100 protein-coding genes, 4 tRNA genes and 3 pseudogenes (1 of these 107 running past the window's edge) are annotated in these 115,343 nt (G+C 53.9%); 44 read left to right on the forward strand and 63 right to left on the reverse strand.

Annotation, left to right across the window (positions count from 1 at the left end):
• Positions 1-469: 469 nt before the first annotated feature.
• From rlmB to nnr, 16 genes and pseudogenes are all read right to left on the reverse strand, one after another.
• Entirely contained in the window at positions 470-1,204 is a 735-nt protein-coding gene (gene rlmB, locus KXR87_RS09765; protein WP_437432073.1) for a 23S rRNA (guanosine(2251)-2'-O)-methyltransferase RlmB, read from the reverse strand.
• Positions 1,205-1,304: 100 nt separating this feature from the next.
• Entirely contained in the window at positions 1,305-1,553 is a 249-nt protein-coding gene (locus KXR87_RS09770) for a hypothetical protein (RefSeq protein WP_437432074.1), read from the reverse strand.
• A pseudogene (locus KXR87_RS09775) lies at positions 1,546-2,214 on the reverse strand (D-cysteine desulfhydrase family protein); the annotation flags it as partial. The gene KXR87_RS09770 and the pseudogene KXR87_RS09775, both read right to left, overlap by 8 nt.
• A 219-nt stretch (positions 2,215-2,433) precedes the next feature.
• The gene (gene rnr, locus KXR87_RS09780; protein ID WP_437432075.1) at positions 2,434-4,869 is read right to left on the reverse strand and encodes a ribonuclease R; all 2,436 of its coding nucleotides are present in this window, start codon (positions 4,867-4,869) and stop codon (positions 2,434-2,436) included.
• A gap of 151 nt (positions 4,870-5,020) precedes the next feature.
• On the reverse strand, positions 5,021-5,449 hold the full coding sequence (gene nsrR, locus KXR87_RS09785; RefSeq protein ID WP_437432076.1) for a nitric oxide-sensing transcriptional repressor NsrR: 429 nt from the start codon (positions 5,447-5,449) through the stop codon (positions 5,021-5,023).
• 149 nt (positions 5,450-5,598) lie between these two features.
• Positions 5,599-6,897, reverse strand: a complete 1,299-nt coding sequence (locus tag KXR87_RS09790; protein ID WP_437432077.1) for an adenylosuccinate synthase — start codon at positions 6,895-6,897, stop codon at positions 5,599-5,601.
• 103 nt (positions 6,898-7,000) lie between these two features.
• Positions 7,001-7,198 (reverse strand): DUF2065 domain-containing protein, encoded by a 198-nt coding sequence (locus KXR87_RS09795; RefSeq protein WP_437432078.1) that lies wholly within the window; start codon positions 7,196-7,198, stop codon positions 7,001-7,003.
• Between the two features lie 72 nt (positions 7,199-7,270).
• On the reverse strand, positions 7,271-8,278 hold the full coding sequence (gene hflC, locus KXR87_RS09800) for a protease modulator HflC (protein WP_437432079.1): 1,008 nt from the start codon (positions 8,276-8,278) through the stop codon (positions 7,271-7,273).
• Between the two features lie 2 nt (positions 8,279-8,280).
• Complete coding sequence (gene hflK, locus KXR87_RS09805; protein ID WP_437432080.1) at positions 8,281-9,546, reverse strand: FtsH protease activity modulator HflK; 1,266 nt, start codon at positions 9,544-9,546, stop codon at positions 8,281-8,283.
• 189 nt (positions 9,547-9,735) lie between these two features.
• On the reverse strand, positions 9,736-11,016 hold the full coding sequence (gene hflX, locus KXR87_RS09810; protein ID WP_437432081.1) for a ribosome rescue GTPase HflX: 1,281 nt from the start codon (positions 11,014-11,016) through the stop codon (positions 9,736-9,738).
• 74 nt (positions 11,017-11,090) lie between these two features.
• Positions 11,091-11,396 (reverse strand): RNA chaperone Hfq, encoded by a 306-nt coding sequence (gene hfq / locus KXR87_RS09815; RefSeq protein WP_437432082.1) that lies wholly within the window; start codon positions 11,394-11,396, stop codon positions 11,091-11,093.
• Between the two features lie 96 nt (positions 11,397-11,492).
• On the reverse strand, positions 11,493-12,443 hold the full coding sequence (miaA, locus tag KXR87_RS09820) for a tRNA (adenosine(37)-N6)-dimethylallyltransferase MiaA (protein WP_437432083.1): 951 nt from the start codon (positions 12,441-12,443) through the stop codon (positions 11,493-11,495).
• The gene (gene mutL, locus KXR87_RS09825) at positions 12,436-14,295 is read right to left on the reverse strand and encodes a DNA mismatch repair endonuclease MutL (protein WP_437432084.1); all 1,860 of its coding nucleotides are present in this window, start codon (positions 14,293-14,295) and stop codon (positions 12,436-12,438) included. The genes miaA and mutL overlap by 8 nt, the downstream gene beginning before the upstream one ends.
• 9 nt (positions 14,296-14,304) lie before the next feature.
• Positions 14,305-15,642 (reverse strand): N-acetylmuramoyl-L-alanine amidase AmiB, encoded by a 1,338-nt coding sequence (gene amiB, locus KXR87_RS09830; RefSeq protein ID WP_437432085.1) that lies wholly within the window; start codon positions 15,640-15,642, stop codon positions 14,305-14,307.
• 16 nt (positions 15,643-15,658) lie between these two features.
• Positions 15,659-16,120 carry a tRNA (adenosine(37)-N6)-threonylcarbamoyltransferase complex ATPase subunit type 1 TsaE gene (gene tsaE, locus KXR87_RS09835; protein WP_437432086.1) on the reverse strand — a complete coding sequence of 154 codons (462 nt, stop codon included), beginning with the start codon at positions 16,118-16,120 and terminating at the stop codon, positions 15,659-15,661.
• A pseudogene (gene nnr, locus KXR87_RS09840) lies at positions 16,092-17,637 on the reverse strand (bifunctional ADP-dependent NAD(P)H-hydrate dehydratase/NAD(P)H-hydrate epimerase). The gene tsaE and the pseudogene nnr overlap by 29 nt, the downstream one beginning before the upstream one ends.
• Between nnr and queG the strand changes: the two are divergent.
• Positions 17,636-18,775 carry a tRNA epoxyqueuosine(34) reductase QueG gene (gene queG, locus KXR87_RS09845; protein ID WP_437432087.1) on the forward strand — a complete coding sequence of 380 codons (1,140 nt, stop codon included), beginning with the start codon at positions 17,636-17,638 and terminating at the stop codon, positions 18,773-18,775. The pseudogene nnr and the gene queG overlap by 2 nt on opposite strands.
• Before the next feature lie 269 nt (positions 18,776-19,044).
• Here queG and KXR87_RS09850 read toward each other — a convergent pair.
• The 4 genes from KXR87_RS09850 to orn form a co-directional block, all read right to left on the reverse strand.
• Positions 19,045-19,120, reverse strand: a tRNA-Gly gene (locus tag KXR87_RS09850).
• Between the two features lie 36 nt (positions 19,121-19,156).
• Positions 19,157-19,232: transfer RNA gene (locus KXR87_RS09855), tRNA-Gly, on the reverse strand.
• A gap of 72 nt (positions 19,233-19,304) precedes the next feature.
• A tRNA-Gly gene (locus KXR87_RS09860) sits at positions 19,305-19,380 on the reverse strand.
• Positions 19,381-19,601: 221 nt separating this feature from the next.
• Positions 19,602-20,147, reverse strand: a complete 546-nt coding sequence (gene orn, locus KXR87_RS09865) for an oligoribonuclease (protein WP_437432088.1) — start codon at positions 20,145-20,147, stop codon at positions 19,602-19,604.
• A gap of 105 nt (positions 20,148-20,252) precedes the next feature.
• Between orn and rsgA the strand changes: the two genes are divergently transcribed.
• The 3 genes from rsgA (at position 20,253) to mscM (ending at position 25,721) form a co-directional block, all read left to right on the forward strand.
• Entirely contained in the window at positions 20,253-21,305 is a 1,053-nt protein-coding gene (gene rsgA, locus KXR87_RS09870; protein ID WP_437432089.1) for a small ribosomal subunit biogenesis GTPase RsgA, read from the forward strand.
• Between the two features lie 98 nt (positions 21,306-21,403).
• Positions 21,404-22,372 (forward strand): archaetidylserine decarboxylase, encoded by a 969-nt coding sequence (gene asd, locus KXR87_RS09875; protein WP_437432090.1) that lies wholly within the window; start codon positions 21,404-21,406, stop codon positions 22,370-22,372.
• A gap of 16 nt (positions 22,373-22,388) precedes the next feature.
• Complete coding sequence (gene mscM / locus KXR87_RS09880) at positions 22,389-25,721, forward strand: miniconductance mechanosensitive channel MscM (RefSeq protein WP_437432091.1); 3,333 nt, start codon at positions 22,389-22,391, stop codon at positions 25,719-25,721.
• Positions 25,722-25,768: 47 nt separating this feature from the next.
• Here mscM and KXR87_RS09885 read toward each other — a convergent pair whose 3' ends face one another.
• Together KXR87_RS09885 and epmA are read right to left on the reverse strand one after the other, a co-directional pair.
• Positions 25,769-26,038 (reverse strand): YjeO family protein, encoded by a 270-nt coding sequence (locus tag KXR87_RS09885; protein ID WP_437432175.1) that lies wholly within the window; start codon positions 26,036-26,038, stop codon positions 25,769-25,771.
• A 318-nt stretch (positions 26,039-26,356) separates the two neighbouring features.
• Entirely contained in the window at positions 26,357-27,334 is a 978-nt protein-coding gene (gene epmA / locus KXR87_RS09890; RefSeq protein ID WP_437432092.1) for an elongation factor P--(R)-beta-lysine ligase, read from the reverse strand.
• Positions 27,335-27,624: 290 nt separating this feature from the next.
• On the opposite strand from epmA, the gene frdA reads away from it, so the two are divergent.
• The 4 genes from frdA to frdD are packed head-to-tail and all read left to right on the forward strand — an operon-like array spanning position 27,625 to position 30,915.
• Positions 27,625-29,415: a fumarate reductase (quinol) flavoprotein subunit gene (frdA, locus tag KXR87_RS09895; RefSeq protein WP_437432093.1), complete on the forward strand. Its 1,791-nt coding sequence runs from the start codon at positions 27,625-27,627 to the stop codon at positions 29,413-29,415.
• Complete coding sequence (locus tag KXR87_RS09900; protein WP_437432094.1) at positions 29,408-30,142, forward strand: succinate dehydrogenase/fumarate reductase iron-sulfur subunit; 735 nt, start codon at positions 29,408-29,410, stop codon at positions 30,140-30,142. Before frdA ends, KXR87_RS09900 begins: the two co-directional genes overlap by 8 nt.
• Positions 30,143-30,152: 10 nt before the next feature.
• The gene (gene frdC, locus KXR87_RS09905) at positions 30,153-30,545 is read left to right on the forward strand and encodes a fumarate reductase subunit FrdC (RefSeq protein WP_437432095.1); all 393 of its coding nucleotides are present in this window, start codon (positions 30,153-30,155) and stop codon (positions 30,543-30,545) included.
• Positions 30,546-30,555: 10 nt separating this feature from the next.
• The gene (frdD, locus tag KXR87_RS09910; protein ID WP_437432096.1) at positions 30,556-30,915 is read left to right on the forward strand and encodes a fumarate reductase subunit FrdD; all 360 of its coding nucleotides are present in this window, start codon (positions 30,556-30,558) and stop codon (positions 30,913-30,915) included.
• Between the two features lie 32 nt (positions 30,916-30,947).
• On the opposite strand, the gene KXR87_RS09915 is transcribed toward frdD, so the two are convergent.
• From KXR87_RS09915 to KXR87_RS09940, 6 genes are all read right to left on the reverse strand, one after another.
• The gene (locus tag KXR87_RS09915; RefSeq protein WP_437432097.1) at positions 30,948-31,202 is read right to left on the reverse strand and encodes a DUF202 domain-containing protein; all 255 of its coding nucleotides are present in this window, start codon (positions 31,200-31,202) and stop codon (positions 30,948-30,950) included.
• Positions 31,199-31,585: a YidH family protein gene (locus KXR87_RS09920; protein WP_437432098.1), complete on the reverse strand. Its 387-nt coding sequence runs from the start codon at positions 31,583-31,585 to the stop codon at positions 31,199-31,201. The genes KXR87_RS09915 and KXR87_RS09920 overlap by 4 nt, the downstream gene beginning before the upstream one ends.
• Positions 31,569-32,450 carry a MurR/RpiR family transcriptional regulator gene (locus KXR87_RS09925; protein ID WP_437432099.1) on the reverse strand — a complete coding sequence of 294 codons (882 nt, stop codon included), beginning with the start codon at positions 32,448-32,450 and terminating at the stop codon, positions 31,569-31,571. Before KXR87_RS09925 ends, KXR87_RS09920 begins: the two co-directional genes overlap by 17 nt.
• A 79-nt stretch (positions 32,451-32,529) precedes the next feature.
• The gene (locus tag KXR87_RS09930) at positions 32,530-33,396 is read right to left on the reverse strand and encodes an aldose 1-epimerase family protein (RefSeq protein ID WP_437432100.1); all 867 of its coding nucleotides are present in this window, start codon (positions 33,394-33,396) and stop codon (positions 32,530-32,532) included.
• A gap of 2 nt (positions 33,397-33,398) precedes the next feature.
• Entirely contained in the window at positions 33,399-35,159 is a 1,761-nt protein-coding gene (locus KXR87_RS09935) for a sulfatase (RefSeq protein ID WP_437432101.1), read from the reverse strand.
• 14 nt (positions 35,160-35,173) lie between these two features.
• Positions 35,174-36,706 (reverse strand): PTS transporter subunit EIIC, encoded by a 1,533-nt coding sequence (locus KXR87_RS09940; protein WP_437432102.1) that lies wholly within the window; start codon positions 36,704-36,706, stop codon positions 35,174-35,176.
• 156 nt (positions 36,707-36,862) lie between these two features.
• Between KXR87_RS09940 and KXR87_RS09945 the strand changes: the two genes are divergently transcribed.
• Positions 36,863-38,086 (forward strand): anaerobic sulfatase maturase, encoded by a 1,224-nt coding sequence (locus KXR87_RS09945; RefSeq protein WP_437432103.1) that lies wholly within the window; start codon positions 36,863-36,865, stop codon positions 38,084-38,086.
• Between the two features lie 39 nt (positions 38,087-38,125).
• Positions 38,126-38,656 carry a lipocalin family protein gene (locus KXR87_RS09950; RefSeq protein ID WP_437432104.1) on the forward strand — a complete coding sequence of 177 codons (531 nt, stop codon included), beginning with the start codon at positions 38,126-38,128 and terminating at the stop codon, positions 38,654-38,656.
• On the opposite strand, the gene sugE is transcribed toward KXR87_RS09950, so the two are convergent.
• Entirely contained in the window at positions 38,653-38,970 is a 318-nt protein-coding gene (gene sugE / locus KXR87_RS09955) for a quaternary ammonium compound efflux SMR transporter SugE (RefSeq protein ID WP_437432105.1), read from the reverse strand. The two genes, KXR87_RS09950 and sugE, sit on opposite strands and share 4 nt — an antisense overlap.
• 263 nt (positions 38,971-39,233) lie before the next feature.
• On the opposite strand from sugE, the gene KXR87_RS09960 reads away from it, so the two are divergent.
• Positions 39,234-39,854 carry a helix-turn-helix transcriptional regulator gene (locus KXR87_RS09960; protein ID WP_437432106.1) on the forward strand — a complete coding sequence of 207 codons (621 nt, stop codon included), beginning with the start codon at positions 39,234-39,236 and terminating at the stop codon, positions 39,852-39,854.
• A gap of 41 nt (positions 39,855-39,895) precedes the next feature.
• Here KXR87_RS09960 and ecnB read toward each other — a convergent pair whose 3' ends face one another.
• Positions 39,896-40,042, reverse strand: coding sequence for a lipoprotein toxin entericidin B (gene ecnB, locus KXR87_RS09965; protein WP_437432107.1), 147 nt, complete (start codon positions 40,040-40,042; stop codon positions 39,896-39,898).
• Between the two features lie 192 nt (positions 40,043-40,234).
• Positions 40,235-40,801: an elongation factor P gene (gene efp, locus KXR87_RS09970; RefSeq protein WP_437432108.1), complete on the reverse strand. Its 567-nt coding sequence runs from the start codon at positions 40,799-40,801 to the stop codon at positions 40,235-40,237.
• Positions 40,802-40,842: 41 nt separating this feature from the next.
• Between efp and epmB the strand changes: the two genes are divergently transcribed.
• Together epmB and yjeJ are read left to right on the forward strand one after the other, a co-directional pair.
• Positions 40,843-41,871, forward strand: a complete 1,029-nt coding sequence (gene epmB, locus KXR87_RS09975) for an EF-P beta-lysylation protein EpmB (RefSeq protein WP_437432109.1) — start codon at positions 40,843-40,845, stop codon at positions 41,869-41,871.
• Between the two features lie 136 nt (positions 41,872-42,007).
• Positions 42,008-42,871 carry a YjeJ family protein gene (gene yjeJ / locus KXR87_RS09980; RefSeq protein ID WP_437432110.1) on the forward strand — a complete coding sequence of 288 codons (864 nt, stop codon included), beginning with the start codon at positions 42,008-42,010 and terminating at the stop codon, positions 42,869-42,871.
• A 50-nt stretch (positions 42,872-42,921) separates the two neighbouring features.
• On the opposite strand, the gene KXR87_RS09985 is transcribed toward yjeJ, so the two are convergent.
• The 3 genes from KXR87_RS09985 to KXR87_RS09995 all read right to left on the reverse strand — a co-directional run bounded on the left by KXR87_RS09985 (position 42,922) and on the right by KXR87_RS09995 (position 45,512).
• Complete coding sequence (locus KXR87_RS09985) at positions 42,922-43,275, reverse strand: DUF4156 domain-containing protein (protein ID WP_437432111.1); 354 nt, start codon at positions 43,273-43,275, stop codon at positions 42,922-42,924.
• Between the two features lie 253 nt (positions 43,276-43,528).
• A complete protein-coding gene (gene groL / locus KXR87_RS09990) occupies positions 43,529-45,175 on the reverse strand; it encodes a chaperonin GroEL (protein ID WP_437432112.1) in 1,647 nt (548 codons plus the stop codon).
• Positions 45,176-45,218: 43 nt separating this feature from the next.
• Positions 45,219-45,512: a co-chaperone GroES gene (locus KXR87_RS09995; protein ID WP_013367964.1), complete on the reverse strand. Its 294-nt coding sequence runs from the start codon at positions 45,510-45,512 to the stop codon at positions 45,219-45,221.
• Between the two features lie 266 nt (positions 45,513-45,778).
• Here KXR87_RS09995 and yjeH point away from each other — a divergent pair, with 266 nt between their 5' ends.
• Complete coding sequence (gene yjeH / locus KXR87_RS10000) at positions 45,779-47,020, forward strand: L-methionine/branched-chain amino acid transporter (protein WP_437432113.1); 1,242 nt, start codon at positions 45,779-45,781, stop codon at positions 47,018-47,020.
• Between the two features lie 38 nt (positions 47,021-47,058).
• Here yjeH and KXR87_RS10005 read toward each other — a convergent pair whose 3' ends face one another.
• Positions 47,059-47,529 (reverse strand): FxsA family protein, encoded by a 471-nt coding sequence (locus KXR87_RS10005; protein ID WP_437432114.1) that lies wholly within the window; start codon positions 47,527-47,529, stop codon positions 47,059-47,061.
• A 337-nt stretch (positions 47,530-47,866) separates the two neighbouring features.
• Here KXR87_RS10005 and aspA point away from each other — a divergent pair, with 337 nt between their 5' ends.
• The 5 genes from aspA to KXR87_RS10030 all read left to right on the forward strand — a co-directional run bounded on the left by aspA (position 47,867) and on the right by KXR87_RS10030 (position 53,464).
• On the forward strand, positions 47,867-49,303 hold the full coding sequence (aspA, locus tag KXR87_RS10010; RefSeq protein WP_437432115.1) for an aspartate ammonia-lyase: 1,437 nt from the start codon (positions 47,867-47,869) through the stop codon (positions 49,301-49,303).
• Positions 49,304-49,403: 100 nt separating this feature from the next.
• Positions 49,404-50,705, forward strand: coding sequence for an anaerobic C4-dicarboxylate transporter (locus tag KXR87_RS10015; RefSeq protein ID WP_437432116.1), 1,302 nt, complete (start codon positions 49,404-49,406; stop codon positions 50,703-50,705).
• Between the two features lie 81 nt (positions 50,706-50,786).
• Positions 50,787-51,110, forward strand: coding sequence for a divalent cation tolerance protein CutA (gene cutA / locus KXR87_RS10020; protein ID WP_437432117.1), 324 nt, complete (start codon positions 50,787-50,789; stop codon positions 51,108-51,110).
• A complete protein-coding gene (locus KXR87_RS10025) occupies positions 51,086-52,840 on the forward strand; it encodes a protein-disulfide reductase DsbD (protein WP_437432118.1) in 1,755 nt (584 codons plus the stop codon). The genes cutA and KXR87_RS10025 overlap by 25 nt, the downstream gene beginning before the upstream one ends.
• 48 nt (positions 52,841-52,888) lie before the next feature.
• The gene (locus KXR87_RS10030) at positions 52,889-53,464 is read left to right on the forward strand and encodes a transcriptional regulator (RefSeq protein ID WP_437432119.1); all 576 of its coding nucleotides are present in this window, start codon (positions 52,889-52,891) and stop codon (positions 53,462-53,464) included.
• On the opposite strand, the gene KXR87_RS10035 is transcribed toward KXR87_RS10030, so the two are convergent.
• Together KXR87_RS10035 and KXR87_RS10040 are read right to left on the reverse strand one after the other, a co-directional pair.
• Positions 53,465-54,037: a LysE family translocator gene (locus KXR87_RS10035; protein WP_437432176.1), complete on the reverse strand. Its 573-nt coding sequence runs from the start codon at positions 54,035-54,037 to the stop codon at positions 53,465-53,467.
• Positions 54,038-54,105: 68 nt separating this feature from the next.
• Positions 54,106-54,951 (reverse strand): AraC family ligand binding domain-containing protein, encoded by an 846-nt coding sequence (locus tag KXR87_RS10040; RefSeq protein ID WP_437432120.1) that lies wholly within the window; start codon positions 54,949-54,951, stop codon positions 54,106-54,108.
• A gap of 182 nt (positions 54,952-55,133) precedes the next feature.
• Between KXR87_RS10040 and KXR87_RS10045 the strand changes: the two genes are divergently transcribed.
• Together KXR87_RS10045 and KXR87_RS10050 are read left to right on the forward strand one after the other, a co-directional pair.
• Positions 55,134-55,209: transfer RNA gene (locus KXR87_RS10045), tRNA-Phe, on the forward strand.
• 452 nt (positions 55,210-55,661) lie between these two features.
• Positions 55,662-56,027, forward strand: coding sequence for a 5-carboxymethyl-2-hydroxymuconate Delta-isomerase (locus KXR87_RS10050; RefSeq protein ID WP_437432121.1), 366 nt, complete (start codon positions 55,662-55,664; stop codon positions 56,025-56,027).
• On the opposite strand, the gene KXR87_RS10055 is transcribed toward KXR87_RS10050, so the two are convergent.
• On the reverse strand, positions 56,028-56,867 hold the full coding sequence (locus KXR87_RS10055; protein WP_437432122.1) for an alpha/beta hydrolase: 840 nt from the start codon (positions 56,865-56,867) through the stop codon (positions 56,028-56,030).
• Positions 56,868-57,066: 199 nt separating this feature from the next.
• Between KXR87_RS10055 and KXR87_RS10060 the strand changes: the two genes are divergently transcribed.
• Positions 57,067-59,991, forward strand: coding sequence for an autotransporter domain-containing protein (locus KXR87_RS10060; protein ID WP_437432123.1), 2,925 nt, complete (start codon positions 57,067-57,069; stop codon positions 59,989-59,991).
• Between the two features lie 129 nt (positions 59,992-60,120).
• Positions 60,121-61,083 carry a nickel/cobalt transporter gene (locus tag KXR87_RS10065; protein WP_437432124.1) on the forward strand — a complete coding sequence of 321 codons (963 nt, stop codon included), beginning with the start codon at positions 60,121-60,123 and terminating at the stop codon, positions 61,081-61,083.
• Positions 61,084-61,123: 40 nt separating this feature from the next.
• On the opposite strand, the gene proP is transcribed toward KXR87_RS10065, so the two are convergent.
• Positions 61,124-62,626 carry a glycine betaine/L-proline transporter ProP gene (gene proP / locus KXR87_RS10070; RefSeq protein WP_437432125.1) on the reverse strand — a complete coding sequence of 501 codons (1,503 nt, stop codon included), beginning with the start codon at positions 62,624-62,626 and terminating at the stop codon, positions 61,124-61,126.
• A gap of 703 nt (positions 62,627-63,329) precedes the next feature.
• Here proP and kdgT point away from each other — a divergent pair.
• A complete protein-coding gene (gene kdgT, locus KXR87_RS10075; RefSeq protein WP_437432126.1) occupies positions 63,330-64,328 on the forward strand; it encodes a 2-keto-3-deoxygluconate transporter in 999 nt (332 codons plus the stop codon).
• Between the two features lie 178 nt (positions 64,329-64,506).
• Here kdgT and KXR87_RS10080 read toward each other — a convergent pair whose 3' ends face one another.
• Positions 64,507-65,385, reverse strand: coding sequence for a diguanylate cyclase regulator RdcB family protein (locus tag KXR87_RS10080; protein ID WP_437432127.1), 879 nt, complete (start codon positions 65,383-65,385; stop codon positions 64,507-64,509).
• Positions 65,382-67,736, reverse strand: a complete 2,355-nt coding sequence (crfC, locus tag KXR87_RS10085) for a clamp-binding protein CrfC (RefSeq protein WP_437432128.1) — start codon at positions 67,734-67,736, stop codon at positions 65,382-65,384. The genes KXR87_RS10080 and crfC overlap by 4 nt, the downstream gene beginning before the upstream one ends.
• Positions 67,737-68,341: 605 nt before the next feature.
• On the opposite strand from crfC, the gene KXR87_RS10090 reads away from it, so the two are divergent.
• Positions 68,342-68,677, forward strand: coding sequence for a zinc ribbon domain-containing protein YjdM (locus tag KXR87_RS10090; RefSeq protein WP_437432129.1), 336 nt, complete (start codon positions 68,342-68,344; stop codon positions 68,675-68,677).
• A 7-nt stretch (positions 68,678-68,684) separates the two neighbouring features.
• Here the strand turns inward: KXR87_RS10090 and yjdP are convergent, their stop codons facing one another.
• Together yjdP and KXR87_RS10100 are read right to left on the reverse strand one after the other, a co-directional pair.
• Positions 68,685-69,008, reverse strand: a complete 324-nt coding sequence (gene yjdP, locus KXR87_RS10095) for a DDRRRQL repeat protein YjdP (protein WP_437432130.1) — start codon at positions 69,006-69,008, stop codon at positions 68,685-68,687.
• Between the two features lie 85 nt (positions 69,009-69,093).
• Positions 69,094-71,658 (reverse strand): ATP-binding protein, encoded by a 2,565-nt coding sequence (locus KXR87_RS10100; RefSeq protein WP_437432131.1) that lies wholly within the window; start codon positions 71,656-71,658, stop codon positions 69,094-69,096.
• Positions 71,659-71,994: 336 nt separating this feature from the next.
• On the opposite strand from KXR87_RS10100, the gene KXR87_RS10105 reads away from it, so the two are divergent.
• From KXR87_RS10105 to KXR87_RS10130, 6 genes are all read left to right on the forward strand, one after another.
• Complete coding sequence (locus KXR87_RS10105) at positions 71,995-73,515, forward strand: sugar ABC transporter ATP-binding protein (RefSeq protein ID WP_437432132.1); 1,521 nt, start codon at positions 71,995-71,997, stop codon at positions 73,513-73,515.
• Positions 73,508-74,506 carry an ABC transporter permease subunit gene (locus tag KXR87_RS10110; RefSeq protein ID WP_437432133.1) on the forward strand — a complete coding sequence of 333 codons (999 nt, stop codon included), beginning with the start codon at positions 73,508-73,510 and terminating at the stop codon, positions 74,504-74,506. The genes KXR87_RS10105 and KXR87_RS10110 overlap by 8 nt, the downstream gene beginning before the upstream one ends.
• 39 nt (positions 74,507-74,545) lie before the next feature.
• The gene (locus KXR87_RS10115; RefSeq protein ID WP_437432134.1) at positions 74,546-75,487 is read left to right on the forward strand and encodes an ABC transporter substrate-binding protein; all 942 of its coding nucleotides are present in this window, start codon (positions 74,546-74,548) and stop codon (positions 75,485-75,487) included.
• A gap of 194 nt (positions 75,488-75,681) precedes the next feature.
• On the forward strand, positions 75,682-76,368 hold the full coding sequence (locus tag KXR87_RS10120; RefSeq protein WP_437432135.1) for a D-lyxose/D-mannose isomerase: 687 nt from the start codon (positions 75,682-75,684) through the stop codon (positions 76,366-76,368).
• 11 nt (positions 76,369-76,379) lie between these two features.
• Positions 76,380-77,240, forward strand: a complete 861-nt coding sequence (locus KXR87_RS10125; RefSeq protein ID WP_437432136.1) for a ketose 1,6-bisphosphate aldolase — start codon at positions 76,380-76,382, stop codon at positions 77,238-77,240.
• On the forward strand, positions 77,237-78,244 hold the full coding sequence (locus KXR87_RS10130) for a carbohydrate kinase family protein (RefSeq protein WP_437432177.1): 1,008 nt from the start codon (positions 77,237-77,239) through the stop codon (positions 78,242-78,244). Before KXR87_RS10125 ends, KXR87_RS10130 begins: the two co-directional genes overlap by 4 nt.
• A 4-nt stretch (positions 78,245-78,248) precedes the next feature.
• Here the strand turns inward: KXR87_RS10130 and KXR87_RS10135 are convergent, their stop codons facing one another.
• Positions 78,249-78,980, reverse strand: coding sequence for a response regulator (locus tag KXR87_RS10135; RefSeq protein ID WP_437432137.1), 732 nt, complete (start codon positions 78,978-78,980; stop codon positions 78,249-78,251).
• A gap of 271 nt (positions 78,981-79,251) precedes the next feature.
• On the opposite strand from KXR87_RS10135, the gene fdhF reads away from it, so the two are divergent.
• Both fdhF and KXR87_RS10145 read left to right on the forward strand, forming a co-directional pair.
• On the forward strand, positions 79,252-81,399 hold the full coding sequence (gene fdhF / locus KXR87_RS10140; protein ID WP_437432138.1) for a formate dehydrogenase subunit alpha: 2,148 nt from the start codon (positions 79,252-79,254) through the stop codon (positions 81,397-81,399).
• Between the two features lie 489 nt (positions 81,400-81,888).
• Complete coding sequence (locus KXR87_RS10145; protein ID WP_437432139.1) at positions 81,889-82,020, forward strand: Hok/Gef family protein; 132 nt, start codon at positions 81,889-81,891, stop codon at positions 82,018-82,020.
• A 97-nt stretch (positions 82,021-82,117) separates the two neighbouring features.
• Here KXR87_RS10145 and gltP read toward each other — a convergent pair whose 3' ends face one another.
• Positions 82,118-83,431 (reverse strand): glutamate/aspartate:proton symporter GltP, encoded by a 1,314-nt coding sequence (gene gltP / locus KXR87_RS10150; RefSeq protein WP_437432140.1) that lies wholly within the window; start codon positions 83,429-83,431, stop codon positions 82,118-82,120.
• A 413-nt stretch (positions 83,432-83,844) separates the two neighbouring features.
• Between gltP and acs the strand changes: the two genes are divergently transcribed.
• From acs to KXR87_RS10175, 5 genes are all read left to right on the forward strand, one after another.
• Entirely contained in the window at positions 83,845-85,803 is a 1,959-nt protein-coding gene (gene acs, locus KXR87_RS10155) for an acetate--CoA ligase (protein ID WP_437432141.1), read from the forward strand.
• A 275-nt stretch (positions 85,804-86,078) separates the two neighbouring features.
• On the forward strand, positions 86,079-86,393 hold the full coding sequence (locus KXR87_RS10160; protein ID WP_437432142.1) for a DUF485 domain-containing protein: 315 nt from the start codon (positions 86,079-86,081) through the stop codon (positions 86,391-86,393).
• Complete coding sequence (actP, locus tag KXR87_RS10165) at positions 86,390-88,048, forward strand: cation/acetate symporter ActP (RefSeq protein ID WP_437432143.1); 1,659 nt, start codon at positions 86,390-86,392, stop codon at positions 88,046-88,048. Before KXR87_RS10160 ends, actP begins: the two co-directional genes overlap by 4 nt.
• A gap of 146 nt (positions 88,049-88,194) precedes the next feature.
• Positions 88,195-89,493 (forward strand): Gfo/Idh/MocA family protein, encoded by a 1,299-nt coding sequence (locus KXR87_RS10170; RefSeq protein WP_437432144.1) that lies wholly within the window; start codon positions 88,195-88,197, stop codon positions 89,491-89,493.
• 224 nt (positions 89,494-89,717) lie between these two features.
• Positions 89,718-90,632 (forward strand): LysR family transcriptional regulator, encoded by a 915-nt coding sequence (locus KXR87_RS10175; protein ID WP_437432178.1) that lies wholly within the window; start codon positions 89,718-89,720, stop codon positions 90,630-90,632.
• Positions 90,633-90,660: 28 nt separating this feature from the next.
• On the opposite strand, the gene KXR87_RS10180 is transcribed toward KXR87_RS10175, so the two are convergent.
• The 4 genes from KXR87_RS10180 to soxR form a co-directional block, all read right to left on the reverse strand.
• Positions 90,661-92,307 (reverse strand): Na+/H+ antiporter, encoded by a 1,647-nt coding sequence (locus KXR87_RS10180; protein WP_437432145.1) that lies wholly within the window; start codon positions 92,305-92,307, stop codon positions 90,661-90,663.
• Between the two features lie 139 nt (positions 92,308-92,446).
• The gene (ghxP, locus tag KXR87_RS10185; RefSeq protein ID WP_437432146.1) at positions 92,447-93,796 is read right to left on the reverse strand and encodes a guanine/hypoxanthine transporter GhxP; all 1,350 of its coding nucleotides are present in this window, start codon (positions 93,794-93,796) and stop codon (positions 92,447-92,449) included.
• A gap of 295 nt (positions 93,797-94,091) precedes the next feature.
• Positions 94,092-94,766: a glutathione S-transferase family protein gene (locus KXR87_RS10190; RefSeq protein WP_437432147.1), complete on the reverse strand. Its 675-nt coding sequence runs from the start codon at positions 94,764-94,766 to the stop codon at positions 94,092-94,094.
• A 289-nt stretch (positions 94,767-95,055) separates the two neighbouring features.
• The gene (soxR, locus tag KXR87_RS10195) at positions 95,056-95,514 is read right to left on the reverse strand and encodes a redox-sensitive transcriptional activator SoxR (protein WP_437432148.1); all 459 of its coding nucleotides are present in this window, start codon (positions 95,512-95,514) and stop codon (positions 95,056-95,058) included.
• A gap of 80 nt (positions 95,515-95,594) precedes the next feature.
• Here soxR and soxS point away from each other — a divergent pair, with 80 nt between their 5' ends.
• The gene (gene soxS, locus KXR87_RS10200) at positions 95,595-95,918 is read left to right on the forward strand and encodes a superoxide response transcriptional regulator SoxS (protein WP_437432149.1); all 324 of its coding nucleotides are present in this window, start codon (positions 95,595-95,597) and stop codon (positions 95,916-95,918) included.
• 15 nt (positions 95,919-95,933) lie between these two features.
• On the opposite strand, the pseudogene KXR87_RS10205 reads toward soxS, so the two are convergent.
• Positions 95,934-96,824, reverse strand: a pseudogene (locus KXR87_RS10205) (EAL domain-containing protein); the annotation flags it as partial.
• 847 nt (positions 96,825-97,671) lie between these two features.
• Between KXR87_RS10205 and KXR87_RS10210 the strand changes: the two are divergent.
• Entirely contained in the window at positions 97,672-97,953 is a 282-nt protein-coding gene (locus tag KXR87_RS10210) for a YjcB family protein (protein ID WP_437432150.1), read from the forward strand.
• A 110-nt stretch (positions 97,954-98,063) separates the two neighbouring features.
• On the opposite strand, the gene ssb1 is transcribed toward KXR87_RS10210, so the two are convergent.
• Positions 98,064-98,603, reverse strand: a complete 540-nt coding sequence (ssb1, locus tag KXR87_RS10215; RefSeq protein ID WP_437432151.1) for a single-stranded DNA-binding protein SSB1 — start codon at positions 98,601-98,603, stop codon at positions 98,064-98,066.
• Positions 98,604-98,848: 245 nt separating this feature from the next.
• Here ssb1 and uvrA point away from each other — a divergent pair, with 245 nt between their 5' ends.
• Complete coding sequence (gene uvrA / locus KXR87_RS10220; protein ID WP_437432152.1) at positions 98,849-101,674, forward strand: excinuclease ABC subunit UvrA; 2,826 nt, start codon at positions 98,849-98,851, stop codon at positions 101,672-101,674.
• Here uvrA and KXR87_RS10225 read toward each other — a convergent pair whose 3' ends face one another.
• The 6 genes from KXR87_RS10225 to dnaB all read right to left on the reverse strand — a co-directional run bounded on the left by KXR87_RS10225 (position 101,675) and on the right by dnaB (position 107,849).
• A complete protein-coding gene (locus KXR87_RS10225) occupies positions 101,675-102,028 on the reverse strand; it encodes an MmcQ/YjbR family DNA-binding protein (RefSeq protein ID WP_437432153.1) in 354 nt (117 codons plus the stop codon).
• Between the two features lie 2 nt (positions 102,029-102,030).
• A complete protein-coding gene (locus KXR87_RS10230; protein ID WP_437432154.1) occupies positions 102,031-102,447 on the reverse strand; it encodes a secondary thiamine-phosphate synthase enzyme YjbQ in 417 nt (138 codons plus the stop codon).
• Positions 102,448-102,549: 102 nt separating this feature from the next.
• On the reverse strand, positions 102,550-103,257 hold the full coding sequence (gene aphA / locus KXR87_RS10235; RefSeq protein WP_437432155.1) for an acid phosphatase AphA: 708 nt from the start codon (positions 103,255-103,257) through the stop codon (positions 102,550-102,552).
• Positions 103,258-103,406: 149 nt separating this feature from the next.
• Positions 103,407-104,600, reverse strand: coding sequence for an aromatic amino acid transaminase (gene tyrB / locus KXR87_RS10240; protein WP_437432156.1), 1,194 nt, complete (start codon positions 104,598-104,600; stop codon positions 103,407-103,409).
• A 607-nt stretch (positions 104,601-105,207) separates the two neighbouring features.
• Positions 105,208-106,287: an alanine racemase gene (gene alr / locus KXR87_RS10245; protein WP_437432157.1), complete on the reverse strand. Its 1,080-nt coding sequence runs from the start codon at positions 106,285-106,287 to the stop codon at positions 105,208-105,210.
• Positions 106,288-106,442: 155 nt separating this feature from the next.
• On the reverse strand, positions 106,443-107,849 hold the full coding sequence (dnaB, locus tag KXR87_RS10250) for a replicative DNA helicase (RefSeq protein WP_437432158.1): 1,407 nt from the start codon (positions 107,847-107,849) through the stop codon (positions 106,443-106,445).
• Between the two features lie 60 nt (positions 107,850-107,909).
• Here dnaB and KXR87_RS10255 point away from each other — a divergent pair, with 60 nt between their 5' ends.
• Positions 107,910-108,905 (forward strand): quinone oxidoreductase, encoded by a 996-nt coding sequence (locus KXR87_RS10255; RefSeq protein WP_437432159.1) that lies wholly within the window; start codon positions 107,910-107,912, stop codon positions 108,903-108,905.
• 288 nt (positions 108,906-109,193) lie between these two features.
• On the opposite strand, the gene pspG is transcribed toward KXR87_RS10255, so the two are convergent.
• The 3 genes from pspG to traF form a co-directional block, all read right to left on the reverse strand.
• A complete protein-coding gene (gene pspG / locus KXR87_RS10260; protein WP_437432160.1) occupies positions 109,194-109,436 on the reverse strand; it encodes an envelope stress response protein PspG in 243 nt (80 codons plus the stop codon).
• Positions 109,437-109,585: 149 nt separating this feature from the next.
• Entirely contained in the window at positions 109,586-110,581 is a 996-nt protein-coding gene (gene dusA, locus KXR87_RS10265) for a tRNA dihydrouridine(20/20a) synthase DusA (protein WP_437432161.1), read from the reverse strand.
• Between the two features lie 81 nt (positions 110,582-110,662).
• Positions 110,663-111,988, reverse strand: coding sequence for a conjugal transfer protein TraF (traF, locus tag KXR87_RS10270; RefSeq protein ID WP_437432162.1), 1,326 nt, complete (start codon positions 111,986-111,988; stop codon positions 110,663-110,665).
• Between the two features lie 272 nt (positions 111,989-112,260).
• Between traF and zur the strand changes: the two genes are divergently transcribed.
• Positions 112,261-112,776, forward strand: a complete 516-nt coding sequence (zur, locus tag KXR87_RS10275) for a zinc uptake transcriptional repressor Zur (RefSeq protein ID WP_437432163.1) — start codon at positions 112,261-112,263, stop codon at positions 112,774-112,776.
• 96 nt (positions 112,777-112,872) lie between these two features.
• Here the strand turns inward: zur and KXR87_RS10280 are convergent, their stop codons facing one another.
• The 3 genes from KXR87_RS10280 to KXR87_RS10290 all read right to left on the reverse strand — a co-directional run bounded on the left by KXR87_RS10280 (position 112,873) and on the right by KXR87_RS10290 (position 114,439).
• Positions 112,873-113,082, reverse strand: coding sequence for a CsbD family protein (locus tag KXR87_RS10280; RefSeq protein WP_072570189.1), 210 nt, complete (start codon positions 113,080-113,082; stop codon positions 112,873-112,875).
• Between the two features lie 265 nt (positions 113,083-113,347).
• Positions 113,348-113,962, reverse strand: a complete 615-nt coding sequence (gene lexA / locus KXR87_RS10285; protein ID WP_437432164.1) for a transcriptional repressor LexA — start codon at positions 113,960-113,962, stop codon at positions 113,348-113,350.
• 108 nt (positions 113,963-114,070) lie between these two features.
• Entirely contained in the window at positions 114,071-114,439 is a 369-nt protein-coding gene (locus KXR87_RS10290; RefSeq protein WP_437432165.1) for a diacylglycerol kinase, read from the reverse strand.
• A gap of 128 nt (positions 114,440-114,567) precedes the next feature.
• On the opposite strand from KXR87_RS10290, the gene plsB reads away from it, so the two are divergent.
• On the forward strand, positions 114,568-115,343 hold the 5' end (the start) of the coding sequence (gene plsB, locus KXR87_RS10295) for a glycerol-3-phosphate 1-O-acyltransferase PlsB (protein WP_437432166.1). 1,645 nt of this gene lie beyond the right edge of the window; 776 of the gene's 2,421 nt are visible here — the first part of the coding sequence; the start codon lies at positions 114,568-114,570; the stop codon falls past the right edge of the window.

The raw sequence follows: 115,343 nt of genomic DNA on the forward strand, positions 1-115,343 counted from the left end.
CTTGTGGTCATTCCGTTCACCTTATGTTCCTTGCTTTTCTGTCACGCCAGAACCCGTGAACGTGCCAGGGTGGTTCACCGCCACCACCCTGGCGACCCGGGCTCCCGGCAAGGAAAATCGCCGCTTCGCGGTCCATGATGCTTATGTCGCCTGCCTATCGGGTCGGGGACCAGCCTACGTCCTTGTAGGCTATCCCCTCCGCCCGCTTCCCTGCGGGCGGCCCCGGTCAGCCGTCAACGCCTCATCGATTTTCAGCCGGACCCTGTCATCGCGGTGACGGCTTTATTCTCATTGCGCCGTGATATCGCTGCAAAACGTCATATTACAGGGGATTCTTCAGCCCACGGGGAGAGGGATCCTCACAAAATAATATGAGCACGGAAAGTCCCCTCGCCCCTTTGGGGAGAGGGTTAGGGTGAGGGGTGTGGGTACAAACACTAAAAAGGCAACTTACGTTGCCTTTTGCTGTTTATTTCGTGCGCTGACGAACGGCTTCGAACAGGCAGATACCGGTGGCGACAGACACGTTCAGCGATGACACGCTGCCCGCCATCGGGATGCTGATCAGCTCATCGCAATGCTCACGCGTCAGACGACGCATCCCCTCACCTTCAGCTCCCATGACCAGCGCCATCGGGCCGGTCATTTTGCTCTGGAACAGGGTGTGGTCTGCTTCACCTGCGGTGCCAACGATCCAGATGTTCTCTTCCTGCAACAGACGCATGGTGCGCGCCAGGTTGGTCACACGGATCAACGGGACATTTTCCGCCGCGCCACAGGCCACTTTTTTGGCGGTCGCATTCAGCTGTGCCGACTTATCTTTCGGTACGATGATGGCGTGAACGCCAGCGGCATCGGCGCTACGCAGGCAGGCACCGAGGTTATGGGGATCGGTGACGCCATCGAGGATCAGGAAGAAAGGCTGTTCGAGGCTGGCGATCAGATCCGGCAGATCGTTTTCCTGATACTGACGACCCGGCTTCACGCGTGCGATGATACCCTGATGCACCGCGCCTTCGCTTTTCTCGTCCAGATACTGACGGTTAGCGACCTGAATCACGACACCCTGCGCTTCCAGCGCATGGATCAGGGGCAGCAGGCGTTTATCCTCGCGGCCTTTCAGAATAAACACTTCCTGAAAACGCTCGGGAGCGCGTTCCAGCAGGGCCTGCACCGCATGGATGCCGTAAATCATTTCACTCATTAAGGGTACTCATTTGAGGCGATATCGCCGGATTGAAAGGGTTCAGATAGTCACATCGCCCATTATAACCGACAACGCCTGCAAATCGACTCCTGAACGTTCAACCATTCACCCCTGCACGCCAGTCATCGTGCGTGACCGGGTATTCAGGCAGCCTCGCGCTCAGTAAATAACGGGTATAGTCATGCGCTGGCCGGGTGAAGATCCGCTCACTCTCTCCCTGCTCCACCAGGCGACCGTGCTGCATCACCCCAACATGGTCAGCAATGTGGCGCACCACGTTTAAATCATGGGAGATAAACAAATACGCCAGCCCATACTCACGCTGGAGCGGCATCAGCAGGGGCACGAACGCTTACCCCCAACACCGGCACCTGACTGTTGGTGGCGGTAAATCCGGCGACCAGCCCGGCTTGTGTGCCGGTGCTGCCGGTGGCGTGCACCACATGATCAATACACAAACGTAACTGCGAAGACTGGTAGAGAAGCTCCTCGGCACAGGCTACGTAGCCCAGTGCACCAATCGGGTTAGATCCCCCGCCGGGGATAACGTAGGGGTTATGCCCTTGCTCACGTAGCGTGGCGGCATACTCCTCCATCGCCTGCTGCATATCGGTGCCGCCCGGCAGATGCGCGACAATGTCGCCCCCCAGCAAATCATCCAGCAGCACGTTGCCGGAGCGCTGATAATCTTCACCAAAGTCAGTGACCCGTTTTTCCAGCAGCACTTTCGCCGCAAGGCCGAGTTTTGCCGCTCCGGCAATGGTCTGGCGCACGTGGTTCGATTGCGTCGCCCCCTGGGTAATGATCACATCGGCTTATTTCTCCAGCGAATCGGCCAGCAGAAATTCCAGTTTGCGGGTTTTATTTCCGCCGCTGGCAAGCCCCGTTGCATCATCACGCTTAATCCATATTTTCGGACCACCGCGTAAAGTGGAGAGATTATCCAGAAGTTCTAAAGGTGTAGGAAAATGGCCGAGTGACAGTCGGGGAAAACGCGCCAGATGCATGATGACGCCTTGCTAAATAAGCGAATAGCTGATGCAAGTCACTATACACATCTGATTCTGGCGGCTAATCACCAATAATAAATATCGATTTTCACAATTTAGCTAAGCCGGGAAATAACCGTCCGGAGGGCTATATCTATTACGCGTGGAATATATTACGTTAAAAAAGAATAACCCCTCTGCATGGAGAGGGGTTATGGGGTGTTATTTCAGGACTATTTATTCAGCGTCTTTCTTTTTTGAAGCACGCTTTGCTTTGGTCGCCGATGCGATTTTTTGCGTTTTCGCCGACGGCTTTTTCACGCTTTTTTCTTTCTTCGCTTTCGCCGGGTCTTTTGCTTTACGAAACGCGCTGTCCGGTTCGAAATTCACTTTCTTTCCGCTCTGACGACGTTTGCTGCCGGACGGTTTGGCGCCGCTGCCGTTCTTCGCCTTTTCCCGTGCGGTTTTCCCGACATTACGCGGGCCACGTTCACTGGAGATCAGCGAGAAGTCGATTTTACGCTCATCCATATTGACCGCTTCCACACGCACCTGCACTTTATCGCCCAGACGGTAAGTCTGCCCGCCCGATTCGCCAATCAGACGCTGGCCCACCTGGTCGAAGCGATAGTAGTCGTTATCCAGCGTAGAGACGTGTACCAGACCGTCGATAAACAGATCGTCCAGACGGACAAAGAAACCAAAGCCGGTGACGCTGGCAATGACGCCCGGGAAGGTGTTGCCCACCTGATCCTGCATAAAGTCGCATTTGAGCCAGTCAGAGACTTCACGGGTCGCTTCATCAGCACGGCGTTCGGTCAATGAACAGTGCTGACCCAGTTGCAGCATCTCTTCCATGCTGTAGTGCCAGCCACCGGTTTCGGTGCTGTTGCCGGTATGGCCCTCATCTTTCGCCAGCAGATACTTAATGGCGCGGTGCAGCGACAGGTCAGGATAACGGCGAATCGGCGAGGTGAAGTGGGCATAGGATTGCAGTGCCAGGCCAAAGTGACCCCGGTTTTCCGGATCGTAGACCGCCTGCTTCATGGAGCGCAGCAACATGGTTTGCAGCATCTCATGATCCGGACGATCGGCGATGGACTCAAGCAGCGCCGCATAATCCGCAGGCTCAGGCACTTTGCCGCCCGGCAGCTCAAGGCCCAGCTCTGCCAGCACGGTACGGAAGGAGGTAATCGCTTCAGTGGTCGGCTTGTCGTGAATACGGAACAGCGCGGGCTCATTCTCCTTCTCAACGAAACGCGCCGCCGAGATATTCGCGAGGATCATGCACTCTTCAATCAGCTTATGGGCATCATTACGCTGCGTTTGCTCAATGCGCTCGATACGACGCTCAGCATTGAAGATAAACTTCGCCTCTTCGCTCTCAAAGGAGATACCGCCACGTTCGGCACGGGAGGCATCCAGCACTTTATAGAGGTTATGCAGCTCTTCAATGTGCTTCACCAGCGGCGCGTACTGCTGGCGCAGATCCTGATCGCCCTGCAGTATATGCCAGACCTTGTTGTAGGTCAGACGGGCATGAGAGCTCATTACCGCTTCGTAGAACGTATAGCTCGTCAGGCGACCCTTTGCCGAAATGGTCATTTCACAGACCATACACAGTCGGTCAACCTGTGGGTTGAGCGAGCAGAGGCCGTTGGAGAGCACTTCCGGCAGCATTGGCACAACCTGCGACGGGAAGTAGACGGAGGTACCACGACTGCGGGCTTCATCATCCAGCGGCGTGCCCGGACGGACGTAATAACTGACGTCGGCAATGGCAACCCACAGGCGCCAGCCGCCGCCGCGTTTTTTCTCGCAGTGAACGGCGTCATCAAAGTCACGGGCATCTTCACCATCGATGGTGACCAGTGGCAGTGAACGCAGATCGATACGGCCAATTTTGGCCTCTTCCGGCACCTGTTCTTTCAGCCCAGAAATCTGCTGTTCAACCGCTGGCGGCCAGACATACGGAATTTCATGGGTACGCAGCGCCATATCAACGGCCATGCCGGTGCCCATGTTGTCGCCCAGAACTTCGACAATTTTACCGATGGCTTTGGTGCGACGGGTCGGGCACTGGGTCAGCTCAACCACCACCACAAAGCCCATGCGGGCACCCATCGTCTCTTCCGGCGGCACCAGAATATCAAAGCTCAAACGGCTGTCGTCAGGGACCACAAAGCCTACGCCTGCATCGGTAAAGTAACGGCCAACAATCTGACCGGTTTTCGGTACCAGAATGCGCACAACACGTGCTTCGCGGCGGCCTTTACGATCGGCACCCATCGGCTGAGCCAGAATCTGGTCACCGTGCATGCACATTTTCATCTGTTCACTGGAGAGATACAGATCGTCTTTGCGCCCTTCAACGCGCAGGAAACCAAACCCATCGCGGTGGCCAATGACCATGCCTTTTAGCAGGTCGAGACGTTCCGGCAGGGCATAGCACTGACGGCGGGTGAAGACCAGTTGCCCGTCGCGTTCCATAGCGCGCAGGCGGCGGCGCAGCGCTTCCTGCTGTTCTTCGCCTTCGATATTGAGTTCAGTGGCCAGTTCATCACGACTGGCGGGTTTTTCACGTTTGGTGAGGTGTTCGAGGATAAATTCGCGGCTGGGGATGGGATTGGAATATTTTTCAGCTTCGCGTTCCTGGAAAGGATCGTGTGACATAGCGGTTCCTCCGTTGTCATCTCTGGTGAAAGTCCCTTCATTTTTCACGCCGCCTCTTTGTTGGCTGCCTTCACGTCTCCCGGTCACTCACTTGTGTAAGTCCGGCATTCGTTCAGTTGCCACCTTGATGCAACGCGAAATTTACTGGGCTTTACTCTTCCACCAATAGTAATTTGTAAAGCGGTTGATTCTCTTCAACCAATTCGGCCAGGGTGTAGTTATCCAGTTCCTTAAGGAAACTACTGACGGCCTTAGAAAGCGCCTGCTTGAGGCGGCAGGCGGAAGTAATATGGCAAAATTCACTGCTGCAATTTACCAGCGAAAGCGGCTCCAGATCGCGCACGACATCACCGATACGAATCTCCTGCGCAGGTCTGCCCAGGCGGATACCGCCATTTTTTCCCCTGACGGCCATCACATAGCCTTCACGACTAAGTTGGTTGATTATTTTGACCATATGATTACGGGACACACCATAAATCTCAGTGACTTCGGTGATATTCGTCATTTTCCCTTCTGGCAATGACGCCATATAAATCAACGCACGTAATCCGTAATCAGTGAAACTCGTTAACTGCACATCAACCTCAGAAACAGGGGGAAAATGAGATACCCGCAGGTATTGACTCTATTGATGATAAACCAGCCAGCAGGAATGCCGCTAATTTATTTGAACAGGAGGGGGAAAAAGCAGGAAGAAGGGGCCCGTCTGGCAGGCCCCTGCAATGATTATGCGTCGAACGGGTCGCGCAGGATCATGGTTTCAGAGCGGTCCGGACCGGTAGAGATGATATCGATCGGCACGCCAGTCAGTTCTTCAATGCGTTTGATGTAGTCCAGCGCAGCCTGCGGCAGGCCATCACGGGTTTTAACACCAAAGGTCGTTTCAGACCAGCCCGGCATTGACTCATAAATTGGCTCAATACCTTCCCAGTTATCAGCCGCCAGTGGTGTGGTCGTCACTTCGCGACCATCCGGCATACGGTAACCGACGCAGATTTTCACCTCTTTCAGGCCATCCAGCACGTCCAGCTTGGTCAGGCAGAAACCAGACAGGGAGTTGATCTGCACCGCGCGGCGAACGGCAACCGCATCAAGCCAGCCAGTACGACGGCGACGGCCGGTGGTGGCACCGAATTCGTTACCCTGCTTGCACAGGAACTCGCCGATGTCGTCAAACAGTTCAGTCGGGAACGGACCTGCACCCACGCGTGTGGAGTAGGCTTTGATGATCCCAAGAACGTAATCGACATAACGTGGACCCAGGCCGGAGCCGGTCGCAACGCCACCTGCGGTGGTGTTAGAGGAGGTGACGTACGGATAGGTACCGTGGTCGATATCAAGCAGCGTACCCTGTGCGCCTTCGAACATCACGAAGTCGCCACGCTTGCGCGCCTGATCCAGCAGGTCGGAAACGTCAACAACCATCGCCGTGAGGATGTCGGCAATCGCCATGACATCGTCCAGCACCTTCTGGTAGTCAACCGCTTCTGCTTTATAGAAGTTCACCAACTGGAAGTTGTGGTACTCCATCACTTCTTTCAGTTTGTCAGCAAAGGTCGCTTTGTCGAACAGATCGCCTACGCGCAGGCCACGGCGAGCCACTTTATCTTCATAAGCAGGCCCGATACCACGACCGGTGGTGCCGATGGCTTTAGAACCGCGCGCTTTTTCGCGTGCTACGTCCAGCGCCACATGATAATCGAGGATCAGCGGGCAGGCTTCGGACAACAGCAGGCGTTCACGAACCGGGACACCACGGTCTTCCAGGCCTTTCATCTCTTTCATCAGCGCAGCCGGAGACAGCACCACACCGTTGCCGATGATGCTGGTTACATTTTCGCGGAGAATGCCTGATGGAATAAGATGGAGGACGGTTTTTTCACCGTTGATTACGAGAGTATGGCCTGCGTTGTGACCGCCCTGGTAGCGTACAACATATTTAGCCCGTTCAGTCAGAAGATCAACAATCTTCCCTTTACCTTCGTCACCCCATTGGGTGCCCAGTACGACGACGTTGTTACCCATTTTTTCAAAATCACCGTTTGCTTAAAAATGGATTCTACCATCGGATTTTCAGATAGACAGCACTTTTTGTACCCAAATTATGGCAAAACTGCCTGCTTTTTGATCAGCCAATCGTTTTCCTCAACATGTAGTAGACAACAATGCCAGCGACCACAAGACCCCCGCCGAAGCGACGTAAAATATTATCCGGCAGAGTACTCATCGTCGCGATCATACGGCGCCAGGCACGTGGATAGAGCATTGGACCTAACCCTTCCAGCACCAGAACGAGGGCCAGTGCCAGCCAGATGGTTGCGTTCATTTTTACCCCTATAAAAAAACCACCGCTCCTGGGGGAGCCGGTGGTTTATCATGTTAAACCGCTTAAGAGCGCTTAGCGCGTCACGGGCGTTGTGGGTGACTTCATATAACGGAAGAAGTCGCTATCCGGGCTGAGCACCATGACATCCTGGTTGCTCTGGAAGCTGCTTTCATAAGCACGCAGGCTACGGATAAAGGCATAGAAGTCTGGATCCTGACTAAAGGCATCAGCAAACAGCTTCGCCGCTTCGGCATCCCCTTCACCACGCAGGATACGTCCCTGACGCTCAGATTCGGCCAGCGTTTTAGTCACTTCGTAATCCGCTGCTGCACGCAGTTTTTCAGCCTCTTCCTGACCCTGAGAGCGGTGACGACGGGCAACCGCTTCACGCTCAGCGCGCATACGGTTGTAGATCGCCTCAGAGACTTCAGCAGGCAGGTTGATCTGTTTGATACGCACATCAACCACTTCAATGCCCAGTGCCGCCATACTGTTCGGGTTAATCACCGGTACGTTGCCGTTGGTTTCAGCCTGAACGCGCTCAGCAGCTTTGGCAATTGCATCATCCGCCGCCGGAGTCGCCACTTCATCTTCGGTGCCAGCAGAGCCGGAGTTCAGTGCATCGCGGACTTCCAGCGTCAGGCGACCACGTGAGTCGGTGACGATATCTTTCACATCCAGACGACCAATCTCAGAACGCAGACGGTCAGAGAACTTACGTTTCAGCAGGACTTCTGCCTGAGAAACATCGCCACCGCCTGTTGCCAGGAAGTAACGGCTAAAATCACTGATGCGCCATTTGATATAGGAATCAACGATCAGGTCTTTCTTCTCTTTGGTCACGAAACGGTCGGCCTGGTTATCCATCGTCTGAATACGCGCATCGAGCGTCTTCACGGACTGAATAAACGGAACTTTAAAGTGCAGGCCCGGTTCGTAAATTACCGGTTTTTTGTCGTCATCACGCACGACGCTGCTGAACTGGAACTTGATGCCACGCTCACCCTCTTTCACAACAAATACAGAGGTATAAAGCACAACCAGCGCGATAATGATGATCGCAATAAGTGACTTACGCATCGTTATTCCCCCTGACGCTGGTAGTCGTTACGCTGTGCGTTAGCACGGCGTTGGTCCATGATATCGCCCTGATTTGAGGACGAGGACGAGCTTGCTCCACTTGAGCCAGACGAGGAGGCAGGCGGCAGGCGCAGAAGGTTGTTCGCGCCACTGCTGTCACTCTTTGCCGCAGGGGCAGTGCCGCCTTTGAGCATTTGATCCAGCGGCAGAACCATCAGATTGCCACCTTTATCATTCACCACCACCTTGCGGGTATGGCTTAACACTTTTTCCATGGTTTCAATATAGAGACGCTCGCGGGTGATTTGCGGTGCGGCTTTATATTCCGGCAGGATCCGTGCGAAGCGAGCCACTTCACCCTGTGCTTCCAGGATAGTCTGCGTCTTATAGGCACGTGCCTCTTCGAGAATACGCTGCGCCTGACCATTCGCACGCGGCTGCACTTCGTTGGTATAGGCTTCTGCTTCGCGGATGAACTGCTGTTCGTTTTCACGTGCGGCAATCGCATCGTCAAAGGCGGCTTTTACTTCTTCCGGTGGACGCGCTGCCTGGAAGTTGACGTCGAGCAGCGTAATACCCATGTTGTACGGACGCACCGTCTCTTCCAGCTCGCGCTGGGTATCGCTACGAATAACGGTACGCCCCTCGGTGAGGATACGGTCCATGGTGTATTTGCCGATGACACCACGCAGCGCACTGTCGGTTGCCTGACGCAGGCTGTCGTCTGCGCTGGTCACGCTAAACAGGTAGCGCTCAGGATCGGTAACACGGTACTGCACGTTCATCTCAACGCGCACTACGTTTTCGTCGGAGGTCAGCATGACGCCAGACGCCGCCAGTTCACGAACTGATTCGACGTTAACCGCCGTTACGTTATCAATGAAGGTCGGTTTCCAGTTCAGGCCGGGTTCAACCAGATGACTGAATTTACCAAAACGCGTTACCACGCCACGTTCGGCTTCTTTAATGGTGTAGAACCCACTCGCCGCCCAGATGATCACCGCCGCTGCCGCAACAATAGTGACAATACGACCACCAATGTGCGCACGTGGGCCAGAAGGTTGTTGGCTTCCTCCGCCAGAACCGGTGCCTTTGCCACCGCCCAGACCGCCGAGCTTTTTGCTCAACTTACGGAAGATATCATCCAGATCAGGTGGTCCCTGATCGCGACCGCCTTTGTTTCCATTTCCCTCAGAGTTGCCGCCTGGTTTGCTGCTTCCCCACGGGTCGCGGTCTTGTCCGTTATTACCGGGCTGATTCCACGCCATGTATGTGCTCCATATTTGTTATGCGGTGCTATACCTATGTCTTTTGTGCTGCATGTGCGTTGGCCACACCCATCAACCTCAGTTACATAGTTCACTATGCTCCTGAGGATTTATGGGCTTGCCGCCTTCCTGCAGCTCAAAATCCAAAAGGTATAGAGGCGAAAAAATCTTCAAGCCATCTCCAACCGGTCAGACGACATAGTCTTCCAGTGCCGGTTCTTGTTTACAGAGGCGACGCCAGTCCACAATCGGCATGCGCACCTGCATACCCAGACTCCCGTCCTCCTCCATCCACTCTTTTTCGATGGCCTGAAGCTGATAAAAACGACTTCTCAGGCGCCCCTCTTTGGCTGGTAAACGCAAGGTATGTTGCGCCACCTCGCCAGACAGACGCTCTGTTAAAGCCTGAAATAACAGTGATACACCCTCTCCGGTCTGGGCAGATAACCAGACCCGAATGGGTTTATTTTCTTCATCCCGGTCGATACGTGGCTCAAAATCGTCCAGCATATCAATCTTGTTCATCACCAGCAGCGTCGGGATTTCATGCGCATCGATCTCTTCGAGCACAATGTTTACGGCTTCAATATTGTCCTGCAACCGCACATCGGCGGCGTCAATGACGTGTAAAAGCAACGTCGCCTGCCGGGTTTCCTGTAGCGTCGCTTTAAACGCGGCCACCAGATCATGTGGCAGATGGCGGATGAAGCCAACGGTATCCGCCAGCACGGTTTCCCCTACGTCAGCAACATCAATACGACGCAGGGTCGGATCCAGCGTGGCGAAGAGTTGATCCGCCGCGTACACCCGGGCCTCGGTTATCTGATTAAACAGTGAGGATTTGCCGGCGTTGGTATACCCCACCAGCGACACCGTAGGAATATCCGCTTTCATACGCGAGCGGCGTCCCTGTTCACGCTGCTTTTCCACTTTCTCAAGCCGCGAGAGGATTTGCATAATACGATTACGCAGTAAACGACGGTCGGTTTCGAGCTGGGTTTCACCAGGGCCACGCAAACCAATCCCGCCTTTTTGTCTTTCAAGGTGGGTCCAGCCACGCACCAGGCGCGTAGCTAAATGGCGCAACTGCGCCAGCTCAACCTGCAGCTTACCTTCATGGGTACGCGCACGTTGGGCGAAAATATCGAGAATCAGACCTGTGCGGTCAATTACGCGACATTCGCATAAACGTTCCAGGTTGCGTTCCTGGGCCGGACTCAATGCGTGATCAAATAAAACAACAGAAGCCCCTGTCGCTTTTACGGCTTCCGCAATTTCGACAGCCTTACCTTCACCTACAAAATACTTTGGGTGCGGCGCTTTACGGCTACCAGTAATCACCTGCATTGCTTCGACACCGGCAGAAGAGACCAGAGATTCAAACTCCTGGAGATCTTCCATATCTTTGTCTTGCGAAAAATAGATGTGTACCAGCACCGCCTGCTCACCGGCTTCATAACGGTCAAACAAGCGTAAACTCTCCTAAAATACCAGCGGGGAACTCAGAATCCTGGCTCCCCGACATGGAAATACAGCCATCAACCTTATTCGGTTTCTTCGCTGTCCTGCTGCGCAGAAGCCTGTGCATTGCTACCATGATGGTAGTTACTGCCCGTGCCGCCACCCGCGTTGTTGCTATGATGTGAAACCGGGCGAGACGGGACAACAGTAGAAATAGCATGCTTATAGACCATCTGGCTGACCGTGTTTTTCAACAGGATCACGAACTGATCGAAAGACTCAATTTGCCCTTGCAGCTTAATACCATTCACCAAATAAATTGAAACTGGAACACGTTCCCGACGCAGTGCGTTCAGGAACGGATCTTGTAAAGATTGCCCCTTAGCCATTCTATCTTTTCCTTATATGCTTGTTTTGTACTTAGAACCCGGGAGTTCTGAAAACTGCGTAAAATTTTGCGCACGATACTAGTTAATTGTACACACTCAACCCGCTATAGCACCAATAACCTGTAACACATCGTTGTATGAATGTTGCGGCTTTTCACTGTCTAACCAGTGAACGCCCTCCCACCCACGCAACCAGGTAATCTGCCGCTTGGCTAACTGCCTCGTAGCGCAAACACCTCTGTAAACCATTTCGTCGTATGAAATCTCACCGGCGATGTAAGACCACATCTGGCGATATCCCACGCAACGAATGGAAGGCATGTCCGTATGCAAATCACCGCGGGCAAATAAAGCCCGCACTTCTGCTTCAAAACCTGAAGCCAACATCTGATGAAACCGCTGCTCAATTCGCTGATGGAGCAGTTCACGGCTCGCCGGGGCGATGGCGAACTGATGCACCTGATACGGCAGAGCGTCTCCTGACGTTTGCGTCAGATCTGTTAAAGTTTTACCCGAAATGAAAAAAACTTCCAGTGCCCGGGAAAGCCTTTGCGGATCATTCGGATGGATTCGCGCTGCGGCGACAGGATCGATCTCCTGTAACTGCCGATGTAGCGCATCCCACCCACGCTCTGCTGCTTGTTTTTCAATCTCGGCTCTTACTGTCGGGTCTGCGGAAGGCAGTGGTGAAAGCCCTTCCAGCAACGCTTTGAAGTAGAGCATAGTGCCACCTACCAGCAGAGGAATACGCCCTGCTGCAGTGATCTCCTCCATCTCAGCCAGCGCATCACGTCGGAAATCCGCTGCGGAATAAGCCTGAGAAGGATCGCGAATATCCAGTAAACGATGGGGAGCGGCACGCAATTCATCGGCATTCGGCTTCGCCGTCCCGATGTCCATCCCTTGATAGATAAGGGCGGAATCGACGCTTATCAACTCAACTGGCAAAACTTTACGTAACTCAATGGCGAGCGCCGTCTTGCCGGAGGCGGTCGGCCCCATCAAAAAAATCGCCTTTGGCAGGCCAGCTTTACTTACATCACTCATGTTTCAGGGCGTTCATCGCCATAGATAAATCAACAGGTTGTAATAAACCACCCGGTGGATTTTTCACCAGATGCGGACAAAGACGTTCGACGTCGGTCAATAGAGTAATGGCCTGTGCCATATTCCACTGGCCGGGTTCGCTGGCCAGATGGCGGGCAATCCACTGAGCAGTATTCACCGCATCAATCGTTGTCTGCTGCGCCAGGTAGCCTATCAGTTCAGGAATCAAGATTTGTAAATTTTGTTGGCGTAAGGGTAAAGGCACCGCACGCAGCGTCACGTAATGACCATCGGGAACAAATTCAATCCCCATTTCCGCCAGAACATCCTGCGCCTGCGTTAAGGTGGCACGCTCTTGCGATGAGACTTTAAGGCGCACGGGGATCAACAGCGGTTGGCCGCAGACCGGGCCCGTTTGAGGCGAAAGCTGGCGGTATCGCAACCAGCGCTCGGCTACAGGAAGCGCCAGCAACATCAACGCACCTTCGCGTTCAAGCAGAGCATACGCCGGCGGCACAATGGTCAGTACCCGGCCAAAACTCTGATTGTGGGCCTCCGGCGCAGCTCTATTTTCAGCCGGCTTACTGTCTACTACAGGAGTATCTTCTGGCGTTTCCAGCAGTTGGCGGTACAAGGCCCCCTGCTTTTTCTGATAACCCGGCTGTGCATTGGGCCAGGCAGGCTGGCGTGCAGAAGAGGCGCCCGATAATGTGCCTGTCGAGGCAGGCTCGCGCAGCACAGAAGGTTCACGACTCACCGCAGGTTCTGCAAACTGATTGCGACCCGCCGCTACCCGGTTTTCCACAATAGTACGCGGGGCAACGTCATCCTTTAGCGGCAGTGACGTCTCAGCCTGCTGCTGAAGTACGCTCAGAACGCCCTGATAAATAAAGTCATGGACTAATCGTGACTGATGAAAGCGCACCTCATGTTTTGCCGGATGCACGTTCACATCCACCTGATGTGGGTCAATCTCAAGGTAAAGCACAAAGGCGGGCTGCTGCTCGGCCCCCAGCTTGTCTTCGCAGGCCTGGCGGATGGCATGATTGATCAGCCGGTCACGCATCATACGACCATTCACATAGCAGTACTGAATTTCAGCCAGTGCAGAAGAGGTTGCCGTGGGTTCCGCTACCCATCCGCGCAGGGCAAGATCGCCATGTTGCCACTCAATGGCCAGCGCCTTTTCAAGAAACGCCGTCCCGCAGATTGCGCCCAGTCGACGCTCATGCTGCCCACCCTCAGGAACGGCACGATACTGGCGTACCATTTTTCCGTTATGACTGAGATTAATAGTGACATCAAAGCGGGCCAACGCAATTCGCCGCACGACCTCATCGATATGGGTAAATTCCGTTTTTTCGGTACGCATAAATTTACGGCGAGCGGGGGTGTTGTAAAACAGGTCCAGCACTTCAAGCGTGGTGCCGACCGGATGGGCCGCCGGTTTGACGGTGACGTCCATGTCTCGTCCCTCGGCATACGCCTGCCAGGCTTCCGCCTGCTCCGCCGTACGCGAGGTGAGCATCAGACGAGAGACGGAACTGATACTCGCGAGGGCTTCTCCACGAAATCCAAGGCTGATAATGGCTTCGAGATCGTCCAGAGAGGCAATTTTACTGGTGGCGTGACGCGCCAGCGCCAGCGCCAGCTCCTCTTTTTTAATTCCGCATCCATTATCACGAATGCGGATAAGCTTCGCACCACCACGTTCAATGTCGATATCGATGCGGGTTGCTCCCGCATCGATACTATTTTCAACCAGCTCCTTCACCACCGATGCAGGACGCTCCACCACTTCGCCAGCGGCGATCTGGTTCGCAAGCTGTGGCGGCAAAACCTGAATCGGCATGAAGACTCCTTAGTTAAAAAATCCGCGTGAAGAGGTTTCCGCACTGGCGGTTTGCGCGGTACCGCCCTGTGGCGCAGACTGCAACGGATGCGCCTGGAAATAGGTTCGCAAACCATTGTAAATGGCTTCAGCTAACTGCTGCTGGTAGTCATCGCTGTCCAGCAGGCGTTCTTCACTGTTATTACTGATAAATCCGGTCTCGACCAGCACCGACGGGATATCCGGCGAGCGCAGCACACCGAGGCTGGCATGTTCAGGCCGACGCTTATGCAGGGCGCCAATTTGCGAAAGCTGCGTAAGCATCTTGGCGGCAACATCATACCCGACCCGCTGAGAATGACCGAACTGTAAATCCAGCACCGCCTGGCTCAGGTAGGGATCGGATTGACTGTTCGCCAGAACATCACCTGCACCACCCAGCAGTTCAGACTGCTTCTCATGCTCTTCAAGCCAGTTTGCCATTTCGCTGTTGGCCCGGCGATTGGACAAGACCCACACTGAAGCCCCGGTGGCGCTGCGGTTTGGTGCCGCATCGGCGTGAATCGACACCAGGAAATTGGCATTCTGTTTGCGGGCCACGTCAGAACGCCCCATCACCGAAATGAAGTAATCGCCATCGCGGGTCAGGACCGCTTTAAACATTGGATCGGCATTGAGTAAGGTACGCAGTTTGCGCGCGACAGCAATGGTGACATTCTTCTCCTGCGTGCCGCCAGGCCCAATAGCGCCGGGATCCTGACCACCGTGTCCTGCGTCAATAGCGATAATCACCTTATCACCCGTTGCCGCACGCGCCTGGACCGCAGGGCGCACTGACGAATTGCTGCTGGTGACGCTGGTAATACGGTCATTGTCCGATTTAAACGGGTTACGCGCAGGCTCGGCTGGACGCGGAGCAACAGCCGGTGTCTCTACGCGCTGCACCACGGCTTTTGGCGGTGGTGGCGGTGGCGGCGGTGGAACATCCGCATCAATGGTGAACACCACGGAATATCCCGCGCCATTTTGCTGCTTCACCGCGCGGGTTTTACCGTTTTGCGTAAGGTCGACCACCAGACGTAGCGACTGGTTATCTTTCGGCGTGCCTGAACGAATACTTTTCACCAGATTATTGCCGCTGAACTGCAACGGCAGACCCTGGATAATGCCCGTCTGCTTGATGTCCAGTGCCACGCTGCGTTTTCCTTCCTGCGAAAACGCATACTCCGGGTCGCCCATAAAACTAAAGGTAATGCGGGCCTGAGCGTCACCATTCGAGACCTGAATATCAGACAAACTGGCCGCACCGGCCTGGGTGCAGAGCAAAATGAACGCTGCAGCCAGCCAACTTTTTACGCGATAAATCATCCCGTCATCCCTAAAACTAACTGGCTAAACGTGCAAGTAACGAAACGCCAGATGAGGAAACAGCAGTAATGCGCGCCTCACGCCCCTGCGCCTTGTAATCAATATGGATTTCGACATCCGGGTCAGGCAGTACACCCGCGCCTTGTTGCGGCCACTCGACCAGACAAATTGCGTCGTTGGCAAAATAGTCGCGGATCCCCATAAATTCCAGCTCCTCAGGATCCGCAAGACGATACAGGTCAAAGTGATACACGTTTACGCCTGCCAGCGTATAGGGTTCGACCAGCGTATAGGTCGGGCTTTTTACATTTCCGCTATGGCCGAGCGCCTGGAGAAAGCCCCGGCTAAAGGTGGTTTTGCCTGCCCCAAGGTCACCGTAGAGATAAATCACTGTTGCGCCATCGCAAGCCTGTGCCATACGTTGGCCAAAATCCAGGGTCGCCTGCTCGTCAGGTAAAGGAATTACTTGGTTCATCATTCGGTATCACTAACATCCGGGTTAACTACACGCACCAGCGTGGAAAAAAGATCGGTCGCCAGCATGCCTCGCATGCCCTGCCGTGCTGCCAGCACATCAGCCGCCGCCCCATGCGCGAGACAACCCGCGCAGGCCGCGTCATACAATTCAAATTTCTGGCCCAGTAACGCACCAATAATGCCAGAAAGGACATCACCCATCCCACCGCTCGCCATACCGGCATTGCCTGCGTCAATGATACAGGTGTTGCCACCTTCCGCACTGACTACCGTCCCGGCACCTTTTAAAACCACAACGCCTGCGTACCGTTTTAGCAGACGCTGCGCCGAAAGTAAGCGATCACTTTCAATTTCTGCAACGGTACAGTTGAGCAGACGCGCGGCTTCACCGGGGTGTGGCGTCAGAATGCGATTGTGACGTTTATCGGGATTGATTGCCAGAAGGTTCAACGCATCGGCGTCCCAGAGCATGGGTTTGCGAAAATTCTCAATTTTTTGCAGCGCTTTTTTACCCCACTCCTGCTGACCAAGGCCGGGCCCAATAACGACTACATCGGCCCATTCCAGACTCTCCTCCAGCGATTCAGGGGTAAGCTCATGCACCATCAGCTCGGGCCGCGCGGTGATAATCGGCGCGATATTTTCCAGGCGGGTTAAGACCCGAACCAGCCCCGCACCGGCTCGCAGGGCGGCTTCACCTGCCATACGAATTGCCCCCGCCGTGCCGTGATCGCCGCCGATAATAACCAGCCGGCCGTGGGCACCTTTATGCGACGTTGGCCGTCTTGGCGGAAACCAGTGAGGAAGCTGGGACGCATCCATTCGCGAAAGCGCCGTCTCCTGCCCGGCAAGCCAGGCCTCAAGTCCCAGGGCATGATGATGCAGCTCGCCCACCACGTCCCGCGCCTGGCCGGTCAACAGGCCCGGTTTAAGCGCAATAAACGTGACGGTATGCGCCGCCCTGATGACGGCCCCTGGTGTAGCACCGGTCTGGGCTACCAGACCCGAGGGAATATCCAGCGCCACGACCGGTGCCGGATGGCTGTTAGCATGGGTGATCAACCCTGCGATGGGTTCTCTCGGGGCGCTGCTGATGCCGGTTCCCAACAAACCATCAATAATCAGGTCAATATCTTCTGGCCAGGCAATATCCGGGGCATGGAGGGTGCCGCCCGCCTCAAGCCAGGCATCGCGCGCGGCCTGCGCCTCCTCCGGCAGTGGTTTATCACTCTCAATGGCCAGCAAAGTGACATCGATTCCCGCAGCGACCGCAAGCCGGGCGACCACATAACCATCTCCCCCGTTATTACCGTGCCCGCATAAAATCAGCCAGCGTTGCGTGTCGGGGTAGTGGGTGTGAGCCACGTTGAAAGCCGCCAGCCCTGCCCGTTGCATCAGTTCATAAAGCGTAATGCCGAGACTGTCAGCAGCCTCTTTTTCTGCCTGCCGTAGTGCCTCCGCAGGCCAGATGGAGTGTGGTATACTTGCTGCGTTTTTCTTCATTGTATGGTCCGTCATGTCAGAGCCCCTCGATTTCAACCAATTAGCGCAGAACATCAAACAATGGGGCACTGAACTGGGTTTTCAGCAGGTCGGCATTGCCGATACCGATCTTTCTGCCAGCGAGCCAAAACTTCAGGCCTGGCTGGACAAGCAATATCATGGCGAAATGGCGTGGATGGCACGTCACGGTATGATGCGTGCCCGTCCGCATGAGCTGCTGCCCGGCACCCTGCGTGTCATCAGCGTCCGGATGAACTATCTCCCCGCCAATGCCGCTTTTGCCAGCACACTCAAAAACCCGGCGCTGGGCTATGTCAGCCGCTACGCGCTGGGCCGTGATTATCACAAGCTATTACGTAACCGCCTGAAGCAGCTTGGCGAGAAAATTCAGCAGCATTGTGTCTCGCTGAATTTTAGACCGTTTGTAGATTCTGCGCCCATTCTTGAACGTCCCCTGGCTGAAAAAGCCGGGCTTGGATGGACAGGTAAGCACTCGCTTATCCTTAACCGGGACGCCGGCTCCTTCTTTTTCCTGGGGGAGCTGCTGGTGGATATCCCTCTGCCCGTCGACAAGCCCGTGGAAGAAGGCTGTGGTCGCTGCGTCGCCTGCATGACCATTTGCCCGACGGGTGCCATTGTCGAACCCTATACGGTTGATGCCCGGCGCTGTATTTCCTATCTGACGATTGAACTTGAAGGGGCCATTCCCGCAGCCCTGCGTCCGCTCATTGGCAACCGCATTTATGGTTGCGATGACTGCCAGCTGATCTGCCCGTGGAACCGTTACTCACAAATCACCGATGAAGCGGATTTCAGTCCACGCAAAGCCCTGCACGCACCTGAGTTGATTGCGCTATTTGCCTGGAGTGAAAGCTGGTTTTTGAAGGTAACGGAAGGGTCAGCGATTCGTCGCATCGGTCATCTGCGATGGTTGCGAAACATTGCCGTGGCGCTGGGAAACGCGCCCTGGGATGAAGCTAATATTGCCGCGCTGGAAGAACGACGAGGTGAGCACCCACTTCTTGATGAGCACATTGAATGGGCGATTGCGCAGCAAATTGAGAAGCGAAATGCCTGTGTGGTTGAGGTGCAAACACCGCAGAAACAGCGGCTTGTCAGGGTGATTGAAAAGGGCCTAGCACGTGATGCCTGAGTCGTCCACAGCGTGTGAATAAAATTAAAAATGCATTGCGATTCAACGCGACCAGATTCGTCAAGCGATCGCGGTAACAATTTGAAATGTTATTTTTTCTATGAAATTCAAAAAGTTAAAAAGATACTATTAATCAGGCGAAGTAATTTTATTTTTTCTTGCGCTGGCAGAACCTGTGGATAAGTCTGTTCACAATACTTTTTCAACATGAAAAGAATCGTCCCCAGCCTGCTGTTTCGCTGTGGATACTTTTAGAGGTAAGTAAATTTTGGAGCGGGAAACGAGACTCGAACTCGCGACCCCGACCTTGGCAAGGTCGTGCTCTACCAACTGAGCTATTCCCGCTTGGGTGGTGCGTATCTTGCGATACTTTTCAAATTTTGGAGCGGGAAACGAGACTCGAACTCGCGACCCCGACCTTGGCAAGGTCGTGCTCTACCAACTGAGCTATTCCCGCATAATCTCGGTATTCAATTTGCCGCGCCTGGCAGCGATTTGAATCTTTGATCAGGATGGTGCATTCAAATTTTGGAGCGGGAAACGAGACTCGAACTCGCGACCCCGACCTTGGCAAGGTCGTGCTCTACCAACTGAGCTATTCCCGCAAACATCATTTTCTTGCTGTCGTGCTTTCACATTTCTGTGTCTTCACGGGAGGCGCATTATACGAGAATTCCTTTCTCCTGCAAGCCCCCTGAAACCGTTTTTTTTGAATTTTGATTCAAGTGTTCGATTATTCGTCACATTGCCTGTTTTTACGCCGAAAGCGGGAGTTTTTATCCGGAATACCTGAAAATAGCGGTCCTCCACGCCCCCGGCGACAGCGTCAGAGCTGAATAAAGTGCTCACGATAATAGGAGAGTTCGGCTACCGACTCGCGAATATCGTCCAGGGCCTGATGGGTGCCCTGCTTTTTGAACCCATCGAGAATTTCCGGCTTCCAGCGACGCGCCAGCTCTTTAAGCGTACTGACATCGAGATAACGATAATGGAAGTACGCTTCGAGTTCCGGCATGTACTTGAACAGAAAACGCCGGTCCTGACCGATACTGTTTCCGCAAATGGGCGATTTTCCTGCCGGCACCCACTGTCGTAAAAATTCGATAGTGGCCAGTTCAGCAGCCCGGTCGTCCTGATGGCTGGCTTTGACGCGCTCGACAAGGCCACTGCCGGTGTGAGTGCGCACGTTCCAGTCATCCATCAGTGCCAGCTGTTCGTCAGACTGATGAACCGCTATGGTCGGCCCTTCCGCCAGGATATTAAGATTCGCATCGGTCACCAGTGTGGCGATCTCAATAATGCGATCGCGCTCGGGATCAAGCCCGGTCATCTCCAGATCGATCCAAATGAGGTTGTTTTCATTTGCACTCATGCTATTTTCCACCCTTCTCGCGTCATACCAGCGTGACTATATTCATCTAAAATAGCGTGTATCATAGAGGTTTTGCCCTGACAGGGCGACCAGGAGCCAGCTCGATTGAGTAAAAATAAACTCTCCAAAGGCCAACAGCGCCGCGTTAATGCAAACCATGAGCGTAGATTAAAAACGTCGGCGGAGAAAAAAGACTTTGATGACAATCTCTTTGGCGAAACGGCTGAAGGCATTGTCATTAGCCGCTTTGGCATGCATGCCGATGTAGAGTCAGCCGAAGGCGGCGTACACCGCTGCAACATTCGCCGCACGATTCGTTCACTGGTGACCGGCGACCGCGTGGTCTGGCGCCCCGGTAAAGAAGCCGCGGAAGGCGTAACGGTAAAAGGCATTGTAGAAGCTGTGCACGAACGGACTTCCGTTCTGAATCGCCCGGACTTTTATGATGGCGTGAAGCCGATCGCCGCTAACATCAATCAGATTGTGATTGTCTCCGCCATCCTGCCAGAGCTGTCGCTGAATATCATCGACCGCTACCTTGTCGCTTGCGAAACCTTAGAGATTGAACCCCTGATTGTTTTGAACAAAATCGACCTGCTGGATCAGGAAGGCATGGATTTTGTGAATGAACAGATGGATATCTACCGGCATATCGGCTATCGCGTACTGATGGTTTCCAGCCATAAAAAAGATGGCCTGACACCGCTTGAAGAGGCGTTAACAGACCGAATCAGCATTTTTGCTGGCCAGTCCGGCGTCGGTAAATCCAGCCTGCTGAATAATCTGCTTGGCTTGCAAAATGAGATCCTCACCAACGAGGTTTCCGATAACTCCGGTCTGGGTCAGCACACGACTACCGCCTCACGTCTTTATCATTTCCCACATGGCGGTGATGTGATTGACTCTCCAGGGGTGCGCGAGTTTGGCCTCTGGCACCTTGAACCGGAACAAATCTTTAATGGTTTTGTCGAATTCCATGACTATCTCGGCCATTGCAAATATCGCGATTGTAAGCATGACACCGACCCTGGCTGCGCCATCCGTGAAGCGGTCGATAAGGGCGATATTGCTGAGACAAGGTTTGAAAACTATCACCGTATTTTAGAAAGTATGGCGCAGGTAAAAACGCGTAAAAACTTTTCTGAATCCGAAGACTGACAACTACCCTAAGCGTCGCTAGAATCGTCCCCTTTTCTATAGATCCGGTGAATGCTCCCGGTTCAGGAACGACAAAAAACAATGGCCTGGAGGCTACTTTGTTAAACTCATTTAAACTTTCGCTTCAATATATTCTGCCTAAACTGTGGCTCACTCGCCTGGCGGGTTGGGGCGCAAGCAAACGAGCAGGCTGGCTGACTAAACTGGTTATCGATCTGTTTGTGAAATATTACAAGGTCGATATGAACGAGGCGCAAAAGCCGGATACCGCGAGCTACCGCACCTTTAATGACTTCTTTGTCCGCCCGCTGCGTGATGAGGTTCGCCCGTTAAATACCGATCTCAACGTGCTGGTGATGCCTGCAGATGGCGTGATAAGTCAGTTGGGCTCCATCGAGAATGACAAACTTCTGCAAGCCAAAGGACACCATTACAGCCTCGAAGCCTTGCTGGCCGGCAACTACCTGATGGCGGATCTTTTCCGTAACGGTTCTTTTGTTACCACCTATCTCTCTCCGCGGGATTATCACCGTGTGCATATGCCCTGTAACGGTATTCTGCGCGAAATGATCTACGTGCCAGGCGACCTCTTCTCTGTGAATCACCTGACCGCGCAAAACGTCCCGAACCTTTTTGCGCGTAATGAGCGCGTCATTTGCCTGTTCGATACCGAGTTTGGCCCAATGGCGCAAATCCTGGTGGGTGCCACTATCGTTGGTAGCATTGAAACCGTCTGGGCGGGCACCATCACCCCACCGCGTGAAGGCATTATTAAACGCTGGACCTGGCCTGCCGGGGAGAGCGACGGTGCGGTTGCTTTGCTTAAAGGTCAGGAAATGGGCCGTTTTAAACTGGGTTCTACCGTTATTAACCTGTTTGCGCCTGGTAAGGTTGAACTGGTAGCGCATCTGCAAAACCTGTCGGTGACCAAAATCGGTGAACCGCTGGCGGCTTCAACAGAAACGCTGGTCACCCCTGACATTGAACCGACCCCACTGCCCGCAGAAGAGATCGCGGCAGAACATGAAGCCAGCCCACTGGTTGACGATAAAAAAGACGAAGTTTAACGAAAGGTAAGCTGTTGTGCGCCTGATTATCATTTTTCTGATGGCCTGGTGCCTCAGCCTGGGGGCGAGTGCGGCGACCGCCCCTGATGCCAAACAAATCTCCCAGGAGCTGGAGCAAGCCAAAGCGGCGAAAGCCACACCGGAACAGACCGAAACAGTAGAGCTGCTCCAGGGGGCGCTCAACGCCCTTGAGGAACGCAAAGGTTCTCTTGAACGCGCCTCGCAGTATCAAGATGTTATTGATAATTTCCCCAAACTGTCACGCACGCTGCGCGCGCAGCTGGATAACCTGCGCGACGAGCCCAAATCTGTGCCCGCCAATCTCAGCACTGACGCCCTTAATCAGGAGATTTTGCAGGTCAGCAGCCAGTTACTGGATAAAACCCGCCAGGCACAGCAAGAGCAGGAACGTGCCCGTGAAATCAACGACTCTCTGAGCCAGCTACCACAACAGCAAACGGATGCCCGTCGCCAGGTCAATGAGGTCGAACGACGTATCGGCGCTCAAAGCGCGGCCACGCCGCTGGCTCAGGCGCAAAATTTCAGTGCTCAGGCTGAATCCGCCAGGCTCCGCGCGCTTGTCGATGAGCTTGAACTGGCACAGCTGTCGGCAAATAACCGTCAGGAGCTGGCCCGCATGCGCTCCGAACTGGCGCAAAAACAGGCCCAGCAGCTTGATACCTATCTGCAAACCTTAAGAAACCAATTAAACAGTCAACGTCAGCGTGAGGCGGAGCAGGCGCTGGAAAGCACCGAGCTTTTAGCGGAAAACAGTGACAACCTGCCGCCGGGGATTGTGGATCAGTTCAAGGTAAACCGTGAGCTGTCGCAGGCGCTGAATCAACAGGCGCAGCGTATGGATCTGGTCGCCTCCCAGCAGCGCCAGGCCACGAATCAGACGTTACAGGTTCGCCAGGCGCTCAACACACTGCGCGAACAGTCGCAGTGGCTGGGCGCATCAAATATGCTCGGCGAAGCGTTGCGTGCACAGGTTGCCCGGCTGCCAGAGATGCCAAAACCGCAGCAGTTGGATACCGAGATGGCCCAATTGCGCGTCCATCGCATGCGGTATGAAGATCTGGTAAACAAGCAGCCGCAGTTACGGCAAATTCGTCAGGCGGACGGTAAGCCCCTGACCAGCGAGCAGAACCGTATCCTGGAAGCGCAGTTGCGCACCCAGCGCGAGCTGCTCTCTTCGTTGTTGCAGGGCGGCGATACGCTGATCCTTGAGCTGACCAAACTGAAAGTGTCAAACAGCCAGCTTGAAGATGCGCTCCGGGAAATGAACGAAGCCACACACCGCTATCTCTTCTGGACGGCAGACGTCAGCCCTATGACCTTCGCCTGGCCACTCGAAATCGTCCAGGATCTTCAGCGCCTCATCTCCCTTGACACCTTCAGTCAACTGGGTAAAGCCGGGCTGATGATGGTAACCAGTAAAGAGACGTTATTCCCCCTCTTTGGCGCGCTGGTGCTGGTTGGGTTTAGCCTTTATTCGCGTAAACATTTCACCCGCTTCCTTGAGCGTTCCAGCGCGAAAGTCGGCAAGGTCACTCAGGACCATTTCTGGCTCACGTTGCGAACGGTGTTCTGGTCAATTCTCGTCGCACTGCCGCTGCCGGTGCTTTGGGCAACGCTCGGTTATGGGCTGCGCGAAGCCTGGCCTTATCCGCTGGCGGTGGCCATTGGTGATGGCGTGACCGCCACCGTGCCGCTGTTGTGGGTGGTGATGATTTGCGCCACGTTTGCCCGTCCGACGGGCCTGTTTGTGGCGCATTTTGGCTGGCCGCGGAACCGGGTAGCACGCGGTATGCGTTATTACCTGATGAGCATCAGCTTAATTGTGCCGCTGATCATGGCCCTGATCATGTTTGATAATCTTAATGATCGGGAGTTTTCCGGGTCGCTGGGGCGTCTGTGCTTTATTTTAATCTGCGGTGCCTTAACCGTGGTGACCCTGAGCTTCAAGCGCGCAGGCATTCCGCTCTATGTCGACAAGACCGGCAGCGGTAATAACATGGCAAACAGCATGTTGTGGAACCTGTTACTGAGTGCTCCGTTACTCGCCATCCTGGCCGCGGCGGTCGGTTATCTGGCCACGTCGCAGGCGCTGCTGGCGCGACTTGAAACCTCCGTTGCCATCTGGTTCCTGTTGCTGGTGGTCTATCACGTTATACGTCGCTGGATGCTGATACAGCGCCGCCGCCTCGCCTTCGATCGCGCCCGGCACCGTCGCGCTGAAATTCTGGCCCAGCGCGCGAAAGGCGAAGATGACGCCGCACACGCAACCAGTATTGAAGGTGTTGTCGAGATTGATGAAAAAGAGCTCGATCTGGATGCCATCAGCGTGCAGTCGTTGCGCCTGGTGCGTTCGATTCTGATGCTGATTGCGCTGCTTTCGGTCATCGTGCTGTGGTCCGAAATCCACTCTGCCTTTGGTTTCCTTGAAAATATCTCACTCTGGGATGTCACCTCAACCGTACAGGGTGTCGAGAGCCTTGAGCCGATTACCCTTGGTGCTGTGTTGATCGCCATTCTGGTCTTTATCATTACCACGCAACTGGTGCGAAATTTCCCTGCCCTGCTGGAGCTGGCTCTCTTACAGCACCTGGATTTAACGCCCGGCACGGGTTACGCCATTACCACCATTACCAAGTATCTGCTGATGCTGTTTGGTGGGCTGGTGGGTTTCTCCATGATTGGCATCGAATGGTCGAAACTCCAGTGGCTGGTAGCCGCGCTCGGCGTTGGTTTAGGTTTTGGTTTACAGGAGATTTTCGCCAACTTTATTTCAGGCCTGATCATTCTGTTTGAGAAGCCGATTCGTATTGGCGATACCGTGACAATCCGCGATCTGACAGGCAGCATCACCAGAATCAATACCCGTGCGACAACCATCAGCGACTGGGATCGAAAAGAGATCATCGTGCCAAACAAGGCGTTTATTACTGAGCAGTTTATCAACTGGTCACTGTCAGATTCGGTGACACGCGTGGTGCTGACGGTACCGGCCCCGGGAGATGCCAATAGTGAAGAGGTAACGCAGATCCTGCACACGGCAGCAGAGCGCTGCTCGCTGGTGATTGATAACCCGGCGCCAGAAGTTTTCCTCGTGGATCTCCAGCAGGGCATTCAGCTGTTTGAACTGCGTATTTATGCCGCAGAAATGGGACATCGTATGCCGCTGCGCCATGAAATTCATCAGCTGATCCTGGCGGGCTTCCGTGAACATGGGATTGAGCTGCCATTCCCTCCCTTCCAGATGCGTCTGGAAAGTCTGGACGGGCAGAAAACAGCACGTACCTTAACGTCAGCGGGTAACAATAAACGCCCGGCAGGGAGTTTATAAATCACAGATACCGGTCATCATCTGGCCGGTATTTTTTACAATGTTAATTACCACAGACAAAGCGGGTAGCGGATGAAAAATTGCCACAACCAGTATCCACTAATAAGAAAAGTCACCAGGTAAATAAACCAATACCGTTTTCTTTTTATGAGAATGGCATAACTTGCCGGAAAGAATACAGGTAATGAAGAGACGAGCCCAACATCGCGAATATCATCCTTCACAATAGATCTCATAAGATCGCAAATGTTATGGACTTCCCCAATACCTGTCCACCACTCTTTATCTTGAACAGAACAGATTACAATCCAGAGCAGGGAAGCTAAAAGCTATAAAAAGCCTGGTGTGAACACTTTCCATGTCATTACTGATTCCCCAGAATTTTTATTATAGTCGCTTTCTCTTCGATAATCTGGCATCCACATACATGCTATTCGTGAGATAACAAGCCTGCGGGTTTATGAATACAGTTAATTATATTTACTGCACTTCTTTTTAACCCGTGGTGATTTAAAGCGTAACAGCTACGGCAAAAATAAAAAGACAGGAAACCTCATTCTCCATACCATTTAGTAGTTATAGCTAATCTATAAATGGTATGGATATATTTTCCGCTCATATAAGAGCTTACTAAATCAAGCGCGGTCGACGGTAAAGGCCATTACCTCTGCCAGGCTTTCAGCCCCCAGCGCCAGCATCACTAACCGGTCTATACCCAGCGCCACGCCGGAAGAGTCCGGCATTCCCGCTTTGAGGGCCGCCAGCAGATTCATATCCACCGGCTGCTGCGGTAAACCGCGGGCGGCACGTTTACGGTTGTCCTGATCAAAACGCTGCTGTTGCTCACGGGCATCCGTTAGCTCATGGAAACCATTCGCCAGCTCAATGCCTTTGAAGTAGACCTCAAAGCGCTCTGCCACACGGTGATCTTCGGTGCTGATTTGCGCCAGCGCGGCCTGGCTCGCCGGGAAGTGGTAGACAAACGTTGGGCGATCTTTGCCAATATGCGGTTCAACACCCATGGTAAAGAGCAGTTGCAATAATGTATCGCGGTCTTCTTCAGTGTCGGCAATATTACTCAGATCGAGTTTTGCAGCCACTTCACGTAACGCGGTCTTATCGGCTGAAAGCGGATCGATCTCCAGGTGACGCTGGAAGGCCTGCTGGTAAGAGAGTGACTCTGCAGCGGGGCACTCCAGTACCTGCTGCAAAAGGTCATCCACCTCGTTCATCAGACGGTACATGTCGTAATGGGGTCGATACCACTCAAGCATGGTGAATTCCGGGTTGTGATGACGTCCCATCTCTTCGTTACGGAAACTACGGCACAGCTGAAACACCGGGCCACATCCTGCGGCCAGCAGGCGTTTCATATGGTATTCCGGGCTGGTCATCAGGTAGAGATTCATCCCCTGAGAGTGGCCGGGTCCTATAAAGCGAGTCTCGAACGGAAACAGATGAATATCCGTAACCGTGGCCTGGCTCATACATGGCGTTTCCACTTCCAGTACGCCGCGATCGGCGAAGAAGCGTCGAACTTCCGCCATGATAGCCGCGCGTTTCAATAAGTTAGGAATGGATGCGCTCGGCTGCCAGGTTGCCGTCTCGCTCATGGTACTTTCTCCAAATTCTGATAAGGGCACGAAGTCTACCCGCATCGGCTGAGAGAGACAAATTTTGCGCAATACATTTACTGAAGGAGGAAAACAGAGGCCGGATCACGCTTTCAAGCTGACATTTATCAACCTGAGTGATTAATAACAACGGTGAACAGCAAAAAAATCGAACACATCAAATTTCCCTGTTTCCCCTACGGTTATACTGCCAGCACAAAAAGGAGCAGTGAACACGTTCGTCTTCGACCCCTGTCGCAGGACGAAATAACAAAACCTGGAGGAATGTCGTGCATACCTTTCACGCCGATCTCGCTGTAATAGGTGCTGGTGGCGCGGGATTACGCGCTGCTATCGCCGCAGCCCAAGCGAATCCTGATGCCAAAATCGCCCTCATTTCTAAAGTTTATCCTATGCGAAGCCACACCGTGGCCGCGGAGGGTGGCTCCGCCGCCGTCGCCCAGGATCATGATAGCTTTGAGTATCATTTTCACGACACGGTCGCTGGTGGCGACTGGCTGTGCGAACAGGATGTTGTCGACTATTTCGTGCATCAGTGCCCTACGGAGATGACCCAACTGGAGCAGTGGGGATGCCCCTGGAGTCGTCGCGCAGATGGCTCCGTCAACGTGCGCCGCTTTGGGGGCATGAAAATTGAACGTACCTGGTTTGCCGCCGATAAGACCGGCTTCCACATGCTGCACACCCTCTTCCAGACCTCTTTACAGTTCCCGCAAATTCAGCGTTTCGACGAACATTTTGTCCTTGATCTTCTCGTCGATGACGGTCAGGCACGCGGCCTCGTCGCCATGAACATGATGGAGGGCACGCTGGTGCAGATCCGCGCGAATGCCGTCATTCTGGCCACCGGGGGCGCGGGGCGCGTCTACCGTTTTAATACCAACGGCGGCATTGTGACCGGCGACGGCATGGGGATGGCGCTGGCGCACGGCGTTCCGCTACGGGATATGGAGTTTGTGCAATACCACCCAACCGGGCTGCCCGGCTCCGGCATTTTGATGACAGAAGGTTGTCGTGGCGAAGGCGGGATTCTGGTGAATAAAAATGGCTACCGTTATCTGCAGGATTACGGCATGGGTCCAGAGACACCGCTGGGCGAGCCAAAAAACAAATATATGGAGCTTGGCCCGCGCGATAAAGTGTCGCAGGCATTCTGGCATGAGTGGCGTAAAGGCAACACTATCTCTACCCCGCGCGGCGATGTCGTGCATCTTGATCTTCGCCATCTTGGCGAGAAAAAGCTGCTCGAACGCTTACCCTTTATCTGCGAACTGGCAAAAGCTTATGTCGGCGTCGACCCGGTAAAAGAGCCGATTCCGGTTCGCCCGACCGCGCATTACACCATGGGCGGCATCGAAACCAACCCGCAGTGTGAAACCCAGATCCAGGGGCTGTTTGCCGTGGGTGAGTGCTCCTCCGTTGGGCTACACGGCGCAAACCGCCTCGGTTCCAACTCACTGGCCGAGCTCGTCGTATTTGGTCGCCTGGCCGGTGAACAGGCTGTGGCCCGTGCCGCTTCTGCTTCTGCTGCCAGCGATGCCGCACTTAACGCACAAGCTGCCGACGTTGAGCAACGCCTGAAAACGCTGGTGAACCAGGAGGGCACTGAAAACTGGGCGAAAATCCGTGACGAGATGGGTGAGTCGATGGAAGAAGGCTGCGGGATTTATCGCACACCAGCGCTGATGCAGAAAACCGTTGATAAGCTCGCAGAGCTGCAGGAGCGCTTTAAGCGCGTGCGTATCACGGATACCTCAAGTGTTTTCAACACCGACATTCTCTACACCATCGAATTAGGTCACGGGCTGAACGTTGCCGAATGTATGGCGCACTCCGCGCTGGCGCGTAAAGAGTCCCGTGGTGCCCATCAGCGTCTGGATGAAGGCTGCACCGAACGTGATGACGTGAACTTCCTGAAACACACGCTGGCCTACCGCGATGCAGATGGCTCAACGCGCCTTGATTATAGCGACGTGAAGATAACGACGTTGCCTCCTGCAAAACGCGTTTATGGTGCAGAAGCGGAAGCCACCGAGAAGAAGGAATCGACCCATGGCTGAAATGAAGATGCTGAAAATAGAGGTGGTGCGATACAACCCGGAAGTCGATGTTGCGCCGCACAGTGCTTTTTATGATGTTCCCTACGATGAGCAAACGTCGCTGCTGGATGCGCTCGGGTACATCAAAGATAACCTGGCGCCCGACCTCAGCTACCGCTGGTCCTGTCGCATGGCGATTTGCGGCTCCTGCGGCATGATGGTCAACAAGGTGCCTAAGCTTGCCTGTAAGACGTTTTTACGTGAATACACGAAAGGTCTGAAGGTTGAAGCGCTGGCCAATTTCCCTATTGAACGCGATCTGGTGGTCGACATGACCCACTTTATCGAAAGCCTGGAAGCCATCAAGCCATACATCATTGGCAACCCGCGCACGCCCGATCAGGGTCCCAACAAACAGACGCCGGCGCAAATGGCGAAGTACCATCAGTTCTCGGGGTGTATTAACTGCGGCCTGTGCTATGCCGCCTGCCCGCAGTTCGGCCTTAATCCTGAATTCATTGGCCCCGCCGCTATTACGCTTGCGCACCGGTATAACCTGGACAGCCGCGATAAAGGCAAGCAGCAGCGTATGGCACAGTTAAACAGCCCTAATGGCGTCTGGAGCTGCACCTTTGTTGGCTACTGCTCGGAAGTGTGTCCGAAACACGTTGATCCGGCGGCCGCTATTCAGCAGGGCAAAGTAGAAAGCTCGAAAGACTTTCTTATCGCAACCCTGAAACCACGCTAAGGAGCGCACTATGACTCAACGCAAACCCTATGTCCGGCCTGTGCCGTCGACCTGGTGGAAGTCACTGCCGTTTTATCGCTTCTATATGCTGCGTGAAGGTACGGCGGTCCCCACCGTCTGGTTCAGTATTATCCTGATATACGGGCTGTTTTCGCTAAAACATGGGCCGGAATCCTGGATGGGTTTCGTCAGTTTTTTGCAAAACCCCATTGTGGTCATTCTGAATCTGATAACCCTGGCCGCTGCGCTGCTGCATACCAAAACCTGGTTTGAGCTGGCACCCAAGGCCGCAAACGTCATCATTAAAGATGAAAAACTCAGGCCCGAACCGATCATTCTCGGACTTTGGGTCGTGACCGGACTGGCGACGCTGGTCATCCTTTTCGTCGCACTTTTCTGGTAAGGAGGCCCCGATGATTAATCCAAACCCAAAACGCTCTGACGAACCCGTCTTCTGGGGATTATTTGGTGCAGGCGGCATGTGGGGAGCGATCGTGGCCCCGGTGATAGTGTTGCTGGTCGGGGTGCTATTGCCGCTGGGACTCTACCCTGGCGAGGCGCTTGGCTATGAACGTGTTCTCGCTTTTGCCCAGAGTTTTATTGGTCGTGCTTTTCTGTTCCTGATGATCGTCCTGCCGCTCTGGTGCGGGCTTCATCGCCTGCACCACGCCATGCATGACATCAAAGTGCATGTGCCTAACGGGAAATGGGTCTTTTACGGCCTTGCCGCCATTCTGAGCGTGGTAACGCTGATCGGTGTGATTTTTCTTTAAGCAAAGACCCGCTGGCTCAGGCTGGCGGGTGTTCAGATCAGACGGGTAAAATGGATGGCAAGCCCGATGCCAGCTAACACCAGCGAGAGCACAACCGCTCGTTTTCGTTGTAAAACAATCGCGATGATTGCCAGCAGCATCAGGCAGAACGCCGCGCCATAGAGGTAATTTGCCTGCGTCACCCAACCTCTCAGACACAAGCAACCGACCAGCAGAGCCGAAAACGCTGTGCGCCTCCACGCCAGCCGGGTACGCTCAGGCTGCAATCCCGGGTCGCGTACCGTCACGGCTGGCCCTGCCAGAGCAACCACGCCAGTAAGAGAGCAATCAGCACCACGCCACCGGCAATCAGCAATAAGAAACGGGTGTAAGGAAGCTCTCTCTCCAGCCGCATGGCATATTCATTTTCACGCCAGCGATACCAGGCAACGATGGCCAGTACCGTACCGGAGAACACCAGCAGCAGCGCAAGCGCGAGGCGCAGTGTCGGGGAGCTTAACTGTGGAGAAAACTGATCGATGCCCACCGCCCCCGCCAGCAACGCCAGCGCGGTACGGATCCAGGCGAGAAAAGTACGTTCGTTGGCAAGCGTAAAGCGGTAATCTGGCTTTTTACCCGCCAGCCACCATTTTTCTCGCAAACGAGGGGAAGTGTTACCCTGCTGACTCACGTTTGATGCGTTCCTTAATCAGTATCTCTTTGATAGAGAGCCCCGGCGAAGCACTCTCTTTAAAGTTATGCCGGGTTATCTCGGTGCAGAGAAATTCAATCATAAATAGTTGTGATACACGGGTGGCGATAGAGTCACCCTGAAAAGGCCCGGCGGCACCACAGGTCAACAGAAAAATATCGGCCATCTCGGTTAACGGTGAGTGCGGGTTATGCGTAATGGCCAGCCGCCCGGCATCGGCTTTTTGGGCAAGACGAAAAGCATTAACCACCTCGGGCGTTTCACCGGAGTGGGAGAATGCCACCACCAGATCGTTACTTTTCAGGTTTGCCAGTTTTAAGGTCATGGTGAAGCGGTCAGTAAAGGCTTCGGATTCAATACCAATACGGTTCATCTTGTCTCGCGCCTCCATCGCCGCGAGACCAGACGCGCCGAAACCAACGAACATCACCCTTGGTGCCTGAATAAACCGCTCGACAATGGATTTCACTTTTTTCATGTCGAGCAGATCGATGGTCTCTTTCACCGTAGTCTCAAGCGTGAGCGCAATTTTATGTGCAACATCATTGCGGGTGTCGTTCATAAAGATGTCCGGGGATGAGGGCAACGTCAGGTCACTCTCTTCCAGCAGTTCACGTTTAAGCTCCGCCTTCAGACTCAGGAGACCCCCATAGCCAATCTTCTTACAAAACCGGACAATAGTGGCTTCGCTAACGCCTATCTCGAGGGCAATTTTCTTCACCGGTAACTGAACGACCCGCGCCGGGTTACGCAATATGAACTCTGCAATTTTGTGGTCTGTCTCCGCCAGTCCCACCAGGATATTGGCGATGTAAACGCGCACCTTTTCTTTATTAACACTCATGCATGACTCTCCCGGCTCATCCCTTTTCATGGACAACGCGTTATGCAACAGATTATTGCCGGGTATTTTAGCCATCAATTCATGCCACGTCTTGCGCAAGGATAACGCCGACACTCTGCCGGTAACGTTCACCTGGCGCTAACCAGCGCATTCCACGTTTGTGGATAACATTGCCATCGAAGGTCGGGTCGTCCGTTGTGCCCGTCAGCGGTTCGATACACAATAAGTCCGCACCCGGCACCCCCCAAAGTGCCAGCCAGCGCGCTTCGGGTGCGTTCATTCGTAGCGCGACCACCCCATCAGGAGAGACAACGCTGATATCCTTTGCCTCCTGCATTGCAAAATAGACGGCACCCTGTTGAAAGGTGTCAGGGCCGAGCGAAAAGGCGGAAGTACAGGGCGACTCGTCAGGAATAGATAACGTTCTGTCCTGCGTAGGATAAGGGCCGCCGACCGGTGATGAAAACCTGATCTGCCACCCGGCTTGCGTTGCCACCGTAAGCGCAAAACCCGGGTGCCAGCCCAGCGCAAAAGGAAAGGCCCGGGCGTCATGGTTCTCGATGCTCCAGTTGACCGTTATTCCTTGAGGCGTGAGCGTCCAGCCAACCCGGAGCGTCCAGTCAAACGGCCACATTTTCCGCGTCTCATCATTCGCGTCACACTTAAGTTGCAGCGTGTCCGGGCCAATGTGCTCAAGGCTGAACGGCTGATGCCGTAAAAAACCATGCGCAGGCAGCGGCCAGAACGCGTCCTGATGCCACAAACCGTTATGGCGTAACCGTCCAACGACCGGAAAGAGCTGCGTGGCGCTGTTGTTCCACACCCTGGGATCGGGTTGCCAGAGCGGAGAACGCTGATGCGTTTTATCCCACCATTCACACAGTTCCGCGCCCCGGGCCGCCACGCGTATCCGCCAGGCGTCATTTTCCAGCGTCCAGCACGCCATTGTTACTCCACCCTGAGCAGTAATCGAACCTGATAAGAGAGGGCCAGTTGCTGGTCACCAGTAAAATGACGTTCGACCAGCCGCAGGACATCGTCCCCGTGAATGCCCTGCTCTACCGGGCACGCTTCGAGAAGCATCTCAAGGGTTACCCCTTGTTTTTCTGCGGCTTTGCTGACAAACATCAGGGCTTCATAGACACCCCGGTCGGCACAGTGCCACGGCGTGTCTGCCAGCGCATCGTCCTGGCTCCAGCGCTCACTGAACGCCTGTTCGCGCTCGGGTGAAAGCTCGTCCAGTTCAAAACGCACCAGTAATTCTGCCGGCGCATCGTGAGCCTTAAGAAGGGGCAACATGGCCTGCGCCATCTCGAATGACTTTTGCGGATCGTTCAGTGGCTGCGCCTGTAAAGGGTCATTCTTAATATCATAGAGTTTGTCGCCAAAACGCCACGGATTCAGATAGCCGAAGCTGGCAGGGATCTGCATGACCTGGGCCCCCTGCGTGAAGTCAAACCCTGGGTGGATGCGAATATCTTTTAACTCGCTGACGCTAAAGGGGCTATCAATACGCGTGGGCATCAGGGTGTATTCAAAGAGGTTTGCTTTGCCCTTTTCACGCGGACAGCGCATATAGACGGATTCGCCATCGGTAATGTTTATATGGCCGCCGAAATAACCAAACAGGCCATAGTCGCGTACCGGCGTATCATCAATAACGGCAGGAAGCAGAGGCCGCCCGGTCATGGAATCCGGCCGCTCAACATTAAAGTAGTCCAGCAACGTCGCAGGAATATCTATAGTTTGCGCCAGGGCTTCACGTTGCTCTCCCTGCTTTTTACAGCGCGGATCGCGGATGAAGAATGGCGTTCTGGCGATCTCGTTATACACCGGCATGATGTTTTTACCCCACCACTGATGCTCGCCCAGCAAGAATCCGTGGTCGGTACAGACGATGAAAAGGGTATCTTCCCACAGGTCGAGCGCCTTCATCTTATCCATGACCTGACCGAGATAGTCGTCGCACATGGTGATCAGCGCCTGATAAAACTTCCTCGCTTTATCATTATTCTCTCCGCCGGGGCTACCACAGTAATAGGGCACCCAGCCGTCGAAGTCATCGGAAGTGCATCCATACTGGGCCAGGTATTTCTCTGGCACAAAGAAAGGTTCATGTGGGTCGAAACACTCTATCTGTAAGAACCAGTTATCCTGATGCTGGTTGGTCTCCATAAACTCCAGACCAGACGCAATGGTTCGGTGAGTAAAATGGTCTTCCTGCGTCGGCATTGCCGCCCGGTTAATCAGATCCTGGGTCATGCGCCCGGCACGACGGCGGCGGGTTTCTTCATCCTCCATGCCCTGCCAGCGAATCAGCGGTTTCTCGACCTGCCCTTTCCAGCAATCCCCTTCCTGACCACGAATAAAGTCGAACGTGGAGTACCGGGTATGGTAGGTCGCGCCGCCGTCCCGCCAGTAGTGCTTGTGGTCAGTCACCATATGGGTGTGCACACCCTGCTTATGCAAAGCCTGCATGGTAGAAAAATCAAAAGGTTCGAGCGGACCCCAACTGCGATGCAAGAAATTGTAGCGTCCGGTATGCAGTTCCCGGCGGGCAGGCATGCACGGCATGCTGCCCACGAAAAAGTTATTAAATTGCACAGACTCCTGTGCTAACCGGGTAAAGTTCGGCGTAATCGCATCGCCACCATAAGGCGCAAGGTGATTGCGCGTCAGTGTGTCAAACATCAGCATTACAGCTTTCATAATAAGGTCCCTGGTCAGGCGCCAATAAATTCTTCAACTTCATTCTTAATAATGGTGACGTGCGGGCCGTACACCACCTGGACTCCTTGTCCACGTATAAATGCGCCTTTGCTCCCCAGCGCTTTAAAGTTATCCAGTTGCACCTGCGCCGGATCTTTCACCGTGATTCGCAGGCGTGTTGCGCAGCAGTCAACATCGACGATATTTTCTTTTCCGCCCAGCGCATCCACGATTTGCGCCGGTCGTGCACTGCCGCTGACGGTAACTGACTCCTGCGTCTCTTCTTCACGACCAGGGGTTTTCAACTGACGCCACTGGATGAGGAAACGGAAGGAGAAGTAATAGAGGCAGAACATCACGGCCCCCAGCGGCAGCATCAGCATCCAGTTGGTTTTCGCATTGCCTTGCAGTACACCAAACAACAGGAAATCAATCAGGCCACCTGAGAACGTCTGTCCGACGGTGATCTCAAGGATGTGCGTAAACATGAAGGCCACGCCCGTGAGGATGATGTGCACGCCATACAGCAGCGGAGCACAGAACATGAACGCAAACTCCAGTGGCTCGGTAATACCGGTGACGAACGCCGTCAGGGCTGCCGAGAGCATCAGACTCGCCACTTTTTTGCGATTTTCAGGTTTGGAGGTGTGATAAATAGCCAGCGCTGCGCCCGGTAAGCCAAACATAAAGTCTGCGAAACGGCCGGCCATAAAACGCGAAACGCCAATGTAATATTGCTGCACGCTCGGGTCAGCTAACTGGGCAAAAAAGATTTTTTGCGTTCCCTGAACCACGTGACCATTGACGGTCATCTCACCGCCCACGCTGGTTAACCAGAATGGCAGATAGAAAAGATGGTGTAAGCCAAGAGGAATCAGGCACTTAAGGATCATGCCGTAGAAAAGCGTACCAACATAACCGGTTTTCTCAACTAACCCGCCGAGGTGGGTAATCCCGGCCTGAATGGGCGGCCACACCCAAAAGAGCGCGACGCCAAGAAAAATGGCGAAGAAAGAGGTCATGATAGGCACAAAGCGCGAGCCGCTGAAGAAGGCCAGCAGATTTGGCAGCTCCGTTTTGTTATAGCGATTGTGCGCCCAGGCCGTCAGCAGGCCGCTGATGATGCCGCCCATCACCCCGGTTTGCAGCGTAACAATTCCCAGCACGTTCGCTTGTCCGACCGCCGCCAGATTATCCACCGCCAGCTTTCCGGTCAGCATCAGCATGGCGTTAATCGCTTTGTTCATCACCACGAAACAGAGAACGGATGCAAGCCCGGCGGTGCCTTTATCGCTTCGCGCAAGACCGACGGCAATCCCCACGGCAAACAGCAGGGACAAGTTATCAAACACTACGCTTCCGCAGAGTTTCATAAGGGTAAAAATGGCCTGCAGGATATGGTTATCCAGTAGCGGATAGGTGGAAATAGTGACCGGATTTGAGAAAACGCCGCCGATACCCAGTAACAGCCCCGCCGCCGGAAGCACCGCGATGGGCAACATGAACGACTTACCCAGATTCTGTGCGCCTGCAAAGAATTTGCTCATAAGGATTCCCTGATGTTGACGTTTGAATTTTAAATTTCACGCTTGTTGTGTTTTAATGAAATTATTATTTCCTTGCATTCTACATAATGTCAACGGCAAGCGACGAAACAGTGACTCATATCACTTTTAGTCGTGCTAACCGATCGGGAGAATGACATGAATCGCGCTTTTCATTTGATGGCAAAACCGGTCAGTTACCAGTGTAATCTGACGTGCGAATACTGCTTCTACCTTGAAAAAGAACAGGACACGCTAAAGCCTAAAAAGGTACAGCGTCATATGGATGACGTTACCCTTGAACGCTACGTTCAGCAGTACATTGAGGCGAATCCCGCGCCCGAAGTGGAGTTCACCTGGCAAGGGGGCGAGCCTACGATGGCGGGACTGGCGTTTTTTGAGAAAGCGCTCGCCTTCCAGGCCCGTTACGCAGCGGGCAAAACTATCCGTAACAGCATCCAGACAAATGGCGTTTTAATTGACGAGACCTGGGCGCGTTTTCTGGCAAAACACCATTTTCTTGTCGGGCTATCCATCGATGGCCCTGCCTGGTTGCATGACACCTACCGTAAAACCCAGAGTGGTCGCTCCGTTTTTAGTCAGGTGCTGAACGCCATGACGTTGCTTAAACAACACGGCGTTGAGGTCAATGTGCTTACGGTTATTAATGATCAAACAGCACAGCACCCGCTTGAGATATACCGCTTTATTACCCAGGAGCTCGGTGCCGATTTTGTACAATTCATCCCTGCCGTTGAGCAACGGCCGGTGCATGAAAAATATGGTGAGCTGCTCTACCCTCAGTCACTTAGCCAGCGCCAGGTGACGGACTGGTCAGTTTCAGGCGAGCAGTGGGGGCAGTTTATTATCACTGTTTTTGATTACTGGGTTCGCCATGATGTTGGCCGGGTTTATGTCCAGCTGTTTGACAGTGCCCTGGCCGCCTGGCTTGGGGAGACGCCCTCGCTCTGCGTCATGCAGTCACGGTGCGGTTTTGGGCTGGTGGTCGAACAAAACGGCGATGTATACAGCTGCGATCATTACGTGTACGCCACCCATAAACTGGGCAATGTGCGTCGTGATTCACTGGCACAGATGGCTAACGGTAAACAGCAACGTAAATTCGGACTGGAGAAGGGACAGGTTTCGTCATTGTGTCAGCAGTGTGAGTGGCGCTTCGCCTGCCACGGCGGCTGCCCAAAACATCGCATTCACAAAATGGGCGATCGCTGGCACAACCACCTTTGTGCCGGGTACAAAGCCATGTTCAGCCATATGGATCCGTGGATGCGATTCATGGCGCAGCAGATACGTCAGCAACAGCCTCCCGCTGCGGTAATGCAGGTGGCGTCACAGATCGCTGCGCAGGCAATTTCTCCCTAAGGTTCTACACTTAGCATAAAAACCTGAAAGGAAAACATCATGCGTTTGCTGCCTGTCATTGCAACAGCTGCCGCTGCGTTTTTGCTTGTGGCCTGTAGTACGCCCACCCCGCCTTCTGGCGTAACCGTTGTTGAGAATTTTGACGCCCAGCGTTATCTCGGTCGCTGGTACGAAATCGCCCGCTTCGACCACCGCTTCGAACGCGGGCTGGAAAAGGTGACCGCCACTTACAGCACTATGGACGATGGTGGTATTCAGGTCATTAACCGGGGATACAATCGGGAAAGAGGAAAGTGGCAGCAGTCGATTGGTAAAGCCTATTTCACCGGTGACAGCCGCCGTGCGGCGTTAAAAGTGTCGTTCTTTGGGCCATTCTATGGCGGCTATAACATCATTGCGCTGGATAAGGATTACCAGCACGCGTTGGTGTGCGGGCCGGATCGCGACTATCTGTGGATCCTCTCCCGCACCCCGACCCTGCCGGATAAGGTGAAAAAACAGATGGTTGATATCGCCGCCCGCGAAGGTTTTGCCGTTGAAAAACTGATGTGGATAAACCAGACCTATTAGTGGGTGCTGAGTTTAAGCCCGATGATACCTGCAACAATCAGCCCCAGGCTGAGCAATCGGGCGGGGCTGGCTGACTCGCCGAGCAATATCATGCCCGTTATCGCCGCACCCACGGCCCCAATGCCGGTCCAGATGGCGTAAGCCGTACCGACCGGCAGACTCTTCATTGCCCATGACAACAGCACAACGCTTGCTATCATCGCCGAAACGGTAATCAGGCTGGGAATCAGGCGGGTAAATCCGTGCGTGTATTTCAGACCAATGGCCCAAACCACTTCCAGAAGGCCTGCAATCAATAGAATTATCCAGGACATTGTTGGCTCCAGTGTGGGGCCGTCCCCGTTGAGATTGGCGCTGCCGGGTCGTCCCGACAGGCTGGTGGTAGAAAATAAAGTCTGGCGCAGTAACCGCCCTGATGCAATTTTTTTGCAATTGCATCAATTTAAGTGACTTAAAGCAAGAAATAGCCCCAGATAGCTGCGCAGTTCAGGCATTTATTCACCTTCGCTACCCCCTATGATGATGTGCTATCCGGGAAAAGGAAGCCGTGCGCCACCATTCTACTGCGAAGAAAAATATGTTCAAAATCCTTCTGATTGACCGTTGTTATTTCACCCGGACGGGGCTGGAAGCCTGGCTCAATCAAACCGATCTTTTTCCCGCCTCATTTCTTGTGACGGCACTGAATAATCTGATGCTGGCAAAAGAGCACATTGCGCAGTGGCAGCCTGACCTGATCATCGCCGACCTGTTTGGCTTCAGAAACGACCTGCACCATATTCATCAACTCTCCTCCTTGTTCTCCGCGTGCAGCGAAGAGAACCGTCTCATCCTACTGGAGTCGGGAAAAGATACGCAGCTGGATGACTATTGTGCGCAGTATGCTCTCCATGCGAGTCTGCAAAAAAGCGTGCCCCTGGAAACGCTGGCATACGCTATCGATGCGGCAGTTCTTGCTCGCCCGGTGCGAATGGCACCGCATATTGCCACCCCGCTGCTGACGCGCCAGGAAGAGAAAGTGTTGTCGCTCTGGATGGAAGGCACAAGCAATCAGTCGATCGCCACCAAGCTCAGTATCAATGGTAAAACGGTGTACACCTATAAGCGGAATATAAGAATGAAGCTGGGAATGGGAAATCGGTTCACGCCGTTTCTGTCACTGCCAGAAGTTCATGGCGGGGTTGATTCACTACCGTAACGCTGAAATGAGCGGTACGGCGTGAGCCGTACCGGCTGGTATTACTGCTGCGCTTTTGTGGCTGCACCAGAGATAGCACTACCGCCATCGGAGATATCTTCACCGACACCACGGGTGGTGTTACAGGCAGTCAGTACAGTAGAAAGCACCAGCACAGAAAAGATCGCAGCAATTGTTTTCTTAACCATAATATCTTCCTTTTATAGCCAATATTGTTTGTGTATAGCTACTTAAGCATAGACAAGATTGCGCAGGATGCAGAAGGAAGGATGATTTTTAGGACGATGTGAAGCCTTAACTGACCGCACGAGAAAGAGGGTTGCCTGGCGGAAGGATGGCGCAACAGGGCTGCTGCGCCACGGGTAAGAGATAATCGGGGATTATTTCACGCGGGAAACGTATTCGCCAGAACGTGTATCCACTTTGATCACTTCACCAATCTGCACGAACAGCGGCACTTTAACCACAGCGCCAGTGCTCAGGGTTGCAGGTTTGCCGCCAGTACCTGCGGTGTCGCCTTTCAGACCTGGATCGGTCTCAACGATTTCCAGTTCAACAAAGTTCGGCGGCAGAACAGCGATAGGACGACCGTTCCACAGAGTAACGATACATTCCGCCTGATCCAGCAGCCATTTGGCGTTGTCGCCAACTGCTTTTTCGTCCGCAGCCAGCTGCTCGAAGGTTTCGTTATTCATGAAGTGGTAGAACTCACCGTCGTTGTACAGGTAAGTCAGGTTCATATCGATAACGTCAGCGCCTTCAGCGGAGTCCGTTGATTTAAAGGTTTTCTCAACGCGAGTGCCGGTCAGCAGACGACGCAGCTTAACGCGTGCGAAAGCCTGACCTTTACCCGGTTTAACAAATTCACTGGCTTCAACCGCGTAGGGTTCGCCGTCCATCATGATTTTAAGACCGGCACGAAAATCGTTGCTATAGTAAGTCGCCATAAAGGCCCTCTAAAATTGTTAACTGGTAGCTAAGCCACAAAATGGCGCATATTGTAACCCTAAATACCCCATCCAGAGAAGATTGGTTAGTACAACTTGCCGATGTAATAACCGATCCCGATGAACTCCTGCGTGTTTTAAATATAGACGCTGACGAAAATCTCCTTGCCGGACGCGAGGCAAAGCGCCTGTTTGCGCTGCGCGTTCCCCGGGCATTTGTTGCACGTATGCAAAAAGGCGATCCTGACGACCCTCTGTTACGCCAGGTTCTGACCGCCAGGGAGGAGTTTCTCGCCGCCCCCGGATTTAGCACCGATCCGCTGGAGGAACAGCATAATGCGGTGCCCGGTCTGCTGCACAAATACCGCAACCGTGCACTGCTGCTGGTGAAAGGCGGCTGCGCGGTGAACTGCCGCTACTGCTTCCGTCGCCATTTCCCGTATGCGGAAAACCAGGGCAACAAACGTAACTGGCAGGTCGCCCTCGACTATATTGCCGCGCACGATGAACTGGATGAGATCATTTTCTCCGGTGGCGATCCGCTGATGGCGAAGGATCACGAGCTGGACTGGCTGCTTGAGCAGCTTGAAGGTATTCCGCATATCAAGCGCCTGCGCATCCATAGCCGTTTACCCATTGTGATCCCGGCACGTATAACTGACGCTCTGGCCGCACGTTTTGCCCGCTCTTCTTTGCAACTCCTGCTGGTTAACCATATTAATCACGCCAGGGAGATTGGTGAGGACTTCCGGGCCGCGATGACAAAGCTGCGTCAGGCTGGCGTAAGACTGCTTAACCAGAGCGTGTTACTGCGCGACGTGAACGATAATGCGCAGACCCTGGCTGACTTAAGCAATGCGTTGTTCGATGCAGGCGTAATGCCCTACTACCTGCATGTGCTGGATAAAGTAGAGGGCGCGGCGCATTTTATGGTGAGTGACGATGAGGCACGTACCATCATGCGCGAATTACTCACGCTGGTGTCCGGTTATATGGTGCCAAAACTGGCCCGTGAAATTGGCGGTGAGCCAAGTAAAACGCCGCTGGATTTACAGCTGCGCCAGTCGTAACCCCACACTTTATATTTCCACTCTCGCCCTGGGTGAATTCACGCTTCATCCGGGGACCCCTGCGCTCTATTTTTTGTTATTATGACGCTCTGCGATTTCGCATAAATTAAATAGATGAATGGTTAAGGAGAACCAGATGGTATACACAATTATGGGTGTTAATACCGGTGTTATTCGTCACAATGATAAATTCGCGGCTTTAGCCTTAAAAATTAAGCACCCTAAAAATAAACAATCCCTATTATTTTTCCCACTGGTTGCGTTGAAAGATCTGTTACTCGCGCTGGAGCATCGCCTGTCACGCCAGGCAGCATCTGCCGGTAAGGCGAAGGAGCAACAGCGAAAAGCTATTGATTCAGCATCAAAAAAAATGCATTCCCATATCCCGCCTGTTGAAATAGATGAGCTAAAAAATGCGGATATTGGTCAGCGCGTTAATCTTGTGGAACTGGATGAAAACGGAGCCAGTGAACTGATTTTTAATTTTACGCTGCATTGCGGCAAAAAACTGAAGTTAAGTATTAATGAGCATCAGATAGAGGTCGTCGTCGCAGCAATTATTCATGCAATTAATAATGCGGAGATGCGTGAGGTTGCTATCAGCCTCTCATCTGTTCTGGATTTTCTTCCATTATATGACGCAGACTTTTTACCTGACGGTAATATTGCCTACGATACTTATACTCAGGCGGAATGGAAGCAGGCCCTGTTTAGCCACCATCACGCCCTTATTTATCATTACACTGATGCAAATGGAGACATTCAGTACAGCGGAACCGTGATTAAAACCCGTAGCCTGTCGCAAGACGATGAGATGGCCTCTGTTTCCCGTCGCGTACTGGATTACAGCCATCGTTTGAACAGACTGAAGGGGAAACCCTGCCAGGTGAGCGTTAAAACGTTAAGCAGCGATAAACGCCACCGCCTGACGCTTGAGCAATGCATGCGCAGCCTGCACAGCGTGCAGCAGCAGATAAAACAGAAAGCCAGTCAGAGTTAGTGGCAATCCGCCCCTGAGCGTTTTCAGGGGCGTTCTCACCGCAGTTCAAATCAGTTTGGGCACTTGTAAACCTGACCGTTCATTTCACTGGCGGTCGGCACGAAGCTGGAGAGGAAGCCTTGTGTCGGACTGGTGACGCTAAATATTACGTTTCCGCCCATCTGCGCGGCCTGATTACGCAGCGCGTTCGCGGCACCACGCATTGACCCGCCCTCTTCACCATGCTGCCCGGAAAGCCAGTTACTTTGCTTACCGGTGGCGGTACCCAGATACTGGCATTCGGCGGCAGGCTTATCTTCAACAAAGCGCACGTTCTGCCCGCCTGAAGAGAGCTCATTGCCGGAACTGCAACCTGCCAGCAATAAGGCTGCGCCAACGATCCCTGCTAAATATTTCACCTGCATGTTATTCCCCATTTTCAATGAGCTGGACACAGTCGTCCGTGTGTAAACCTTATACTAAAAAGATGACCAAAAGAAAAACCCCCGGCCATTTCTGCCCGGGGGTTTCTCATTTTTAGCGAGATACTTATTTAATCGAATCATTCAGGTTGCAGGCAGGCGGCAAGTCCATTCATTCCCAGGCGCTTACTCAAGTAAGTGACTGGGGTGAATGAGCGCAGCCAACGCATCTGCGGTCTGAAGTATGAAGATTAAATTACATCATACCGCCCATACCGCCCATGCCGCCCATACCACCAGCTGCACCTAAGTCAGGCGCATCACCTTTCGGCAGGTCGGTTACCATGCACTCGGTGGTGATCATCAGGCCAGCCACAGAGGCCGCGTACTGCAGCGCAGAACGGGTCACTTTGGTTGGGTCCAGGATACCCATCTCGATCATGTTGCCGTATTCTTCGGTTGCTGCGTTGTAACCGTAGTTACCGTCGCCCGCTTTCACGGTGTTAGCGACAACAGACGGCTCTTCACCGCAGTTCAGCACGATTTGACGCAGCGGGGATTCCATCGCGCGCAGCGCAACTTTGATACCCACGTTCTGGTCTTCGTTCTGGCCTTTCAGCTCAGCGATTTTGCTTGCAACGCGAATCAGCGCCACGCCGCCGCCTGCAACCACGCCTTCTTCAACCGCAGCACGGGTAGCGTGCAGAGCATCTTCAACGCGTGCCTTTTTCTCTTTCATTTCAACTTCGGTAGCAGCACCAACTTTGATTACTGCAACGCCGCCTGCCAGTTTCGCTACGCGCTCCTGCAGTTTTTCACGGTCGTAATCAGACGTCGCTTCTTCGATCTGCTGACGAATCTGAGTCACACGACCCTGAATCGCTGCTTCGTCACCCACGCCATCGATAATGGTGGTGGTGTCTTTGTTGATAACAACGCGTTTCGCCTGACCCAGGTCTTCCAGGGTTGCTTTTTCCAGCTCCATACCGATCTCTTCAGAGATAACGGTACCGCCAGTCAGCGTTGCGATGTCCTGCAGCATAGCTTTACGACGGTCGCCGAAGCCAGGTGCCTTAACCGCAGCCACTTTCACGATGCCACGCATGGTGTTAACCACCAGCGTTGCCAGCGCTTCGCCTTCAACGTCTTCAGCGATGATCAGCAGAGGTTTACCTGCTTTCGCAACGGCTTCCAGAACCGGCAGCATTTCGCGAATGTTGGAGATTTTTTTGTCAGCCAGCAGAATGAACGGGCTTTCCAGTTCAACAGCACCGGTTTCCGGTTTGTTGATGAAGTACGGGGAGAGGTAGCCACGGTCGAACTGCATACCTTCAACCACGTCCAGCTCGTCCTGCAGACCGGTACCGTCTTCAACGGTGATCACGCCTTCTTTACCGACTTTATCCATCGCTTCAGCGATCAGTTTACCTACGGTTTCGTCGGAGTTAGCGGAGATGGTACCAACCTGAGCGATTGCTTTAGAGTCAGAACACGGTACGGACAGCGCTTTCAGCTCTTCAACCGCAGCAGCGACAGCTTTGTCGATACCACGTTTCAGATCCATCGGGTTCATGCCAGCAGCGACCGCTTTCAGTCCTTCGGTGATGATGGACTGTGCCAGTACGGTTGCGGTGGTGGTGCCGTCGCCTGCAGCGTCGTTCGCTTTAGAGGCAACTTCTTTCACCATCTGCGCGCCCATGTTTTCGAACTTGTCTTCCAGTTCGATTTCACGTGCTACGGAAACACCATCTTTAGTGATAGTCGGCGCACCGAAAGATTTATCCAGAACCACGTTACGGCCTTTCGGGCCCAGGGTCACTTTCACTGCGTCTGCCAGTACGTTTACGCCGCGCAGCATTTTCACACGAGCGTCGTTACCGAATTTTACGTCTTTAGCTGCCATTTTTTCTTTCCCTTAAATTCGTATGTTCAGTGTCGTTCGCGGATTACGCTTCAACAATTGCCAGGATGTCGCTTTCGGACATGATCAACACTTCTTCATTGTCGATCTTCTCAGATTTCACGCCGTAACCGTCGTTAAAAATCACGATGTCACCCACTTTAACGTCCAGCGGTTGAACAGTACCGTTTTCCAGAATGCGGCCCTTACCGACAGCGATGATTTCGCCACGAGTTGATTTGCCTGCTGCTGAACCGGTCAGAACGATGCCGCCAGCGGATTTGGATTCAACTTCTTTACGTTTGACGATCACACGATCATGTAACGGACGAATACTCATTGATAGCTCTCCTTTGAGAAAGTCTTTATCAGTTATGGATGGCGCCGGTCCGCACTGGCTTCTCCGGCTGGTGACCTGAGAGATGGGGCCATGTTTTTTCCCTTCAAGGGGGGGGCTCAAAAAAAATTCGCATAAATGCGCTCTGCGGTAAAAAAACCCGAAGACAAGCTGCTGTTTCCGGCAGGCTACCCGGCGACCATAAGTAAAATCTATTGTGTTAGCATGACTTCAACGACAATACGATGACGACGACAGGAATAAGCAGCATGAGCGGATTAAAACAGGAGCTGGGGTTAGCACAAGGGATTGGACTACTCTCCACCTCTTTGCTGGGCACGGGGGTATTTGCCGTTCCGGCGCTGGCGGCGCTGGCGGCAGGCAATGACAGCCTGTGGGCCTGGCCGGTTTTGATTGCTCTTGTGTTCCCGGTTGCCATCGTTTTTGCGGTACTGGGGCGTCACTTTCCCAGCGCGGGCGGCGTTGCCCATTTTGTTGGCATGGCCTTTGGCCCGCGCCTGGAACGCGTAACCGGCTGGTTGTTCTTATCGGTCATTCCGGTGGGCCTTCCCGCTGCGCTGCACATAGCAGCAGGCTTCTGGCAAGGGATGTTTGGCTGGCAGGGCTGGCAGGTATTGATGGCTGAACTGGCGACGCTGGGATTGATCTGGCTTATGGGCACGCGTGGTGCCGGTTCAAGCGCCAATTTGCAGATGCTGATTGCCGGGCTGATTGTGGCGCTGATCGCCGCTATCTGGTGGAAAGGAGAATTATCGCTCTCCACAATCCCTTTCCCTGCGCCTGCAGAGGTGTCACTTTCGGGCATGACCGGCGCGCTGGCGGTCATGTTCTGGTGTTTCGTCGGGCTTGAAGCCTTTGCTCATCTGGCATCGGAATTTAAACACCCGGAGCGCGACTTCCCGCGGGCGCTGATGATTGGCCTGATACTGGCCGGCTCCGTCTACTGGGCCTGTACCGTGGTGGTGCTGCATTTTGATCTCTGGCGCGACCTGGGCGCAGCGGCTTCGTTGCCGGTTATTGTCGTCAATCTCTTTGGCAAAGAGACGCTATGGATTGCCTGTATCATTGGCTACCTCGCCTGCTTCGCCAGTCTTAATATCTATATCCAGAGCTTTGCCCGCCTGGTCTGGTCGCAGGCACAATATAAGCCGCAAAGCCCGCTTGCCCGCCTCTCTGCGAGACACATCCCGCTTAATGCTCTGAATGCGGTGCTGGCCTGTTGCGTTATCTGCACGATCGGCATCTACGCGTTCTCGGTCGATCTCGATACCTTGATAATCTACGCCAACGGTATTTTCATTCTTATCTATCTGCTATGCATGATGGCAGGATGCCGCTTGCTGAAAGGCAAATACAAGGTGCTGGCGTGGGTGGGTAGCCTGCTCTGCCTGTTACTGCTGGCGATTCCCGGCTGGAAAAGCTTGTACGCGATTGTCATGCTGGCGGGGCTGTGGGTGCTGTTGCCTAAACGCACCCTGGTCATGCAGTAAAAAAGCCCGGCACCCGGGCTTTTTACACGCTAAAACGGTTAGCGATCGTCTTTATTGTCCAGACGGTCGCGCTGCTCGTCTTTGCGCTGATATTCACCTTCAAAAGTATTACCCGCACCCGGCCCCGCGCTAAACCCACCGCCCGGCATGCGTGCAAAACGCAAATGCGGCATCAGCTTAAGCGTCAGCAGCTTCTGCAACGGCGGAAGCAGAAGTAACAGCCCCAGCAAATCGGTGAAAAATCCTGGCAACAGCAGTAGTAAACCGGCGATGATCAAGGACACGCTTTTGATCATCTCTGCCGCCGGGCTTTCGCCTGCCGCCATCTTCTGCTGCATCAGCAGGAAATTTTTAAAGCCCTGGTTACGCACCAGCGACATACCAATCACGGAAGTGAAAATAACCAGCAGCAGGGTCATCAGAACGCCAAACACATGGGCGACCTGAATGAAAATTGAAATCTCAATGTAAACGTATAAAAAAATAGCGAGTAACGGTATCCAGCGCACTGGTTTCTCCTGTCAGGGGACGGACGCCTAAGGCCCCCGTCGAAAAGGGTTTGCGAGTCGCATTAAGGTGAGATGGTGATGATTAGGCCAAAATTCAATTTTTTCACCAAAGTATTTTTCAGGCGCTCCGCAAGCGGTGATTCATTTCACAGATTAATGATTCTGCTAAAACAGCTAAGATAATAAGTGATCCAGATTACGGCATTTCAGCGTAATCAGAATATGATCGCGAATATCTGGCCGATAAAGGAGATAATCGTCGGTCAGAAATCACACATAACCACATATCTACTGTGTGTTTGGTGCATTCATTCGTAGCTTGAAAAAGAAGGTTCACATGTTAAACAACATTCGTATCGAAGAAGATTTGTTGGGTACAAGGGAAGTTCCAGCGGATGCCTATTATGGTGTACATACTCTTAGAGCGATTGAAAACTTCTACATTAGTAATAGCAAAATCAGCGACATCCCGGAATTTGTCCGCGGCATGGTGATGGTAAAAAAAGCGGCGGCTCTGGCAAACAAAGAGCTGCAAACCATCCCGAAGAGCATTGCGAATACCATCGTGGCAGCATGTGATGAAGTCCTTAATAACGGCAAATGTATGGACCAGTTCCCGGTCGACGTCTACCAGGGCGGCGCAGGAACCTCGGTGAATATGAACACCAACGAAGTGCTGGCAAATATTGGCCTTGAGCTGATGGGACACCAGAAGGGTGAGTACCAGTACCTCAACCCGAACGATCACGTGAATAAATGCCAGTCCACTAACGACGCCTATCCAACCGGTTTTCGTATTGCGGTGTATACCTCGGTGCTTAAATTGATCGACGCCATTAGCCAGTTGGGCGATGGTTTTGAACATAAGGCGGATGAGTTCCGCGATGTTCTGAAAATGGGCCGTACCCAGTTGCAGGACGCGGTGCCCATGACCCTCGGTCAGGAGTTCCATGCCTTTAACGTCTTGCTAAAAGAAGAGACCAAAAATCTGCTGCGCACGTCAGAACTCTTGCTGGAAGTGAACCTCGGCGCAACTGCCATCGGCACACGGCTGAATACGCCAGACGGCTACCAGCAGCTGGCGGTGCAGAAGCTGGCAGAAGTGTCAAACTTACCCGTGGTTCCGGCAGAAGATCTGATTGAAGCGACCTCTGACTGCGGCGCGTACGTCATGGTACACAGTGCGCTCAAACGCCTTGCCGTGAAGATGTCCAAAATCTGTAATGACCTGCGCCTGCTCTCCTCCGGCCCACGCGCCGGCCTGAACGAAATCAACCTGCCTGAGCTGCAGGCGGGCTCGTCCATCATGCCGGCCAAAGTGAACCCGGTGGTGCCAGAGGTGGTGAATCAGGTCTGCTTTAAGGTAATTGGTAACGACACCACCGTGACGATGGCGTCTGAAGCGGGCCAGCTGCAGCTGAACGTGATGGAACCCGTGATTGGCCAGGCGATGTTTGAGTCCATCCATATTCTGACGAATGCCTGCTACAACCTGCTGGAAAAATGCGTTAACGGTATTACCGCTAATAAATCCGTCTGTGAGGGCTATGTTTATAATTCCATCGGCATCGTCACCTACCTTAACCCGTTCATTGGTCACCACAATGGTGACATCGTCGGCAAAATTTGCGCCGAAACGGGCAAGAGCGTACGTGAAGTCGTTCTGGAGCGTGGTCTGCTTACCGAAGCGGAACTGGATGATATTTTCTCCGCCCAGAACCTGATGCATCCGGCCTATAAAGCCAAGCGTTATACCGATGAAAGCGAACAGTAACACTGGCGGCTAAAGCCTGAAGGCACGTCAGCAGACGTGCCTTTTTTTTGGCCTTCAGTAGAAAAAATTCAATCTCACTTCATCAACAAGGAAGGCATTTATGTTTGCTGCAGAACTTGTACTCGTCCTGCTTGCCATTTACCTGGGGGCCAGACTCGGCGGCATCGGCATTGGTTTTGCCGGTGGCTTCGGCGTGCTTATACTCACCCTCTTCTTTCAAATCAAACCTGGCGCAATACCCTTTGACGTCATTGAAATCATCATGGCCGTTATCGCCTCCATCGCCGCCATGCAGGTGGCAGGGGGGATGGACTACCTCGTAAGCCTGGCGGAACGTATGCTAAGGCGGCACCCGAAATACATCACCTTTCTCGCCCCGCTGGTTACCTGGTTTATGACGATTCTGGCGGGCACCGGGCATACAGCGTTCTCCACGCTGCCGGTGATTACGGAAGTGGCAAAAGAGCAGGGCATTCGCCCGTCACGCCCGCTTTCCATTGCCGTGGTGGCCTCGCAAATTGCGATCACCGCCTCACCTATCTCCGCCGCCGTGGTCTTCTTTGCCGGGATCCTGGAGCCGCTGGGGGTGAGCTACCTGACGCTGCTGGCTATCTGTATCCCGGTGACGCTGATCGCCGTGATGCTGACGGCTGTCGTGTGTAACTTTCTCGGTACGGAGCTTAAGGATGATCCGGTTTACCAGGAGCGTCTGGCGAAGGGCGAAGTCAAACTGCGTGGCAGTCAGGCATTCGAGCTTAAGCCACACGCCAAACGTTCCGTGCTGCTCTTCCTGATCGGTATTGTGGCAGTGATGTTTTATGCCACTGCCATCAGTGACACCGTGGGTCTGATTAAGAACCCGGTACTGCCGCGTAACGAAGCGATCGTGGTCTTTATGCTGACCATCGCGACGTTGATTAGCATGACCTGTAAAATCGATACCGGCGACATTCTCAACGCCAGTACCTTTAAATCCGGCATGAGCGCCTGCGTCTGCGTTCTGGGTGTCGCCTGGCTGGGTGATACCTTCGTGAAAGCGCACATTACCGACATTCAGACAGTAGCAGGCGATCTGCTGCATAATTACCCGTGGCTACTGGCCGTTGTACTCTTCTTTGCTTCAACGCTGCTCTATTCTCAGGCCGCTACCACCAAGGCGCTTATGCCTGCGGCGCTGTTGCTGGGGGTAAGCCCGTTGACGGCGGTGGCCTCTTTTGCGGCGGTGTCAGCGCTTTTTGTCCTGCCGACTTACCCGACGTTACTGGCTGCCGTCGAGATGGACGACACCGGTTCAACCCGCATTGGCAAGTATGTGTTTAACCATGCTTTTCTTATCCCGGGGGTCATCGCCATTTCGCTCTGCGTGCTGCTCGGCTTTGTGATTGGCGGCATCCTGATGTAAATCTTATTAAAACCGGGCCGTGCTGCGGCCCGATTTTTTTACGCGTGGTATAGTCCTCTTTTCGCGAAGAAGAGGTTAACGATGAACACGCCCGACGCTGTTGTTGTACTCTGCACTGCTCCGGATGAGGCCACCGCCCAGGAGCTGGCGGCAAAAGTTCTGGCCGATAAACACGCCGCCTGCGTGACGATCCTCCCCGGTGCGACCTCCCTCTATTACTGGGAGGGAAAGCTCGAACAGGAGTACGAAGTCCAGCTGCTGCTGAAAAGCGACGCTGCTCATCTCGAAGGCCTCTTCGCCTGCATTAAAGCGCATCATCCTTACCAGACCCCAGAATTGCTCGCTATACCGGTTACTCACGGAGACTTTGACTACCTCTCATGGCTCAACGCATCTTTACGCTGATTCTGCTGCTATGCAGTACCCCTGCCCTCGCCGGGCTGTTTGACGCGCCCGGAGGGTCGAATTTTGTGCCTGCGGATCGGGCATTTGTATTCGATTTCCAACAGCAGGCGCAGGATCTCTCGCTGAACTGGCAGATCAAAGAGGGCTACTACCTCTATCGCCAGCAGATAAAAGTCACGCCTGCGCAGGCGGACGTTGGCCCGCTCTCGCTGCCCGCCGGCGAGTCCCATGAGGATGAGTTTTTCGGTAAGAGTGAGATTTACCGCCAGCGGTTAAACCTGCCGGTCACGATTAACCAGGCGGCAGAGGGCGCGACGCTGACGGTTACTTACCAGGGCTGTGCCGACGCCGGGTTCTGCTACCCACCGGAAACCAAAGTGATTCCGCTAAGTGAGGTTCGCCCTCACCCTGACCCTCTCCCCCAGGAGAGGGAACAAACACGCGCTGAAGCTGACATTCCCCCTCTCCCCTCGGGCGAGAGGGCCGGGGTGAGGGGCGATGACACCCAAAACTCAGACGCACTGCCCTTCTCTGCGCTCTGGGCACTGCTTATCGGCATCGGTGTCGCCTTTACGCCGTGCGTGCTGCCGATGTACCCGCTGATTTCCGGCATCGTGCTTGGCGGTAAACAGCGTCTCTCCACGGCGCGAGCCCTCATGCTGGCATTCATCTACGTTCAGGGGATGGCGCTGACTTACACCGCGCTCGGTCTGGTGGTCGCCGCCGCCGGGCTTCAGTTCCAGGCTGCACTTCAACATCCTTACGTGCTGATTGGCCTGTCCGTGGTCTTTATTCTGCTGGCGCTGTCGATGTTTGGCCTGTTCTCCCTGCAATTGCCCTCGTCCCTGCAAACACGCCTGACACTCTTGAGCAATCGCCAGCAGGGCGGCTCGCCGGGCGGTGTTTTCGCCATGGGTGCCATTGCCGGGCTTATCTGCTCCCCCTGTACCACCGCGCCACTGAGTGCCATCCTGCTCTATATTGCCCAGAGCGGTAATCTGTGGCTCGGTGGCGGCACGCTCTACCTCTATGCGCTGGGCATGGGGTTGCCACTGATTCTGGTGACGGTGTTTGGCAACCGGCTGCTGCCCAAAAGCGGGCCGTGGATGGCGCAGGTCAAAATCGCCTTTGGCTTTGTGATCCTTGCCTTGCCGGTGTTCCTGCTGGAGCGTGTGCTGGGTGACGACTGGGGGCTGCGTCTCTGGTCGCTGCTCGGCGTCGCTTTCTTCGCCTGGGCGTTTATTTCAAGCCTCGGGGCCACCCGCCCGGTAATGCGTATCTTCCAGATTCTCCTGCTCGGCGCCGCCCTGGTCAGCGCGCGTCCGTTACAGGACTGGGCATTTGGGCAACCCGTTACTGAAAGTCAGGCGCATCTGCCCTTTACCACTATCAAAACCGTCGACGACCTCAATCAGGCGCTGGCGCAGGCGAACGGCCGCCCGGTCATGCTGGATCTTTATGCTGACTGGTGCGTGGCCTGTAAAGAGTTCGAGAAGTACACCTTTAGCGATAAACAGGTACAAACAGCCTTGCAGAACACGCTGCTTCTGCAAGCCGATGTGACACGCAATACCGCGCAGGATAAAGCCCTGCTGCAACATTTACAGGTGCTGGGTTTGCCCACCATTGTATTTTTCGATGCAGAGGGCAAGGAGCATCCGGCGCAGCGCGTGACAGGATTTATGGATGCCAGCGCCTTCGCCGCGCATTTGCGCAATCTGGCCCCATAAACAACACTTGGGGGGGGAAGCTGGCTTATGAAGACGGAGGAGTTCACCGTGCAACGTGAAGATGTTTTAAATGAAACGCTTCAACTTTTTGAATTGAAAGGAATTGCTGATACAAAGCCCGAGATGGTGGCCGAGCGCGTTGATTATCCTCTGGAGACGTTTCAGCGGTTCTGGCCGGATAAAGAGGCCCTGTTTTATGATGCATTGCGCCATCTCAGCCAGCAGGTGGACGCCTGGCGCAGGCAGCTTCTGCTCAACGAAGCGCTGACGACGGAGCAAAAGCTACTGGCCCGCTACGGTGCGTTAACCGAGTGTGTGAGCAACAACCGCTATCCGGGCTGTTTGTTCATTGCCGCGTGCACGTTTTATCCGGACCGCGATCATCCTGTCCACCAGCTGGCTGAGCAGCAAAAGCAAGCAGCCTTCGCCTTCACGCATGACCTGCTAAGGCAACTGGATGTGGACGACCCGACGATGGTTGCCAAACAGATGGAGCTGGTGCTGGAAGGCTGCCTGAGCCGGATGTTGGTTAATCGCAGCCAGGCGGATGTGGATACGGCACATCGGCTGGCGGAAGATATTCTGCGCTTTGCCTGCTGCCGGGCAGGCGGTGCCTTGACCTGATCAGCCGACAAACCCCATCCAGGCCGATAGCAACAGACACAGCGCCATTACCCGCTGAAAAATAATCAGTGATGTCGCCGTACGAAACAGTCGGTTAACCGCTTTGCCAAGCAGCGTCCAGGCGCACAGACAAAGCAGGGAAATGACCAGAAAGCTCAGCGACAGCAGCGACACATCCCGCAGTGGGTGTGCGCCCGCTGGCGCGAACAGGCTTACGATCGCCAGCGCCATCATCCAGGTTTTCGGATTAATGAGCTGCAACATGGCCGCAGATCGCCCGCTAAACGGCGCCCCGGCATTGCCGTGCAAACTGGCCGGCGGCGCGGTAAACAACTGCCAGCTCATCCAGCTTAGCCAGAGGGCGCCCGCCCAGCTCATGGCCTCGCGTATCAGCGGGTGGTCACGCAGTATTTCCCCTGCCCCCGCGCCGGAAATAAACACAATCAGGCTCGCCGCCACGCAGGCCCCCATCACCGCAGGCAGGGTCGCCTTAACGCCATAGCGCTGGCTGCTGGTGAGAATCAAAATGTTAGTTGGGCCGGGGGTTATCGACGCCACAAAGGCAAAAAGCATAAACGGCAGGTAAGTGTAGAAAGTATGCACAGTCGGGACTCCTTATTCTCCGTACTGTGACTGTCGCGCTATTTACTGACACCGTCTGGAAGATTTGTGCAGAGTTTTCGGTAATGGGCGGGGGAGAGGCGATAAGCACGCTGGAACCAGCGCCCGAGGTGGCTTTGATCGGCAAACCCCAGCGCGGCCGCCACGCTCGCGGGCTGCTCTCCCCGTGCCAGCCTGCTGCGGGCATTGGCCAGCCGCAGTTGAATAAGCCAGGCATGGGGCGAAAGGTGGAACTCACGTTTAAAGCAACGCGTCAGGGTGAAGCGATCGGTACCCGTCTCCCGCGCCAGATCCGACAGGCCGATATTTTCCCCTATATGCGCGTGCAAATAATCACGTGCACGATGCGCCACTGCGGCGCTTTGCAACTGCGACGGCAGGCGCTTTCGCCATTGGGTATGCCGGGTAAGCTGGCCAAGCAGATTGTCCATCGCACTTTGCTGCACGATCCGCATCTCTTCGCTATGCAGAGAATAAAACGTTTGCGAAATAGCCCTGGCGAGCAGCGGCTCGCGCGCCATCGTGCGAGAAAAATGGAGCGAGTAGCTGGAAGGCACCGAGTCGTATAATCCACGCAATGTTGAGTTCAACCACCCTTCATCAAGGTAGAACGTCAGGTAGGTAAAGCCCCCTTCCACCGGCGCGTCGCCATCATGAATCTCGCCAGGTTCCAGCAAGAATGCGTCACCCGGCACGCTGCGATGGCGTTCACGGCGGCAATGAAACTCCTGCGTGCCGCTCAGGGTAATACCGACAAGATAGCTATCGTGCCAGTGCGGATCGTACGCGTGCCCCTCAAAGTGCGCACGAATGGTTTCAATACCGGTATCAGCATGTTGCCGTAGCTCCAGCCAGTCATTTGCCATATTGCCTCCGCTATCCTCGTGAACAGCATGGCCTGCCCGCGCAGAAAAAATCTGGAAGATTTGTGCAGCACGCCGCTATTTGGCGCAGAATCGCTCAGACTGCCGTAAAGTTGAGCAACTGAACAGCATTTTTTGAAATAGAGTTGACGCCTTACAGCGATTAAGGTTTAATGCGCCCCGTTGCCCGGATAGCTCAGTCGGTAGAGCAGGGGATTGAAAATCCCCGTGTCCTTGGTTCGATTCCGAGTCCGGGCACCACTTATTCAGAGAACCCAGCCTATGGCTGGGTTTTTGCTTTTAGAGATGCGGACTCTCCATCGAACTCCGTTCGATTATTCGCCGCAAGCGACTCACCCCTTCGGGGCCAGCGCGACACACGCGCTGTTCAACGCCTCCGGCGTTAGTCCGAGTCCGGGCACCACTTATTCAGAGAACCCAGCCTATGGCTGGGTTTTTGCTTTTGGTTTTCTCCCTCTCCCTGAGGGCTGAGGGATCCCCACAAAAAAATGCGAGCACGATCGGTCCCCTCTCCCTTGAGGGAGAGGGTTAGGGTGAGGGGGAAAATGCGACAGCTTATCTCCCGATTGCGCCCCTTCGGCATTTGCCCACATCTCATTCCTGCTACCCGATTATCCATTCCCCTACCCTCGCTTGCTTTCACGCCACCACCTGACGTATACATAAAGGCCTGTTTCTTACAGGGAAATCTCATGCCTAATATTCTCATGCACTACACCGCCAATCTGCCTGCACAGGATAAACTCGAAACCTTTGCGCAAAAGATACACACTCTGCTCGCACCCGTTGTGGTCACCGACGTCGGCAATTTCAAAACTTTCTTTATTCCCGTATCCCGTTACGTCTCAGGTGCAGGCATTGCACACAAAGCCTTCCTGCAAATTGATTTTCGCATGCTGCCGGGGCGTAGCGCGGAGGTGAAAAAAGCCGCTGCGGATATCGTGCTGGCGCTGGCGGCTGAACACTTCTCCGTCGAGGATGGCGTAGAGACCAGCATCACCATTGAGATTGGCGAGATCGATAAAGAGAACTACCACAAAGTGATCGTTAACCCGTAATCACTGACACTTCGGCAGCGTCGCCAGCAATACCGGCCAGCGCGCTGCCCAGTCTGAACCATGCTCCATGCCCGTAACCTCCACGATCTGAACACATCGCTTACCGGCCACCTGCTGAAATCGTCTTGCCACTAACGTTGGGACCGTGGTGTCGTCGGTGCCACTGAAATGTACCTGCGGCAGGGTTGAAAGTTGTGCGGCGACGTCTATTGCGCTGCGCGACTCAGGCATTGGCGTGACATGATGTAACGCATTGACGTAAGCAACATCCAGATTTCCGGCAACCGTGCGCAATGAACGGACATCATGGCGACGTGCTGCAAGCAACGCAGCGAGGGTTGCCCCGCCTGAATACCCCACCAGCTCTAATTGCACCCCCGGATAACGATTAGCAAATATTGTGAGCGCTTCATTCATCGCGCTGACCACTTCAGGCGCAAAGCGTTTGTCCGTCCACCACGTTGTGGTACAAACGGCAGCCATAGGAAGATCAGTGAACTGGCAAGGGCGGGCCAGATAAAGGACATTGGGCGACGGATCCGCTGCTGCGAGTTTTAATCCTACCGGGTTACGCGGTGTCGGGTCATCTGAAGGGGTTGAGCGATTAACCCAGGCGAAACCATCACCTTCAATATAAACCCGCAAAATGTTAACAGGGGCTAAAGTTTTACTTAAGGCGCGTAGCACAAATGTCTTAGTTTGTAAATTTTCACTGGTTAGACCAGTAGTTTTTGTGAGCGCACCAAGATTATCCTGACGAGTGGTAGTACCACATCCGCTTAATAAAAAAACCATAGCAATCAACAAATGACTTACTTTCTCTCCACATTTATTACGCATTAAGCCTTCTCTTTGCAGGGTTTTATCGTGCATAAAACGGCATTTATAAAGCGTATAGTGATGCTTAAACATCATTTAGCACGGATTGTGTTTTTTGCAACCAAATGTATATTCTGCACTTGGATAAATATCAGACGAATCTGAGATCCAATTTCACCAACACCAGGAATCTTTTAAAAATATAACGCAACGGTACATCATGAAGAAATTAAGAATCGGCCAGCATGGTTCATTGCTGGTGGCACTCACCTCTGCGCAAGGATTGCTGGCGACTTATGCTCACGCCATTACAACGAATGAAACTATTAGCACAGCAGTTAGTACAAGTCGTGAAATTTCATTTACTTTCGATAATTTAGATATTACCAACCAGGGTTCATTGATTGCTTCTGGATTTTCTGCAATCCAGGTAACTTACGATGGTAACCTCAATTATTTAAATAATGCGGGCACGATTTCCGGCACCAGTGGATATTCGGTCTATAACGCTGGCACTATCGGCACGATTGCGAACAGCGGCACGATTGCGAACGCCAGCACCTATGGGGCTGTCTACCTGGAAAACGGCAGTCAGACTGACCTCATCAGCAACAGCGGACTGATTGGCGACGCCAGCAGCAGCAACTATGGATACGCCATTCATAACTATGGCTATATCAACACGCTGAATAACAAAGCCGATGGCACTATTATTGGTGCTATGGGTTTGTATAACAACGGATATATCTACCAGGTCGAAAACGCCGGTACCATTTCCAATAATAATAATGGTCACTCAGGTGACAGTGCTATTTTTAACGAAGGCAGCATTGATACCATTGTTAACACCGGAACTATCTCTTCCAATTACAGTAATGGCCTGGTCGGCGGCAGCGTCGCCATTCGAAACTATGGCAACATTGGCACACTGATCAACAGCGGAACCATCAGCAGCAATTATTTCGGCATTTTAAGCGACAGCACGCAATATAATGCCATTGGCGAGATCATTAATAGCGGGCTAATTAAAGCGCCGCAGGCCATATATACCTATAATAACAATAGCTTTAGTGACGCTATAAAGATTACCAACAGCGGAACCATCGCCGGTAATATTTATAATTATGGTGCAACGCCGATCGTTATCGCTGGCAGCAGTGACGGGCAAGGTCTACTGACAGGTTATAATCCAGGCGCAACCGGGTATATCTTTACCAATGGCGGGAACGTGACCTTCAGTTCAGGTTCGTTACTGTTGAACAACCATGTTTATGCCTCGGGTGGCACGGTCCTTAACGACGCGGCACGTCTCCAGGTGAATGCGCCGCTTATCATTTATGGCAATTATCACCAGAATGCCACCGGCTCCCTGATTCTGGGCGTCAGTGACGGTGCTAATGCCTCGGAAGATACAACGACGGCCTCTGGCTACGGTCGTCTTACGGTGAACGGTGCTGCAACCATCGACCAGGGTTCCCACATCTCGCTGGCACGTACAGGCAATACTTACTCGTTTGCCACCGGTCAGCGCTATGTGGTTATCAGCGCAAACAGTGCCGATACCCAGTACAACGCCAGCAGCCTGAATTATAAAGCCGTGGGTTACAACGGTGCCGTGAAAGGAACGGAAGTTAACGACGGCACGCGCAGTGCGTTAGTGCTGAGTCTGGAAGAGGCACCGGTTATCGTTACGCCTCCGCAGACATCTCAGCCAACACCGGTGACCCCAGAACCTGTTACGGTTCCTCCTGTTACCACCACCCCGACATCACCGGTGGTTGTCACCACCCCGACATCACCGGTGGTTGTCACCACCCCGACATCACCGGTGGTTGTCACCCCGGTAACGACGGCACCGACCACGACTGTACCAAAAACACCTGCCGTGGTGACGCCGGTTGTTGTCACGCCCGTCGATGCGACGCCAGTGGTTGCGCCCCCTGCTGTTGTGACACCGATTGCCGCAACGCCAGCACAGCCGCAAGCGGAGCCGGTAAAACCAGGCCTGAAAAATTGGGCTACCACGGAGGGTGCGACGTCAACATTGACCGGCCTGACGCAGTATTCCGGTATTTCTCCGCAACTGTTGGAGCTGTATAACGCCTCACTGGCCATCAACGGTACCTCTGAGGCAAACCGTGTTGGTGAGCAACTCTCCTCCAGCCAGAACATCAATGCCAGTACTGCCACCGGCACCGCAGTCACCAAAGCGATGAGTATTGTCGGTAACCACATGAACACGGCGCGTAATCCGCAAACCGCGGGCATGAGCGGCATCTCTACCGGTGATGCCTGGGATGAGTGGGCCTTCTGGGGTCAACCGTTTGGTGGCTTTGCCCGTCAGGACAGCTCTCGTGAAGTCAGCGGTTATAAAGCGAAGTTCGGCGGTCTGCTGCTGGGTGCCGATCGTGCCCTGGGTGACAACTGGCGTGCCGGTGCGGCCGTGAACTATAGCAACACCTCCGTTCACGGTACCGGCAACCTGAACAATGATCGCTCGACTGCCGATAACTACGGTGTGATTGGTTATGCCGGTTACACGGGCAACCCGTGGTACCTGAACCTCTCTGCCGGTGTGAACCGTCAAAACTACGCGTCGACGCGTAATGCCGACTTTACTGGCTTCTCTGGTCGTGCAAATGGCAAGTTCAATGGTCAGTCCGTGACGCTGCAAACTGAGCTGGGCTACCCACTACAGCTTCCTGCCGACGTCGTACTGACGCCGATGGCGACGCTCACTTATGGTTATCAGCATATTGATGGCTACAAAGAGAGCGGCGGTAATGGTATGGCACTGAATGTCGGCAGCAGCCACAATCAGTCGGTAACCAGCGATATCGGTGCCCGCGTAGAGAAGACTTTTGATACGCGTCTCGGCAAACTGACCCCGTTCGTGCAAGCGTCCTGGATTCATCAGTATGACGATCGTCAGATGAGCAGCACGGCGACCTTTGGTGCCGATACCCTTGGCGAAACGCAGTTTACGACCAAAGGTGCCGCGCCGGTGAAAGACATGGCCGGGATCGCTATCGGCAGCACCTTGTATAACGCGAAGGACCTTACCCTTGATGCGCGTTACGATCTGCAGGCAGGCGAGCGTTACCAGGCGCATACCTTTAGTTTACGTCTGCGCAAAACCTTCTGATCCCCTCATGCGGGAGCCATTTGGCTCCCGTTTTTATTGCTCACGCCTGTTCGCCATCGCCGGTTCTCTGGAGCGAACCCAAAGCAGCACCTATACTGCCCTTATGGTCTCCCCATCCCGCCTGACACTATGACGACGCAAACCCTGACCCGCCCCTGGCGCGTACCGGGCGCCATCGCGCTGGTAATGCTTGTTATCTTCGCCGCCGTGGCCTTGCATACCCATTGGGCCGAGTTTTTGCAGTGGTGTCTGAACGCGCAAATCACGCTGCATCGTTACCTGGTGATGTATTTGCTCCAGCTTAATAATCATCAGTACACCGGAGGAATCTGGCTCCTGTCAGGCGCCTTCTTTTATGGCGTACTCCATGCCATTGGGCCGGGGCACGGCAAATTCATTGTGACGACCTGGATGACGACCAATCAAGAGAGTCAGACTGCCGCTCGCGTGATTCCCTTTCTGGGCAGCCTGATGCAGGGCGTCAGCGCGATTCTGTTTGTCTTCATTCTGGCGGTAGGGTTCAACCTTGCCTCTGGCGATCTCAGTCAAAGCCGCTGGTATGTGGAGAAAATCAGTGCCGTGATGATTGGCGGCTTCGGCTGCTGGCTTATCTGGCAGGCGGCGAGGCGTTTAAAACCGAAAAAACGGCAAATCACAGCGTTACGGCCACTTGCCGGGGAACATGCCCATCACATGGACTGCGGCTGTGGGCAACACGGTGTCGGCGTCAGTACGCAGGGCGACTGGAAAACGCGTCTCGGGGTGATTCTGGCCATCGGTGCTCGCCCATGCAGTGGGGCCATCATGATCTTGTTGTTCTCTAATGCGCTGGGGATCGTGAGCTGGGGAATGGCGGCCGTGATGACGATGTCGTTCGGCACGGCGCTGTCTATTATGGGCCTGTCGCTGGCCGTCCGTTACGCCCGTAATAGCACCGCGACATTCTTCAGCCGGGAGTCCGGGCAATTCCCCTGGCTACTTTCGGCAGTGCGTCTTGCCGGTGGCGTGGCATTACTGCTTTTTGCGGTGGTGCTCTTCTTAACCGTGATTCCGGTCAGTGCCAACGGCGACTACATTGCTGCCGGGTGCTAATAGATAAAGAAAAGCCCGGTTCTCACCGGGCTTTATTCACTTACTCGTCAATCTTCGGATGCTGCTGAACAAGCCGGGTGCGCTTCTTCTGCAGTTCTGCGATCTCTTGATCAATATCCTCGATTTTCTGTTCGATATTGTCGTGATGCTCTTGCAGGATCTCTCTGGCTTCCTGAATATCCGATGCCGCAGGCGTTGCCCCTTTCAACGGTTTATTGGCCGTCTCTTTCATCGTGATACCAGTTATCAGGCCCACTACCGCAACCACCATCAGATAATAGGCTGGCATCATTAGATCGGAGGTGGTTTCGACCATCCAGGCCGTCAGCGTTGGGGTGAGACCCGCAATCAGAATGGAGATATTAAAGGCACTGGCCAGCGCACTGTAACGAAGGTGCGTCGGGAACATCGCCGGAAGCGTAGAGGCCATGACACCGGTGAAGCAGTTGAGCACCACCGCCAGCATCAGCAAACCCGCAAAAATCAGGCCGATAACGTTACTGTTAATCAACAGGAACGCCGGAATGGCGAGCACAAAGAGCGCCACGCTGCCGAACAAGACGAAAGGACGTCGGCCAAAGCGGTCGCTCAGAAGCCCCATCATCGGCTGAACAAACAGCATACCCATCATGATAGCGATGATAATCAGCACGCCATGATCTTCAGAGTAATGCAGGTTATGAGACAGATAGCTCGGCATGTAGGTCAGGAGCATGTAGTAGGTGACGTTAGTTGCAATCACCAGACCGATACAGGTCAGCAGGCTACGCCAGTGTTTCGTTGCAATCTCTTTAAAGGAGACTTTCGGCCCTTCCTGTAATCCCTGACGATCGCCCTGTTCCAGTTTATCCACATGCTGCTGGAACGCCGGGGTCTCTTCGAGCGCATGGCGGAGATAAAGACCAATAATGCCGAGCGGCAAGGCCAGGAAGAATGGAATACGCCAGCCCCAGTCCAGGAAGTTCTGTTCGCCGACAATCGTGGAAAGCAGAACCACAACACCTGCCCCTAATACGAAGCCCGCAATAGAACCGAAGTCCAGCCAGCTTCCTAAAAAGCCGCGACGTCTGTCCGGGGAATACTCCGCCACAAAAATAGATGCACCGGTATATTCTCCGCCCACCGAAAAGCCCTGCGCCATCTTACAAAGCAGCAGCAGGATGGGTGCCCATATGCCGATGGATTCATACGAGGGAATCAGGCCAATACAGAATGTACTGACGGACATAATAACAATGGTGATAGCGAGAATTTTCTGACGCCCGTATTTGTCACCGAGCATCCCGAAGAATAACCCGCCGAGCGGACGAATAAGGAACGGTACAGAGAAGGTACCTAACGCTGCAATCATCTGTACGCTGGGATCGGCATCAGGGAAAAACACTTTGCCGAGGGCGTAAGCCACAAAACCATATACCCCGAAGTCAAACCACTCCATCGCATTACCCAGCGATGCAGCGGTAATAGCCTTGCGTAATTTCCCATCATCTATAATGGTTACATCGCGCAAAGTGATGGGTTTAACTTTTTTCCTTTTTAACATAGTTTCCTCTTTTGACTTTCGCCCATTACCGCCCGGCTTTATTCCACATTAACGCCAGGCGTATTACGCCGCATCTTGCAGCGTCCTTATTCAAGCGTAGCAGGTTTACTTACACGGGCTGGTCACAGCCTGTACAACCGAACCTGTTGACGCCTGCTGGGGCAGTTAACGATTTATTTTTACCCTAACAGGATTTAAAAACGTGATCAACTTCACATAAAGTTGCCGTGTGAAGCACGGCACAATTCCAGCAATCTGAACCTTTTTTTATCGAAACTACGTTTTACTTAACGGGAAATTACGTTCAATAAAAATAAGATGTTCCTGACGCATAGCAAAACATGAAACCAAATAACTGTGGTGATTATTACTTTGCTAGCAGTATTTACCCTCTGATTCTTTACAAGCCATTTACAGCCAATCTAATTATTGGAGCCTTTAGAAATCTTTACACGGAATATGTGATGAAGATAACTAAAACATTGTTTTATTTTCATTGAATCAATATTCCATTGATCGCATCATACGCCCAGATATGTTGCCACCAGAGATAAACAGATTTATAGCCTGCTCCTCTCATCAGCCGCATCGGCGGAAATGTGCCAGGGGCGATAAAACTCTGCGGGCTTAACCCTTTGAATTTATGAAAGTTAACTTCTGGTTTTTCTCGGTCATTCCATATGATGAGAAGTGAGGATTTATTATGAAGATCAAAGCCACCATTGAACGAATCCCTGGCGGGATGATGTTGATACCTCTGCTCCTTGGGGCAATCTTAAATACCCTTGCCCCGAATACAGGCGCTTATTTTGGCTCCTTCACCAAAGGGATGATTAGCGGTACGGTTCCAATTCTGGCTGTCTGGTTCTTCTGTATTGGCGCATCCATTGACCTGCGCGCAACCGGTACGGTTTTGCGTAAATCCGGCACGCTGGTGGTGACAAAAATCGCCGTCGCCTGGCTTGTGGCTATGATTGCCGCCTCCTTTATTCCTGAAGGTGGAATTCAGACCGGCTTCTTTGCAGGCATCTCCGTTCTGGCTATCGTCTCCGCTATGGACATGACAAATGGTGGCCTCTATGCCAGCCTGATGAACCAGTACGGTACGAAAGAAGAATCGGGCGCCTTCGTCCTGATGTCGCTGGAGTCCGGCCCGTTGATGACAATGGTGATTCTGGGCTCCGCAGGGCTGGCCTCTTTTGAACCTCACCATTTTATCGGCGCGGTGCTGCCGTTCCTCATCGGCTTTGCACTGGGTAACCTGGACCACGATCTTCGCGCCTTCTTTAGCAAAGCCACACCGGTTCTGATTCCATTCTTTGGCTTTGCACTGGGTAATACCATTAACCTGAGCGTCATTCTCGATACAGGTTTACTCGGTATCTTCCTGGGTGTTGCGGTCATCATCATCACCGGCATCCCGTTGATCATTGCTGACAAAGTCATCGGCGGCGGTAACGGCACAGCGGGTATAGCAGCCTCATCTGCCGCAGGGGCCGCGGTTGCAAACCCGGTTATCATCGCCCAGATTAACCCGGCGTTTGAGCCGGTCGCCGCTTCCGCCACTGCACTGGTGGCCGCCAGTGTGATTGTGACCGCGATTCTGGTGCCGATTATTACCGCACTTTATGCAAGACGCTTCGGCAACGTTCCGGTTGCCGATAAAGCGGCAGAAAAGCCCGTCGAATCTGCGGGGCACTGATCTCGCTCGCCGCTAGTGTCAGGTAGTTGATTTACGCAAAAGAGGACCTTTTCACCCGGTGGAAAGGTTCTTTTTGCTGTCAGGGAGGCATGATGGGGGAACGCTTCTTTTACTTCCTGTCAGGCAGCTGCATCCTGCAATTAACCATCAAGGTTGGTTAATTGCAGGGCACATCTTTTTACTCGCCAAATATCTCATCCACCATTGCCCCCGCCAGGCGGGTGGCTGAGCAGAGTCTTGGCATACCCAGCGCCACGGTCTGCCAGCTTTGGGTCACCGACCAGCAAATGGGATGACGCTCCGCATCACTCCAGTCGCCTAACCAGCCCAGCAAATCCTTGTAATCCATTATTCCCGGTGTGGCAGGGGTGGTCAGCCACTGGTGATAAAAGTGCCGCGTGGAGGGGGAGGCGTTAATACCTTGTGCCAGAAAATCCGCTGCCATTGCGCGCAGGTTATCTTTCAGCATTGAAGCAACTTCACTGCTTGCCAGGCGGCAGGCATCACCAAATGCTCCCCAACGCAGCTCCTCCAGCGCCACATAGCAACGCCCGGCCATTGACCAGCCGTTATAATTACCGGCGCGCCAGCGGGTAAAAATCTGTTCGCTGTGATGACCGGCCTGCACCGTCAGGCCGCGCTGGGTCAGGGCTTTCTCTTTCCAGCCAGCTCGCTGACTGAAATGCTCAATCATCTCATCATATTGTGGCAGACCACTGCCCGTGCCGTTAACCGGCCGTCGCTCTGTCTGCTGTAAGGCGATTAAACGCTGGGTAATACGCGTCAGCGCAAGATGGCCGGGGTCGAGCATACTGGCCAGTTTTTCCGCCAGACCCAGTCGAAGGGTATCATTTTCATTCAGCACCCCGGACATCGCCCACGGGCGTAATTGCGTTTGCGCCATGACTTCCTGCGTCAACCGCTCACGAAACAACTGCTGTTGGGGCACAATCTGGCTCTGCCGGGGCGCATCAACGCCCTGCACCAGATCGACGATGAACTTGGGATGAATACACTCCAGTGTCCGCCCGGGCCCTTCCAGTAGTCGATTTTTCATGGTTGTTCTGCCGCGAATAGAGTTTGAATATCATCGCGTAACAGGCGTGCATCTTCCTGAATCCAGTGGGCAGTCTTGATGCATTGTTGTAGATGCTGTCGCAAGGCCTGCACTGAAGATTCGTTTTGTTGACGTATCGCCAGACTGTCACGCAAACTTTCTTGTAGTCCCTCGAGACTCAACGAGAATTCGGCAAAGAACGTTGCCATTCCGGCCGTAACAGAAACATCGACCTGCGCGGCTAAAGCTTTACGAATTTGTTCACAAAAATGAGCGACATGCTGAGTGAGCTTCTGCTGTAAGGAGGCCACATCAATGACGTAACGGGTGCGGGTTACCACATAATCATCCCAGCCCCAGCCCGGATTGTTCAACCAGCGCGACACCGTCTCACGCACGCTCCCTGCACGGGGAAGCTGCCCCGCCGGCGTATCTTCTGACGCAATCGCATTATTGAAAAGCTGGCGGGTATTAAAGTTAAGCGCACTGGGCTGAAACGCCGGAAAACTAATGCGCGCACGGAATCCCGCGTGGCTCAACTCTTCTTTGATACGCATCTCAATAGGGCGCATGGCATCGTTCAGGGAACGAGTGAGGGTGTTTTCCAGCTGGTCAAAACGCAGCGCCAGCTCACGGCTGATTTTCTCTTGCGCCGCCAGTAAGATAGATTCACAGGATGAGCGCATTTTACTGAGTACGTTCTGCGCCTGCCCTTCATCTTCCAGCACCAGTTGCCCTGCGGAGAACTCTGCGTCAAGACGCAAATTCACCCGGTTTTCCTTCACCATATGCATCAGTTCGCCATCACGGAACCAGGCATCAATAGCCGCGATAATCTCAATCTGCTGGTCGTAAATGAACTGGTTAGCAGCCACCAGCGCCTCATCAACCTCATGATCGATTTCATCACTGACGCTTACCTGGCAGCTCTGGAGAAGGGCCATATCTTCTTCCAGACGGGCAATATTATGCTCCAGATTCTCAAAGGCCACGGTCAGACCCTGATAGCGAAAATCGAGATATTCACGCGCACTCTGGGCGTAATTGAGGAGTTTGTGTGACGCCGAACGCAGGGCAAACAACGAGGCATTCGCATGCGCTGCATGAAGGAGTTTGCGGATAGGCTGCTCAAAGAGTGAGTCTTTCCATAACAGCTCAGCGGCATGGTGAATATGGTCTACATCATCCAGGTCTGCGGTGCGCCAGCGTCTGCCCAGTGCGGCTTCGGCAAAATCCTGTACCCAGGGCTGATCGTCCGGATCGGGCAATTTACCGCGATGCTTGATCTCATGGCGGGCGCGGTTTGCCAGGTAGCCCCACATAGACGAGACCGGGAAAATCTGCGAAGGGTTAATATGCCCCTTCATTAACGTCCCGGAAATCAGCGCGCGAACCTGATCCTCATCGTCGCTATTACGATCTTTCTGATCAAATTTGTTAACCAGCGCATAAAGTGGCACTGACCGACCGACGGCAGAAACAGCATGACGGACTTCTTCGTCAGAGACTGATTTAAGCTGGGTATAATCCATCACCGCCAGCACCGCTGACGCTCGCGCCAGCTGTTCACTGAGCATTTTTTGCAGGTGTGGTTGCCCCGCTTCGTTCGGCCCCGGTGTATCCAGTAACGTCAGTTGACCGACGGCATTTTCCAGACCAGCCAGATGGACAAACTCCACCTCAATAACAGGGATATTTTCTACGGACGCGTAAGCAGAAAAAGGAAAATCGACGTCGAGTGCCTTCGATAACCGCACCAGATCATTAAGACTTTTTAAACAGTGGAAAATGGGCTGTGCACCCAAATAATGTTTATCAAATGCATCGCCCTGCGTAATACGGTCGAGCAGCGCACTCATGTCCTTGTCAACTTCCAGTCTTTGCGCCAATTTTTCACGATCGAAATTAAACAGTCGGGTTTGTAATTGTTGTGTCAGGGCATCGATAGGGCCGACATGGGCAAAATGTAACACGGGTTCTTTCTGCCCCGGCGTATGACGAATCAATGTAGGTAATGCAGTCATAGGACGGTTGCGGTTCGGCAGCACTTCCGTCCCGACAATGGCATTAATGGTGGTCGACTTCCCGGCCTTCATGGTGCCGACAATGGCTAATACCATCTCCAGACGGGTAATTTTACGCAATTCATTGTGCAGGGTGGCTTGCTGCGTTTCGATTCCACGCGTACTGAAATGTAAGGGTAATACATTGGTGTTTTCTGCTTTTTTACCAGGAGCTACATCATCAAGCGTGGCTAATGGCAACGTCTTCAGGGCCTGCAGGTTATGCAATGAGAGCTGCAAAAGCCTCTCTGCTTCCTGGCTTAATTCGAAAATCGTTTGTGTGTGCATATAAAAGTCTTTCCTTAACGCAAATTTCTTACTTTTATTAAGCCGCAATGTTTTATTTGTGAAGTTTCGGCTTTTATAATTACGTGTGGAAAATATCTTATAAAAGATAAGCGCCTGAAGATTATCAGGAAATTATATTTCTCTAGAGAGACTGACACAGTACACCCTCCACGCCAATTAAGGCCGGGGAGATACAGAGGGTAGCCCATTTTCAGGAGCTGCCAGAATATATCGTCATTTATTTACCCCCCCAATTTGCGAGGTAATTAACTGCCTTCGACTGAAAGCTTAGCAAGGATGACGGCATGTCATTATTAACACCGAATGCTTCATCCCACCTTATCTGAATTGGTAAAAAGTGGCAATTTCATGGCGAAAATATTCTAAATAGTATTCATAAGCGATTCCACAGTATCGGACGCATTCAGCATCGCTCAACGTGATGACAGGTTATGTCACCGTAATCACTTTTTTATCTTTTTCTGAAAAAAAGAATAGCACCAGCAAAAGTGCGGACTTGTTGTATAATCCCTCCCCTTTCTGGCAAAACACCGCCTTTTTTGCTGGCCTGTTTCCAGCGTCCAGGTACTTTTGAGGATATCCGCATGCAACTCCCTAACTGCCCACAATGCAATTCTGAATACGTTTATGAAGATAATGGCATGTTCATCTGCCCGGAATGCGCTCATGAATGGAATGACAACGAAGCCGCGCAGGATGGAGACGAACCGATCGTGAAAGATGCGAACGGCAATCTGTTGGTCGACGGCGACAGCGTCACCGTGATTAAAGATCTGAAAGTAAAGGGCAGCTCGTCGATGCTGAAGATTGGGACCAAGGTGAAAAACATCCGCCTGGTTGAAGGCGATCATAATATCGACTGCAAAATCGACGGCTTCGGCCCGATGAAGCTGAAATCAGAATTCGTTAAAAAGAACTAATACCTTTTCAGAACTGCTCTTCCAGCCGCCTTTCTTCATCGTCTAACTGTCGGCGCTCGCGATCGAGCTGGCGCTGACGGTCGTCGAGCCGGGCACGCCGGTCTTCCAGCTGTCTGCGCCTCTCTTCATACTGTCTGCTTTGATCGTCGCTGCGGCGGCGATCCTCTTCATAACGCCTCTGCTCGTCGTCGCGGTTTGCATCGTTCGGATTATAGGCATCATTAATCGCGCGCTGAATATTCCCGATGGCATCATCAACAATATCCGCCTGTGCGAACGGAGCAGAGAAAGAGAGCGTGCTGACGAGCAGCAGAGTTACATAAGATTTCATAATGCCAGCCTCGGAATTGGACTGGCTTAACCTTATTAAAGAGTCATCACAAGGAGTAGCGGAGGAATCCCAAACCGCCGCCCTCTTACGCCGCAATCCGCCGCAGCGCCTGGGCCAGTTGCCCACGGGTAAAGGGTTTTCGCAGCAGCTCCACGTCCGGCAGCGCCGGATTGTGCGCCGGGCGTAAATCCTGCCCGCTTATCAGTAACAACGGCAGATGCGGGTAGTGCAGGCGGGCAAAGTTGATCACCTCTGCGCCACTGAGCCGCCCCGGCAGCATTAAGTCGCTTATCACCATGCCAATCTCCTGCGACGCCGCCAGCAGTTGCAGCGCCTGTTCGCCACTCTCCGCCTCCAGCGTCAGATAGCCCAGCTCATGCAGCTGTTCACACAGGGTCTGGCGCACATCGGCTTCATCTTCCAGTACCAGAATCAGCTTCTCAGTACCCTCCTGCGCCTGAGTCGCATCCTGCTCCAGCGGGGCCGCCGCCTGCACAAAAGCGCGTGGGAGCTGTAACCGCACGGTTGTCCCCTGCCCGGGCGCACTTTCGATCTCCACCCGCCCCCCGGACTGGCGCACGAAGCCATAGACCATCGACAGCCCCAGACCGCTGCCGCTGCCGGTTTGCTTGGTGGTAAAGAACGGTTCAAAGACGCGCGCTTTCACCTCCTGCGACATGCCACATCCCCGGTCAATCACCTCCAGCGCTACCATATCCTGCCTGCGTCCGTCGGTACGGGTCACCCGCTGATTCCAGGTACGGATCTTAATCACCCCACTCTGCCCTTCCATCGCATCGCGGGCATTCATCACCAGGTTAATAATGGCGTTTTCCAGCTGGCCGACATCAATCCAGGCGGGCCAGGCGGGCTGCTGAGCTTCAATATCGAGGGTCAGTGATGCTGGCAGCGAGTGACGCATCAGTTCACTCAGGTTCTCAAGTAGCGGCTGCATCTCGACCGGATGCGGGTGCAACGACTGTTTACGGGAGAACGCCAGCAGGCGCTGGGTCAACAATGCACCGCGTTCAGCCGCTTTGAGCGCACGGGAGATGCGAACCGCATCTGGCGACGCCGGGCTCACCAGTTCAAGGCTACCGATAATCACCGCCAGCAGATTGTTGAAATCATGGGCCAGCCCGCCGGTCAGTTGCCCGACCGCTTTCATTTTCTGACTATGCAGCAACGCCTCTTCCAGCCCTTTGCGCTCGGTTCGGTCCAGCACCACGTTAACCATGCCGCGCCCCGGCACCGGGCTAAAGCGTAGTTCGATGGTGCGGTGGTCCGCCAGCCGTAGCTCCTGGGCCCTGGGCATCAGGCGCGATAAATTCTCCTGCACATGCCCTGGCAGATCCCCCACCTGACGCAGCAGGCTCTGGTAATGCATTCCCCGTTGCAGCGCCTCCGCATCCAGCCCCAGCAGCAGCGGATACTGCGGGTTCCAGACCACGAGACAGCCGAGGTTATCAAACAGGGCAAAGCCATCGCGCATGGCGTGAAAGGTGGTTTCAAGCTGGGTGCTTTTCTCTTTCAGCAGCCGGGAGGTGTGCTCCAGCGAGGCGGTATTGCGGGCAAAAACGTTAAACGCACGCGCCAGCTCGCCAAGCTCATCGCGCCGTTGCAGCGCAGGTACAGAGACATCTGCCTCCCCACGCGCCAGTTGCGCCATCGCCCGGGAAATCGCCGTCAGGTTGGAGCCAAGGTTGCGGTAGATATACCAGCCCGCGCAGCCGGTGATGATGAGCGCCAGCAGAGCAAAGGTGCTGATAAAGATGATGATGGAGTGCATCTCACGATGGCTTTGCGCGGTACGTTGTTCAGAGGCCCTCGCTACCTGCGCCACGTATTGATTGATATCGGTATTAAGAATGGCTACCAGCGCTTTGATATGAAACATCGACCAGTTGATGGCCATATCGCTCTCTTCCAGTTGCCCGGATAGCGGAGCGAGTTTCCCAAGCTCGGTTCTGAACTCTGCCACAATGCTGCTGACCATCGGATTTGTTGTCTGCGACGGCAGTTGTCTCATTACCGCCGTCAGTTGCTGCACCGTCGCCGTGGGTGAAGGGGTACGAATGGCCGCATCCAGCAATCTGTCCATCTCACTGAGCAGCCGGGGATCGGGTAGCGCCCCGCCTACACGCTGGTTGATATGCTGTACGTGGCGCAGATAGCTTTGGTTTTGATAGAGCGAACTGAGCAGCGTATTGCGCTCAAGGTGCCGACGCTGACCGCGTTCCAGCATTTGCGTTACGCTCTGTTCCAGTTCGTTGCTACGCGACGTAATCCGCTCGACAAGCTGAGGTTCAAGCCGTGCCAGCGGCGCCTGCGCCAGTTGTGACAACGAGCGCTGCAGCGCCGTCTGTGTCGCCTTCAGTCGCTCGGCTTCTCCTTTGTACTCCAGTGCGCCTACCACCTGCGATAAGCGCACCGCCGCCGTGGCAACGTTGGCGGTATCCCGCGCCAGATTCATGCTGGCGGTCATGTCATCCAGGGTTTGTTGCTGAACCTGTTCCTGTATCTGGCTGGCATGGCGAAAACCCAATACCGCCACGCCACAGACCATCAGGGTCACGGCCATCACCAAGAGGTTAAAGAACAGCAGTCGCCCACGGGCGCTGGCGAAGAACGAGTTGTGCCGATAAGGCATAGCGGGCTCCGGTGTCTGTGTTCCCCTCACCCTGACCCTCTCCCCGGAGGTGCGAGGGGACGCTTCGGTGCGGTCTGGTTTTTCCCCCCTCCCTTCCAGGAACAGAGGAGGCTTCAGTGCGGCCTGGTTTTCCCCCTCTCCCCAATGCGCCGGGAGCGGGTTTTCTCCCTCTCCCTTCCAGGGAGAGGGCTGGGGTGAGGGTGAAGGAAGTCATGTTACGTAACTGTGATCTTCGTTAACTATTCAACAATATGACAAATATGAATGCCCAATGACATTTTGCATTTATTTCGCCGTGTTGGACTGGCGTAAACCAAACCCTTGCAGGAGCAAGCAATGAGCAAGACGCCGGTTCTGGAGATGCGCAATATTGCCAAAGTGTTTGGCAAGTTTTATGCGCTAAAAGGGGTCGACCTGACGGTGTATGCCGGTGAAATCCATGCCTTAATGGGTGAAAATGGCGCAGGTAAAAGCACCCTGATGAAAATCCTCGCCGGGGCGTACACTGCCACCAGCGGTGAGATCCTGATAGACGGTCAGCCGTTTCATATTAAAGGGCCAAAAGACGCGCTGGCGGCCGGCATCACGCTGATTTACCAGGAGATGCAGCTCGCCCCCAATCTGACCGTGGCGGAAAACATCTTCCTCGGCAGCGAAATTTCACGCGGCGGACTGGTACAGCGCCGGGAAATGGTGGCCCAGGCGCAGAGCGTGATTGACCGGCTCGGCGCACAATTCAAAGCCAGCGATTTGGTAATGAAATTGACCATCGCTGAGCAGCAGCAGGTGGAGATCGCCCGCGCTCTGCACCGCAACAGCCGTATTCTGGTAATGGATGAACCCACCGCCGCCCTCTCCTCCCGCGAAACCCACCGCCTGTTTGAGCTGATCATGCGTCTGCGTGACGAAGGAATGGCGATCATCTACATCAGCCACCGTATGGCAGAAGTGTATGAGCTCTCTGACCGGGTGAGCGTGCTGCGTGACGGGCAGTACGTCGGCAGCCTGACTCGCGACAAACTCAACGCCTCTGAGCTGGTACGCATGATGGTGGGCCGCCCACTCAGTGACCTGTTCAACAAAGAGCGGGACATCCCCAAAGGCGACATCCGGCTGAACATTCATCACCTCACCGACGGCAGCAAAATTCAGCCGGTCAGTTTGCAGGTTCGCTCAGGTGAAATCGTCGGCCTTGCCGGGCTGGTGGGCGCGGGCCGCTCTGAACTGGCACAGCTGATTTTTGGCGTGCGTAAAGCCACCGGTGGGGTAATCGAAATTGATGGCGAACCGGTGGTGATTCACTCGCCGCGTGCCGCCATTGATTTGGGCATCGGGTTTCTCACCGAGAACCGCAAAGAGCAGGGTCTGTTTCTGGAGCTGGCGGCGCAGGAAAACATCACCATGGCGACCATTGAGCGCGACGCTAACTACGGCATGCTCGACCGCAAAAAAGCGCAGTCCATCTCCGATGACGCCATTAAGTTGCTCAATATTCGCGTACCCCACGCTCAGGTGCGGGCGGGAGGCCTGTCGGGCGGCAACCAGCAAAAACTGTTGATCTCCCGCTGGGTGGCCATCGGCCCGCGCATACTCATCCTGGATGAACCGACGCGCGGTGTGGACGTCGGGGCCAAGAGCGAAATCTACCGCATCATGAGCCAGATGGCGCGTCAGGGTGTCGCCATTCTGATGATTTCCAGCGAACTGCCGGAAGTGGTGGGGATGAGTGACCGCGTTTACGTGATGCATGAAGGCAGCATTGCCGGCGAGCTGGAAGGCGAGCGGATTAGCCAGGAAAACATTATGACGCTGGCAACCGGCGTTAACGAATCCCATCAGGTGGTGCACCATGACTGAATCTAAACATACCTCTGCCTCAACACCAAAGTCGGCCTCAGCGAAGAAAATGCTGATGGGCGATCTGATGCAAACGGTCGGTATTTTACCCATTCTGATCCTGATTGTGGCGGTATTTGGCTTTATCGCACCGAACTTCTTCACTGAAAGTAACCTGCTCAACATTACCCGTCAGGCCTCGATCAACATCGTGCTCGCGGCTGGCATGACTTTCATCATTCTGACAGGGGGTATCGATCTGTCGGTGGGGTCGATTCTTGGCACCACGGCAGTGGCGGCGATGGTCGTGTCGCTGATGCCTGAACTGGCCATGCTCTCAGTTCCTGCCGCACTGATGCTTGGCATGGTGCTGGGGTTGTTTAATGGCGCGCTGGTCGCCTTTGCCGGACTACCACCCTTTATTGTTACGCTGGGCACCTATACGGCATTGCGCGGTGCGGCTTATCTGCTGGCGGATGGCACCACGGTGATTAACTCCAGTATTGGCTTTGAGTGGATTGGTAATAACTACCTCGGGCCGGTGCCGTGGCTGGTGGTAATCGCCCTGGCAGTGATTGCCATCTGCTGGTTCATCCTGCGGCGTACCACGCTTGGCGTTCACATTTATGCCGTTGGCGGCAACATGCAGGCCGCCCGTCTTACCGGTATCAAAGTGTGGATGGTGCTGCTGTTTGTCTATGGCATGAGCGGTTTGCTCTCTGGCCTCGGCGGAGTGATGAGCGCCTCGCGCCTCTACAGCGCCAACGGCAATCTTGGAGCAGGCTATGAGCTGGATGCCATCGCGGCGGTCATTCTTGGCGGCACCAGCTTCGTCGGCGGTATTGGCACCATCACCGGTACGCTGGTGGGCGCATTAATCATCGCCACACTGAATAACGGCATGACCCTGATGGGCGTCTCCTACTTCTGGCAACTGGTGATCAAAGGGGCGGTGATCATCATTGCAGTGCTGATAGATAAATACCGTACCCGACATCATCAAAGTGCATAACAACAATATTTCCCTGAAAACCCTACGTGAGGAAAGAACATGCGTTTGAAACCCTTAGTCACCGCGCTCTGTGCTGGCGCACTGCTTGTCGCAACGCCGTTTGTCCAGGCAAAAGATCTGAAATCCATCGGGGTAACGGTGGGCGATCTTGCTAACCCGTTCTTCGTGCAAATCACCAAAGGGGCTGAGCTTGAGGCTCGCAAGCTGGCGGGTGATAACGTCAAAGTCACGCTGGTGTCGAGCGGTTACGATCTGGGCCAGCAGGTGGCGCAGATTGATAACTTCATCGCCGCAAAAGTGGACATGATTATCCTCAATGCCGCCGATTCTAAAGGCATTGGTCCGGCGGTGAAACGCGCCAAAGAGGCCGGGATCGTGGTGGTCGCCGTTGACGTGGCAGCGGAAGGGGCCGATGCCACTATTACCTCCGATAACACCCAGGCCGGAGAAATGGCCTGTAAGTACATTACCGATCGCCTGAAAGGCAAAGGCAACGTAGTCATCATCAACGGACCGCCGGTATCCGCCGTACAGAACCGTGTGGAAGGCTGCCAGACTGAATTCAAGCGCCACCCGGATATCAAAGTGCTCTCGTATAACCAAAACGCCAAAGGCAGTCGCGAAGGGGGTCTGGAGATCATGACCTCGTTGCTGGCTGCGCATCCGAAAATTGACGGCGTGTTTGCGATTAACGATCCGACCGCGATCGGGGCCGATCTGGCAGCAAAACAGGCGCAACGCAACGAATTCTTTATCGTCGGCGTGGATGGTTCCCCGGACGGTGAGGAGGCGCTGAAGCGTGAAAACTCCCTGTTCGTAGCCACCCCGGCGCAGGACCCGCAGGTCATGGCGGCCAAAGCGGTGGAGATCGGTTACGACATTCTGCAGGGTAAAGCGGCGCCAAAAGAGCCGGTGCTGATCCCGGTGACGATGATCGACAAGCAGAACGTCGGGAACTACAAGGGCTGGACGGTTAAGTAAGTGCGGATTCTTCCCCTCACCCCTGCCCTCTCCCCATAGGGGAGAGGGAGCAAACCATCCCCTCGCCCCTGTGAGAGAGGGAGCAAACCATCCCCTCGCCCCTGTGGGAGAGGGAGCAAACCATCCCCTCGCCCCTGGGGGGAGAGGGTTAGGGTGAGGGGCACAACGCGCTCAAATGCCATCAGGAGATCGCCATGAAACGCTCCGAAATCAACGAAATACTCGGCCATACCCGCCAGTTCTTTTCAATGCACGATGTGCATTTACCGCCGTTTGCCAGTTTCCCGCCCACTAAATGGCGGCAGCTCGACAAAGGGGCCTGGCGAGAAGTTTTTGACCTCAAGCTCGGCTGGGATGTGACCGCCTTCGGCAGTACCGATTTTTACACCCAGGGGCTCACGCTTTTTACCCTGCGTAACGGCTCCCCAAACGGCACGCCTTATGCCAAATGCTATGCCGAGAAAATCATGCACGTGCGCGACGGGCAGGTAACGCCGATGCATTTTCACTGGCGCAAGCGTGAAGACATCATCAATCGCGGCGGCGGCAATCTCATCATTGAGTTGTGGAATGCCGGTGCCAGAGAAGAGACCGTCAACAGCGACGTGACGGTGGTGATTGATGGCTGCATGCAAACGCATGCAGCAGGCAGCCAGTTGCGGCTCTCCCCCGGAGAAAGCATCTGCCTGACACCAGGCCTGTACCACAGCTTCTGGGGCGAAACGGGCTTTGGTGATGTGCTGGTCGGTGAGGTCTCATCGGTTAACGACGACGACCACGATAACCACTTTCTGACACCCGTGGATCGCTATAACGACATTCTGGAAGACGAAACCGCACAGTTAGTGCTGTGTAACGAATACCGTCTGTTTCTGGATTAAAGGAGATTCCCATGCCGCTGATTTCGCTTGCTGAAGGTTTAACCCATGCCCGTGAGCACCGCTATGCACTGGGCGCTTTTAACGTGCTCGACTCTCATTTCCTGCGCGCCCTGTTTGCGGCGGCAAAACAGGAACGTTCGCCGTTTATTATTAATATTGCCGAAGTCCATTTTAAATATGTCTCCCTCGACTCGCTGGTGGAAGCGGTAAAGTTTGAGGCCATGCGCAGCGACATCCCGGTGGTGCTCAACCTCGACCACGGCCTGCATTTCGAATCGGTGGTGCGCGCGCTGCGGCTTGGTTTCAGCTCGGTGATGTTCGACGGCTCAACGCTGGAGTACGAGGAGAATATTCGCCAGACGCGGGAAGTGGTGAAGATGTGTCATGCGGTGGGCGTGTCGGTGGAGGCTGAACTGGGCGCCGTGGGCGGCGATGAGGGCGGCGCACTTTACGGCCATGCCGATGAGGCCTTCTTTACCGACCCGGCCCTTGCGCGCGACTTTGTCGATCGCACCGGCATTGATGCCCTGGCGGTGGCCATCGGTAACGCTCATGGCAAATACAAAGGGGAGCCCAGACTCGACTTCACGCGGCTGGATGAGATTCGTCAGCAAACCGGCCTGCCGCTGGTGCTGCACGGTGGCTCCGGGATCAGCGATGCGGATTTCCGTCGCGCCATCTCGCTCGGCATCCATAAGATTAATTTCTACACCGGCATGTCTCAGGCAGCACTCGATACCATCGAAGCGCGGATGGCCGATCGCCAGCCGGTGTATGACGAGTTCGCCCAGTTATTGTTGAGTATCGAAGAGGCCATTACCGATACCGTCGCCACGCAGATGCGCACCTTTGGCAGTGCGGGGCAATGCTGATGGCGCGCCAGGGGATTATCGCCGCCGGAAATATGCTGGTCGATCATGTGCATCAGATTGTGCAGTGGCCGGAGCGTGGCTGGCTGGCGGAGATCACGCAGAGCGAACGCTCCACCGGCGGCGCGCCACTTAACGTGCTGCTGACGCTGGCAAAAATGCATACCGGTATGCCGCTTCAGGCCGTGGGGCTTGTGGGCGAGGATAACGACGGTGATTATATTATGGCGATGCTGGAGCAGTACCACGTTAATCGCCAGCACGTGCAGCGCACCACCGTGGCGCCCACGTCAATGTCGCAGGTGATGACCGACCCTACCGGACAGCGCACCTTCTTCCACTCGCCAGGGGCAAATCGCCTGCTGGATCTGCCCGCGTTTGACCGTCTCGACACCACCCTGAAAATCTTCCATCTTGGCTACCTGCTGCTGCTCGACAGTCTCGATCTGCCGGATGAAGAATATGGCACCCGCAGCGCGCGCCTGCTGGCGCAGATGCGCGAGCAGGGTTATGAAACGTCCCTTGATTTGGTCTCCCGCAAGGGCGACCCGCGCTATCAGCCGCTGGTCGTTCCCTGCCTGCCGCATCTTGATTATCTGGTGATTAATGAGCTGGAGGCGGGCGAGTTTAGCGGGCTTGAGATGCGAACAGCTGACGATGCGCCCCATATCGACCATATCTCCCTGGCCGCGACCCAACTAATGAACGCCGGTGTGAAACAGCGTGTGGTCATTCATTGCCCGGAAGGCGCATGGGGATTGCAGGCCGGCAGCGAGGGCCAGTGGGTGGCATCACGACTGCTCAGACAGGAAGAGATTGTCGGTAGCGTGGGGGCGGGAGATGCGTTCTGCGCGGGCCTGTTGTACGGCTGCCATGAACGCTGGTCGCTGGTGCAAAGCATTCAACTGGCCCATGCGTGTGCCCGCGCCAGCCTGTTATGCGCCAACGCTATTGATGGTGCGAAGACGCTGGAGGAGCTTAAAGCAGAGTTAACGGATGCGGCGTAGCCTGTTACGCCGCTTTATTATTGTCGGCCACGTCAGCGGCAAACACATAGCCGATGCCGCGAATGGTTTTAATGAGCGCGGGCTGGTGTGGATTGATTTCGATCTTACGCCGCAGGCGCATAATCAAGACATCGATGGTGCGATCAAACACCTCGATACTTTCACTGTGCGTGAGTTCCAGTAACTGCTCCCGGTTCAGGACACGGCGCGCATTTTGCACCAGCGCCAGCAGCAGACTGTACTCGCCCTGGGTCAGCGCCACGGTCTGCTGCCGGGGATCCTGTAAGGCGCAGCGTGCCGGGTCGAGATGCCAGCCGTTAAAACTGAAACCAGCCACCTTCACGTTTGCCGCTTCTGTCGCCAGCGCACCGGTTCGCCGCATGACGGCTTTGACCCGTGCCACCAGTACGCGGCCATTGAAGGGTTTACCAATATAGTCGTCGGCCCCCATTTCCAGCCCCACCACCACATCGGACTCACTGCCGAGGCCTGTCAACATAATGACGGGCAGCGCCGGGCGCTGCTTTTGCAGTTGTTGTAACACCATCAATCCGTTGATGTCCGGCAGAACCATGTCCAGCAACACCAGCGCTATCTCCGGATGACGCGCTACCGCCGCGATAGCATCCAGCCCGTTATGGCAAACGAGAACGGTAAAGACATGCTCGCTGAGCACATCGTTCAGCAGTTCACACACCGCCAGATCGTCATCCACTATCAGAATTGCAGGTTTCATCGTCCGCATCCGTCAGGAAAGTTTACCTATTCTGCTTTATTTTATTTGGCGGATGCATAACGGCGGTGAATTAATGCTGTTTTTATAATCACCGTCACATCCCCCTTCCCTGTGGTCACGTCAAATCTGACGACATCCTGCCCGTCGTCAGCATTTTGAACAGAAATTGGGCTTAAGATCCGGCAATACCCACAAAAGCAGCATGGCTTAGATGATGCATAATGGGTGTGATGGCGCGAAAGCGCGCTTTTTCTTAACTGGAGCGATAGCGATGAAAAAAGTCGTCACGGTTTGCCCCTACTGCGCCTCAGGTTGCAAAATAAACCTGGTGGTGGATAACGGCAAAATCGTTCGGGCGGAAGCGGCGCAGGGTAAAACCAACCAGGGTACGCTGTGTCTGAAAGGCTATTACGGCTGGGATTTTATCAACGACACCCAGATCCTCACTCCTCGCCTGAAAACCCCTATGCTCCGTCGTGAGCGTGGCGGCAAGTTGGAGTCCGTTAGCTGGGACGAAGCCCTGGAGTACGTCGCCAGCCGCCTGAGCGCCATTAAAGCGAAGTATGGCCCGGATGCGATTCAGACGACCGGCTCGTCACGGGGCACGGGTAACGAAACCAACTACATCATGCAAAAATTTGCGCGCGCCGTTATTGGTACTAATAACGTCGACTGTTGCGCACGCGTCTGACACGGCCCCTCGGTTGCAGGTCTGCACCAGTCGGTCGGCAATGGCGCAATGAGCAATGCCATTAATGAAATCGATAACACGGATCTTGTGTTCATCTTTGGCTACAACCCGGCAGATTCCCACCCCATCGTCGCTAATCATGTGATTCGCGCAAAACAGAACGGGGCAAAAATCATCGTCTGCGATCCGCGGAAAATTGAAACCGCGCGCATTGCGGATATGCACGTGGCGCTGAAAAACGGCTCCAATATTGCGCTGCTGAATGCGCTCGGACACGTCATTATTGCAGAAAAGCTTTACGACCAGGCATTTGTGGCGTCACGCACACAAGGCTTTGATGAGTATAAAAAAATCGTCGAAGGCTATACACCTGAGGCGGTAGAAGAGATTACGGGCGTGCAGGCAACGGAGATCCGTAACGCGGCGCGTCTGTATGCCGGGGCGAAAAATGCCACCATTCTTTGGGGCATGGGCGTCACCCAGTTTTACCAGGGGGTGGAGACCGTGCGCTCGCTGACCAGTCTCGCCATGCTGACCGGCAACCTCGGCAAACCCCATGTCGGGGTTAACCCGGTACGTGGTCAGAATAACGTCCAGGGCGCCTGCGATATGGGAGCACTGCCGGATACCTTCCCCGGCTATCAGTTCGTGAAAGAGCAGGCCCACCGCGATAAATTCGCCAGGGCCTGGGGCGTGGAAAGCCTGCCTGCACATACTGGCTATCGCATCAGCGAACTGCCACACCGCGCGGCGCACGGTGACGTGCGTGCGGCTTACATTATGGGAGAAGATCCGCTGCAGACAGACGCAGAGCTCTCCGCCGTGCGTAAGGCGTTTGAGGATCTGGAGCTGGTCATCGTGCAGGATATCTTCATGACCAAAACCGCGGCGGCAGCGGATGTCATTTTACCCTCAACGTCATGGGGCGAACATGAAGGGGTGTACACGGCGGCTGACCGTGGCTTCCAGCGCTTCTTTAAGGCAGTGGAACCGCAGTGGGATCTGAAAACGGACTGGCAGATTATCAGTGAGATTGCCACCCGCATGGGTTATCCGATGCATTACCACAACACGCAGGACATCTGGGACGAATTGCGTCACCTCTGCCCGGAATTCTACGGTGCCACCTATGAAAAAATGGGTGAACTGGGCTACATCCAGTGGCCGTGTCGTGACACCTCGGATGCCGATCAGGGTACCTCGTATCTCTTTAAAGAGAAGTTCGACACCGATACCGGCCTTGCGAAGTTCTTCACCTGCGACTGGGTGGCACCTGTCGATAAACTCACTGACGAATATCCGATGGTGCTCTCTACCGTGCGTGAAGTCGGCCACTACTCCTGCCGTTCGATGACCGGTAACTGTGCCGCACTTTCTGCCCTGGCGGATGAACCCGGCTATGCGCAAATCAACGTCGCCGATGCCGTGCGCCTTGGTATTGAGGATGAAGCCCTGGTGTGGGTGAACTCACGTAAAGGGCGGATTATCACCCGTGCACAGGTCAGTGAGCGCCCGAACAGAGGAGCTGTGTATATGACCTACCAGTGGTGGATTGGTGCCTGCAATGAGCTGGTGACCGAGAACCTCAGTCCGATTACCAAAACGCCGGAGTACAAATACTGTGCCGTCAATATTGAACCTATTGCCGACCAGCGTGCCGCGGAACAGTACGTCATTGATGAGTATACTAAGCTGAAATCCCGCTTGCGCGAAAGCGCGATGGGGTAATACCTTCGGTAAAGAATAAAAGGCGCAGAGGATTTAGTCCCTGCGCCGTTTTATTTCCACCAATAATTAATTCATTATATAAATATTAAATAGCTCTTTTGCGAGTGTTATTCCATGAACATGGAATAAATGCAACGAAATTACATTCTGCTTTGTCTTTATTTTAACACCCTAAATAATTCGAGTTGCAGGCAGGCGGCAACGCAGCGAATCCCCAGGAGCTTACTCCAGTAAGTGACTGGGGTGAGTGAGGAGAGCCAACGCACATGCAGCTTGAAGTATGACGGGTATATGAAATTGAATGTTATACGTCGCGGTGCTTAAGGCTTTCTGGTCTTGAGCATTATTGTTGAAGGTCAGAGAGTGGAAAAGCCCAGGGCTAGTTTCCAATAACCCGAGGCTACTCTACCTCAACTCCAAACAAGTTGAGAGTGGCCTCGTACCCTTTTTTTACAAGGAGTATTAGGCATGGAGCCATTAAAATAGACGTTGGCCATTCTTATTATCGTGTGTCTGACGATCCTGACGTTTTCATTTATTCATCGTGGGAAACTGTGCGAATTATATATTCGTGGAGAGAATCAGGAGGTAGTAGCGAAATTAGCCTGTTCGTTAGGTTAACTCTCGGGCGGGGAAACTCGCCCGACTTATTTGGAAGTGAGGTTCTTAATGCACCCAATTTTTCTCCGCCCTCATTATGGTGAGGGCGGAGCAAAGATTACTGGTCGGCGGTTTTTTCAAACTTACCGAGCATTTCACGCTCGTAAGCCTGTGCTTTTTTGCTGTCGAAGCGGTGTTCCCACTTGGCGATAACCAGCACAGCCAGCGCATTACCAACCACATTCAGTGCGGTACGCGCCATATCAAGGATACGGTCAACGCCGGCAATAAACGCCAGACCTTCCAGCGGGATACCGACACTACCGAGCGTTGCCAGCAGCACCACAAAGGATACCCCCGGCACACCCGCGATCCCTTTTGAGGTCACCATCAGGGTCAGCACCAGAATAATCTCCTGGCCGAGCGACAGATCAATGCCGTACAGCTGGGCAATAAAGATAGCCGCAATACTCTGGTACAACGTAGAGCCGTCGAGGTTGAATGAGTAACCGGTTGGCACCACGAAGCTGGTGATTGACGCCGGGGCACCGTAGGCTTCCATCTTCTCAATGATACGCGGCAGCACGCTCTCAGAGCTCGCCGTGGAGTAGGCCAGAATCAGCTCTTCTTTCAGGATGCGGATAAGCGTCCAGATGCTGAGCTTGCAGATACGCGCCACGATCCCCAGCACCACCAGTGCGAAGAACAGAATCGCGAAATACACCAGGATAACCAGCTTTGCCAGCGGCCACAAAGAGGCGAAACCAAAGTTGGCGACCGTCACGGAAATTAACGCAAATACCCCAACCGGCGCATAGCGCATCACCATATGGGTAACTTTAAACATGGTTTCTGAAATAGAGCGGAATACGGTCACCAGCGGTTCGCGATGCGTGGCAGGCAGTGAAGAGAGCCCGAGGCCAAACAATACCGAGAAGAAGATGATCGGCAGCATATCGCCTTTTGCCATTGAGGCCACGATATTGGTCGGCACCAGGGAGAGAATCGTCCCCATCAGGCCATGAGCATGACTTTGCACCTCGGCCGTCGTGCTCTGATATTTCGAAATATCCACCGATGCCAGTTGCGTCATATCGATGCCCGTACCTGGCTGGAACACATTCGCCAGCGTAATACCCAGCACGATAGCAACCGTGGTGATCACTTCGAAATAGAGAATGGTTTTCAGGCCAATTCGCCCCAGTTGTTTCGCATCACCGACACCGGCAATACCGACAACCAGCGTGGAAATAACAATGGGCACCACAATCATTTTAATTAAGTGGATAAAGATATCCCCTGCCGGAGACAGAAGATTCGCGATAAGCCATTCACGGCTGTCGCTCTGGTAATGCAGATAGCTGCCCAGAAGAATACCCAGCACCAGGGCCAGCAAAATCTGCCAGGCCAGGCTGACTTTCAATGTTTTCATAACTGCAGAGATCCTCAATAAAGCGACTTTCCCGACCGGGGAACGACTCATAGGGAAAGGGTATGGTTAGCGTCACACGCTCTTACGGGGTTTTTTAACGCGCGTTATCAGTACCATTTGCAGGGTGTAACGTGCAACCCTTTACCAGAAGGGGTATTGACTGATTTTTTGTTTAAAACCGCATTTTTATACCATTTATCGTGCATAACTATTTGTTATGAAACCGCTTTTTTTGCGCCTATTTTAGATAATGCCCACGGGTAATTATTTCCCTGCAAAGTTTCATTTGCCCATTTTTCAACCTGTTCATTAATGCGTGATCTGTCGCGCAAATAATAAACAAAGCCGGCAAAGCCCCTACAATTAACGTTTATGTGACATATCATTAACATCCTACAAGGAGAGCAAAAGCCATGAGCCAAATCCATAAACACGATATTCCCGCAAATATTGCGGAGCGTTGCCTGATTAATCCGGAGCAGTACGAGGCGAAATATCAGCAATCGGTCACCGACCCGGATGCGTTCTGGGGCGAGCAGGGTAAAATCCTTGACTGGATTAAACCTTATCAGAAGGTAAAAAATACCTCCTTCGCGCCAGGCAATATTTCAATTAAATGGTATGAAGACGGCACGCTTAACCTTGCGGCTAACTGCCTGGACAGACACCTTTCCACGCGTGGCGATCAGACCGCGATTATTTGGGAAGGTGATGATGCGACGCAAAGTAAAAACATCACTTACCGCGAACTGCACCGTGACGTCTGCCGCTTTGCCAATGTACTGGTGGATCTTGGCATCAAAAAAGGCGATGTCGTGGCTATTTATATGCCGATGGTGCCTGAAGCTGCCGTCGCCATGCTCGCCTGCGCGCGCATCGGTGCGGTTCACTCGGTTATCTTCGGCGGCTTCTCACCCGAAGCCGTTGCCGGGCGCATCGTGGATTCCAGTTCACGGCTGGTGATAACCGCCGATGAAGGGGTACGCGCAGGACGCAGCATTCCGCTGAAAAAGAACGTCGATGATGCGCTGAAAAACCCAAGCGTCAAAACCGTTGAACATGTGGTTGTACTCAAGCGTACCGGCGGCAACATTGAGTGGCATGAAGGCCGCGACCTGTGGTGGGATGCGCTGACTGCAACCGCCAGCGACGAGCACCAGCCGGTTGAAGTTAATGCGGAAGATCCGTTGTTTATCCTTTATACCTCGGGTTCAACCGGCAAGCCGAAAGGGGTGCTGCACACCACTGCCGGCTATCTGGTGTATGCCGCAAGCACCTTTAAATATGTCTTCGACTATCATGATGGCGATGTCTACTGGTGTACCGCCGACGTCGGCTGGGTCACCGGACACAGCTACCTGCTGTACGGGCCGCTGGCCTGTGGCGCGGTCACGCTGATGTTTGAGGGCGTACCAAACTGGCCAACCCCGGCACGCATGAGCCAGGTGGTCGATAAGCACAAGGTGAATATTCTTTACACCGCACCGACCGCGATTCGCGCCCTGATGGCCGAAGGCGACAAAGCGATTGAAGGGACTGACCGTTCTTCACTGCGCATTCTCGGGTCCGTGGGCGAGCCAATCAACCCGGAAGCCTGGGAGTGGTACTGGAAAAAAATCGGCAACGAAAAATGCCCGGTGATGGACACCTGGTGGCAGACCGAAACCGGGGGGTTCATGATAACGCCGCTGCCCGGCGCTACCCAGCTGAAAGCCGGTTCCGCGACGCGTCCGTTCTTCGGTGTGCAGCCTGCGCTGGTGGATAACGAAGGGAATCCCCAGCAAGGAGCGACCGAGGGTAACCTGGTGATTGTCGACTCCTGGCCGGGACAGGCCCGCACGCTCTTTGGCGACCATGACCGTTTTGAGCAGACCTACTTCTCCACCTTCAAAAACATGTACTTCAGTGGCGACGGCGCACGTCGTGACGACGATGGTTATTACTGGATAACCGGTCGCGTGGATGATGTGCTGAACGTCTCCGGACACCGTCTGGGCACCGCCGAGATTGAGTCAGCGCTGGTCTCTCACCCGAAAATCGCCGAAGCCGCGGTGGTCGGTATTCCGCACAATATTAAAGGCCAGGCTATCTACGCCTATGTCACGCTGAACCACGGAGAAGAGCCGACCCCTGCGCTCTACACTGAGGTCCGTAACTGGGTGCGTAAAGAGATTGGCCCGCTGGCGACGCCGGACGTGCTGCACTGGACCGACTCGTTACCCAAAACCCGCTCAGGCAAGATCATGCGCCGCATTCTGCGCAAGATTGCCGCCGGAGATACCAGCAATTTGGGCGATACATCCACTCTGGCCGATCCTGGTGTCGTGGACAAACTGCTCGAAGAGAAGCAGGCCATCACCATGCCATCGTAACGTTATTCTCACCCTACCCCTCTCCCATCCGGGGGAGGGAATAATATAAAAAACCCCTCCCCAAAGGATTTTGTGTTGCAGGAAGGCGGCAAGCGAGCACATCCTCAGGAGCATAGTGAACTATGTGACTGGGGTGACAAATCTGTATGGAACAGATTTGAACGTTACTTGTAACGGCCCCGTCAGGGGCGAGGCCCAGGGATGGGCCGAGTAACGAGCGCAGCCAACGCACCTGCGGCGCGAAAGACGAAGGGGATACCTCTGGAGACTCTGTGATGAATGACACCATTTATCAACGGATTGAAAACAACGCGCATTTCAGGGAGTTAGTCGAAAAAAGGCAACGGTTTGCCACCATATTGTCGCTTATTATGCTGGTGATTTACGTCAGCTTTATTCTGCTTATCGCTTTCGCCCCTGGCTGGCTCGGGACACCGATTTCCGACGGCAGTAGCATCACGCGCGGTATTCCGATTGGCGTGGGTGTGATCCTGATTTCATTTATTCTCACCGGCGTTTACGTCTGGCGTGCCAACGGCGAGTTTGATCGTCTGAACAGAGCGGTTCTGCAAGAGGTAAAAGCACCATGAAACGTTTTTTGATGGCGCTCGCCGCCCCACTTCTCGTCACCTCTTTCGCCTCTCAGGCGGCGGATGCGCTCACCGGAGCTGTGCAGCGTCAGCCAACCAACTGGCAGGCGATCATTATGTTTGTGATTTTCGTGGCGTTCACGCTCGGTATCACATACTGGGCTTCAAAACGTACCCGCACCCGTAGCGACTATTATACGGCGGGCGGCAATATTACCGGCTTTCAGAACGGCCTGGCGATTGCCGGAGACTATATGTCGGCGGCGTCGTTTCTCGGCATCTCCGCGCTGGTCTTTACTTCCGGGTATGACGGGCTCATCTACTCACTGGGCTTCCTGGTGGGCTGGCCTATCATTCTGTTTCTGATTGCCGAACGTCTGCGTAATCTTGGTCGCTACACCTTTGCTGACGTCGCCTCCTACCGCCTGAAACAGGGGCCGATTCGCACACTCTCTGCCTGCGGCTCGCTGGTGGTGGTCGCGCTTTACCTCATCGCACAGATGGTGGGTGCCGGTAAGCTCATTCAGCTGCTGTTCGGCCTGAACTACCATGTTGCCGTGGTGCTGGTGGGTGTGCTGATGGTGATGTATGTACTCTTCGGTGGCATGCTCGCTACCACCTGGGTGCAGATCATCAAAGCCGTGCTGCTGCTGTTTGGCGCCACCTTTATGGCCTTTATGGTGATGAAACACGTTGGCTTTAGCTTCAATAACCTTTTCACCGAAGCGATGGCGGTACACCCCAAAGGGTCTGCCATTATGAGCCCGGGAGGGCTGGTGAAAGATCCTATATCCGCCTTGTCTCTGGGGCTGGGTCTGATGTTCGGTACGGCAGGTCTGCCACACATTCTGATGCGCTTCTTCACGGTGAGTGATGCACGTGAGGCGCGTAAAAGCGTCTTTTATGCCACCGGTTTTATGGGCTACTTCTACATCCTGACCTTTATCATCGGCTTTGGTGCCATCATGCTGGTGGGGGCGAATCCGGCCTTTAAAGATGCGGCAGGTGCATTGATTGGCGGCAACAACATGGCCGCTGTCCATCTGGCGAACGCCGTGGGCGGTAACCTGTTCCTTGGCTTTATCTCAGCCGTAGCCTTCGCCACCATTCTGGCGGTAGTGGCCGGCCTCACGCTGGCAGGTGCTTCGGCGGTGTCTCATGACCTCTATGCTAACGTGTTCCGTAAAGGGGCAACCGAACGTGATGAGCTGAGAGTGTCGAAAATTACCGTGCTGGTGCTGGGTGTCGTCGCCATTCTTCTGGGTATTCTGTTTGAAAATCAGAATATTGCCTTCATGGTAGGCCTGGCGTTCTCCATTGCTGCCAGCTGTAACTTCCCGATCATTCTGCTCTCCATGTACTGGTCCAAACTGACCACCCGTGGCGCAATGATTGGCGGCTGGCTGGGGCTTTTGACCGCGGTTATTCTGATGGTGCTGGGCCCGACCATTTGGGTGAAGATCCTGGGTAATGCCGCTCCGATATTCCCTTATGAATATCCGGCACTCTTCTCCATCGCCGTGGCCTTTATTGGTATCTGGATCTTCTCAATTACCGATAATACCGCCGAAGGGCTGCGTGAACGCGAGCAGTTCCGTGCGCAGTTTATCCGTTCGCAAACGGGTATTGGCATCGATCAAGGTCGCGCGCATTAATCACACTCCCCGGTCATTCTGGCCGGGGATCACATTTTTCTCCCCGCACAGTATCCATCCTCAGCCGTAGCGTTACAGTAAACAAGCAAACTGAAACATTGTTTTATTACTTAGATACGCTTATTCATTGAGTCAAAGAGGATGCTATGAAGAAATATGCTCTTGTGGGTACAGGGGGACGTGCCGGGCTTTATATTGCCGCCATCGGGGGGCAGTGGAAAGAGAATGCGCGGATGGTCGCCTTTTGTGATACCAATCAGACGCGAATGCAGTATGCCAATACCTTATTAACAAAAGAAGGCGCAGAGCCGGTTTCGACCTGGCCTGCCGGGCAATTTGAAGCGATGATCCATGAAACGCGCCCGGATATTATTATTGTCACCACGATGGACCGCACGCATGATGATTATATTGTGCGGGCGCTGAAAGCAGGCTGCGATGTTATAACCGAAAAACCGATGACCATTGATGAAAAACGCGCCCTGCGTATTCTCGATGCCATTGAAGAGACCGGCCATACCGTGCGTGTGGCCTTCAATTACCGCTATGCGCCTCACCACAGTAAAGTGCGCGAACTGTTAATGAGCGGTGCCATTGGCGAGGTTTACTCTGTCCATTTCGAATGGCTACTGAATACCGAGCACGGTGCAGATTATTTCCGTCGCTGGCACCGGGAGAAACGCAACAGCGGCGGCCTGCTGGTCCACAAATCCACTCACCATTTCGATCTGATGAACTTCTGGCTTGATAGTTACCCGCAGCGGGTTTACGCCGAAGGGGCGCTCCGTTTTTATGGTAAAGAGAATGCGGAAAAGCGTGGCGTTACCGACTTTTATCCACGGGCTCACGGCTATCCGGCGGCGAAAAATGACCCTTTCGCGCTGCATATGGAGGAAAATCCGCAGCTCAAAGCGCTCTATCTCGATGCAGAACATGAGGATAACTACTGGCGCGATCAGAGCGTATTCAGCGATGGGATCACCATCGAAGATACGCTCTCAGTACTGGTGAAATACCAGAACCAGTGCCAGCTCAGTTATTCGCTGAATACGTACTTGCCCTGGGAGGGACTGAACGTGGTGTTTAACGGCAGTCTTGGGCGACTTGAGATGAAAATCGTTGAAAAATCCTACGTTAACGCCGGAGGCGCGCGCGCTGACGAGGGTAGTCTGGAGTCCTGCAATATTACGGTATTCCCGATGTTTGCGCCCGCCTGGGAGGCGGATTTTACCCTGGGTGAAGGGGGTCATGGCGGCGGCGATAACGCGATGCTCGCCGACCTGTTCGGCACGCCAGGCCATGATCCGCTTCAGCGCGCGGCCGACCACCGGGCAGGGGCCATGTCTATTCTGACCGGCATTGCGGGAAATCTGTCAATGCAGCAACAGCGCCCGGTCAATTTCAGCGAATTTGAACTGGTGTCGCGCCTCAGAAAGCAGCAATAGAGAATGAGCAGCGCGGGTCACTCCGCGCTATTTTTTTGTTGGGCTTTATGGGGTTTTATGCAGCCGGCAGCGATGCGTTTTTTATTACCTGCAGACACTGAGGAGACTCAGGTTATTTTCATCACTATTTCTTGCACAAATGAGACAGAGGCCGCGTACAGAGTGCCACCGCTGCGTTCAGAAATACATTAAACTCATTGCAGGCAGGGTCTTAAGGAATAATGATGGATATCCGAACGCTGCGTTATTTTGTCGAGGTGGTGCGCCAGCAAAGTTTCACGCGCGCAGCGGAGCGCTTATTCGTCACGCAGCCTACCATCAGCAAGATGCTTAAAAACCTTGAGGATGAACTTAACTGCACACTGCTTATTCGTGACGGGCGCAAATTATTGCTCACTGATACCGGACGGGTGGTGTTCGAACGTGGCCTGGCAATTCTTACTGAATTTCGCCAGCTGGAGGACGAACTGGGTGATATCAACGCGCTGAACAGCGGCGTGCTGCGCCTGGGTATTCCCCCGATGGTTGGCATGTTAATGGCGGGTCCCATCGGTTTATTTCGCCAACGCTATCCAGGGGTCGAGCTGAAAATTGCTGAGTTTGGTGGCTTATCGGTGCAGCAGGCTGTCATTAATGGGGAGCTTGATGTCGCCATGACGGCCCTGCCGGTAGCGTCGGACAGCGGCCTTGCCGCCCTCCCCCTGTTCAGCCATCCGCTCTGTGTGCTGACGCCGCGTTCCGGTGAGTGGCACACCATGAAATCCATTACGCCGGCACTGCTTGCCGACCACCCGCTGCTCATCTACAACGAGGATTTCGCCTTAAGCCGCCAGCTTAATCAGCTCTTCAGTGAACATGGTGTGAAACCGCAAATTGCGGTACGCAGCGGGCAGTGGGATTTTCTTGCCGCGATGGTGCAGGCTGGCGTGGGCATTGCTATTTTGCCTGAGCCAATCTGTCAGCGTCTCGACAGGCAGACGCTAAACTGGGTTCCACTGGAGAGCGATTTGCGCTGGCGGTTGGGGTTGATCTGGCGCGACGGCGTTTACTTATCACACAGCGCCAGAGCGTGGCTGACGTGCTGCGAGGGATTTTTTCTGAACACGACCACAACGGTCTTTGACGCCACAGCCCGGTAAGCGTCTCGTTACCGGGCGGGCAAAAGGTTTATTTGTGCTCTACCAGCAGTGACTCCAGTAAGTCCAGATCGTGAAGCATCTTCTGCAGCGTCTCATTACTGATTTGACGGGTTGCACGCAGATGGTACAACTCAGCGCGCTCTGACCGCAGTGCCGCCAGACGAAAGCGCCGCTCCAGGTTCTCTTCCATTAGCGAACTTTCGACATTATTACGGCCATCCGCACGACGTCGCAGGTTTCCGATAACCCTTGAGCTGACTTCGGTAAGCAGCTGATTATCGATGTTCTCTTCAGCATCTGCCGCCATGCGCTCTTCCATCTTCTGGATCGCGACAATCGCCACTTCTGCCGTTGCTGCACGAGCCATGCGTTCTTCTTTGAACTGCTGCGTATGGTCACGCACTTCAATGTGCTGGAGCAGTTGCGGCAGGGCAATCACCCCTACAAACAGCGAGAAGAGGATAACGCCCGCGGCGAGGAACACCAGTTCATACCGGGCCGGGAAGTCCATACCGTTTGGCAGGAACAGGGGAACAGACAACACACCCGCCAGGGTAATGGCCCCACGCACGCCCGCAAAGGTGGCAATCAGCAGCTCACGTGTGCTCCAGGAACCAAACTCCATCGGCTTCTTGCGTAAAAAGCGTTTGCTGAAGTTTTTCATGGTCCACAACCAGCCAAAGCGGACCAGCATCAGCGCCAGATAAATCAGTACGATGTCAGTAAACAGCATCCAGGTTTCGACATTGGGATCGGCCTCCGCCGCCACCAGAGAGGACTCCAGAATACCCGGCAGCTGCAGGCCTAACAGCAGGAACACCATGCCATTGAAGACAAACTCCAGCATCGCCCACGTGCTGTTGGCTCGCAGGCGCATAGCCAGCGGCGCGGTACGCATCATGCCGGAACGGGTGATGGTCATCCCCGCCGCCACCGCCGCCAGGATACCGGAGAAACCAATATGTTCAGCAATCAGATAAGAGGCGAACGGCAGAAGGAACAGCAGAACTATCTGGGTAGCAGGTTCATCACCACCCCAGCGGCTGAGAAAACGCAGTGAGCGACCATACAGCCAGCTCACCACAAACCCGGCGAGAATGCCGCCGATGGCCACTTTGAAAAATTCGACGGTGGCACCGCCGATGGTGAAGACCATCGTGCCCATTGCCACGGCCACGGCAAATTTTAGCGACACCAGGCCAGAGGCGTCATTCATCAGCGCCTCACCCTGCAAAATACCCATGATTTTCTTTGGAATGCGCCCTTCGCCGACAATACCCGACAATGCCACCGCATCGGTGGGTGACAACACCGCAGCTAACGCAAAAGCCGGTACCAGTGGAATGCCTGGCACCAGAAAATAGATGAGAAAACCAATTCCCACGACGGTCACAACGACCAGCGCCAGCGCAAGACCGAAGATCTCTCGCCCATGCTCGAGAAACTCTCGCGTCGGTGTTTTCCAGCCATCAGCGAAGAGCAGCGGCGGGATAAAGAGGACCAGAAACAGTTCCGGATCAAACTCCACGTGCAGACCAAACGTAGGAAAAGCCAACAGCGCGCCGATGGCAATTTGCATCAGCGGGAGGGGGATCTGGAAGGGTAAAACACGGGTAACGACCCCGGAGAGCGATACCACGAGGATCATGATGAGAATGGTAAAAAAGAGTTCCATGCGTTCCCTGTTGCAATGTTTTTTATAAAGGCGTCATGCCTTGATAATAGAACATCCAGCTTAACGCAATGATAACGAGATGTGCGCAAAAATGAGAACGGGCGGCCAGCGCCGCCCGTTTTTGCCATCCAGCATTGCTTTAGATAGCCCAGCCACCGGCATAGAAGACCACCAGCGCCACCGCAATCACGACGGTGCCAATGTTCAGCTTACGGAACTCACCGGAAACCACGCGGCCAATAACCAGCGAGGCAAAACCGATCATGATGCCGGTTACGATGTTACAGGTCAGCACGATAAACACCGCCGTGATGAGGCCCGCCATCGCATCCACAAAATCAGCAAAATCAATTTTAGCGACGTTACTGAGCATCAGCAGGCCGACGTACATCAGCGCAGGAGCGGTGGCGTAAGCCGGTACAAGATAAGAGAGCGGCGAGAGGAACAGAATCAACAGGAACAATACACCTACAGTCAGCGCAGTCAGACCGGTTTTCCCGCCAGCCGCTGTACCCGCTGCCGATTCGATATAGACCGCCGCAGGCGCAGCCCCCACCAGCCCGGAGAAGACGCTGCTCAGGGAGTCAGTGGTCAGCGCTTTACCGCCATCAATGATTTGGCCGTCTTTATCCAGCAGATTCGCCTGCCCGGCTACCGCGCGGATCGTGCCGGTGGCATCAAACACGGCGGTCATCACCAGCGCCAGCACGCTTGGCAGAACAACCGGATTCAGCGCACCCATGATATCCAGGCTACCAATTAACGAATTACCTTTGTCATCACTGAGCGATGGCATCGCGAAGATGCCGGAGAAGTGGACGCTCGGATCGAAAATCAGGCCGACGATGGAGACACCAATGATGGTCAGCAGGATACCGCCCGGCACCTTCAGTTTTTCCAGACCGATGATGACCGCAAGACCAATCAGCGACATGATGACCGGGAAGCTGGCGAAATGACCCAGCGCAACCGGCAGACCGTCCAGAGGATTTTTCACAACCAGACCCACGCCATTGGCCGCAATCAGCAGCAGGAACAGGCCGATACCGATACCCGTGCCATGCGCAACGCCCTGCGGCAGGTTGCGCAGGATCCAGCTACGAATGCCCGTAGCGGAAATCACGGTGAACAATACCCCCATCAGGAACACTGCACCTAACGCAACCGGGACGCTGATCTGCTGACCCAGCACCAGGCTAAATGCGGTGAACGCCGTCAGCGAGATAGCACAACCGATAGCCAGCGGCAGATTCGCCCACAGGCCCATGACGATAGAACCCACACCGGCAACCAGGCAGGTTGCCACAAAAACCGCAGCGGGCGGAAAGCCTGCTTTGCCCAGCATGCCGGGCACCACAATGACGGAATAGACCATTGCCAGAAAAGTGGTTAAACCGGCGACAACTTCCTGACGAACCGTGCTGCCACGGGCAGAAATTTTAAAGAAAGCGTCAAGCGAACCGCCGGTACGCGCTGAAGGCGTAGACATAGAAAACATCCCCTGAGAATTTTTATCGTTCGTTGGTATACGCGGCGGACAGTCCACTGCGTGTCAAACGTCGTTTCCCTATGCTTTGTGACAAAGGGGTGTCACAAAAAGCAAACGTTTAACTCCGCGCATACAAAACGGTTGGAAGAAAAAGGCAAACGATTATCCAGCGTTTAGATACCGCTTTTCAACAGAACTTTGCCGCTTTTTGCTAATTTTCGCTTATGGCGGTGAAGAAATAACCGCCATATGCGCAAACGTTATCGTGGGTGCGCAACTTTGCAACATTTCGGGATCACTTTTCGCTGCCCGGTAGCTCAAAAGGTCCACCCTGCTGTATCGCCCGTTGCCAGGCCGGACGCTGTTCAACGCGTTTTTGCCAGGCTTTGGTATTGGGAAGGTCGTCAAGGCCGCCTCTGGCAAGTAAGGCAAAGATGGGGAAGCTCATCTGCACGTCAGCCATGCTTAGCGCCTCCCCTGCAAACCAGGGACGGTGCGCCAGTTCAGATTCAATAAACCGGGCATGAGTCGTTATTTGTTTATTCAGCCAGGCTTTTTGAATGCCGCCGCCCAGGGCTTTGCCTATTGTTCGAAAGCCAAACGGCACCGGCGCTTTACCCAGACTGGAAAATACCAGTTTCATCAGTAACAACGGCATCAGCGAACCTTCTGCATAATGCAGCCAGAACCGATACTGCTGGCGCATGGCGGGGTCCTGCGGTTTAAAGCGCTGTTCAGGATCATAGGTTTCCTGAAGGTACTCAAGGATAGCGCCGGATTCGGCAATCACCAGCCCGCCATCTTCCAGCACCGGAGACTTACCCAGTGGATGGACTTTTTTGAGTGAATCCGGGGCAAGCATGGTTTTCTCACGCTGATAGCGGACGATCTGGTAGGGTTGCTCTAACTCTTCCAGGGCCCAGAGCACCCGCTGGGAACGTGATTGGTTCAGATGATGCACGGTAAGCATGGTGGTCTCCCCAGGTTAGTTGAATAACAATTTATTCGAATTAACTATAGAAAAGGCTGGCCGTTGGATAAAAAAATTCCTAAAAAGTCGCGGCACGAGCGGGTTGTTTTTTAAGCAGGATCTATACTAAAGGTGTCAGCACAATCCGGAACCTCCTGTCTACCTGAGGGGTGCTGAAGTCGGGGGAAACCCTCCCAGAGATGAGTGGGATAGAGAGAAAGGCAAAGACCGGAACGACTAAAGCGCCCCTGCCGTGCGCTTTAGTTTTTTGCAGCGCGCACTGGCGCTATCACTCCTCTTCCAGCAACCGCGCGCCGGTACCCTGCTGGCCTAACTGGTCGCCAGGGTTACGCAACGGGCAGTCGCTGCGCGACAGACAACCGCAGCCGATACAGCCATCGAGCTCGTCACGCAGTGCCACCAGAGTATGAATACGTCTGTCGAGCTCCTCACGCCATTGAGAGGAGAGCTGCCTCCACTCCTTTGCGCTCAACGTATGCCCTTCCGGCAACACACCAAAAGCATCGTGAATGGTCGCCAGCGGGATGCCAATGCGCTGGGCAATCTTGATAATCGCCACATAACGCAACACATCACGCGTATAACGCCGCTGATTACCACTATTTCGCGTGCTTTTAATCAGCCCTTTGCTTTCATAAAAGTGCAATGCAGAGACCGCTACCCCGCTACGCTTAGCCACTTCTCCCGGCGATAACAGCGCTTTTATACGCGGTGATTTTACTGCCATAAAACCCCTTTACCTCAAGTTAACTTGAGGAATTATACTCCAGCGCAGACAAATCGACGAATCGAGAAAGAGGCACCAATATGTCCCATCAGCAGATTATTCAAACACTGACGGAATGGATTGATGAGCATATCGACCAACCGTTGAACATTGATGTTGTCGCCAGAAAGTCAGGCTATTCTAAATGGTATCTGCAAAGGATGTTCCGCACGGTAACGCATCAAACCCTGGGCGATTATATTCGTCAGCGTCGGTTGTTACTGGCGGCGGAAGCACTGCGCACTACGCAGCGTCCGATTTTTGATATTGCGATGGATCTGGGATATGTCTCGCAACAGACGTTTTCTCGGGTGTTTCGTCGTGAATTTGATCGGACACCCAGCGACTATCGTCATCACGCGTAGCGGCCGCCGGGGTAATTACTTTAGTGGAGGCGGCTGCTTAACCCAGGCCATGAAGTCCTGCGGGGGGAGCGCCTTCGCAAAGTGCCAGCCCTGACAAAACTGCACGCCGCGCTTGAGCAACCAGGTGACCTGCTCACCGGTTTCCACCCCTTCAGCGATGATTTTTAACCGCAGACTGTGCGCCATCTCGATAATGTGTTCGGCGATGAGATGGCTGGTGCTATTGGTAGTCAGGGTATCGATAAAGGATTTATCTATCTTCAGAATATCGACATTTAATGAATACAGGTTATGTAAGTTTGAATAACCAGTACCAAAATCATCAATTGCGACTTCATAACCTGCCTGACGAAATGCCTGAATGACGGGTGTTGTTTTAGGGACGTCAATAAACCCGCGCTCAGTGACTTCTATTTTAATTTGCTCTGCACGGACCGAATATTCGCGGGCTTTATTAGAAATAAGGGCAATGAGCCTTGATGAGTGAAAATCTACTGCTGAAAGATTGACCGAAATATAAAGCTCAGGCCACTTAGCCAGAAAATCGCCTAAATCCTGAAAAAGTTCGTCAACCACATAATCGGTGACACGCTCAATCATCCCCTCTTTTTCTGCCAACGGAATAAATTCCGCCGGGCTCATTACCGGGCCATTAAAACCAGGCCAGCGTAATAATGCTTCAGCACCCACGCATTGGCCATTTTTTATATCAATAATAGGTTGGTAATGAAGTTTCAGCTGATGTTTTGCTAATGCCCGATGAAGTAACCGACGTGGGGAGTTAAACTCCTGTCGTGTTCGTGACCACATCAGCAACACAATAATACTGCATATCATCCCCAACGGCAGAGTCAGCGTTGCCTGGTGATAGAGGGACTGATAATAGCTGTCACTCGACGTTGAAATGCGCTCCTGTTTCCTTCACTGCACGTACATGCGCAAACCATAGCGACAGCATCACCGGCAGGAGCACTACCACGATGATCCCGACAAGTCTCAGCATCTTGCGACGCACGCTATGATTCATTTCCGCCTATATCCCTGCATTTAGTGTGCCTGCATGTAATGTAGGCAGGATGCTTTGATAAACAGGTGATTACGTTGCATGAATCATACGACATTAGCAACTTACTTTTCTCATTAAAAACCTAATATTTGGTTATGACGATAATATTTGTCCGTAAGCCAAACTAAAAGTATGCGTTATGTTTATATTAAGGAATGCCTTTATCCACTGTTCAGACGTTTTTTTTGATTGCGCAACATACTATCGTTGATTAAGTCAAACTTCCCACAGGATAAAAAAAAGGCGGGCCGGTAGGATATTTTTTCAGCTATTGCATGCCCGATCATTTACGACTGAAAATAGCGATAATGCTCTTGCATTCACCCCTTCTTACTCTCTCCCCTATGCTTCGCGGCAGCACATGATGTTTCCGGTAAGCGTAAGTAAAATTAAAGTATCTGTTGCCCCGCAGGCTACCTGTACGCCTTTACAGGTTCACTCTTTCCTGCGTGGCGAAGGGGTGACAGAAGCTATCCCTTTGATGCCCCGCTCCCGCTTTTCAGCCAAAATTTACACGTATCAGGCTGGTGAATAAAAGAACAAACGTGATATAGTTCACATTATTGAAAGCAGCAACACTGTTTCAACCTGATGCGCTACCCCCTGCGGACTCAAGCACTGCCAGCCCATAATGGGCATGGCCCACGCCTGTCCGCCTGAGCTTTGTTTCTTTTTGAGGATAGTTTCATGGCAACCTTAACCACCGGCGTTGTTCTCTTACGCTGGCAGATATTGAGTGCAGTGCTGATGTTTATGGCCAGCACACTGAATATTCGGTTTCGTAAAGCGGATTATATCGGCCTTGCCGTTATCAGTAGTGGACTGGGGCTTGTCGCGGCCTGCTGGTTTGCCACCGGTCTGCTGGGTATTACCCTGATGGACGCAGCCAACGTCTGGCATAACCTGGTCAATATCATGACGGAAATATCAGCAAAAGCGCCGCCGGAATGGCCAATGGTGATTACCTGATGCAAAAGCTCCCGCGTGGAGCTTTTTTTATATCTGGATGGCAGAGACAAAAAACCCTCGTCATTGCGAGGGTTTTAGTCAGTGGCTTAATGCGCCGTTTCGGACATCCATCAGAACGGGATATCGTCGTCAAAGTCCATCGGTGGTTCGTTAGACTGCGCTGGCGCAGACTGCTGCTGCGGACGGGACTGTGCACCGCCGCTGAACTGGTTGCCACCCTGCGGTTGTTGAGGTTGACCCCAGCCGCCCTGCTGACCCTGGCCGCCGCCCATATTGCCACCTGCCGGCGCACCGCCACCCTGGCGACCACCGAGCATCTGCATGGTGCCACCAACGTTAACCACGACTTCAGTGGTGTACTTTTCAGTACCAGACTGATCTGTCCATTTACGGGTACGCAACTGACCTTCGATATAGACCTGAGAACCTTTGCGCAGGTATTCACCGGCGACTTCAGCCAGTTTGCCAAACAGCACAACACGGTGCCATTCAGTCTGCTCTTTCATCTCACCCGTCGCTTTATCGCGCCAGGATTCGGAGGTCGCCAGCGTAATGTTGGCCACTGCACCACCACTCGGCATGTAGCGTACTTCCGGGTCCTGCCCCAGATTACCGACGAGAATCACCTTGTTTACGCCTCTGCTGGCCATGATCGTGTCTCCTGAAAACATTTCTAAATAGTGTAAGCGCGCGAGTGTACCATTTCCACGTGGCCTTTCGATAGTTTCGAAGCATCTCCCGGCATTCGCACGATCCATACATTGTTGCACACTTAATCAGAATGCGCATTCCAATACTGTATATTCAGCCAGGTTAAATTGTGTCATAATTAGCCGTTTCTGCCGGTTGTCCTTCAAACAAACCAGGCATTCCGAGTCATTACCGGGAAAGGTGAATGGATAAGATCGAAGTACGGGGCGCACGCACCCACAATCTCAAAAACATCAACCTCGTCATCCCACGCGACAAGCTGATTGTCGTGACCGGGCTGTCGGGTTCAGGTAAATCATCACTGGCTTTCGACACCCTGTACGCCGAAGGGCAGCGCCGCTATGTAGAGTCGCTCTCTGCCTACGCCCGCCAGTTCCTCTCCCTGATGGAAAAACCGGACGTTGACCACATCGAAGGGCTGTCGCCTGCGATTTCCATTGAGCAAAAATCCACCTCGCACAACCCGCGCTCTACGGTCGGGACCATCACGGAAATCCACGACTACCTTCGTCTGCTGTATGCTCGCGTTGGCGAGCCGCGCTGCCCGGATCATGACGTGCCGCTGGCGGCGCAGACCGTCAGTCAGATGGTGGATAACGTACTGGCCCTGCCGGAAGGCAAGCGCCTGATGCTCCTCGCGCCGGTTATTAAAGAGCGAAAAGGTGAACACACCAAGACGCTGGAAAATCTGGCCAGCCAGGGCTACATCCGCGCACGTATTGATGGTGAAGTATGCGACCTTTCCGATCCGCCGTCGCTTGAACTGCAAAAGAAACACACCATCGAGGTGGTGATTGACCGCTTCAAGGTCCGTGAGGATTTAGCCCAACGCCTGGCGGAATCTTTTGAAACTGCATTGGAGCTCTCCGGCGGTACGGCGATTGTCGCCGATATGGACGACACCAAAGCGGAAGAGATGCTCTTCTCCGCCAACTTTGCCTGCCCAGTTTGTGGCTACAGCATGCGTGAACTGGAACCGCGCCTGTTCTCGTTCAACAACCCGGCTGGCGCCTGCCCTACCTGCGACGGCCTCGGCGTGCAGCAGTATTTCGACCCGGATCGCGTTATTCAGAATCCTGAACTGTCCCTCGCGGGCGGCGCTATTCGCGGCTGGGATCGGCGCAATTTTTACTATTTCCAGATGTTGAAGTCGCTGGCTGACCACTACAAATTCGATGTGGACGCGCCCTGGGCAAGCCTGAGCGCAAACGTCCATAAAGTGGTGCTGTTTGGTTCCGCAAAAGAGAGCATCGAGTTCAAATACATGAACGATCGCGGCGACACCTCCGTGCGCCGCCATCCGTTTGAAGGGGTGCTGCATAATATGGAGCGCCGCTATAAAGAGACCGAGTCCTCTGCGGTGCGTGAAGAACTGGCAAAGTTCATCAGCAATCGCCCGTGTGCGAGCTGCGAAGGGACGCGTCTGAACCGTGAAGCACGCCACGTCTATGTTGAAAATACGCCGCTGCCAACCATTTCGGATATGAGCATTGGCCACGCGATGGACTTCTTCACTAACCTGAAGCTTTCTGGTCAGCGGGCTAAAATCGCCGAAAAAGTGCTGAAAGAGATTGGCGATCGCCTGAAATTCCTGGTCAACGTTGGCCTGAACTACCTGACGCTTTCCCGCTCGGCGGAGACCCTCTCCGGTGGCGAAGCGCAACGTATCCGTCTGGCGAGCCAGATTGGTGCTGGTCTGGTGGGGGTGATGTACGTCCTGGATGAGCCGTCGATTGGCCTGCATCAGCGTGATAACGAGCGCCTGCTCGGTACATTGATTCACCTGCGCAATCTCGGCAATACCGTCATTGTGGTTGAACATGATGAAGATGCCATCCGCGCCGCGGACCACGTGATTGATATCGGCCCTGGCGCCGGCGTTCACGGCGGCCAGGTTGTTGCAGAAGGTACGCTGGATGACATTATGGCGGTACCAGAGTCACTCACCGGCCAGTTCATGAGCGGTAAGCGGCAGATCACCGTACCAGCATCACGCGTTAAGGCTGACCCGGAAAAAGTGCTGAAACTGACCGGCGCACGCGGTAACAACCTTAAAGACGTGACGCTGACGCTGCCGGTTGGCCTGTTTACCTGCATTACCGGCGTCTCCGGCTCCGGTAAATCAACCCTGATTAATGACACCCTCTTCCCGCTTGCCCAGACCCAACTCAACGGCGCAACGCTGGCGGAACCCGCGCCTTATCGCGATATCAAAGGGCTGGAACATTTCGATAAAGTTATCGACATCGATCAGAGTCCGATTGGCCGCACACCGCGTTCAAACCCGGCAACCTATACCGGGGTGTTTACGCCGGTACGCGAACTTTTCGCTGGCGTGCCGGAGTCCCGCTCTCGTGGCTACACCCCTGGGCGCTTTAGCTTTAACGTCCGTGGCGGACGCTGCGAAGCCTGCCAGGGCGATGGCGTCATCAAAGTTGAAATGCACTTCCTGCCGGATATTTACGTGCCGTGCGACCAGTGCAAAGGCAAACGCTACAACCGCGAAACGCTGGAGATTAAGTACAAGGGCAAGACGATCCACGAAGTGCTGGATATGACCATCGAAGAGGCGCGTGAATTCTTTGACGCCGTGCCAGCGCTGGCCCGTAAGCTGCAAACCCTGATGGATGTCGGCCTGACCTACATCCGCCTGGGGCAGTCTGCCACCACGCTCTCCGGCGGTGAAGCACAGCGTGTGAAGCTGGCGCGTGAGCTTTCGAAACGTGGCACCGGTCAGACGTTGTATATTCTGGATGAACCCACCACCGGTCTGCACTTTGCGGACATTCAGCAGCTGCTGGAAGTGCTGCATCAGTTGCGCGATCAGGGCAATACTATCGTGGTGATTGAGCACAACCTGGACGTTATTAAAACTGCCGACTGGATTGTCGATCTTGGTCCGGAAGGCGGTAGCGGCGGCGGGGAAATTCTCATCTCCGGTACGCCTGAAACCGTCGCCGAATGCGAAGCCTCGCACACGGCGCGCTTCCTGAAGCCGTTACTGAAGTAGTCAGACGGACAGCTGTTGCCTGACGGGATCAGGCAACAGCGATAACGCCTGATTATACGAGGCATCAACCAGGTAGTAGAGCTGTGAGTCGGGCAGTGAGCCGTCGAGATAGACCGTGCTCCAGTGGGCTTTATTAAGATGCCTGCTGGGGCGCACATCTTTATGCTGCTGACGAAGCAACTCCGCCAGCTCCGGGCTGGTTTTCAGTGACGCCGCCGGACGCCCGTCCACCTCTTTCACCATCGCAAACAATACGTCAGATACTTTGATTTGCGTGGCTTTCCAGTCACTGTGAACGCTCTGCTCTGCGCCCTTTTTCGCCATGCAGTACTGTAATAACTCCGAAATGGTCATCTTTATTCTCCTTGTAGCGTCGCGATGATGTGTCGCGAGCCGCCGTGGATACGATGCTCTCCCAGCCAGATCCCCTGCCATGTGCCAAGCTGAACGCGCCCGTGAGAAATGGGTAGCATCAGGGACACGCCAAGCATGGAGGACTTGATATGTGAAGGCATATCATCCGGCCCTTCATAGTCGTGCTCATAGTGCGCATTTTCAGGTACGGTCTTGAGAAAATGCTGCTCCATGTCGTGACGCACGGTAGGGTCGCAGTTTTCATTGAGGGTAAGAGAAGCAGAAGTATGCTGTAGCAGCAGATGTAACAATCCCGTTTTGATGCGGTGCAAATCATGGATCTGCCCCAACACCTCGTCAGTGACTAAATGAAAACCACGTGATTTAGCGTCCAACGTTAACGTTTGTTGATACCACATCTGCTGCTCCATTGTGAAAGACGAATCTTTTTAAGTGTGCAGCAAGTCAGCAAAAGGTAAAACCCGCTAAGGCTTTTTTGTTTAATCAGGCAGTAAAAAACTTCAGTATTCTGAGTTAACAATGACCTCTTCGCCGTACGCCCCCGCCTGCGGCAGCGGCCGGTAGGTAGAGTTTGAAGCGCGCAGAATGCGCACCGGTCGCGCCTGAGCCGCTTTGGCTGCGGTAATATCGTTGTCCGAATCCCCGTAGAAGATTTTGATCTGCTTATCCATCAGCCACTGGGTTTTGGTATTTTGCCCGGCCTTATCGCCGGCGAAAATTACCGGGTTCATGTTGGCGGCGGGGATCAGGAAGTCGTCCTGCAAAGTTTTGGTTACGCTTTCGGTCGCAGTCTGGCTGCGCCCCGTCACGAAAAAGAGGCGATCGCCTCGCTTCACGTGCATCGCAATCAGCGCGCGCGCCACCTCTTTTGGAATGCTGAACTCGTCCCAGCCGTTGTTCATCTTTTCCCAGAATTCAGGATTTTGCAGATATGCGTCGCTGTCCGGGGAGTAGATTTTTTTCCCGCGCCAGAAGCCCGGACTCGAAAAGAGCACCGTGTCGTCGATATCAAATCCTACGGCCATCGGCGGGCGATCCACAAGGCTGTTTTCAATCTGAGCGACGGAGACCCAATGCACGGGAACCTGTTCGGCGAGTCTGGCAACATTGGTCCCAGCGGTATTGTCAGGCGTTGGCGTGGAGGCAAGAGCAGAGACCGCGCTGAAAAGCGAAAATGATAAGCAGAGTGCCACTGTAATTTTTCGCATATTTATCCCTAAATTTTCAGTTCGTTATGCTTAGAATTTGTGCAAATGATTAAAAAACCGTTCGACCATACCCCCTGAAGCGGGGTATGGAAAGTCGTTTCTGCACTTTTTAGGGCATTTTCCTCCCCGGCGGGAGGAAAAGTGGGCGGTTACATTACGGCGGCAAATGCCTGCGCCACGCGGTGAACGTTGCGGCTGTTAAGACCAGCGACACACATGCGTCCGCTGGCGATGAGGTAAACGCCAAACTCGTCACGCAGACGGTCAACCTGCGCCGGGCTCAGGCCGGTGTAGCTGAACATGCCGCGCTGCTGCAGCAGACAATCAAAGTTACGGCCAGGCACCGCCTCTTTCAGCACGGTAACCAGTGCCTGACGCATGGACAGAATACGGATGCGCATGGTTTCCACTTCCGCCAGCCATGAGGCTTTCAGCGCCGTATCACTAAGCACGGTTGCGACCAACTGAGCACCAAAATTTGGCGGGCTGGAGTAGTTGCGACGGACCGTAGCTTTCAGTTGACCCAGTACGCGACTGGCTGCATCAGCATCTTCACAAACCACCGACAGGCCGCCGACACGCTCACCATAAAGGGAGAAAATTTTGGAAAACGAGTTGCTTACCAGCGCAGGCAGGCCGGCATCCGCAACCGCGCGAATGGCGTAGGCATCCTCTTCCATGCCAGCGCCAAAGCCCTGATACGCGATGTCGAGGAACGGGATCAGGTTGCGTGCTTTGAGCGCGGCCACCACCGCATCCCATTGATCGTTACTCAGATCGGAGCCGGTCGGGTTATGGCAGCACGGATGCAGCAACACGATGCTCTGCGCCGGCAGCGCCTCCAGTGTTTCAAGCAGCGCCGCGAAGCGCACGCCGTTAGTTTCGCTGTCGAACCAGGGATAAGTGCTGACGGTGAAACCGGCACCTTCAAAGATAGCAACGTGATTTTCCCAGGTAGGGTCGCTGACCCAGACGCCGGAATTCGGGAAGTAGCGTTTAAGGAAATCGGCACCCACTTTCAACGCGCCGGAGCCGCCCAGCGTCTGGATGGTCGCCAGGCGTTTTTGCGCCAGGACCGGGTGATCGGCCCCAAACAGCAGGGGGGCGATGGTATGGCGGTAGCTGTTCAACCCTTCCATCGGCAGATAAAGTGACGCCCCGTGCGGCTGAGCATTCAGACGAGCTTCGGCTTCGGCAATCGCCTGCAGACGAGGAATGATACCCTCTTCGTTATAATAGAGCCCGATGCTGAGGTTTACTTTGTCGCTACGGGGGTCTTCTTTAAAACGCTCCATCAACGTCAGGATAGGGTCGCCCGCATAGGCGTCAACTTTCTGAAACACGAGGTGGTTCTCCAGGTTTACAGTGGCAAGAAAGACACAATAAACCGGAAGCGGAGGAAGGTCGAGAGAGATGTTTACACCTCATCGTCTGGTGCCTTCAGCCCGGCGTTCTCCCACGGGGCTGAGGAATCCCCACAAAATAATACGAGCACGGTCGGTCCCCTCGCCCCTTTGGGGAGAGGGTCAGGGTGAGGGGAACATGCGGCTCTGGTGGTCATTCCGTTCACCTCATGTTCCTTGCTTTTCTGTAGCGTCAGAACCCGTGAACGTGCCAGGGTGGTTCACCGCCACCACCCTGGCGACCCGGGCTCCCGGCCAGGAAAATCGCCGCTTCGCGGTCCATGATGCTTATATCGTCTGACTATCGGGTCGGGGACCAGCCTGCCTCCCTGCGGGCGGCTCCGGTCAGCCGTCAACGCCTCATCGATTTTCAGCCGGACCCAGTCATCGCGGTGACGGCTGTATTCTCATTGCGCCGTGATATCGCTGTAAAACGTCATATTACTGGAAATTCCTCAGCCCACGGGGAGAGGGCGAAAAGCGTGCTGATTTCGGTCTCTCACCCTTTGGGAAGAGGACCAGGTTGAGGAAGAGAGCAAACTCCAGGTTAATCAACGTATTTCAGCGCCGCACGCGAGGTCAGACGCGTTATCAGCTCATAGGCGCTGATGCCGGTATGCTCCGCAATGCGTTCAACAGGCAGACCTTCACCCCAGAAGATAACCGGATCGCCCACCTGATCCTGACACTCCGGCCCCAGGTCGACACAGATCATATCCATCGCCACACGGCCGACGATTGGCACTTCGCGCCCGTTAACCAGCACCGGCGTACCGGATGGCACCGAGCGCGGATAACCATCGCCATAGCCCATCGCCACCACTCCCAGACGGGTGTCACGCTCACTGACCCAGGTGCCGCCATAACCCACGGGTTCACCGGCTTTGTGTTCGCGCACGGCGATAAGGCTGGAAGTGAGAGTCATCGCCGGCAGGAAACCAAAATCTTCGCCCCACGGACGGCGGTCAAGCGGCGAAACACCGTAAAGAATGATGCCAGGGCGCACCCAGTCAAAATGTGCCTGGGGCCACAGGAGCGTTCCGCCGGAGGCGGCAAGAGAACGCTGTCCCGGTTTACCTTCACTGAAGGTGGTGAAGATAGCAATCTGGCGCTCGGTAGCCCCACAGTCGGGCTCATCCGCACGGGCAAAATGGCTGACAATATTGACCGGCTGACGCACATTTTTACACTGCGTCAGGCGCTGATAGAAAGCCTCAGCCTCATCCGGACTCACGCCAAGGCGATGCATGCCGGTGTCGAGCTTCATCCAGACGGTGACGGGAGTCGCCAGGTCGGTGGACTCCAGCGCCACCAGCTGTTCGACGCTGTGCACTACGGTATCAAGGCGCTGAGCCGACACGAGAGGCAACTCGTCGGCGGTAAAAAAACCTTCGAGCAACAGAATGGGATGAGTGATGCCGCCTTCGCGCAGGCGAAGGGCCTCTTCGAGACGGGCGACGCCAAAAGCGTCGGCATCGGGGAGCGTTCGCGCGGTCTCAACAAGACCGTGTCCATAGGCGTTCGCTTTCACAACCGCCACCAGGCGACTGGCGGGAGCCAGTTCGCGCAGGCGTTGCAGGTTATGTCGCAGAGCGCGGCGGTTGACTACAACAGTTGCCGCTTGCATTTGAATTCCTTGCCTAAATGAAAAATAGACCATCCTCTGAATCATTTAAGTTGCAGCTAGGCGGCAAAGCCACGACTCTCCGTGAACGTAGTCCACTACGTTCACGGAGTGAGCGGACGCAGGCAACGCCGCTGCAGCTCAAAGGATGACGAGGATTATTCGTCGTCGTATTGTGGTCCTGCGTAATTATCAAAACGCGACCACTGCCCGTTAAAGGTCAAACGCACCGTACCGATAGGGCCGTTACGTTGCTTACCAATAATGATTTCTGCGATCCCTTTCAGGTCGCTGTTTTCGTGATAGACCTCGTCACGATAGATAAACATGATCAGGTCGGCATCCTGCTCGATGGAACCGGATTCACGCAGGTCGGAGTTCACCGGGCGTTTATCGGCGCGCTGCTCCAGGGAGCGGTTTAGCTGGGAGAGCGCCACCACCGGCACCTGCAGCTCTTTCGCCAGCGCTTTCAGCGAGCGGGAGATTTCGGCAATCTCAAGCGTACGATTGTCTGAGAGCGACGGTACGCGCATCAACTGAAGGTAATCGATCATGATAAGACCGATCCCGCCGTGCTCGCGCGCAATGCGGCGCGCACGGGAACGCACTTCTGTCGGCGTCAGGCCGGATGAGTCATCAATATAGATATTGCGTTTTTCCAGCAAAATGCCCATGGTGCCGGAGATTCGCGCCCAGTCCTCGTCATCCAGCTGCCCGGTACGAATACGGGTCTGGTCCACACGTGACAGCGAGGCCAGCGAACGCATCATAATTTGCTCAGAAGGCATCTCAAGACTGAAGATAAGCACCGGTTTGTCCTGCAACATCGCCGCATTTTCGACGAGGTTCATCGCAAAAGTGGTCTTACCCATCGAGGGACGCGCGGCGACGATGATCAAATCGGAAGGCTGCAAACCCGCGGTTTTTTTATTGAGGTCGTCATAACCGGTGTTGACGCCGGTGACGCCATCGTGCGGCTGCTGGAACAACAGCTCAATACGCGCAACGGTCGCCTCAAGCACATCAGCGATGTTTTTCGGGCCTTCATCTTTGTTGGCGCGACTTTCCGCTATTTTGAAAACGCGCGACTCAGCCAGGTCGAGCAGGTCTTCACTGGTGCGCCCCTGAGGGTCAAACCCCGCGCTGGCGATCTCATTGGCGACGGAGATCATCTCACGCACGACTGCACGTTCACGGACGATATCGGCATAAGCGCTGATATTCGCCGCACTTGGCGTGTTTTTGGACAATTCAGCCAGATAAGCAAAACCGCCGACGATGTCCAGCTGCCCTTGCAGTTCCAGCGATTCCGCCAGTGTAATCAGGTCGATAGGCTTACCCATCTCCTGAAGACGATGCATTTCCGTGAAGATATGGCGGTGCGGGCGGGTATAGAAATCTTCTGATACTACGCGTTCAGCTACGTCGTCCCAGCGCTCATTATCCAGCATTAAACCGCCCAACACTGACTGCTCCGCTTCAATAGAATGAGGAGGCACTTTCATCCCCTCGAGCTGTCTGTCGCGGGGTTCAGTCGGTTTGTTGAAGGGTTTATTTCCTGCCATAGTGAATGGAGTTACCGAGATAGAGAATGGGTCGAAAGATTATCACATTCAGGAGGAAGCATGGCGACAAGAATTGAATTTCACAAGCATGGTGGGCCGGATGTTCTGCAAGCCGTTGAATTCACTCCCGCCGATCCCGCGGCGAACGAGGTGCAGGTAGAAAACAAAGCGATTGGCATTAACTATATCGATACTTATATACGTAGCGGCCTCTATCCACCGCCAGCGCTGCCTGCTGGCCTCGGCACTGAAGCGGCTGGTGTAGTGAGCAAAACAGGCAGTGCGGTTGAGCACATTAAAGTGGGTGACCGCGTGGTCTATGCTCAGTCCGGGCTGGGCGCTTACAGCTCAGTGCATAATGTTCCCGCCGATAAAGTCGCCATCCTGCCGAATGCCATCTCATTTGAGCAGGCTGCGGCCTCCTTCCTGAAGGGTCTGACGGTCTTTTACCTGCTGCGCAAAACCTATGAGATCAAGCCCGATGAGCCTTTTCTGTTCCACGCCGCAGCCGGTGGCGTGGGCCTGATTGCCTGTCAGTGGGCGAAAGCGCTGGGGGCGAAGCTCATTGGTACGGTGGGCTCTGCCCAGAAAGCGCAGCGCGCCTTGCAGGCCGGTGCCTGGCAGGTCATTAACTACCGTGAGGAGAGCGTTGTCGAGCGGGTAAAAGAGATAACCGGCGGTAAAAAAGTGCGCGTGGTGTATGACTCCGTGGGTAAAGATACCTGGGAAAGCTCGCTGGACTGCCTGCAACGCCAGGGGCTGATGGTCAGCTTCGGTAACGCCTCAGGACCGGTAACAGGCGTGAATCTTGGCATTCTTAATCAAAAGGGGTCACTTTACGCCACGCGTCCCTCGCTGAACGGCTACGTGACCACGCGGGAGGAGCTGGAAGAGGCCAGCAATGAACTCTTCTCATTGATTGCCAGCGGCGTGATAAAAGTTGATGTGGCCGATACGCAGAAATTCGCACTTGAGGATGCGCAGCGGGCGCATGAGATGCTGGAAAGTCGTGCCACGCAAGGGTCAAGTTTGCTGATTCCTGCATCTTCTAAATAATTTACGTTGCAGAAAAGCGGCAATTGAATGAATCCCTGGAAGCTGATTCAGGTAAGTGACCAGGGCGAATGAAAGCAGCCACGCATCTACGGCATGAATGATGACGAGGAAGAAAGAATTAGGGCTTCCCGAGGGAAGCCCATTCTTTTTTTAGTTCGGCTGTATGTAGGGTACAGCGCGATGAATTCGTTAACGGCGCGATAGTGACAGATTTGATATCTAAATCCTATTCGGTTCTTAGCGATGTGCCTGAAAAAGTGTTGAGGTTGTGATCAAGCACTCAAACCTTTAGTAACGCCAGCGCTTATTGCGCTGATATTGAGGCACTTTTGGAGCTTTGACCGCGCGTATCACCCAAACAACCGCCACGGCGAGCAGCAGCCACGGTAACAGTTTAATCATCATGGCGAACAAACCGCCGACAAACATCAAAGCGGTGGCAACCAGGATAGCCGCCAGAATGCCTAATACCGACACGCCTGTCGCCAGTAACACAATAAAAAAGACGATAACAAACAGTAATTCCAGCATGGTGCGCTCCCGATAAATGAGTCATAACCTGGACTCTATGCCAGAGATATATCAAGAAACGTGCCAGAATTTTTATCGTTGATTTATCAACAAAAAACCCTGCCATCAAGTGCAGGGTTTGGTGAAATTGACCAACAAGTAGTGAAAATTTAACGACCAGCCACCAGGCTCAACGCATGTTCCAGCACGGCGACATCAGCGCCGGGCTTGTGCGCATTTTCGCTGAGGTAACGCCGCCACTGGCGTGCACCAGGGATGCCCTGGAAGAGACCCAGCATGTGTCGCGTGATATGGCCAAGATAGGTGCCTTGTCTCAGCTCATTTTCAATATAAGGATACATGGCACGCACCACGGCCACCGGATCGGCATCCGGACCATCCACGCCGAAAATCTCGCGATCAACTCGCGCCAGGATCCCTGGATTTTGATAGGCTTCGCGCCCCACCATGACGCCATCCATGTGTTCAAGATGGGCGTTCGCCGCTTCCAGCGACGTAATGCCCCCGTTAATGGCAAGGGTCAGATGCGGGAAATCACGCTTTAACTGATAAACCCGTGGGTAATCCAGCGGCGGGATCTCGCGGTTCTCTTTCGGGCTCAGACCAGAGAGCCAGGCTTTACGCGCATGGATGATAAAGGTCTCACATTCGCCTTTGCCGGCGACGGTGTTGATGAAATCGCAAAGGAACTCGTAACTGTCCTGGTCGTCAATCCCGATACGTGTTTTCACGGTCACCGGGATCGTTACGACATCACGCATCGCTTTAACACAGTCGGCAACCAGTTGCGCATTACCCATCAGGCAGGCGCCAAACATGCCGTTCTGCACGCGATCGGACGGGCAACCTACGTTCAGGTTGATCTCATCATAACCGCGCTGTTCAGCCAGTTTTGCACATTGCGCCAGCGCAGCCGGGTCGCTTCCTCCGAGCTGCAAGGCCACCGGATGCTCTTCCTCGCTGTAGGCCAGATAGTCACCTTTACCATGAATAATGGCGCCCGTCGTCACCATTTCGGTGTAGAGCAGCGTATGGCGGGAGAGCTGACGCAGGAAGTAACGACAATGCCTGTCCGTCCAGTCGAGCATCGGCGCGATCGAGAAACGGTGAGCGGGGTAAACAGTAGGCTGAATTTCTGGCGACATGGCGAATAAATGAGCTTTACGAAAAAGGGGCGCTACTATAGCACAAAGAAAAACCGGAGGCGCAAGGCCTCCGGCTCTCTGTCAGAACGTCAGGGTGAGCTGTGCTCCCGCTCCCCATGTCTCTTTTTCACCCACCATACCTGTCAAATCGACATGTACGGTGTTAAAGGGCGCAAAACCTACCCCTCCGGTAAAGACATTGCTTTCATCTCCTTTTACGTCCGCACGATAACCGGCGCGAACAGCCAGCCAGTTAAGCGGACGCACTTCTGCACCGACACCCACATACTGTGAGTTTTTCTCGCTTTTAAACCCTTTGGTTTCAGTAAGATCGCCATCCGCACTCAGGGTCAGCAGTTCATTTTGCCAGGCCACACCGGCGGTCACCACCGGACTGATTTGATAGGTATCTTTATAATTTTTCACTTCGCCGGTACGGCGGTTTTCGATGAGTACATCTTTGGTATCGATGTTATTAGAGATAAGGTTCTGCCCGGTTAACCCCACGGTGAAGTTTTCCGTCAGGTCTGCAGCCAGGCCCACATCAATGTTGAACGACGTGTCATCAGTACGGTAACGATCTTTTTTCCAGTCGTTTTTATCGTAATCGCTAATCGTGGTGGTGTAGTTATAAAGCCAGGTTTTCTGCAGTTTAGGCGTCACCCCTACCGACAGCGGTACCCCACCTGCGTCGAACTGATGCGCGAAGGCCACCCCAAAATCGGAGACAATGGCAGCGCGACCTGATGCGGTAGAGTTGAGGTTATCTGAAATTCGTTCAGTACCAAAGACAGCGGCATCAACTGCCCTCAGGCTTGCCCTGGTAAAATCAGCAGGGTCATTGGGATCGTCCATCTCACGCAGATAGCGAATATCTTGCTGATCGATTGAAGCAGACACATAAGCATGAGCGTAAGCCTTGGTCATAAATGCCACGGAGAGCGTATCGTTTGGAATACTGACGGCAATTCCCGCCCCCGCATTCGCGCTTGCGCGTTTGCCTTTTAAAAACTCCAGAGATTCAGCCAGATCGCCTGCGGCATTCTGGAACTGGTTGACGGTACCAATGGGATTAGCGAGCACATCCCCAAGTGAAAGACCATCAACGACATCACCGTAGTAATCGATCTTGTCACTGATGTCCTCAATTTCATTTCTCAAATCATCTTTATCATTAATTTGCGCAGTAAAACTTGGCAGAATAATGGATATATCATCTTCAGGTTTGGCTTTCGCCAGGAGCGCCGGGTTAATTAATGCCGCACTGCCATAACTGGCTGAAGCAACCCCCGTCCCCCCCATCGCATCATTACGCGCTTCCGCCCAGGTATTCGCTGCTCCCGCTTGATTTGCCACTGTAAAGGAGACAGCGATAGCGACCACTGAAAGTTTGAGTTTGTTTTTCACAATTATGCGTCTCGTAGTCAGATGAGTTTTTTTATGCCCCGCTCCTTTTTACATGAACGGGAATGCTCTATTGCTGCGAATAACACCAAAAATATGTCTTATTCTGCCAGACAGGCAATAACTGGCAGAAAGTATAGTTATAAGAAATGTCCCACATTATTTATAGAAGACGTAATGCGATTGTGAAAGGCGCTAAAGCAGGCCGATCTCGGCGTTTAACGCAGAACATGATAAAGTGAGGGATTATGCCGCCGGGAAACGAGAGGACGACAATGGATAAGACCACTTCGCAAGAGATGCTAACGCAGGCTGAAAAACTGTGCGTGCAGCGCAATGTGCGTCTGACGCCACAGCGCCTTGAGGTTCTGCGGCTGATGAGTCTGCAAGAGGGTGCTATCAGCGCTTATGATCTGCTGGATCTGCTTCGCGAGAGCGAGCCGCAGGCGAAACCGCCCACCGTTTATCGTGCGCTGGATTTCCTGCTGGAACAAGGCTTTGTGCACAAAGTAGAATCTACCAACAGCTATGTGTTGTGCCATCTTTTTGACCAGCCGACCCATACTTCGGCGATGTTCATCTGCGATCGTTGCGGGGTGGTCAAAGAGGAAGAAGCGGAAGGTGTGGAAGATATCATGCACATGCTCGCCGCAAAATTAGGCTTTGCCCTGCGCCATAATGTTATTGAAGCGCATGGCCTGTGTGCCCGTTGCGCTGAAGTGGAAGCCTGCCGCCATCAGGGCGACTGCCACCACGATCACTCAATTTTAATCAAGAAAAAGCCACGTTAAGCACGGGCTCTGGGCGGGTGGAGAAAGAAGAGTGGTACGTCCATGTACCGTCGGGCAGGGTAGTCTCTTAAAATGCCTGTTCAGAGGGCTTTAAGACTACCAGCGGTAATCGTGACGGGTTTCCCAGTCACCAACCTCTTTTTCCGCTTGATCTTTCTGGTAGCCATAACGTTCCTGGATTTTACCTACCAGCTGATCGCGTTTACCTTCGATGACGGTCATGTCATCGTCAGTCAGTTTGCCCCACTGTTCTTTCGCTTTACCTTTGAACTGTTTCCAGTTACCGCCGACTTCGTCTTTATTCATAATCATTTCCTCATCGTTCGGTTTTGAATAGCGAGTATTCATCCATTTATTACGTTCTTAATGTGCTGAACGTGATAATAATTGTAGTCAGGGATAACGATGCGGTGGATTTATTCGGAATTTTTAACCATCCATACGCTGTTTTGAAGAATAGACATTGAGGAGAAAAAAGAATGCGGCAGAGAACGAGGGGGATTTAAGTTATTGTAATAAAAGCAAATAAACCGCGATAACTGTATGCGTTATCACGGCTCATAAAAGTAAGTTACAGCCATTCGCCATTGCGGATCACGCCAACCGCCAGCCCTTCAATGGTAAAATTCTGCTCGCGCAGATTAACCACGATAGGCGAAAACTCGCTATTTTCCGGCAGGAGCTGAACAGTATTACCTTGCTTTTTCAGCCGTTTAACCGTCACTTCGTCATCAATACGGGCGACCACTACCTGACCATTACGGACATCCTGCGTTTTATGCACGGCCAGAAGGTCGCCGTCCATAATGCCAATGTCTTTCATCGACATCCCGCTAACGCGCAGCAGGAAATCAGCATTAGGTTTGAACAGAGAGGGGTCAACCTGGTAATGGCCTTCAATATGCTGCTGGGCCAGAAGAGGCTCGCCCGCCGCGACGCGCCCGACTAAGGGCAGACCTGCATCATCTTCCACTTCAAGCAGCAAACGAATGCCACGAGAGGCACCAGAGACAATCTCAAGTACACCCTTACGCGCCAGCGCTTTCAGATGCTCTTCCGCTGCGTTTGGGGAACGGAACCCCAATTGTTGCGCGATCTCTGCACGCGTCGGCGGCATACCGGTTTGGTTGATTCGATCGCGGATAAGATCGAACACCTCTTGCTGCCTGGCCGTTAAAGCTTTCATTCCGCCCCCTGGGTGTATATACAGTTATGCTGTGAGTATATACAGCTAAAGGCGATTTTGAAACCAAAATTACGCAAAAAACCAGCAGTTAGCGCAAATCCTGAAGCTTTATCGAAAATGGCTCCACAACAGCGAAACCCAGGTAAAGATCGCAACCAGAATGGCCATCAACACCGCTGCCGACCCCATATCTTTCGCGCGCCCGGACAGCTCATGAAATTCAGCGCCAATTCGGTCAACCACGGCTTCAATAGCGCTGTTGAGGATTTCAACAATCATCACCAGAACCACTGAGCCAATCAGCAATACACGGGTGATGGCGTCAACATCAAGGAAACAGGCGATAATAATTGCCAGAATGACCGCAACGGCCTCCTGGCGGAAAGCAGCTTCGTTGATCCATGCTGCGCGTACGCCTTTCCATGAATAACCCGCCGCTTTGATGATGCGGGTAATGCCAGTGGTATTATTGGCCATTAAAAGAACCTTTTTATGTAATGAACAACGATCTCTATGTAAGGTTATAGAGGTACAAAGAATTTGTGCGCGCTTTCTGATATTCTTGCGGCGCAATGGCATTTTTAACCAGAGGCTTCACATCCTTTATGTCCGGCTGGCCACGAATTTACTACAAATTACTTAATTTACCATTAAGCGTACTGGTAAAAAGTAAGTCGATCCCTGCGGAACCTGCGCAGGAGCTGGGGCTCGATACCTCACGCCCTATTATGTACGTTTTGCCTTATAACTCTAAGGCTGACTTACTCACGTTACGTGCACAATGTCTGGCACATGATTTGCCGGACCCGTTAGAACCGCTGGTGATCGACGGAGCGGAGCTCCCGCGATACATCTTCATTCACGGTGGACCACGGGTGTTTACCTGGTACACGCCGAAAGAAGAGTCTATCAAGCTGTTCCATGACTATCTCGATGTGCACCGTAGCCATCCCGATCTGGATGTGCAGATGGTGCCGGTTTCGATGATGTTCGGCCGCTCACCGGGCCGCGAGAAGGGTGAAGTGAATCCCCCCCTGCGTATGCTCAATGGCATCCAGAAATTCTTTGCTGTCTCCTGGCTTGGCCGTGACAGCTTTGTACGCTTCTCTCCCCCGGTCTCGTTACGCCGCATGGCGACCGAGCACGGTACGGATAAAATCATCGCGCAGAAGCTGGCCCGTGTGGCGCGTATGCATTTCGCTCGCCAGCGTCTGGCTGCGGTTGGCCCGCGCCTGCCTGCCCGTCAGGATCTGTTTAACAAACTGCTGGCCTCCAAGGCAATTGCGCGTGCAGTAGAAGACGAAGCGCGCAGCAAAAAAATCTCTCATGACAAGGCGCAGCAAAACGCCATCGCCCTGATGGAAGAGATAGCGGCAAACTT

It is taken from the genome of Yokenella regensburgei (assembly GCF_051486985.1).
In the GTDB taxonomy this organism is placed as follows: domain Bacteria; phylum Pseudomonadota; class Gammaproteobacteria; order Enterobacterales; family Enterobacteriaceae; genus CBFFRJ01.

Excerpts from the sequence above, each read along its gene's own strand:
- rlmB (WP_437432073.1), bottom strand. The coding sequence starts at position 1,204 with ATGAGTGAAATGATTTACGGCATCCATGCGGTGCAGGCCCTGCTGGAA.
- rnr (WP_437432075.1), bottom strand. The coding sequence starts at position 4,869 with ATGTCACACGATCCTTTCCAGGAACGCGAAGCTGAAAAATATTCCAAT.
- KXR87_RS09790 (WP_437432077.1), bottom strand. The coding sequence starts at position 6,897 with ATGGGTAACAACGTCGTCGTACTGGGCACCCAATGGGGTGACGAAGGT.
- KXR87_RS09795 (WP_437432078.1), bottom strand. The coding sequence starts at position 7,198 with ATGAACGCAACCATCTGGCTGGCACTGGCCCTCGTTCTGGTGCTGGAA.
- hflC (WP_437432079.1), bottom strand. The coding sequence starts at position 8,278 with ATGCGTAAGTCACTTATTGCGATCATCATTATCGCGCTGGTTGTGCTT.
- hflK (WP_437432080.1), bottom strand. The coding sequence starts at position 9,546 with ATGGCGTGGAATCAGCCCGGTAATAACGGACAAGACCGCGACCCGTGG.
- hfq (WP_437432082.1), bottom strand. The coding sequence starts at position 11,396 with ATGGCTAAGGGGCAATCTTTACAAGATCCGTTCCTGAACGCACTGCGT.
- miaA (WP_437432083.1), bottom strand. The coding sequence starts at position 12,443 with ATGAGTGATGTAAGTAAAGCTGGCCTGCCAAAGGCGATTTTTTTGATG.
- mutL (WP_437432084.1), bottom strand. The coding sequence starts at position 14,295 with ATGCCGATTCAGGTTTTGCCGCCACAGCTTGCGAACCAGATCGCCGCT.
- amiB (WP_437432085.1), bottom strand. The coding sequence starts at position 15,642 with ATGATTTATCGCGTAAAAAGTTGGCTGGCTGCAGCGTTCATTTTGCTC.
- tsaE (WP_437432086.1), bottom strand. The coding sequence starts at position 16,120 with ATGATGAACCAAGTAATTCCTTTACCTGACGAGCAGGCGACCCTGGAT.
- queG (WP_437432087.1), top strand. The coding sequence starts at position 17,636 with ATGTCAGAGCCCCTCGATTTCAACCAATTAGCGCAGAACATCAAACAA.
- orn (WP_437432088.1), bottom strand. The coding sequence starts at position 20,147 with ATGAGTGCAAATGAAAACAACCTCATTTGGATCGATCTGGAGATGACC.
- epmA (WP_437432092.1), bottom strand. The coding sequence starts at position 27,334 with ATGAGCGAGACGGCAACCTGGCAGCCGAGCGCATCCATTCCTAACTTA.
- KXR87_RS09900 (WP_437432094.1), top strand. The coding sequence starts at position 29,408 with ATGGCTGAAATGAAGATGCTGAAAATAGAGGTGGTGCGATACAACCCG.
- frdC (WP_437432095.1), top strand. The coding sequence starts at position 30,153 with ATGACTCAACGCAAACCCTATGTCCGGCCTGTGCCGTCGACCTGGTGG.
- frdD (WP_437432096.1), top strand. The coding sequence starts at position 30,556 with ATGATTAATCCAAACCCAAAACGCTCTGACGAACCCGTCTTCTGGGGA.
- KXR87_RS09925 (WP_437432099.1), bottom strand. The coding sequence starts at position 32,450 with ATGAGTGTTAATAAAGAAAAGGTGCGCGTTTACATCGCCAATATCCTG.
- KXR87_RS09930 (WP_437432100.1), bottom strand. The coding sequence starts at position 33,396 with ATGGCGTGCTGGACGCTGGAAAATGACGCCTGGCGGATACGCGTGGCG.
- KXR87_RS09935 (WP_437432101.1), bottom strand. The coding sequence starts at position 35,159 with ATGAAAGCTGTAATGCTGATGTTTGACACACTGACGCGCAATCACCTT.
- KXR87_RS09940 (WP_437432102.1), bottom strand. The coding sequence starts at position 36,706 with ATGAGCAAATTCTTTGCAGGCGCACAGAATCTGGGTAAGTCGTTCATG.
- KXR87_RS09945 (WP_437432103.1), top strand. The coding sequence starts at position 36,863 with ATGAATCGCGCTTTTCATTTGATGGCAAAACCGGTCAGTTACCAGTGT.
- KXR87_RS09950 (WP_437432104.1), top strand. The coding sequence starts at position 38,126 with ATGCGTTTGCTGCCTGTCATTGCAACAGCTGCCGCTGCGTTTTTGCTT.
- sugE (WP_437432105.1), bottom strand. The coding sequence starts at position 38,970 with ATGTCCTGGATAATTCTATTGATTGCAGGCCTTCTGGAAGTGGTTTGG.
- KXR87_RS09960 (WP_437432106.1), top strand. The coding sequence starts at position 39,234 with ATGTTCAAAATCCTTCTGATTGACCGTTGTTATTTCACCCGGACGGGG.
- ecnB (WP_437432107.1), bottom strand. The coding sequence starts at position 40,042 with ATGGTTAAGAAAACAATTGCTGCGATCTTTTCTGTGCTGGTGCTTTCT.
- efp (WP_437432108.1), bottom strand. The coding sequence starts at position 40,801 with ATGGCGACTTACTATAGCAACGATTTTCGTGCCGGTCTTAAAATCATG.
- epmB (WP_437432109.1), top strand. The coding sequence starts at position 40,843 with ATGGCGCATATTGTAACCCTAAATACCCCATCCAGAGAAGATTGGTTA.
- yjeJ (WP_437432110.1), top strand. The coding sequence starts at position 42,008 with ATGGTATACACAATTATGGGTGTTAATACCGGTGTTATTCGTCACAAT.
- KXR87_RS09985 (WP_437432111.1), bottom strand. The coding sequence starts at position 43,275 with ATGCAGGTGAAATATTTAGCAGGGATCGTTGGCGCAGCCTTATTGCTG.
- groL (WP_437432112.1), bottom strand. The coding sequence starts at position 45,175 with ATGGCAGCTAAAGACGTAAAATTCGGTAACGACGCTCGTGTGAAAATG.
- KXR87_RS09995 (WP_013367964.1), bottom strand. The coding sequence starts at position 45,512 with ATGAGTATTCGTCCGTTACATGATCGTGTGATCGTCAAACGTAAAGAA.
- yjeH (WP_437432113.1), top strand. The coding sequence starts at position 45,779 with ATGAGCGGATTAAAACAGGAGCTGGGGTTAGCACAAGGGATTGGACTA.
- aspA (WP_437432115.1), top strand. The coding sequence starts at position 47,867 with ATGTTAAACAACATTCGTATCGAAGAAGATTTGTTGGGTACAAGGGAA.
- KXR87_RS10015 (WP_437432116.1), top strand. The coding sequence starts at position 49,404 with ATGTTTGCTGCAGAACTTGTACTCGTCCTGCTTGCCATTTACCTGGGG.
- cutA (WP_437432117.1), top strand. The coding sequence starts at position 50,787 with ATGAACACGCCCGACGCTGTTGTTGTACTCTGCACTGCTCCGGATGAG.
- KXR87_RS10025 (WP_437432118.1), top strand. The coding sequence starts at position 51,086 with ATGGCTCAACGCATCTTTACGCTGATTCTGCTGCTATGCAGTACCCCT.
- KXR87_RS10035 (WP_437432176.1), bottom strand. The coding sequence starts at position 54,037 with ATGCTTTTTGCCTTTGTGGCGTCGATAACCCCCGGCCCAACTAACATT.
- KXR87_RS10040 (WP_437432120.1), bottom strand. The coding sequence starts at position 54,951 with ATGGCAAATGACTGGCTGGAGCTACGGCAACATGCTGATACCGGTATT.
- KXR87_RS10050 (WP_437432121.1), top strand. The coding sequence starts at position 55,662 with ATGCCTAATATTCTCATGCACTACACCGCCAATCTGCCTGCACAGGAT.
- KXR87_RS10055 (WP_437432122.1), bottom strand. The coding sequence starts at position 56,867 with ATGCGTAATAAATGTGGAGAGAAAGTAAGTCATTTGTTGATTGCTATG.
- KXR87_RS10060 (WP_437432123.1), top strand. The coding sequence starts at position 57,067 with ATGAAGAAATTAAGAATCGGCCAGCATGGTTCATTGCTGGTGGCACTC.
- KXR87_RS10065 (WP_437432124.1), top strand. The coding sequence starts at position 60,121 with ATGACGACGCAAACCCTGACCCGCCCCTGGCGCGTACCGGGCGCCATC.
- proP (WP_437432125.1), bottom strand. The coding sequence starts at position 62,626 with ATGTTAAAAAGGAAAAAAGTTAAACCCATCACTTTGCGCGATGTAACC.
- kdgT (WP_437432126.1), top strand. The coding sequence starts at position 63,330 with ATGAAGATCAAAGCCACCATTGAACGAATCCCTGGCGGGATGATGTTG.
- KXR87_RS10080 (WP_437432127.1), bottom strand. The coding sequence starts at position 65,385 with ATGAAAAATCGACTACTGGAAGGGCCCGGGCGGACACTGGAGTGTATT.
- crfC (WP_437432128.1), bottom strand. The coding sequence starts at position 67,736 with ATGCACACACAAACGATTTTCGAATTAAGCCAGGAAGCAGAGAGGCTT.
- KXR87_RS10090 (WP_437432129.1), top strand. The coding sequence starts at position 68,342 with ATGCAACTCCCTAACTGCCCACAATGCAATTCTGAATACGTTTATGAA.
- yjdP (WP_437432130.1), bottom strand. The coding sequence starts at position 69,008 with ATGAAATCTTATGTAACTCTGCTGCTCGTCAGCACGCTCTCTTTCTCT.
- KXR87_RS10100 (WP_437432131.1), bottom strand. The coding sequence starts at position 71,658 with ATGCCTTATCGGCACAACTCGTTCTTCGCCAGCGCCCGTGGGCGACTG.
- KXR87_RS10105 (WP_437432132.1), top strand. The coding sequence starts at position 71,995 with ATGAGCAAGACGCCGGTTCTGGAGATGCGCAATATTGCCAAAGTGTTT.
- KXR87_RS10110 (WP_437432133.1), top strand. The coding sequence starts at position 73,508 with ATGACTGAATCTAAACATACCTCTGCCTCAACACCAAAGTCGGCCTCA.
- KXR87_RS10115 (WP_437432134.1), top strand. The coding sequence starts at position 74,546 with ATGCGTTTGAAACCCTTAGTCACCGCGCTCTGTGCTGGCGCACTGCTT.
- KXR87_RS10120 (WP_437432135.1), top strand. The coding sequence starts at position 75,682 with ATGAAACGCTCCGAAATCAACGAAATACTCGGCCATACCCGCCAGTTC.
- KXR87_RS10125 (WP_437432136.1), top strand. The coding sequence starts at position 76,380 with ATGCCGCTGATTTCGCTTGCTGAAGGTTTAACCCATGCCCGTGAGCAC.
- KXR87_RS10135 (WP_437432137.1), bottom strand. The coding sequence starts at position 78,980 with ATGAAACCTGCAATTCTGATAGTGGATGACGATCTGGCGGTGTGTGAA.
- gltP (WP_437432140.1), bottom strand. The coding sequence starts at position 83,431 with ATGAAAACATTGAAAGTCAGCCTGGCCTGGCAGATTTTGCTGGCCCTG.
- acs (WP_437432141.1), top strand. The coding sequence starts at position 83,845 with ATGAGCCAAATCCATAAACACGATATTCCCGCAAATATTGCGGAGCGT.
- KXR87_RS10160 (WP_437432142.1), top strand. The coding sequence starts at position 86,079 with ATGAATGACACCATTTATCAACGGATTGAAAACAACGCGCATTTCAGG.
- actP (WP_437432143.1), top strand. The coding sequence starts at position 86,390 with ATGAAACGTTTTTTGATGGCGCTCGCCGCCCCACTTCTCGTCACCTCT.
- KXR87_RS10170 (WP_437432144.1), top strand. The coding sequence starts at position 88,195 with ATGAAGAAATATGCTCTTGTGGGTACAGGGGGACGTGCCGGGCTTTAT.
- KXR87_RS10175 (WP_437432178.1), top strand. The coding sequence starts at position 89,718 with ATGGATATCCGAACGCTGCGTTATTTTGTCGAGGTGGTGCGCCAGCAA.
- KXR87_RS10180 (WP_437432145.1), bottom strand. The coding sequence starts at position 92,307 with ATGGAACTCTTTTTTACCATTCTCATCATGATCCTCGTGGTATCGCTC.
- ghxP (WP_437432146.1), bottom strand. The coding sequence starts at position 93,796 with ATGTCTACGCCTTCAGCGCGTACCGGCGGTTCGCTTGACGCTTTCTTT.
- KXR87_RS10190 (WP_437432147.1), bottom strand. The coding sequence starts at position 94,766 with ATGCTTACCGTGCATCATCTGAACCAATCACGTTCCCAGCGGGTGCTC.
- soxR (WP_437432148.1), bottom strand. The coding sequence starts at position 95,514 with ATGGCAGTAAAATCACCGCGTATAAAAGCGCTGTTATCGCCGGGAGAA.
- soxS (WP_437432149.1), top strand. The coding sequence starts at position 95,595 with ATGTCCCATCAGCAGATTATTCAAACACTGACGGAATGGATTGATGAG.
- KXR87_RS10210 (WP_437432150.1), top strand. The coding sequence starts at position 97,672 with ATGGCAACCTTAACCACCGGCGTTGTTCTCTTACGCTGGCAGATATTG.
- ssb1 (WP_437432151.1), bottom strand. The coding sequence starts at position 98,603 with ATGGCCAGCAGAGGCGTAAACAAGGTGATTCTCGTCGGTAATCTGGGG.
- uvrA (WP_437432152.1), top strand. The coding sequence starts at position 98,849 with ATGGATAAGATCGAAGTACGGGGCGCACGCACCCACAATCTCAAAAAC.
- KXR87_RS10225 (WP_437432153.1), bottom strand. The coding sequence starts at position 102,028 with ATGACCATTTCGGAGTTATTACAGTACTGCATGGCGAAAAAGGGCGCA.
- KXR87_RS10230 (WP_437432154.1), bottom strand. The coding sequence starts at position 102,447 with ATGTGGTATCAACAAACGTTAACGTTGGACGCTAAATCACGTGGTTTT.
- aphA (WP_437432155.1), bottom strand. The coding sequence starts at position 103,257 with ATGCGAAAAATTACAGTGGCACTCTGCTTATCATTTTCGCTTTTCAGC.
- alr (WP_437432157.1), bottom strand. The coding sequence starts at position 106,287 with ATGCAAGCGGCAACTGTTGTAGTCAACCGCCGCGCTCTGCGACATAAC.
- dnaB (WP_437432158.1), bottom strand. The coding sequence starts at position 107,849 with ATGGCAGGAAATAAACCCTTCAACAAACCGACTGAACCCCGCGACAGA.
- KXR87_RS10255 (WP_437432159.1), top strand. The coding sequence starts at position 107,910 with ATGGCGACAAGAATTGAATTTCACAAGCATGGTGGGCCGGATGTTCTG.
- pspG (WP_437432160.1), bottom strand. The coding sequence starts at position 109,436 with ATGCTGGAATTACTGTTTGTTATCGTCTTTTTTATTGTGTTACTGGCG.
- dusA (WP_437432161.1), bottom strand. The coding sequence starts at position 110,581 with ATGTCGCCAGAAATTCAGCCTACTGTTTACCCCGCTCACCGTTTCTCG.
- zur (WP_437432163.1), top strand. The coding sequence starts at position 112,261 with ATGGATAAGACCACTTCGCAAGAGATGCTAACGCAGGCTGAAAAACTG.
- KXR87_RS10280 (WP_072570189.1), bottom strand. The coding sequence starts at position 113,082 with ATGAATAAAGACGAAGTCGGCGGTAACTGGAAACAGTTCAAAGGTAAA.
- lexA (WP_437432164.1), bottom strand. The coding sequence starts at position 113,962 with ATGAAAGCTTTAACGGCCAGGCAGCAAGAGGTGTTCGATCTTATCCGC.
- KXR87_RS10290 (WP_437432165.1), bottom strand. The coding sequence starts at position 114,439 with ATGGCCAATAATACCACTGGCATTACCCGCATCATCAAAGCGGCGGGT.